81 protein-coding genes and 1 pseudogene are annotated in these 92,335 nt (G+C 51.8%); 10 read left to right on the top strand and 72 right to left on the bottom strand.

Translation table 11 applies throughout. The features are described from left to right. Nucleotides 1–582: 582 nt before the first annotated feature. Nucleotides 583–6,681, bottom strand: coding sequence for a chitobiase/beta-hexosaminidase C-terminal domain-containing protein (locus tag H6A20_RS08645; protein ID WP_204906799.1), 6,099 nt, complete (start codon nt 6,679–6,681; stop codon nt 583–585). A 267-nt stretch (nt 6,682–6,948) separates the two neighbouring features. Between H6A20_RS08645 and H6A20_RS08650 the strand changes: the two genes are divergently transcribed. Then, nucleotides 6,949–8,682, top strand: a complete 1,734-nt coding sequence (locus H6A20_RS08650; protein WP_204906724.1) for a helix-turn-helix domain-containing protein — start codon at nt 6,949–6,951, stop codon at nt 8,680–8,682. A gap of 569 nt (nt 8,683–9,251) precedes the next feature. Here H6A20_RS08650 and H6A20_RS08655 read toward each other — a convergent pair. From H6A20_RS08655 to H6A20_RS08715, 14 genes and pseudogenes are all read right to left on the bottom strand, one after another. Continuing rightward, on the bottom strand, nt 9,252–9,824 hold the full coding sequence (locus tag H6A20_RS08655) for an SWIM zinc finger family protein (RefSeq protein ID WP_204906794.1): 573 nt from the start codon (nt 9,822–9,824) through the stop codon (nt 9,252–9,254). A gap of 344 nt (nt 9,825–10,168) precedes the next feature. Next, nucleotides 10,169–10,282 (bottom strand): annotated as a pseudogene (locus H6A20_RS08660) (sporulation transcriptional regulator SpoIIID); the annotation flags it as partial. Between the two features lie 88 nt (nt 10,283–10,370). Beyond that, the gene (locus H6A20_RS08665) at nt 10,371–11,429 is read right to left on the bottom strand and encodes a plasmid pRiA4b ORF-3 family protein (RefSeq protein WP_204906725.1); all 1,059 of its coding nucleotides are present in this window, start codon (nt 11,427–11,429) and stop codon (nt 10,371–10,373) included. Between the two features lie 73 nt (nt 11,430–11,502). Next, nucleotides 11,503–12,756: an ATP-binding protein gene (locus H6A20_RS08670; RefSeq protein ID WP_204906726.1), complete on the bottom strand. Its 1,254-nt coding sequence runs from the start codon at nt 12,754–12,756 to the stop codon at nt 11,503–11,505. Between the two features lie 268 nt (nt 12,757–13,024). Next, nucleotides 13,025–14,062, bottom strand: a complete 1,038-nt coding sequence (locus H6A20_RS08675; protein WP_204906727.1) for a cytidylate kinase-like family protein — start codon at nt 14,060–14,062, stop codon at nt 13,025–13,027. Between the two features lie 13 nt (nt 14,063–14,075). Next, nucleotides 14,076–15,512, bottom strand: a complete 1,437-nt coding sequence (locus H6A20_RS08680) for a sodium:proton antiporter (RefSeq protein WP_338106654.1) — start codon at nt 15,510–15,512, stop codon at nt 14,076–14,078. A gap of 184 nt (nt 15,513–15,696) precedes the next feature. Then, a complete protein-coding gene (locus tag H6A20_RS08685) occupies nt 15,697–17,376 on the bottom strand; it encodes an SWIM zinc finger family protein (RefSeq protein ID WP_204906729.1) in 1,680 nt (559 codons plus the stop codon). A gap of 526 nt (nt 17,377–17,902) precedes the next feature. After that, nucleotides 17,903–18,028, bottom strand: a complete 126-nt coding sequence (locus tag H6A20_RS13750) for a hypothetical protein (protein WP_275952125.1) — start codon at nt 18,026–18,028, stop codon at nt 17,903–17,905. Nucleotides 18,029–18,614: 586 nt separating this feature from the next. Further along, nucleotides 18,615–19,826: a tyrosine-type recombinase/integrase gene (locus tag H6A20_RS08690; RefSeq protein WP_204906730.1), complete on the bottom strand. Its 1,212-nt coding sequence runs from the start codon at nt 19,824–19,826 to the stop codon at nt 18,615–18,617. A gap of 107 nt (nt 19,827–19,933) precedes the next feature. Further along, nucleotides 19,934–20,128, bottom strand: coding sequence for a DUF6462 family protein (locus tag H6A20_RS08695; RefSeq protein WP_004605493.1), 195 nt, complete (start codon nt 20,126–20,128; stop codon nt 19,934–19,936). Then, on the bottom strand, nt 20,129–20,983 hold the full coding sequence (locus tag H6A20_RS08700; protein ID WP_204906731.1) for an ATP-binding protein: 855 nt from the start codon (nt 20,981–20,983) through the stop codon (nt 20,129–20,131). Then, nucleotides 20,980–21,726 carry a replication initiator protein A gene (locus tag H6A20_RS08705; protein ID WP_207750396.1) on the bottom strand — a complete coding sequence of 249 codons (747 nt, stop codon included), beginning with the start codon at nt 21,724–21,726 and terminating at the stop codon, nt 20,980–20,982. The genes H6A20_RS08700 and H6A20_RS08705 overlap by 4 nt, the downstream gene beginning before the upstream one ends. A gap of 403 nt (nt 21,727–22,129) precedes the next feature. Beyond that, entirely contained in the window at nt 22,130–22,516 is a 387-nt protein-coding gene (locus H6A20_RS08710) for a plasmid mobilization protein (protein ID WP_204906732.1), read from the bottom strand. Nucleotides 22,517–23,177: 661 nt separating this feature from the next. Further along, nucleotides 23,178–23,531, bottom strand: a complete 354-nt coding sequence (locus H6A20_RS08715; RefSeq protein ID WP_009249897.1) for a hypothetical protein — start codon at nt 23,529–23,531, stop codon at nt 23,178–23,180. Between the two features lie 137 nt (nt 23,532–23,668). On the opposite strand from H6A20_RS08715, the gene H6A20_RS08720 reads away from it, so the two are divergent. After that, entirely contained in the window at nt 23,669–23,839 is a 171-nt protein-coding gene (locus H6A20_RS08720) for a helix-turn-helix domain-containing protein (protein ID WP_338106660.1), read from the top strand. 167 nt (nt 23,840–24,006) lie between these two features. Here the strand turns inward: H6A20_RS08720 and H6A20_RS08725 are convergent, their stop codons facing one another. The 24 genes from H6A20_RS08725 to tig all read right to left on the bottom strand — a co-directional run bounded on the left by H6A20_RS08725 (nt 24,007) and on the right by tig (nt 48,475). Next, complete coding sequence (locus H6A20_RS08725; RefSeq protein WP_204906734.1) at nt 24,007–25,020, bottom strand: restriction endonuclease; 1,014 nt, start codon at nt 25,018–25,020, stop codon at nt 24,007–24,009. A gap of 19 nt (nt 25,021–25,039) precedes the next feature. Next, complete coding sequence (locus H6A20_RS08730; protein ID WP_204906735.1) at nt 25,040–25,765, bottom strand: M48 family metallopeptidase; 726 nt, start codon at nt 25,763–25,765, stop codon at nt 25,040–25,042. 5 nt (nt 25,766–25,770) lie between these two features. Next, nucleotides 25,771–28,860 (bottom strand): type I restriction endonuclease subunit R, encoded by a 3,090-nt coding sequence (locus tag H6A20_RS08735; protein WP_204906736.1) that lies wholly within the window; start codon nt 28,858–28,860, stop codon nt 25,771–25,773. Nucleotides 28,861–28,939: 79 nt separating this feature from the next. Further along, the gene (locus H6A20_RS08740) at nt 28,940–29,113 is read right to left on the bottom strand and encodes a hypothetical protein (protein WP_087153732.1); all 174 of its coding nucleotides are present in this window, start codon (nt 29,111–29,113) and stop codon (nt 28,940–28,942) included. Nucleotides 29,114–29,130: 17 nt separating this feature from the next. Next, complete coding sequence (locus H6A20_RS08745) at nt 29,131–29,313, bottom strand: hypothetical protein (RefSeq protein ID WP_204906737.1); 183 nt, start codon at nt 29,311–29,313, stop codon at nt 29,131–29,133. Then, nucleotides 29,310–30,563 (bottom strand): restriction endonuclease subunit S, encoded by a 1,254-nt coding sequence (locus H6A20_RS08750; RefSeq protein ID WP_204906738.1) that lies wholly within the window; start codon nt 30,561–30,563, stop codon nt 29,310–29,312. The genes H6A20_RS08745 and H6A20_RS08750 overlap by 4 nt, the downstream gene beginning before the upstream one ends. Then, nucleotides 30,560–31,465: an S-4TM family putative pore-forming effector gene (locus H6A20_RS08755; protein WP_204906739.1), complete on the bottom strand. Its 906-nt coding sequence runs from the start codon at nt 31,463–31,465 to the stop codon at nt 30,560–30,562. The genes H6A20_RS08750 and H6A20_RS08755 overlap by 4 nt, the downstream gene beginning before the upstream one ends. Next, entirely contained in the window at nt 31,458–32,456 is a 999-nt protein-coding gene (locus H6A20_RS08760) for an SMODS domain-containing nucleotidyltransferase (protein ID WP_204906740.1), read from the bottom strand. The genes H6A20_RS08755 and H6A20_RS08760 overlap by 8 nt, the downstream gene beginning before the upstream one ends. Before the next feature lie 14 nt (nt 32,457–32,470). Next, entirely contained in the window at nt 32,471–34,006 is a 1,536-nt protein-coding gene (locus tag H6A20_RS08765; RefSeq protein ID WP_338106655.1) for a type I restriction-modification system subunit M, read from the bottom strand. After that, nucleotides 34,003–34,587 carry a restriction endonuclease subunit S domain-containing protein gene (locus H6A20_RS08770; RefSeq protein ID WP_204906741.1) on the bottom strand — a complete coding sequence of 195 codons (585 nt, stop codon included), beginning with the start codon at nt 34,585–34,587 and terminating at the stop codon, nt 34,003–34,005. Before H6A20_RS08770 ends, H6A20_RS08765 begins: the two co-directional genes overlap by 4 nt. Before the next feature lie 385 nt (nt 34,588–34,972). After that, nucleotides 34,973–37,000: a DUF4357 domain-containing protein gene (locus H6A20_RS08775; protein WP_204906742.1), complete on the bottom strand. Its 2,028-nt coding sequence runs from the start codon at nt 36,998–37,000 to the stop codon at nt 34,973–34,975. An 87-nt stretch (nt 37,001–37,087) separates the two neighbouring features. Next, a complete protein-coding gene (locus tag H6A20_RS08780) occupies nt 37,088–39,619 on the bottom strand; it encodes an SIR2 family protein (RefSeq protein WP_204906743.1) in 2,532 nt (843 codons plus the stop codon). Nucleotides 39,620–39,681: 62 nt separating this feature from the next. Next, a complete protein-coding gene (locus H6A20_RS08785; protein WP_204906744.1) occupies nt 39,682–40,548 on the bottom strand; it encodes a DUF4839 domain-containing protein in 867 nt (288 codons plus the stop codon). Further along, a complete protein-coding gene (locus H6A20_RS13755; RefSeq protein ID WP_275952126.1) occupies nt 40,545–40,667 on the bottom strand; it encodes a hypothetical protein in 123 nt (40 codons plus the stop codon). The genes H6A20_RS08785 and H6A20_RS13755 overlap by 4 nt, the downstream gene beginning before the upstream one ends. 230 nt (nt 40,668–40,897) lie before the next feature. After that, nucleotides 40,898–41,158, bottom strand: coding sequence for a hypothetical protein (locus tag H6A20_RS08790; protein WP_204906745.1), 261 nt, complete (start codon nt 41,156–41,158; stop codon nt 40,898–40,900). A gap of 66 nt (nt 41,159–41,224) precedes the next feature. Next, nucleotides 41,225–42,547, bottom strand: coding sequence for a hypothetical protein (locus H6A20_RS08795; protein ID WP_204906746.1), 1,323 nt, complete (start codon nt 42,545–42,547; stop codon nt 41,225–41,227). Further along, complete coding sequence (locus H6A20_RS08800) at nt 42,528–43,211, bottom strand: hypothetical protein (protein WP_204906747.1); 684 nt, start codon at nt 43,209–43,211, stop codon at nt 42,528–42,530. Before H6A20_RS08800 ends, H6A20_RS08795 begins: the two co-directional genes overlap by 20 nt. Nucleotides 43,212–43,449: 238 nt before the next feature. Beyond that, nucleotides 43,450–43,764, bottom strand: coding sequence for a hypothetical protein (locus tag H6A20_RS08805; RefSeq protein WP_204906748.1), 315 nt, complete (start codon nt 43,762–43,764; stop codon nt 43,450–43,452). A 71-nt stretch (nt 43,765–43,835) separates the two neighbouring features. Further along, nucleotides 43,836–44,474 carry a hypothetical protein gene (locus H6A20_RS08810; RefSeq protein ID WP_204906749.1) on the bottom strand — a complete coding sequence of 213 codons (639 nt, stop codon included), beginning with the start codon at nt 44,472–44,474 and terminating at the stop codon, nt 43,836–43,838. A gap of 100 nt (nt 44,475–44,574) precedes the next feature. After that, entirely contained in the window at nt 44,575–44,907 is a 333-nt protein-coding gene (locus H6A20_RS08815; protein WP_204906750.1) for a nucleotide pyrophosphohydrolase, read from the bottom strand. A 35-nt stretch (nt 44,908–44,942) separates the two neighbouring features. Beyond that, nucleotides 44,943–45,683, bottom strand: a complete 741-nt coding sequence (locus tag H6A20_RS08820) for an MmcQ/YjbR family DNA-binding protein (protein ID WP_243426186.1) — start codon at nt 45,681–45,683, stop codon at nt 44,943–44,945. 15 nt (nt 45,684–45,698) lie between these two features. Further along, the gene (gene thpR / locus H6A20_RS08825) at nt 45,699–46,184 is read right to left on the bottom strand and encodes an RNA 2',3'-cyclic phosphodiesterase (protein WP_204906752.1); all 486 of its coding nucleotides are present in this window, start codon (nt 46,182–46,184) and stop codon (nt 45,699–45,701) included. A 213-nt stretch (nt 46,185–46,397) separates the two neighbouring features. After that, nucleotides 46,398–47,426 carry a choloylglycine hydrolase gene (bsh, locus tag H6A20_RS08830; protein ID WP_204906753.1) on the bottom strand — a complete coding sequence of 343 codons (1,029 nt, stop codon included), beginning with the start codon at nt 47,424–47,426 and terminating at the stop codon, nt 46,398–46,400. Nucleotides 47,427–47,431: 5 nt separating this feature from the next. Next, the gene (gene tig, locus H6A20_RS08835) at nt 47,432–48,475 is read right to left on the bottom strand and encodes a trigger factor (RefSeq protein ID WP_204906754.1); all 1,044 of its coding nucleotides are present in this window, start codon (nt 48,473–48,475) and stop codon (nt 47,432–47,434) included. A 189-nt stretch (nt 48,476–48,664) separates the two neighbouring features. Here tig and H6A20_RS08840 point away from each other — a divergent pair, with 189 nt between their 5' ends. Beyond that, complete coding sequence (locus H6A20_RS08840) at nt 48,665–49,108, top strand: hypothetical protein (protein ID WP_204906755.1); 444 nt, start codon at nt 48,665–48,667, stop codon at nt 49,106–49,108. Nucleotides 49,109–49,134: 26 nt separating this feature from the next. Here the strand turns inward: H6A20_RS08840 and H6A20_RS08845 are convergent, their stop codons facing one another. The 12 genes from H6A20_RS08845 to H6A20_RS08900 all read right to left on the bottom strand — a co-directional run bounded on the left by H6A20_RS08845 (nt 49,135) and on the right by H6A20_RS08900 (nt 61,709). Beyond that, nucleotides 49,135–49,608, bottom strand: coding sequence for a YwiB family protein (locus H6A20_RS08845; RefSeq protein WP_204906756.1), 474 nt, complete (start codon nt 49,606–49,608; stop codon nt 49,135–49,137). Further along, nucleotides 49,609–50,571 (bottom strand): 6-phosphofructokinase, encoded by a 963-nt coding sequence (pfkA, locus tag H6A20_RS08850; protein WP_476739010.1) that lies wholly within the window; start codon nt 50,569–50,571, stop codon nt 49,609–49,611. It abuts the gene before it with no gap. A 132-nt stretch (nt 50,572–50,703) separates the two neighbouring features. Then, on the bottom strand, nt 50,704–54,180 hold the full coding sequence (locus H6A20_RS08855; RefSeq protein ID WP_204906758.1) for a DNA polymerase III subunit alpha: 3,477 nt from the start codon (nt 54,178–54,180) through the stop codon (nt 50,704–50,706). 94 nt (nt 54,181–54,274) lie between these two features. Further along, nucleotides 54,275–54,508, bottom strand: coding sequence for a polya polymerase (locus tag H6A20_RS08860; RefSeq protein ID WP_204906759.1), 234 nt, complete (start codon nt 54,506–54,508; stop codon nt 54,275–54,277). A 67-nt stretch (nt 54,509–54,575) separates the two neighbouring features. Next, nucleotides 54,576–55,406: a CvfB family protein gene (locus tag H6A20_RS08865; protein WP_204906760.1), complete on the bottom strand. Its 831-nt coding sequence runs from the start codon at nt 55,404–55,406 to the stop codon at nt 54,576–54,578. Continuing rightward, nucleotides 55,400–56,116: an acyl-[acyl-carrier-protein] thioesterase gene (locus H6A20_RS08870; protein ID WP_204906761.1), complete on the bottom strand. Its 717-nt coding sequence runs from the start codon at nt 56,114–56,116 to the stop codon at nt 55,400–55,402. The genes H6A20_RS08865 and H6A20_RS08870 overlap by 7 nt, the downstream gene beginning before the upstream one ends. Before the next feature lies 1 nt (nt 56,117). Further along, complete coding sequence (locus H6A20_RS08875; protein ID WP_204906762.1) at nt 56,118–57,305, bottom strand: cation diffusion facilitator family transporter; 1,188 nt, start codon at nt 57,303–57,305, stop codon at nt 56,118–56,120. Nucleotides 57,306–57,329: 24 nt separating this feature from the next. Continuing rightward, a complete protein-coding gene (locus H6A20_RS08880; protein WP_204906763.1) occupies nt 57,330–57,983 on the bottom strand; it encodes a stage II sporulation protein R in 654 nt (217 codons plus the stop codon). 85 nt (nt 57,984–58,068) lie between these two features. After that, nucleotides 58,069–58,746: a GntR family transcriptional regulator gene (locus tag H6A20_RS08885; RefSeq protein WP_204906764.1), complete on the bottom strand. Its 678-nt coding sequence runs from the start codon at nt 58,744–58,746 to the stop codon at nt 58,069–58,071. Beyond that, complete coding sequence (gene ispE, locus H6A20_RS08890; RefSeq protein WP_204906765.1) at nt 58,747–59,622, bottom strand: 4-(cytidine 5'-diphospho)-2-C-methyl-D-erythritol kinase; 876 nt, start codon at nt 59,620–59,622, stop codon at nt 58,747–58,749. A gap of 43 nt (nt 59,623–59,665) precedes the next feature. Further along, complete coding sequence (locus H6A20_RS08895; protein ID WP_204906766.1) at nt 59,666–61,219, bottom strand: DUF3794 and LysM peptidoglycan-binding domain-containing protein; 1,554 nt, start codon at nt 61,217–61,219, stop codon at nt 59,666–59,668. A gap of 13 nt (nt 61,220–61,232) precedes the next feature. Then, a complete protein-coding gene (locus tag H6A20_RS08900) occupies nt 61,233–61,709 on the bottom strand; it encodes a protease complex subunit PrcB family protein (protein ID WP_204906767.1) in 477 nt (158 codons plus the stop codon). A 144-nt stretch (nt 61,710–61,853) separates the two neighbouring features. On the opposite strand from H6A20_RS08900, the gene H6A20_RS08905 reads away from it, so the two are divergent. The 5 genes from H6A20_RS08905 (at nt 61,854) to H6A20_RS08925 (ending at nt 67,493) form a co-directional block, all read left to right on the top strand. Beyond that, a complete protein-coding gene (locus H6A20_RS08905; RefSeq protein WP_338106656.1) occupies nt 61,854–62,621 on the top strand; it encodes a lysophospholipid acyltransferase family protein in 768 nt (255 codons plus the stop codon). A gap of 99 nt (nt 62,622–62,720) precedes the next feature. Beyond that, a complete protein-coding gene (locus H6A20_RS08910; protein ID WP_204906768.1) occupies nt 62,721–64,172 on the top strand; it encodes a nicotinate phosphoribosyltransferase in 1,452 nt (483 codons plus the stop codon). Between the two features lie 29 nt (nt 64,173–64,201). Continuing rightward, nucleotides 64,202–65,263 (top strand): D-alanine--D-alanine ligase family protein, encoded by a 1,062-nt coding sequence (locus H6A20_RS08915; protein WP_204906769.1) that lies wholly within the window; start codon nt 64,202–64,204, stop codon nt 65,261–65,263. Nucleotides 65,264–65,272: 9 nt separating this feature from the next. Beyond that, the gene (locus tag H6A20_RS08920; RefSeq protein ID WP_204906770.1) at nt 65,273–66,646 is read left to right on the top strand and encodes a UDP-N-acetylmuramoyl-tripeptide--D-alanyl-D-alanine ligase; all 1,374 of its coding nucleotides are present in this window, start codon (nt 65,273–65,275) and stop codon (nt 66,644–66,646) included. A gap of 31 nt (nt 66,647–66,677) precedes the next feature. Beyond that, complete coding sequence (locus H6A20_RS08925) at nt 66,678–67,493, top strand: Cof-type HAD-IIB family hydrolase (protein WP_204906771.1); 816 nt, start codon at nt 66,678–66,680, stop codon at nt 67,491–67,493. A gap of 30 nt (nt 67,494–67,523) precedes the next feature. Here H6A20_RS08925 and H6A20_RS08930 read toward each other — a convergent pair whose 3' ends face one another. From H6A20_RS08930 to H6A20_RS08945, 4 genes are read right to left on the bottom strand one after another with little or no spacing between them, the layout of a single operon-like run. Beyond that, nucleotides 67,524–69,989: a cation-translocating P-type ATPase gene (locus H6A20_RS08930; protein ID WP_204906772.1), complete on the bottom strand. Its 2,466-nt coding sequence runs from the start codon at nt 69,987–69,989 to the stop codon at nt 67,524–67,526. A 24-nt stretch (nt 69,990–70,013) separates the two neighbouring features. Then, nucleotides 70,014–70,802, bottom strand: a complete 789-nt coding sequence (locus tag H6A20_RS08935) for a ZIP family metal transporter (RefSeq protein ID WP_204906773.1) — start codon at nt 70,800–70,802, stop codon at nt 70,014–70,016. Between the two features lie 12 nt (nt 70,803–70,814). After that, nucleotides 70,815–71,774: a TIGR03943 family putative permease subunit gene (locus tag H6A20_RS08940; protein WP_243426187.1), complete on the bottom strand. Its 960-nt coding sequence runs from the start codon at nt 71,772–71,774 to the stop codon at nt 70,815–70,817. Nucleotides 71,775–71,796: 22 nt separating this feature from the next. After that, entirely contained in the window at nt 71,797–72,822 is a 1,026-nt protein-coding gene (locus tag H6A20_RS08945; protein WP_204906774.1) for a CobW family GTP-binding protein, read from the bottom strand. A 223-nt stretch (nt 72,823–73,045) separates the two neighbouring features. On the opposite strand from H6A20_RS08945, the gene H6A20_RS08950 reads away from it, so the two are divergent. Beyond that, nucleotides 73,046–73,894 carry a putative manganese transporter gene (locus tag H6A20_RS08950; RefSeq protein ID WP_204906775.1) on the top strand — a complete coding sequence of 283 codons (849 nt, stop codon included), beginning with the start codon at nt 73,046–73,048 and terminating at the stop codon, nt 73,892–73,894. A 69-nt stretch (nt 73,895–73,963) separates the two neighbouring features. On the opposite strand, the gene H6A20_RS08955 is transcribed toward H6A20_RS08950, so the two are convergent. The 17 genes from H6A20_RS08955 to H6A20_RS09035 form a co-directional block, all read right to left on the bottom strand. Continuing rightward, a complete protein-coding gene (locus H6A20_RS08955; RefSeq protein WP_204906776.1) occupies nt 73,964–74,404 on the bottom strand; it encodes an RpiB/LacA/LacB family sugar-phosphate isomerase in 441 nt (146 codons plus the stop codon). A 94-nt stretch (nt 74,405–74,498) separates the two neighbouring features. Next, complete coding sequence (rpiB, locus tag H6A20_RS08960; RefSeq protein WP_204906777.1) at nt 74,499–74,939, bottom strand: ribose 5-phosphate isomerase B; 441 nt, start codon at nt 74,937–74,939, stop codon at nt 74,499–74,501. Between the two features lie 107 nt (nt 74,940–75,046). Then, nucleotides 75,047–75,688 carry an HAD family hydrolase gene (locus H6A20_RS08965; protein WP_204906778.1) on the bottom strand — a complete coding sequence of 214 codons (642 nt, stop codon included), beginning with the start codon at nt 75,686–75,688 and terminating at the stop codon, nt 75,047–75,049. Between the two features lie 17 nt (nt 75,689–75,705). Further along, nucleotides 75,706–77,211: an FGGY family carbohydrate kinase gene (locus H6A20_RS13905; RefSeq protein ID WP_204906779.1), complete on the bottom strand. Its 1,506-nt coding sequence runs from the start codon at nt 77,209–77,211 to the stop codon at nt 75,706–75,708. Between the two features lie 12 nt (nt 77,212–77,223). After that, nucleotides 77,224–78,282, bottom strand: a complete 1,059-nt coding sequence (locus tag H6A20_RS08975) for a 2-hydroxyacid dehydrogenase (protein ID WP_204906780.1) — start codon at nt 78,280–78,282, stop codon at nt 77,224–77,226. 39 nt (nt 78,283–78,321) lie between these two features. After that, nucleotides 78,322–78,975, bottom strand: coding sequence for a class II aldolase/adducin family protein (locus tag H6A20_RS08980; protein ID WP_204906781.1), 654 nt, complete (start codon nt 78,973–78,975; stop codon nt 78,322–78,324). Between the two features lie 30 nt (nt 78,976–79,005). Beyond that, nucleotides 79,006–80,043: a 2-hydroxyacid dehydrogenase gene (locus H6A20_RS08985; protein WP_204906782.1), complete on the bottom strand. Its 1,038-nt coding sequence runs from the start codon at nt 80,041–80,043 to the stop codon at nt 79,006–79,008. Nucleotides 80,044–80,047: 4 nt separating this feature from the next. Continuing rightward, entirely contained in the window at nt 80,048–81,580 is a 1,533-nt protein-coding gene (locus H6A20_RS08990; RefSeq protein ID WP_204906783.1) for an FGGY-family carbohydrate kinase, read from the bottom strand. 17 nt (nt 81,581–81,597) lie between these two features. Further along, nucleotides 81,598–82,539, bottom strand: coding sequence for a sugar-binding transcriptional regulator (locus tag H6A20_RS08995; RefSeq protein WP_204906784.1), 942 nt, complete (start codon nt 82,537–82,539; stop codon nt 81,598–81,600). Nucleotides 82,540–82,788: 249 nt separating this feature from the next. After that, the gene (dhaL, locus tag H6A20_RS09000; protein ID WP_204906785.1) at nt 82,789–83,427 is read right to left on the bottom strand and encodes a dihydroxyacetone kinase subunit DhaL; all 639 of its coding nucleotides are present in this window, start codon (nt 83,425–83,427) and stop codon (nt 82,789–82,791) included. Nucleotides 83,428–83,441: 14 nt separating this feature from the next. Next, on the bottom strand, nt 83,442–84,437 hold the full coding sequence (locus tag H6A20_RS09005) for a dihydroxyacetone kinase subunit DhaK (protein ID WP_204906786.1): 996 nt from the start codon (nt 84,435–84,437) through the stop codon (nt 83,442–83,444). A gap of 24 nt (nt 84,438–84,461) precedes the next feature. Next, complete coding sequence (locus H6A20_RS09010; protein WP_204906787.1) at nt 84,462–85,568, bottom strand: alcohol dehydrogenase catalytic domain-containing protein; 1,107 nt, start codon at nt 85,566–85,568, stop codon at nt 84,462–84,464. Nucleotides 85,569–85,606: 38 nt separating this feature from the next. Further along, the gene (locus H6A20_RS09015) at nt 85,607–86,728 is read right to left on the bottom strand and encodes an ABC transporter ATP-binding protein (RefSeq protein WP_204906788.1); all 1,122 of its coding nucleotides are present in this window, start codon (nt 86,726–86,728) and stop codon (nt 85,607–85,609) included. Nucleotides 86,729–86,732: 4 nt separating this feature from the next. After that, nucleotides 86,733–87,890, bottom strand: coding sequence for an ABC transporter ATP-binding protein (locus H6A20_RS09020; RefSeq protein WP_204906789.1), 1,158 nt, complete (start codon nt 87,888–87,890; stop codon nt 86,733–86,735). 10 nt (nt 87,891–87,900) lie between these two features. Then, nucleotides 87,901–88,725: a carbohydrate ABC transporter permease gene (locus H6A20_RS09025; protein WP_243426188.1), complete on the bottom strand. Its 825-nt coding sequence runs from the start codon at nt 88,723–88,725 to the stop codon at nt 87,901–87,903. Nucleotides 88,726–88,774: 49 nt separating this feature from the next. After that, the gene (locus H6A20_RS09030) at nt 88,775–89,710 is read right to left on the bottom strand and encodes a carbohydrate ABC transporter permease (protein WP_204906791.1); all 936 of its coding nucleotides are present in this window, start codon (nt 89,708–89,710) and stop codon (nt 88,775–88,777) included. 163 nt (nt 89,711–89,873) lie between these two features. Beyond that, on the bottom strand, nt 89,874–91,304 hold the full coding sequence (locus tag H6A20_RS09035; RefSeq protein WP_204906792.1) for an ABC transporter substrate-binding protein: 1,431 nt from the start codon (nt 91,302–91,304) through the stop codon (nt 89,874–89,876). A gap of 306 nt (nt 91,305–91,610) precedes the next feature. On the opposite strand from H6A20_RS09035, the gene H6A20_RS09040 reads away from it, so the two are divergent. Further along, nucleotides 91,611–92,225, top strand: a complete 615-nt coding sequence (locus H6A20_RS09040) for a DUF624 domain-containing protein (protein WP_204906793.1) — start codon at nt 91,611–91,613, stop codon at nt 92,223–92,225. The last annotated feature ends 110 nt before the right edge of the window (nt 92,226–92,335 follow it).

A 92,335-nucleotide genomic window follows, 5' to 3' on the forward strand; every position in this document is an offset into this window, starting at 1 on the left:
GTATTTGTCAAGTGTTTTTTGATTTTTAATATAAAAAAGCAGAATATGCATTTCTACATATTCCACTCTTTTCACTCTGAGATGATTATCCTTATCTTAATGACATTGGGTTTAAACCAAGCTTTTCTCGCCAAAAAGGCCCCGCAACAATACCTCCAGAATACTTTTTAACTATTCGGATTGATTACATATAATCCCATTTCTACACTTATTATCTCATCACCCACACAAACCGTTCTATATTATTACCTCTATAATTATTCTCTATTATATAATCAGCAATCTCCACAGCTCTTTCCTCAATATATTCTTTCAAAAAAATCCCCCTGCAAACATTGTTTTTACAATGTATGCAGGGAGCGACATGCTCATTCATCACAATCATATGATTTTAAGTTTTTACTGGTTTTCCATACAGATAACATCACCGGTTCAACTACCGTTCCTGACCATTCAACAGCCCTCACTACAATCTCCGCCTTATCTTTTCTCTTTTATAAAAAAATTTCAGGGGGATTGTGACTGGTTTTTCCACAATCCCCCTGTTTGGTTTGAGGATAGATATTTTCCTCTCCTCAATTATTATCTGTTACGTGTATTTCGTTTATTCTTTTTATATGCTATACCAATTCCACCGCCAGACAGAATCAGCAAAATAATCCATGGCAGAACGTTGCTGCTGTCACCGCTTTGTGGACTGGTTACGTCGCCGGTATTCTTGTCCGGCTCCTGCGCCGTAACGTCACCGTCAGGCTGATCACCGCCCGGATCAATTCCCGGCTGCTCCTCACCGGGATCGGTTCCCGGCTGGTCTTCTCCCGGATCCGTTCCCGGGTCATCCTCTCCCGGGTCACTTCCTGGCCCATCCTCTCCCGGATCCGTTCCCGGCTGGTCATCGCCGGAGACTTCCACAGTATAGGTGAATGCAGCCACGTCACTGTTGGTCATGCCTGCTTTCACCGCAATAGCTTTGATGACCGTTTCAGCGGTGATGAGGATGGGGCCTGTGTAGAGCTTACTGGTCAGATCCGGCTCACTGCCGTCCGTGGTGTAGAAGATTTTTGCACCCTCAGTCGCCGTTGTTAACGTAACTGCCGTGTTCACTTCCACGCTTCCGCTGCCGGGATCTGCCGCAGGCGCTTCTGCCTTCTGCAGTGCCACAACCGGAATATCCCGCTCCTCATAACTGAAATCCATCTCCTTGCCGGTATAGCTTTCCACATTCGGTTCCACGCGCAGGTAGATGGAATCTTCACCCGTATAGGCCGCGCCTGTCAGCATCACAGTGCGGGCATAGGTTTTGCCGCCGTTTTTCTCCGCGTCCGGATAAGAAACCTCGAATTCCTGCTTTTCCCCGTTTACCAGAAGCACAAACTGCTCCGCCGTCAGGGTGTCCGTATTCATATACTGGTCAAATACAATGTATACACCCTCTCCGGCCGCCTGGACGTTCTCTACCGTGGGGGCCGCACTTGCCTGGAGGTCAATATTCACATCCAGCTGTACGGGCGCCACAGGCATGGCCCACGTGCCGTTGATTTCCTTCGCATCTGTACCGTCCTTCTCCCCTGTTGTGTAGGCGTCATAGCCATTGGCCGCCACGCTGACCGACCACAGGCCTGATGGCACCATCCACTGATAGAAACCGTCTGCCCCGGTGATATAAGGATTGCTCTGGTCAAAGGCTTCTGCATTCCAAAGGGTACGGGTACCGGTATTTTCGGCCACCTCGTATACCGTGGCGTCAGCGCCCTCAACCCGGTTGCTCTCAACACCTGCGTACACATATCCGGATGGGTCAATAATCGCCTTCCTTGTATTGGGAACCTCTACGGTATAGTTTCCGTAACTGCCGGAACTGCTGCTGCCGCCGGAACCGCCGTCGCCGGAACCGTCGTCGCCGGAACCGTCAAGGAAGCCTCCGCCTCCGCCGCCACTGCTGTCTCCGCTTCCGCTGCTGTCTCCGCCTTCACCGCTGTCGTCTCCGCCTCCGCCGCTGTCATCATCAAAGGCGTCCTGATAATCCTTATCTTTTCCCCAGTCCCGGGGATCCATGAGCCCCTCGATGGGAGGCAGGTTGGTGAAGTCCACGTCGCGTCCCTTCTTCTTCAGGTCTGCGGCGAACTGGTACGCCTCCCGCTTCGCTTCCAGAATCTCCTCGGAATCCTTGACCTTTCCGTATCGCTGCTTGAGCTGGTTCTTCGTCTGCTTGGTCAGCATTTCCCGAATCTTTTTGATCGCCACCTGGGGACCTTTTTGGTAGATGTCCTTGCCGCCCGATACCGCGCTCTTGATGTCACTGCCCAGCTGTTTGAAGAGGGCGTTGGAGAGGCGTTGGTTGGCCTTGCCGCCGTTTGCGCGGCTGTGGAGGCTTCCCAGGGTGCCGTCCCCGCCTCCGTCCACCACGTACTCCCACCAGGTGTCGGTGCCGCCGCTTCCCGCCTCGCCGTCCACGGTGACCCCGTTGTCGCGGTAGAACTGGAGCAGCTGTGCATAGGTGTCGATCTCATGGTTGCCGGTGTACCGGTAAGCAGATTCAGAGCGTGCCGCCTTGCTGAGGGTCCGGGTCTGCGCAGTCTGCAGGTTGTCCATATCATAGGCAACCGTAGCCCAGTGGTATGCAAGATCCACAATCCGGTCGCTGTTCAGCTTATAATCTCCCTCAGGAAGGGTATTTTTGTTTTTGGCTGTGTAGGTCACTTTGGTAATATCGTCGGCAGCCGTGTCATAGTAAACCTGCGTATATTGATCTGCGGTCACGGTGGTGCGCACCACGAACTGGTCCCCGTCCGGCAGGTCATAGCTTTCGATGTAATCGTATTTCAATTCGGCCTCATCCGGCCCGCTGACACGGGCATAGACCACATTGCCGGAGGGCACGATGTAGGTGGCGCCGGTTTTGTCATGGTCTGCCGTCACCGGCTCTTCCTCCCACTTGGGCAGTTCCGCGATCCCGGCGGCTGCCCCGCCCTGGGTGGTCGAGCTGGTGATGGTATAGGTATTGCCGTTTGCGGGGATGGTCATGGACTCCGGCGTTCCGTCCTCATCCCAGGTAACGGACACGCCCATATTTTTGAAATCCTCTGCGTAGTCCGCCACATCGCTCTCTGTAACGGGATCCACATTCGCCTGCGCGGCATCCGCCCGCTCCAGGTCCTGCGCCGTAGCCGCCAGGCCCGGGGTGGCAGGGGTGTAGCTCACCCAGGTGTTCTGCGGCGGGTTGTTGCCGCACTTATACTCCCCGGTTACCCAGGCTTTCAGGCTGCTGTCATATTCCGCCTTCAGGGTAATCACGCCGTCCGTTCTCGGCACATGGACATAGACCTCCTCCATGGCGTTCGCGTCGGTGATCCGGTTGCCGTTGCTGTCCGTAAAGGAAGCGGAAAAACGCATTGGGGTATTCGGCATGTAAAAATAGTAACCGGTCTCTGCCTGACCGTCCTTCCACAGAGTGAACCATTGTTTTCTATAGTCTGTGGCCCGGATCTCATACAGGCTGGGCAGGGTGGAGTTATAGCAGAAATCCACCGTGCGGGAGGAGATGGTCTGGCCTTCTGTTTCAGTTGTTGCGGAAAGGGTGTATTCCTCATAGATATAAGGTTCGCCCAGATCCAGTTTCGCCGTGTAGTATCCGTCCTCCTGTGCTGTCACAGTGGCTGCAAGTTCCCCGTCCAAATAGAGGGAAACCTCTTTGCCGCCGGGCGCCAGCCCGTACACCGAAAAGCGGTCCTGATTGATCCCGGCGGGGGCGTAGATACTGAGAGCCGGGCTGCTCAGATCTGCCTCACCCAAAAGGATCTTATCTTTATAATTATTTTGTAAGGTGGCGGTGGCAGTCAGGTTGCCCATATTGACTCTCTTTGCCTGGAACTGCACCACCAGAGGCCAGCCGCCGTAAACGTCCACATCGGGGATGGTGATGGAATAGTTTCCTTTAAAGTCACCTGCATGACTTGTATTATTTGGATAAATGGTCACGTCCGTCCCTGCCTTGTGTCCGTTGATATACACGCTGCCGTTGACCACATCCGGAGTACCGCTATCGGAAATACTGCGGCTTGCGTTGTTAACGTCCACACCGATGATGGCTTTCTTCTGCTTCAGCCCTTCTTCTTTTGCGGCGGCCGTCACACGGAAGTCGATGGTCTCCACGTCTGCGGACATGGTCAGCCCGCTGGCATCTATATCCGTCATGTTGTTGAGCAGATTCTGGAGTGTCAGCTCCACATCCGTGGTTTTGGTCTTCGGGGCGCTGCCGGCCTGGGGCTCCTCCAATGTGACATCAACGATCTTATAGTAGTCAGCATCCACCGCTTTTTTCAGGCCGTCAAAGGTGCTTTTTTCTGTATAGCTCACAGCACCCAGAGCGGCAGCAGACACGAATACCCAGGTGTAGGTTCCGCCTTCCTGATACGGGCTGAAAAAACTTGTGTTGTAATATCGTTCCATTTCGTATTCATAGCACAGCTTCCCGCGTGCATTATAACACAGGGCGACTACTTTCATCTGGTTGCTGATATTTACCTTGAATAATGCACGATCCCTATACATCCATGGGATATCTGTCACAACTGCACATTTGTTCTTATCCAATGTAACAGGAAGTTCAATATAACGATCTGTTTTATCCAAGTGGAGAGTAACAGTCTGATCTGCCGACACCTTGTCCGCTTCCAGATATATACCATTGCTGCTTCGGCTGCGTATGGGTACTTCTTTCCCCTCTGCGTCGGTTACCGTTACCGTTCCGTAAAGTCCGGGCATCTGGATCATGCCGGTCCGCCGCTTGGCTTTGATTTCCATATTCTCACAGTTTTCTGCCGTGAGTCCGTCGTAAGTCCAGTCATTGATGGAAGCATCGGTGGCGGTGAGCAAAAACTCATTGTCCGGCGCTGACAACGGCACATCTTTGATCGTAAATGCTCCGTTTTTATCCGCAGAAGCGCTATAGGAACCGGCGTAGCCGTCTCCCGTAGTCACGGACACGGTGACCCTGGCCCACCCGACAGGCTCGCCCTCTAATGTCACCGTACCGTTGACCGTGCTTGTGGGCACAGAGGACATCGTAAGCACCGGCTCACTGTCCGTGCCGTCCGCCTGTACCCGCGCAGAAGGCAGGTAGCGGAGGGCATAGCTGCGCGTGGGCACAGCCTCCACCCACAGGGGATCGTCCCCGTCCACAAAGGTATGGCTGGAGCCGGTGGCCACCAGACTGCCGCCGCTTTCTGCGTCATACCAGTTCAGCGTATAGCTGCCGGATACTTTATTTTCACCGGCATAAACCTGGGGCTTTACCGTGGTCACTGTTCTTTCCGCATAGGCAACCTCTACACGCTTTCTCCCGGTAATACCGGTCAGCTCTTCACTTGTCCCGTATTCAACCTCTCTTCCGGACTGACTGCTGACCAGCGCCAGGCGGTAGGTCTCACCGCTCTCCAGCCCGGAGACGACATTTACATCGCCGTTTCCTGCCCAGGAATCCACCGTTTTTTCAGTCTCCCAGGTATCGCCGGCCTTCTTCTGCAGCACAAGGCGGCGGGTGCTGCCGTCGGGGACACCGCTCACCGTTGCCTCCACGCAGGGCTGGACATCACCCTTTTTTATTTCATATTCCCAGGGCTTCTCCACATCGTCCGCGGTGAAAACCACCTTATTCAGCACCGTGGCGTCTTCCGGTATATTAAGACTTCCGTCAAACGTATTGCTGCCCCCTCTTCTGGATAATTCTATTTCCTGTGTACTGCTGCCGTTATAGTACAGCGTAGCGGCAGCCGTATCGGCATCCACCTGGCTGGAAAGGGTCATCGTATAGGTACCCCAGCCTTCCGCAATGGGGTTGCCGCTATTGTCTGTGGTAAAGTAGGCGTAGCCGCTGCTGATTTTCGCCGCTTTCCTTATGGTGATGGAGTAGCTCCTGCTGGTGCTGCCGGTAATATTGTTTTCGGCATCCCGTTCGGTAACCTTTAACGTGAACTTGTAAGTGCCTTCGGTGGTGGGCGTCCCGGAAACCACGGCGCTCTTACTTACCGTCGTAAGGCTGAGCCCGTCGGGCAGTCTGCCGCTTGCCACCTCCCAGGTCAGGGTATGCCCCTGGGTTCCCGGCACAGCGGGCAGATTTGCCTCATAGGCTGCGTCTACCGTTCCATCCGGGAAGGTGTAGCTGTCCACGATGGGATTGCTTTCGGCAGGGCCTTCATCTCCTTCAGTGATGGTGAAGGTGTCGGTGGACAGATAGTATAATTCCTCATAGGCGTCCCCCGTCTTCCCGTTTCCCACATAGGCCATCACCTTGTATGTCCCCGGAGTCAGAGACATATTTCCGCCAGGCGTGAAATTCAGAAGCTGGAACACGCCGTTATACACCCCGTCCACAAAAATCTTGTCATTAGCGGTTCCATTGTTGCAGGGATAGTCCTCTGTCCCGTTGAACCAGAACACGGTTCCCCACTCATCGGATCCGTCTGCGGGGTAGAAGGCAAGGCTCTCTACCACCGATCCCTCCGGAAGCGCGTCCTTAAAACCGCTCAGATGCAGGATCAGCCCCTCCTGGTCTGCAGAAAATGTGTCGGTCTGTCCGGTAAATCCGCCGGTACTGCTGTCCTGACCTGTGTAAATGGATGCGGACATGGTACGGTCCGTTGTGACTGCAAAGGCAGTCGTCGGAAGCATGGACAGTACCATACATAACATGAGTAAAACCGCCATCCATCTTTTCTTTCCATTTGTTTTTTTCATAAATAACCCCCTGTCTGAAATGAATATTATGTATGTACTGATTGATACAGGACATAGTAAGTTCATTCATTCACATAAGCCTGATTATAAGCGGTATTTCCGGAGATTTCCTTATTGTTTCCAAACAGGCAATGCCTTTTCGGAAATTTCAGCATCATAATGAAAGGTTTGTACTGTATAATAAATACAGCCATACTACAGGAGGAATGAAAATTGGATTTTAAGGATAAACTTTCTGAATACATTGAAATGCTCGGGTGTACAGGGAAAGAATTGTCGGAAGCCTCGGGAATTTCAGCAGCTACGATTAGCCGTTACCGTTCCGGGGAGCGAGTTCCCGACACAGAGACAGAAAACTTTGCAAATCTTGTGGAAGGTATCGTCCATATCGCGGAAAGGAAAAACAGAACGGATCTGACAGTACAGTCCGTATCGGATGCTTTTGCCCCCTATGTCAGAAACAATACGATCGATGTTGCTAAACTGCAGGAAAACTTTAATGTTCTGCTTACGGTTTTGCCAGTAAGTATTTCTGAACTTTCCCGCTTTTTAAATTTTGACGCTTCCCACATTTCCCGTATCAGGAACGGGCAGAGACAGCCTGCCAATCCGCATGAATTTGCCGCAGGCGTCAGCAGTTTTATCGCCCGCCGTTATACAAATGAAACACAGCGGAACATCGTCTCAGAATTGATCTGCTGCAAACCGGAAGAGTTATCTGATTATTCTTCTTTTCAGTCCATGCTTGCTGAATGGCTGTTAAACGGAACCGGAAAATTCAGAGATTATATGTCCGGTTTTCTGGAAAAGCTGGATGAGTTTGATCTGAACGAATATATTCGAGCAATCCATTTCGATGAATGGAAAGTACCGTCTGTTCCGTTCCAGCTTCCGACTTCAAAAACCTACTTCGGACTAAAGGAATTTATGGACAGCGAACTGGCCTTTTTAAAGGCAACCGTTCTTTCAAAATCGAAAGAGCCTGTGATTATGTACAGTGACATGCCGATGGGTGAAATGGCAAAAGATCCTGATTTCCCTAAAAAATGGATGTTCGGTATGGCAATGATGCTGAAAAAGGGACTGCATCTGAATCACATCCATAACATAGACCGTTCTTTTGAAGAAATGATGCTGGGACTTGAAAGCTGGATCCCCATGTATATGACAGGTCAGGTTTGTCCTTATTACCTGAAGAACGTACAGGGAAATATATTTTCTCATTTTCTGAAAGTCTCCGGTAGCGTAGCATTAACAGGAGAAGCCATCAGCGGATACCATACCGACGGGAAATATTATCTGACAAAAAACAAAGAGGAGGTTGCCTATTATAAAAAACGTGCAAAACAGCTTTTATCAAAGGCATACCCCCTGATGGAAATCTTCCGTTCAGAACAGGCGCAGACATATAACAAATTTTTGCAGGACAACGCCGAAACAGCGGGAAACAGATATTATATCCTGTCCTCTTTATCCCTGCACACCATAACCGACGAGCTGCTGCATCAGATTTTAAGCCGTAATAATATTCCGGAAACAGACGCCCTGCAGATCCGACAGCACGTGATATCACAGCGCGGACTGGCAGATAAGATTATGCGGCACAGCTTTATAACAGAGGAGATTCCCGTTTTGACCAGAGAAGAATTCGGGAAATATCCAATTGTTCTGCCGCTTTCCGGTATGTTTTATGAAAAAGATATTCTGTACTCCTGGGAGGACTATCAGAAACATCTGCGCCTGATACAGGACTATCCGAAACAGCACCCTCATTATCGTATGACAGAAAATCCGGGATCCCCCTTCCGAAACATACAGATCTGTATCCACGAAGGGAAGTGTGTCACCGTATCAAAAAATAAAACGCCTTCTATCCATTTCCTTATCCGCCATCCAAAGATGCGGAATGCCTTTGAAAACATGAGTATTCCCATTGTTGAATCATAACAGATCATAGTCGCTAACTCTTAATCCCTCGCGCCTGCATAGCAGCTAAAACATTTTGCTGCTATGTGGCGCTGGCAAACTTTCTTCCCCTGGCAGCTTCTCTGATTGTCTCTTCTACTTTCTTCTCATTTGCCTCAACAAATACCTTCATTATGTACTCAGCAGCAACCGCCGGATCATGAAAACGATACTTCAGGTTTTGCTATTTCACGGCGGTCCCACCTCCTTGTCCGTTTTTTACAGACTATGATTAACCTCCTCCGGTTAGAATTCAGTTTACCCTCTTTTTACAAGCTGTCTCATCCTCCCCACTGATGGAAATAACCGGTCATTGAGTACTTTTTCATATTTGTCCAGATTATAGATAAAACCGTCTTTTTTCAGACATTCAAGCATACGTTTATACATTCCTTCCGCCTCCATAAATGGATACAGAATCATATAATTTTTACGGCTTTTCATAGATTGAGATCAATTGCTCGCTGTACCCGGCAGCCAGACCCGGATACTCTTTGTCCAGGATTTTACTTTCCTGCAGGACCCGGATTGCTTCGGACATATTCCCCCGCTCAAGATTCTCCTGTATCTCCAATCCTCTCACAACCGAAAACCGTCAGTTCTTCCAGATACCTTTCCAGAGCCCAGATGAAATCCAGGGCGTTCCGGTAATCAATATAACCGCTTCTGTCTCCGTACTTCCATACAAGATCATCTACTCCCTGTTTGAGACGGTTCGTCTGTTTCTCATCTATCTTCGACGCATATCTGGTCATGAGCAGATCCCGGATCTCATTGTTATGTGCGGCAATACCCTTTATGAATGAACGCAATTCCTTTTCCGGAACATTTTCAATAATTTCTTCTAACTCTTCTTTCTGACAACCCGGGAATTTTTCTTCTGTCAAGATCCTTCCGTCACTTTGTTCCTCAATCTCATAAAGAACTGCCGCCATATGCTTGCAGTTATTTCCATCTTCCGCATAGGGACAGGAACAATACATTTCACAAACCTCTCCCTCTTCTATTTCAAGATCTACTTCATAGTCATCTGTCCCCTCTACAATAGCATGATATCCCTGTTCCGTTTTATGGAGTTCTAAAACTGCTCTCCTGTCTTCTAAAAACCTTATTTTTATAAAAATCTATCTTTATCCCGCGCTCCATAAAGTCTGCATCGTTCACAAGTTTTTCCGCAGCATCCGGATTTTGGATTTTTCTGTACATTCGTAATGTAACTTACTGTCTGTACCAGATCCTGCTCAAAAAGCGGCAGATATTGAAATCTGTATTTTTATTTGTCATAGATCACACTCTTTACATTCCGGAACACATCTTCATGGTCTGATCTGTATCATAGTGATCTCTTCTTTCTTCACATTCTTATTATCTTAATTTTATCATATATGCAATCTAATCTCGTAATATGAATATTCCGCCTCTCATCATCTCATCACCCACACAAACCGTTCTATATTATTACTTCTATATGTATCGTGCTTTTACTCACCCCAAACTTCTTCGCCGTCTGCCTTACCGTGGCCTTATGTTCAATGATATACCCCGCGATCTCTACTGCCCTCTCCTCAATATACTCTTTCATAAAAACCCCTGCATAGTTTGTTTTTACAATCTATGCAGGGGAGCAATAAGTCATGCCCGCTTTTCTGCGCTCTGCGGAAAAACCAATTTCAGTGGTAAAACAGCAGACTGCGGTTGATCTCTTCAATCGTCCTCTTTTTTGCTCTTGTCATTTTTGACCATGCGACCACAGACTCATATTCCGGGGATTCGGGGTCAGAAACAATGCGCAGATACTCTTCGTATCCACCTGGTCCTCCAACGTCTTCCGGTGGTCTTTCTCCATTGCTTTCCAGCAAAATCGGAAATCGGTTATGACTGTTAGCGATCACTTCTTCCAGCAGGATTTCATGCTCCCAGTCATCTCCAAAATCATATGTATAGAGACATCGTTCGGTATCACTGAAAATTTCTCTCAGGTTTGTCTGGTTATCGTGTCTCACTTCATACTCATCCGGCACGGTAAACTCATGGAGATGATAATCAAACCAGCCGAAAGTTTCCTGTATAACCCGGTGCAATCGCCTGAATGTGCAGCGGGAAGGGATCAGGATGCGACGCCAGATATCATGTCCGTCGAGCAAAATCTTCACTTTCATCTGATAGTTCTCGATCTGCAGCATCTGCTCCCAGTTTTCTTCCGGCATGCCTTTCATTTTACAAAGCTCCCGGAACAATCTCTCCGATGGATAATCATACGCATCGCCAAATTTTACGATATAGCGTCCCAGAGCCAGGCTGATCCTCCTCTGTATCACAGATTCCTCATCCAGAAGTTCTGTATAATGCCCCACTGTCTCGCATGTCTTGTTCAAATTTGCGGTCAGGCTTCTGCCCGCTGTTTTTGAATATACTACACCGCCACAATTTTTCAGATATTCCTCCACAATATCTGTCGGTACTCCTTCTTCCGAAAATGCCGCCCGGATCCCATCTTTTACCTGTTCCTCCAAATGAGCTATATCCCTTGTCTTTGGACGGTACAGAACGATCGGATACCTTGTCAGATTATTCATGCATACGATCGTCTTCCGACGGTTGAGAGTAATCAGATTCACATGCCATGAGTAAAATCCGTCTGCACCGTCATCACAGTCATCCGCCGGAAGCATTTTGAATCTTTCCATATTCATTTTATCGAGCATCTTTTTTGTACATTGAAGATACATTTTATCACCGCCTTATTTTATTGTAACATAGATTTGCGGGTCGGGATATATCTCTGATATAGGCAACTATATATTACAATTCCAGACTATTGTCCTTTAGCAGGAAATCATACACACTCATTGTCGTGATCCCATTTTCATCCCGTGTCACATTCACAACATCTTTCACCACAATAATCTTTTTAAAAGAATCTTTGACCTGGAGGAGCGACATTTTTTCTTGCTTCTGCTTGTGTTCATCCGGCATGGCAAAAGCGGACTGGATATAATATCTCTGACTTCCTTTATTCGCGACAAAATCAATTTCCAGTTGTTTCCGTTCTGCTTTTCCCGATGCATCCTTTCTCCGTTTTTCCACAATCCCCACATCCACTGCGTACCCGCGGCTCCTGAGTTCGTTGTAAATAATATTTTCCATAAGATGTGTCTCTTCCACCTGCCGGAACCCCAGCCTGGCATTTCTAAGCCCCACATCCTCAAAATAATATTTTACAGGAGTCCCGATATATTTTCTTCCTTTTACATTATACCGGTTAGCCTTGTGGATAATAAAAGCATCTTCCAGGTATTCGATATACTGTCGTATGGTATTTCCGCTGATCTTTGATCGCAGTACACTTCTGAATGTAGATTCTATTTTCGGGACATTGGTAAGAGAGCCGATCGCCGATGCAAGAATATTGACCAGATCTTCCAGTTCCTGCGTCTTTTCAATATGATGTCTCTCAATAATATCTTTCAGATAAGTTTCTTCAAACAGACTTGTCAGGTAAGAAACTTTCTGTTCCTCTGTCTTCATGGCTGTGGTAAGAGGAAGTCCGCCATACAGCATATAATCCGCCCAACCGTGATAGATATCTCCCTCGTACACCTGCATAAATTCTTTGAATGTAAGCGGAAAAATATGGATTTCATCTCCTCTGCCGCGAAATTCCGTTATAATGTCTTTGGAAAGGAATCTGGAATTGCTTCCTGTCACATACACATCTGCATTGTCAATATGCTGCAGTGAATTTAATACTTCTTCAAATTCACTTAAAAGCTGCACCTCATCTAACAGAATATAATACATCTCCTGATCCCGAATACAAGATTCAATATATTCCAGAATAACGTCTGGGTCGCGGTACTTCCTGTGCTTTCTCTGATCCAGTTCAATCCGGATAATATGAGACTCCGGCACTCCCTGTTCCAGCAGATAATTCTGAAATATGTGAAAGATAAGATAGGACTTTCCTGATCTTCTCACACCTGTCACTATTTTTATCATTCGGTTATGCATCCGGTTGATCAGATCCTGAAGATATTTATCCCGCTTGATTTCCATCCTTGCCTCTCCTTTAATTGAATATTTTTGACGCTTTTACCTTTTTTATTCAATATCATTATATGCGTTCAAATCTTGTTCTGCAACTTTATACTGAATATTTTTGGCAATTCTCCCAGTTTTATTCAATATTTATCTTTTATTAAAAAAAGGCAGACATACGCTCTTGGCAATATGTCTGCACTATCTAGATTATGGAAAATATAAATCGCATAGTTTGTTTTTACAATCTATGCAGGGGAGAGAAAATTTTTCGAAGATCCGATGCCTAATCCAATACTTCCTTTTTCTTCTGCGCGTCCCCGCTCTCCGCCTTCTTCTGCCGCCCGATCATCCGCTCGATCAGGTCGACGGTTTCCCGGATCCCGTAGTTGGCGCTGTTGATGCACAGATCATAGTTCTCCGGTCGCCCCCACCGGCCGTACGTGTAGAAATCATAATATTTCTGGTGCTGCCGGTCCATCTGCTTTAAGAAGCGGCTCGCATGGCGCAGATCCATATTTTTGGACGCCACGATCCGCCGGACGCGCAGGGAAAACGGCGCGCTGATAAAGATGCTCAGATGGGGGATGTGGTTGTTGGTGAGAATGGAGTCCGCGCAGCGTCCCATGATCACACAGTCCTCCGTCCTGGCCAGGCTGCAGATCAGATCGCTCATATTGAAGAAAACAGCGTCCTGCCTGGGAAGCCCGTGATAGCGGTTAAACTCCCTCATCCATTTCTTCAGGCTGAAGCTGGTCTTGCGGTACTTGTCAAAATTCTCAAAGTGGTCCGCCTCCGCATCGCCGACCGACCCTTTTTCCACTTCCAGGCGGTTTAAGACCTGGTTAAAGATCTCTACATCATAGTAGTTGATGTGCAGATCGTCCGCCAGCTCAAATCCGATATCATTGCCGGCGCTCCCCTGGGTGCGGCTGATGCAGATCACAAGCGGGTCCTTCTCCGACAGCTTCTTGCGGGCGGTGGGATTTAACTCCGCGCGGGAGAGATCCATGATGTCCACCTTCCCGAAACTGTCCGGGAGCGTCTCGATCTCCTTGAGGATCGCATCGTATTCTGCCATCATCTGCGCCCTTTTTCCCTTATCCCGGATCGTCCTTGCCATATTGCTGATCAGCGCCAGCTCGCTCCGCAGCAGATGTCCGCCCGGCCTGGCAAGCATGAGGCTGCACAGGTTCTGCACCGTGCTCTCCCTGTTTCCCGTAAACGTCCTTCCGAGGGCGGACCCGACGCAGCTATAGACCTCCGCATCCAGATCGTAGATGCGGTTGGCAAGTTCCATACATTTTTCTCTGTTTTCCTGCATATCTGTCCCCCCCTTACAAAAAGAAGATCAATGTGTCGATCAGAAATACCGGGATCAAAATGCCCACGGACCACAGCATATATCCGAAGAACGAAGGCATGTTGACGCCGTTTTCATCCGAGATGGATTTCACCATAAAGTTCGGCGCATTTCCGATGTAGGTGTTGGCGCCCATGAACACGGCGCCGCAGGAGATCGCCGACAGGAATGCCTCCGGAACCGTCCCCAGGCTGGTGGCGATCCCGCTCGTGAATCCAAGCGTGCCAGCCGTGGTGAGGAACACAAGGTAGGTGGGCGTATTATCCAGGAAACTGGAGAGCGCGCCGGTCGCCCAGAAGAGCTGCCATGGCTGGTTGAGGCCGAGATCCGGGCCCACCTGCTGCAGGAGCATCAGGGCCGGCTGCATGGTAATGAAAATGCCGATAAACAGCACCGCCACCTCCCGGATGGCGCCCCAGGTAAAATGGTTCCTCGTCCGGACATCCCCGGGCGTCGTCTTAAAGGAGAGAAACGCCGCCGCCAGAATGATCACGATCTCGATCAGGGACGGGATCCCCAGCGCGACTTCCCCGAAAATGGGAATCCCCAGCACGTTGCCGGCGCTGTCCTGGAAGGCGGGCATGCCCGGCAGCACGCCGCTTAAGATAACGGCGCCCACGATCATCACAAGGAAGAGCAGATTGTGAAGACCGTCGATGCGGAACTGGGTTCCCGGCCTGCTGATGTCCGGTTTGCGGCCTTCAGAAATATCCCTGCGGTACATTCTTTTGTCCACATGGTAGAAAACGAACAAGAGAAGGACCATGTTAAAAATAAGGACAGGGAACAGGCGCAGGCTCCAGAAAAACGGAACGCCCCGCATGAATCCCATGAGCAGCGGCGGATCGCCAATGGGCGTCAGAACCCCTCCCATATTGGAGACAAGGAAGATGAAGAACACCATGATGTGCGCCTTCCGCCTTCTCCAGGAATTCATCTTCAGCACAGGGCGCACCATGAGCATACTGGCGCCGGTCGTGCCGATGCAGCTCGCCAGGAGCGTGCCCAGGACGAGGAGCCCCACATTGATCCGCGGGGATCCCGCGAAATCCCCCTCCATGGTGATATTGCCGGACACGCAGAACAGGCCGAACAGCAGGATGATAAAGGTCAGATAGTCGTTGACCGCACACTCCAGCACCGTTTCCGCCGCCTGTCCCGCCCCGTAGAAGACGGCAAAGGGGATGACCATAGCCAGGATCCAGAAGATCACCGCATGGGGCTGATGCGTCTCCCACCATTCCCCCCTGATCAGGGGCATGACAGCAATGCACAAAAGAAGCCCTGCAAACGGAATACAGAGCCAGATGGGGACGGCCGCCTCCCCGCCCGCTCCCGCCGCCTGCGCGCACAGCGGGCAGAGCAGGATCAGGCTAAGAAGAATGCCCGGGAAAAGTATCTTTTGTTTCACGATTGCTACCTCCGCAATTGACAAAAATTCCGCCGCCGGTATCGGCATATTGGCAGTTGAATTATAACGCCGGGAGGGGGACAAAATCAACTGGGAAACGACGGATTTCACCGTAAAAATAGTCCCGCTTGATCTCTATATCCATACCAGCGTACTCCCAAAAGATATTTTGGTATATTATTCCCTAAAATCCCGCCTTCTTCATTTCATCCATCATGGCTCTCCTGCGATAATACTTCGCCCGCCAGTTCTCCGCGATCCCGGCCGCCTTTTCTTTCCCGCCGGGATACCCGCTGATCTTCTTAAGATATTTCATCAGTTCCCTGTATCGGTTTCTGTCACTGACCCTTTCTGCTTCTCTATACAGATAAGAAATGTAAAGATCCCGCACCTGCTCCGGGAATCTCTCTTTCAACACCTTTTCATATCTGTCCAGATTAAGGACAAAGTCCTCTTTTCTCAGGCACTCCAGCATGCGTTCATACATTCCTTCCGCCTCCATAAGCGGATAGCGGATTGCAAAGTTCCCTGGCTCCCGCAGGATCTGCTCCCTGTACTGCTCCCACTCTTTATCTGTACAGACCTTTTTCAATTTCCGAATATACGTCAACTCACGCTGTGGACACTTTAGAACATAGTACAAGAGTTCCTCTTTGTAAGCTTTCGTATCTGCCTGCTTTTCATAAATGGAGACCAATTGCTCGCTATAGCTGGCAGCCAAGCCCGGATAATCGCTGTCCAGTTCCTTGCTTTCCCGCAGGATCCGGATCGCCTCATCCAGATTTCCACGGTCAAGATTCTCCTGGATCTCCAGTTTTCTTATTGCTGAAAATCGCCAGTGCTTCCTGCAGTATTCGTGTATTTCTTCCTCTGAACAACCCAGTTGCTCCATAACATCCAGCCGTCGTATGAGATTATCCTCATAGCCGTAATGCTCGCTCCAGGTCCTTCCTCCATCCGTGGAGGAACCCTGTTTTTCAATTATTTCATCCAAATATTTCAGTTTCTTCTCCAGCATTTCACGGTCCCGGAACTCGCGCATCAAAAAATCTACTATGTATTCCTCCAGATAATCCGCGACATAATCGCAGGACAAATGACTGGTAAACCAGGCAAACATTTCGCTTCTGACATCTTCGGGGCAATTGTTCAGTATCTCTTCCCACCTCTCATAACATGCATTCGCAACCTGACAAATGCCGCCGTCAGAATCATCCATGTCTATATTCCCGATTATCTGGAACACATAATTGGTCAGTTCAAATGCCTGACGCCAGCAGCCTCGTTCGATCAGAACATCCACCTTGTCTCCCAGATAACATTCCATCGCATAAGTGAAATCCCAGGCGTTCCGGTAATCTATAAATCCATTCCCGTCGCTGTATTCCCGCACAAGCCGGTCCACTCCCTGCTTTAACCGGTTCATCTGCTTTTCATCGATTTCCACCACATATCTGGTCAGAAGCATACTCCGGATCCCGCCATCCTGCCTGGCAAGCTTCTTTACAAAGGCACGCAGTTCCCTCTCCGGGAGCTTTTCGATCAGCTCCTCCAGTTCCTTTTCCTGCTGCTCCAGACAGGCATCCTCTGACAGGAGCCCTGACTCATCCTGTTCCTCAATCTCATACAGGACAGCCGCCATATGCTTACAGTGACTGCCGTCTTCCGCATAGGGACAGGAACAGTACATTTCATGGACTTCTCCCTCTTCAATTTCAATCTCTACTTCATAATCCTCTGTCCCTTCTACAACAGCCCGATATCCATGTTCTGTTTTATGAAGTTCCAGAACTGCGCCGTCATAATAATACATTTCCCCGCGGGCGAGGATATGATCCTGAAATAAATCTCTCCAGTTATTCATAACAGTTCCCCTTTACAATTGTCCCTCCTGGAAGATATTTGGGTCAAAATATACCAAAATATCTTTTAAAAGCCCAGATGCTCCATCGTATCTTTTTCGCAGCATAAATCCAACAATAACACTCTATTATCTTGACTCTTAGTATTACCTGCGTTATAATAACATCCACCCAAGTTCAACCGTCTTTCACACCTGCAAAGGTGTTTCCTGGCCGACGAGGCCGTCTAAGAAAGAATAATTTGACCGACGAGGTCACTCTGGTCAGCCAGAGCAGGGTACGGTTAGCGCCGTACTCTTTTTATTTCCAAATTCCCAAGGAGAAAATCTTATTGAAAGAATATCTTAAAGCACAGAACAAAATAAATGAGTCCGTCATTGAAAATATGTTCAGTTCAGATGAACTTCACCGCTTTTCTATATCCGATTCCCGCTGGACCGAAAACAGAAAGAAAAAATTGCGTCAAAAACCTGTCAAAAAAGGGAAATATACCAATTTGAATTCAGGAAAAATTATATCCCTGAAATGTCATATGAACACCGGGGACTCGTAATTGGCGTCAAACAGAAACTGCTCTATGTGCTTCCAATATTTTCTTATGATCCTCTCAAGCACCTCGATGTCTATCACCCTGTAGACTATCCAGAATCTCATAGCGATCTGTTTCTTTTAAAAAGCAGCGAATTTTCCTTTATCTCCCACGACTCGCTTTTAAAACCGAATGATATACGAACAGTCAGTATTAATCGCCTCCTCTATCAGCAGAGCGGACGCATCCCTCCGGATTCAGATACATACAAGAGGTGAGTGCTAATTTTTTTAAGATTTTTCACGCAAACTACAAGCCATGCAGGGATAAGACCGAAATGCCCGTTGGGAGCTTGCTCACAGAAGGGCATTTTCGGAATTAGACCTATACGGCGCCAGCCGTGACCGAGCGAACCTGTTCGCGAGGTGCATGGTGGAAGCAGTTCCTTGATTTTACGGGCTTTCTTGGGGTTTTCAAATTTTCAGTTCTTCCGAAAAATGACTTACTACACCATTTTTACACCATTTCTACACCAATTTGCGCGAAAACTACGAGCCATGCAGGGACGAAATCGGGGTGCCTTTTGGGAGCTTGCTCACATAAAGGCAGCTCCGGTTTTGGACCTATAAGGCGACAGCCGCGACTGAGCGAACTTGTTCGCGAAGTGCATGGCGAGTAGTTCTGCAATCATTCTTAAAGAAATCTGAGCCATCACATAATCTGCACCAAATCCATCTTTGCAATCTCTCTTTCGATCCTGGACCGGTCTGTAATATGGTTATATACTTCCATCGTGACACTGATATTCGCGTGTCCCATCACATACTGAACGACCTTCATATCCAGATCCGTCTCTGCCATTCTGGTACAGGCTGTATGTCTGAGAATGTGGGCGGAGATGTGCGGTAGCTCTTCTGGCTTTCTCCTCTCCCGCTTTGCCCGCTCATTTTCTTCCTCGTTATAAGCCTTCACAATATCCCGAAGAATAAAGTTCACGGTAGTGGGCATCATCGGACGTCCGCTCCTGCTCATAAATACGAAATTCGAAAGCCCTTCAATCTTCACATCCCTGGGAATCCCCATCTGAAAATTCAGCCGTCTCTGAGTCTCAAAGGCTTTTGCCACCATTTTGCTCATGGGAATCTCCCGGATCCCGGCTTCTGTCTTCGGCATGGTCACATGAAAATCACACCCGTCTCCATAGTTCTTGTAGATCAGCTGATGATTCACGTATACGGTCCGGGTCTTCAGATCTACGTCCTTCCAGGTAAGACCGATCAGTTCTCCACAGCGGAGTCCGGTTCCGATCATCACCTGCAAAAGCGGCAGATAGATATGGAATACCTCGCTGTTCTTAACATAGTTCAACAGATTTTTCTGCTGATCAAAGGACAGGGCGGTGCGTTTCTTTTCCGGTTCTCCATAATCTCCCAGCGTTCTCTTGGCCGGATTCTTCCGGATGATATCATCATCTACAGCCACCTCAAAGCTCGGTAAGATCATATTATGGAGAAACTTGATGGTACTGTGGGAATATTTCTGTTTACTCAGCTGGGAATAAAACAGGCGTACATGAGATGGTCTTACCTGTACCACTTTCATCTGTCCGAGTTCATTCCTCACAAGACTGTTCCACATCCTTCTGTAATTGGCCTGTGTACTCTCCGCCAGCTTTCTGGTATCCATGTGGATCTCAAACAGGTCATTAAGAGTCATGTTCTTGCATTGGGTATCGGTCAGAATTCCTTCGCTCTGGTCTTTCTCAATCTCTTTTTCTTTTTTCCTGAGTTCAGCCAGATCCGGAGAATAAACGGCCAGGCGTCTGCCGGTCCGTTCATCTTTATACCGGTACATATAGAGTCCATCCTTGCGCTGGGATTCCCCTGTCCTCAGATTTCTTCCTCTATTGTCTTTTCTTGCCACAAAACCATTCCTTTCTCTATTTCCACACCTCCCTGTTGTAGGGAATGGTCTTGTCCTGTCTATGAAAAGTATAGCACAAAACCACCCCCACTCACATCCGTGTTCCTCTATTCCGCTATTGCTTCCAGGTATTTTTCCACTTTCTGTACGGAATACAATACTCGGCGGCCGATGGTGATCCGGGCTCCCGCATCTTCCGCAATCTTCCTTGCAGTCATCTGTCCGCAGGAAAGCATAGCGGCCAGACCTTCAATATCCACTGCCAGACGGCAGTTGCTCTCTCTTTCTTTTGTCTGTCTCATTTACCTCATCTCCTCCTTTATTCTTTTCTGCATCCGCCCCAGCTTTTCCTGAGCCGTACGTTTTCGAAAACTCTCACCTTTAAACTGAACCGGCACGCACATCTCCAGCAACCGGTCATAAATCCTGGCATGTGCTATATCCTGCGGATTCTTTAACTCCTGCAGTGTCAGATTGGTCGTCGCAATCAGGGGCTTCCCGCTCCGATATCTGCCATCGATCACCGCATAGATCTGTTCCAGTCCGTACTCTGTCCCCCGCTCCATTCCAAAATCATCCAGAATCAGCAACGGAACTCTGCACAGATTTTTTATGTATGTATTCTTCTCTGAAAAATTAGCAAACAGATCATTCAGCACTTCCGCAAAATTGTTCATACGTACTTCTATCTCCTGTTCCAACAGTGCATTGGCAATACAACCCGCCAGAAAACTTTTCCCGGTTCCCACTGCTCCCCAGAAGAGGTAGCCTGTATTTTCCGCCTTCATTGTTTCCCAGTCTTTCACATAAAGCTTTGCAAGCACGGTATTTTCGGAAAGTCCCTTATCATTCTTAAATGTCCATTCCTTCATGGATCTATCCGAGAAACAATGTTCCTTCAATTCTCTGACTACAGCTTCATGACGCTGCTGTTCCCGGTACTGTTCCTCCTCTTTTCTCTTTTGTCTCCGGCACTCACATTCACGCGGATGTTTTTTTATTCCCAAAACTCCGACTTTTTCCTGATCGAAATAAGCCTCCTTCGGTTCATGGCATTGTCCACAATACAGAAGCCCGTCTTCTCCGATGTAATCCTCCCTGGTTCTTTCTCCAGGCTGCATCATGATCTTTACTGTTTCTTCTACCATCTTGTTCATAGACTGTCCTCCTCACTGCAGGTATAATCCGGAATGTTTTTTACCGGGCCTGACCGTTCTGCCCATCTTCTCAAGGTAACAGCATGATCAGCATATTGCTTTCCACTGGAACGCATATAGCTGGACAGCTCCTCGATCAGCCTGTCTATTTCCCGGATCTCCTGTTTCAATTCTCCATATTCTGTTTCGGAGAGAAACACATTGTGATATTCGCCATAGGCAGAGCGCGCCTCTCTCTCTTTATTTGTTTGACTATATATCAAGTAACTATTATTTAAGTAATTAGGGGATACTTTTCTATCCCTCACAGGGACAGGTTTCTTTCCCTCATAAGTATCATTTTCTTTCCCTTTGAGGGACACTTTTCTATCCTTCACAGGGAAACTTTTCTTTCCCTCTGCCGGGATTTTGATATACAGCAGATTCGGTTTTGAAAATCCCTGTTTTTTTCTCACCAGAAGTCCGGCTTCTTCCAGTTCATTCAATGCCTTTTTTACAGTCATGTGACTCTTTCTAAGATCGTCAGCCAGATAAGCAATGGGATAAACCACAAAAATGTGGCCTTCCTCATCCTTCCACCCTGTCTTCCTAGAAAGACTCGCCCGATCCAGCAACAGAGCATACAGGACCTTGGCTGTCTGAGTCAGATCCATCCCCAGCAGAAACCGTGGGTAAGGAAGATATACCGGAATCTGGGTCTGATCCGTCATGTATACCATCTGATCTTTATTCTTCACATCCATCCTTTTGTTTCTGTCTGATCTTCCGCCGACGGCTTCGCTTGGATTCATAGCAGGGGCAACAGACAATCACAGTCCGGAAACTCTGCTTGCAGTCTCCGACACATTTCCGACAGGTGTCGTTGTGAGTGATCCGCCCTCTTTCATTGAGAAAAAAGGCCAGTTCCTGTTTTCTTTTCTTGCTCATTCTCGGCACAGACATTCCTCCTTCCTGCCATCCTGACAGTGCCCGGTACAGGACAGCGAAATATGGTCACGTTTCGGTATCTTTTTTTGCATTTTTTGCCCTTTACACCAGGCTTTTTTGACCTCAAATATATTTGCCTGGGGTTTCTCTTGTCTGGCAGTCAAAAATGCAGTTTGGTCGTGTTTCGGTATCATTTTGGAACAATTCATCTGGACTACTTTACCTGCGACGATAATCCCGTTCAAAATCCCCTGCCATCTTCAACACTTCTTCCCTGAGTGCGAACAATTCCGCGATGCAGTGACGGATTTCATCTTCCATAGCCAACGAACGTTCCCCGCCCGTATTGAAGTATCGTGCGATCTGATTCAGGTTCACGCCGATTTTTCCATACTCGCCTACCAACCTTCGGAGTTCTTCCATATCGACGACTACTTCTACCCGATGCACGATCTCCTTTTCCACCAAAAGTTTCCGCAGGCATTCGGATCTGGACACCCCCAGGATCTCTGCTTTCCTGTCCAGAAGTTCCAGCTCAATATCGGACAGCCGGACTCCGACAAAATGCGGGTGGTTCAGTTCCCGGTCTAATCTCTTTTTTCTCATGGCTCCTCCTTTCTTCTCTTTTCTGTTACTTTAGTAACATCACAAATTGGAGAACCGGCAGTCCTGCCGGAATCTTCCTTTTGTGCTGCGTCCCACTTTCCAGTGGACGCCAATATCTGTCAGATCGGCAGATCATCGAGGGTATGGGGAATCGAAATCCCAAGCAAGAGCCCTACACAGGAAAACACGATAGTGTATTACGGGGTGGATCTTGCTCTGGGAAAATCCCCATCAAGAGCTCAACCTGTAAGTTAGAGGATTGCCAGAAATGGCATAACCGCTTAACACGGGTGGATCTTGCCCTATAATATCTACCCCCTCACTTAACGTAACCGGGAGCGGCCATTATACAGGGTCAAAAAGAATTAAATTTTATTCTTATCAACCAGATCCGCTCTTATCTTTTTTGTTCTTTAAAGATCCCCTCACTTAACCCAATCGTCAGAGACAGAAATACAAGGAGATTCGAAAATCTTTTTAATTTTCTGCTTCAAAAAATATTTCCCCTCACTTATAGAACGGAAATCCGAGGATTATACAGTGTTTGGAGACAAAATTTTTAATAAAGTGCATAAAAAAACATCCCGTCTTTTTTGACCGGATGCCAGATTTTAATTCATAGATTTCTGTTATAAAAAATAGCCACCAGATTTTCCGGCAGCTATTCGCATGTTAAATCATCACCATATTCATTTTTTATTCTTTCGCACAATCGATTCCAGCTTTCTTCTTCCTCCTCTGGAGTTCTTTCCGGCAATACCACATCCTTTATATCTTCATCGATAGCTTTTACGTATTTATCCATTAAATCCGGATACTCATCCAACAACCTTTCGAACAGTTTATAAAGTCCCCATTCCGTACACTTAGCCAAACATGAAGAAAAAAGTTCCATTGTCATTGGCTTTTGCTTATCGATCGCCGCTAGCTCATCTTCGGAAAACTTGAATGTTGTAATAAGAAATTCCTCAAAATTATGTTTTTCTTTGTTGGATAGCTCATCATATTTTTTCATCCCAGCTCTCCCTCCATATACCTCTATTATAGATACATTTTTCAGTATAGTAAACCATTATTTTTACCATGATAATGATTATATTACAAACTGGGAAGTGAGCAGAAATGATAAACTATTCTCCATTGTGGGAAACCATGCGCCAACGGGATGTCTCCACCTATACACTGATTCATAAGTATGGTATCAATCCCCGGACGATCAATAATTTAAAACATAATAAGTCCATTACTATGTTTACACTGGAAAGGCTTTGTGAGATTTTAAATTGTGAACCGAATGATATTATCAGATTTGAGAAAGAATAAAAGCTACTGGGACATTGTCATCCAGTAGCTTATATTTATCGAAAAGAAGAAGAAAAATGTTTTAATGCATCTCACCAAGCTAAATCTATAAATTTATTGGTCATAGAGATTTTATTGGTCATGATTTTACTTAATGCAAATTATTTCTATCGTCTTAGCTATTACATCTATTCTTCACTATTGTTTACAACCCAAATCTTTTTGAGGGGAATCAATTCTTTGATTTCATCATCCATTTGGTCATAGTATCTCAAAAACTCCTCGATAATTTCTTTATGAGTCCAAAGACGTATCTCAAAAAATTGTTTGGCTATTTCGTTGATGACCGAAGATTTAAACCCGCTCCACGACACCAACAAACCATAGTCGGCATTGAAGTTTTTCATCACGCCGCCCAGTTGATCCAGTACTATCCGATCCACAGGCACATCCGTAGACTTAACCTGAACACAGATTTTAGGACTACCAAAGCCAAGTGTACCAGCAGAAGCCAGAATATCCACACCTTTATCCGGCCCAGCCGGACTAACGTATGTAGTGAACCCTTTTGCACGGAGAATTGCATCTACAATTCTTGCTAAGCCATGCCCTTTGGTCTTTTGGATTATCAGATTTGTAATAACCCCTAAAGCTTCATTTTCAATATCGCGGACTTCTTCATCATTCTGTAACTCCTGAAGAGTGATTTTGGGTACTTTCTTTCCCTGCTTATGTGCACTAATGACCGCTTTAATGCGATCTTCCTGTTTGATGCGACAAATCGTCATAAAGGCGCCAAAGGAATATAGGATATCCTGATCAAAAGCCGTGCGAGGAATGTCACAGGCAAACCACTCTACTTGATGTGCATGATAGTAGGGATTGTTATTGTTGGGCAAGAATTCATAATCACCTGTGATCTTGCCAAAATGAATTACCGGCTTGATCTTGCTTGGTAAAACCACAATTTCTCCCTTCTTCATCTCATGAGCGAATGGCCATACCTGACTTGCCCAGTTCATTGCTGTTTTGACCTTTACATCTACGTTGTTGTCCACGAAATACTGTTGCAAATCTTGTTTAGTGTGGAACTGCATGATTGATTCAGCTAAATTGTCCCAAGTACAGTATACTCTACTGTCCTCAAGAAATTTGTTCTCAAACTCGCCGTATCGTCCGGCACGACATAACCACATCGACATTATTTTCCCTCCCTATAGCTCACAGCCAAAATGTTGCACTGCGATCCAAAATAGTTTTACGTTCTTTCCAATCAGGCATTAACATAACCAAGAAACCATAAAAATGCTTTGAGTGATTTGGATGAATAAAATGACAGAACTCGTGCATCACCACATATTCGATACAGTTTCGTGGTGCTTCCAATAAACGTTTATTCAATGTAATAACTCCTTTTTTTGCCAAGCAAGATCCCCACCGCGTTTCCATATCCCGAATTCTCAAAGTTGGCATGGACACTCCATATTTTTGAAATATCGGGTAGATTTCTAAAATAATCTCGCCGAAAATAGCTCGACACTGCTCATCCAAGTAACGTGTCACCATCCTTTTCTTTTTTTCATAATCATCCGGGTTTTTCACGCAGAGGTACAGATAAATCCCATTTGATGAAATTGTTTCTTGTACATTTCTCTCCACTTTCAGTCGAACTCCTCTTCCCAACAGATAAAACGTCTCTCCACTGACATATTGCTTGGGCTGAGGAGCATACTGCGCCATCTCGCGAAACTTTCTTTGTGCCGACCAAATATAATTTCCTTTGCTCTCCACAAAATCATCAACCTTTTCGGCTGGGATATCTGAATTTGCTGAAACATAAACCGTGCAATCTTTATGAATCCGCAGATTAAGATTTTTCACCATCTTCCGCTCCAGCATGTAGTGAATTTCGTTATTTTCATATAAAACAGTTCTTTCTTGGACCATTGATGTCAAAACCTCCTAAGCGCCACTGTTTTGACATTTTCAATGATCTTATCAATGGTGTCAAAAGACAGTTTTAATCCTCGTTCTTTTTCGTAATTATAAAAAAGGTCATCAATATCCTGCGAGATTCGGTCATGGATTGTTTTATTGTTACTCCAGTCCACCTGACTATGGTTAACCACAATTTTGGTAATCTCTTCCGCAATCTCCGCCGCAAAATCGGGAGAGACCTCTGCTTCTTTCGCCTCATCAAATACTGCTGACAGAACACCGTAAAATGCCTGTGCATGGATGTTATTTTTAATAGATTCCGGGTAAGTCACGGTGCTCTTTCCGACGTGATAATCTTCCATAATGGTACGCATCTTCGCCAGATATTCTGCCTCGGAGATCACTTTTTCCTTGTACTGATCCAACGCTTCTTTGATCCGTTTGGAGAAGCTGTCATAATAGGCTGGGTTTTCCTGATATTTTTCACTGATACTGCGGGTTAACTTACTGGTAATAGCATCCGCCTTTGCCCGAAGAGATCCCAACTCCTCTAATTCATGCACAAAATCATCTTTGTTTAAAATATCGATGGGACTAGTGATCTGCTTTAGGCCAGCCACCGAAAGGTGCGTATCCAGAAGATTTTGCATTAGCGGCTCATATTCTCGGTTGTCAATTGCATCGCAGTAACGGATTTTCACACTGCGGCGCACCTTGGAGAAAAATATAAATGTATTTTGGTATTGCTTCAATTCATCTTTCGGGAAGGCTGCATACGCCTGTTCTGCATTCAATACCACATTCAATGCCTTGCCGTAAGCACAAAGACGATTATAAAAGTTCTCCCGTTTCTTATCATCAACAAGATGCACTTCTACTTCTTCGATATCATGGGGATTTTTCAGATCATCAAACAGCTCCGTTAGCTGGGTATAGGCTTCTCTCAAGCCAGCCACAGATGACATAACATCCACCACAACACCCTTCAAATCACCGCCGTCGAAATTTTCGAGCCCAGCACCACTATACAAATCCATTGCGGTATCCAGTTTTTCAATCAATCCACGGTAGTCTACAATTAGACCGTAGTCCTTACCTTCATACAAACGGTTGGTACGAGCAATAGCCTGAAGCAAACCATGCTCCTTTAATTCCTTATCGATGTAGAGTACCTGACAGATGGGGGCATCAAAGCCAGTGAGCAGCTTGCTACACACAATGAGAATATCGATGTCGCCTACGCAGAACTGATTCTTCATGGACTCTTCATAAGCATCCGCGTCGCCGTAGCGATTCATCATCTTATTCCAGTAGGCAATAACCTTATCGTCAGCACCTTCGTCCACATCGTCTACACCCTCCCGAAGATCGGGCGGCGAGATCACCACAGCGCAATTCAGATCTCCAAACTGTTCAAAACACTCCAAATACCGTATCGCATCCCGTTTATAATTGGTGGCCAACATAGCCTTAAAGCCGGTATCTTTGTACCCTTCAATAAAGTGTTCGTTGATATCCAGTGCAATCCGCTTAATACGGGCATCAGTGGAGGTCAATCGACGGATGCTGCTCCATTTCCGGGAAAGGTCATCCCGCTGAGTTTCCGTGAGACGTTTGGTAGTCTGCTTGAACCAAAGGTCAATATTGTCCTCGTCCACATTCTGCTCCACAAAACGTCCTTCGTAAATGAGTGGCACGATAGCCCCATCCTCCACACCATCCTTGATGGTATATTTGTGGATCAGTTTACCGAACTTCGCCATAGTATTTTTCTCTTTTTTCATCAAAGGTGTACCGGTAAAGCCGATGTAGCAGGCATTTGGAAATACCGCCCTCATTTTGGTAGCAAGCAGTCCATAGTTGGAGCGGTGACTCTCGTCCACCAGCAGAAATACATCCCGCGAAAAGTTTTTGTGCTCCATTTTCTCGGCGGTGTTGAACTTGTTGATGATGGTAGTAACCACATCCGCCTTGCCGCTGCCCAGTAGCTCTACCAGATTTCGCCCGCTGGTGGCCCGAGCCGGATTTAAGCGAGTATGGGCAAAGGTGGCAGCAATCTGACGGTCCAGTTCCTTGCGGTCTGTGACAACAACCACTTTCGGATTGCAGTTGGACAATTCCATTAAGATATACTTCGCCAGCATGACCATGGTCAAGCTCTTGCCGCTACCCTGAGTGTGCCAAATAACACCACTTTGACGATTGCCCTTTTCATTCGTCTGCTGAATGGTCTTGATAATCTCTTTTATGGCAAAATACTGCTGATAGCGGCAGATTTTCTTTACATTGGCATCAAAGAGCACAAAGTACCGAATCAGCTCCATTACTCTTTCTTTGCTGAACAGAGAAATCAGATTCCGGTCCTGCTCGGTGGGAGAGCGGTCGGTCACATAATGTGCCAGTGCCTCTTCCAAAAAAGCGGTGTTTTGCTCTTTCCACACATTCCAGAATTTCTTGGGTGTCCCAGTAGTGCCATACTTTACACCATTCTTGTTGGTTGCCATCACGATTTGAGCAAACTTATACAGCTGTGGAATGTATTCTTTCTGTTGGTTGCGGATGTTCTGTTCCACAGCCTGCTCAACGCTAATCTGGGGCACTTTGCATTCAATGACAGCAAAAGGAATACCATTGATGAACAGCACGATATCCGGTCGAGCGTTGTGGAGCTTGTCTCGACTATCTACCGCAAATTCCTCGGTAACATGGAACAAGTTGTTTCCCGGGTGTTCCCAATCAATATATTTCAAATTAAAGCTGAGTGTTTTTCCCTCACCCACAGTCTCTGGGTAACTTTTACCAAGCAAAAGAGCGTCATAAATTCTTTCACTAGTACGCACTAAACCATCGGTTAAAGGCTCATCCAGATCTTCCATAGCACGTTCAATATTAGCAGCAGAAAACTCATTTTCCGCACCAGCGAAAGCATAACGATTGAGCCGACGCAACTGCCCCCGGAGAATATCTCTGAGCAGCACATGGTACCGGCTGCCTCTCTGCACCTCGCAGTCCTCCGGTGTAATATAGGTATAACCCATGGACCGTAGCAGATCAATAGCCGGCTGCTGGCTGATATTCTTTTCTAAGTACATGGATTTGTCCATGGTTGCCTCCTTTCGGAAATATCAATAAAAGCAGGAATAGCGGGACGGGAAATCCCGCCTCGCTCTACTGTCTCTGGATTTACTTTTCTTTGCGGACTCCCTTAAAAGGAGTTCCATTCTTTTTGACATCCATAAAACGACCGGTATCACTGTCCCGCTTTACCCATTGTTTTGTAACAGGGTTAAAAGTCTGAGAACGGTCTCTTACCGCTCCATTTCTATGTCCGTCACCACTCGGGGAATTGGTTGCCATACGTTTTTCACCTCCTTTTATTGCCACCTGTACATGGAAAAATAGACAAGGGTAGCTCTACAAATCTCCTCGGGCGATTTGCTGTGGTCAATAATTTCTTTCAAGTCAGACTTCATCTTTTCCGTGTAGTTTTGCCCGCTGTCCACAACTTTCTTTAACAATTTTTTGCAAGCATGTTCCTGCATTTCTTTTTCTGTCATGTTTTTACCCTCACAATGCCCGTCAGCAACAGCTGCATCAAGGCTTTTTTCTTTTGTTTTTCCTGTTCAATATTCTGCCGGAGTAAGTCGATTTCCCGATCAGCGGTGGAAAGGATTTCGGCAATAGCGGTTTGTTCTTTCACGTCTGGTGGATAAAAAACCTTAATCTTCTTAAAATTCTCATATTTTAGGTTTCGAGTATCGTCTACTAAGCCTTGCGAAAAACGATAAAACAGAAAGATAATCTCCGGCATTTTGAAAAGATACGCAAAGTACTTTGCATTAATTGATGAATTCGGTTTCAAAATTGTATAAGCCGGACTAACAATACCATCATAGTTGGAATACGCTGAAACTCCCTGCCACATTCGCATTGTGTTATATCCAATATCTCCAACGCAAACTCTCAAATATTTTGATTTATCATTGCTAGAATTGTCTTTCAAATCCAACTCTTTTCTTGGAATGATGCCTTGTGTTCCCGTAATGGCTAGCATCTCTAATCCTTCGCAGTTTGTTTCTTTACGTTCAAGAAACAACTTTCCTAGACGTTCCGTTTTCCATTCACCACTAAACCCCGGCAAACGCTTTTTGCTGGTCAAAAGCTGTTGCATGAAATACTTTTTCTGCCGCTTCTTTTTGGTAAGGCGCTTTTCTTTCAACTCAATCACCTTGTCTTGGGTCATCAAGATCGCGGCAATTTTTCTTTGTTCTTCAATGGACGGCAGTATAATTTTGCTCTTTAAAAAGCGATTTTGTCCCAAAGTTTTGTTTCGTCCTGCTCCTCCTGGAGATGCCGCTTCTAGAATATTGGTTCCGCGCTTTGTTAAAAAATAATAAACCAGGTAATTGATATCAACTCTATCATTTACAGGACGGTACATTGGAAAACGATGAGAACCAACCATTCCTACTTCAGATTGTGTGGTCTTCCCAATTGCCTGTTCCCATGCGAAAACAATATTAACTATAAAGCAGTCCGGCTCAATCCAAAAGACAGCCTTATTTTCCAATGCTTCTCCCGTAACAGGTTCTTTATAGAAAAGTCCCTTTCCGTGGGAACGAATACCGATTTGTGTGTACAATTCGTTTGGCTCAACCTCAACAGGCCTTTCAATACGTTGGAGGCAGTCTCTAAGCATGTGCACTTCCCAGTCAACAGGAAGAATCCCTACTTTTGTTTTTTTGTATCCATCCGGAATATTTCCGTGCCGAATCTGCTCAATTATATCTCTTGTTCTTAATTTCATTTTTGCTCACCATTCTCTTGACTCAAATTAACAATGGTTTCTGCAATACTATCTTCCTGCTTCTGATGTTTTCTCTTTCGCATTTTATAAAACCAATCCGGAATAAGAAAACCTACTTCTCGTCTTTCTCGAATCTTATATTGCAAATCGACCAATTCTTGTTTTATAGACACTTTGTTATCCCCTGATAATTTATTTTCAATTTTATCGCAAAAAGCATCGATTTCCTTCAAAAGTGAATTACTCTTAATGACCTCTTTACAGACAGAATATATATATTCTACAAGTGGTGTTAACCATGATAAAATACATATTAACTTTATAAAGTTTGGATTGACGATAAACATACTTGCAACCATAGCAACAACTGCAACTAATAAAATACCAAGTTGAAGACAAATATAAGATTTATGCAAGCCGTAGTCCCATCTTACATTTTCTCGTTGACAGTGAAAAACCTGAGCTTCACCTGACAAAGATGAGTAATCACTATACCAATTTTTCATATCAGAAGTATCTACACCTGAGAATTTACTTGTCGTCTTTGCAAGATCGGTCTTATTGGGCAATTCACCCCATTCAGATGTAGCACCCCCTATGATTGAGGAAAAAAGCGTTACATCAATATATTGTTGTATAGAAGCAGCGTGTTTTTTATGAGATGAAATATAACCATCTGAGTATTTGTTAAACACGACCAAGCCCACTGCAAATAAACTGGATAAAGCAGATAGTGTATCACAGTCCAAAATAGACACAACAACAGAAAAGATTGCAAACGTAAGAGTCATAATTGACTTCAACCGATTGGCTCTTTTGGCCTGAGAATATTCATCTCTTTGTGCCAACTGACATTCGAGTAAAAATTTTTCATTCTGCTTGGCATAAATATTGTTATCCATATGTTGGGAAGTCGCTTCCAAAAATTTCACCCCACTTTTTAATTGCTTCTTTATGGTTACTAGCCTTTTCTTGTTCCCAGGCTTCACAGGCCTTTTTGTAGTCAGTCTGTGCCTTTTGCTGAAGGCACAGTTTATCATCTACACTAAGGTTATTGATATCACCTTGTATCTCTTTCATGTCATATACTGGACTCAAAATATGACTCGCTAAATAATTTAACGCATCGCGAAAACGAAAATCGATATACTCACTCAGTTCTGTTTGGGAATCTGCAAAATTTATAATCATAGTCTCGAGCATATACGATGGTAGTGTTTTTGCGTTCTTTACTTTATTCCATTTTTTGCAAAGGCGAATTAACTCCAACACGCGCCCATCTTTACTCTGGTTTGTGCTTGTAACATGCTCTTTGTCTTTATCGGGAGCTGTCTTTTTCCAATTGCCATTTCCGTTCGGAATTAAATAGTATGACCTACCATCACTTTCTTCCACCGTATGAAAACATGGTACGATATCAAAAGACCATTCCTTCGATTTAAGATTTAAAATAATGGCTTCACCGTTTCTGCGAATCTCAGAACGAGAATATTCCCTTACCGATTCTAATTTTTTCTTAAATTTATTAGATACCTGAGTACTGTTAAGTGTTCCGTCTTCACGTGTACAATCTTTTTGTGCTTCATTAGTTGTACTTGCAGTTATTCTGACTTCGTCCCATGGATCATCAGAGTAATACTTTGCACCATTAGCAGCAATACCAATCATCAAATCCACATCATCAAGTTCACGGCATTTGGTTCTTCTCGCAAATGAACCAAAGTGTACATTAAAGCTATCACACAAATCAAAGAAACCGTCTCTATTATCAAATTCAGCGATATTATCAAGCAGGTTGTCTCGACTCGTTCTTGCTTTACATACAACATCCGAATCAAGATTGACGATATCTTTCATAAATTCAGCAAATGCATTGTTAACCGTTGTAGCCAACTTCCTTTACCTCCCTAAATTCCTAATTCATCCAGATATTTTTTCATCTGCGTTTGAACATTAACTAGTTCAGCCTCAATACTGGCAATACTCCGCTGTACCTCATCAATATCCACCAGTTCTTCTTCCTCAAAAGTATCCACATACCGGGGGATATTCAGGTTGAAGTCATTCTCTTTGATCTCGTCGAAGGAGGCTACATAACTATACTTATCCTTGTTCTGCCACACTTGATAGGCTTCCACAATGCGTGTAATGTCGCTGTCTCGCAGAATATTCTGGTTCTTGCCCTTCTCGAAGTTTCCATCCCCGGAAGCATCAATGAACAACACATCTCGGCAAGTGCGATTCTTCTTGAATACCAAAATACAGGCTGGGATTCCAGTGCCGTAAAATAGATTGGCCGGTAACCCGATAACCGCATCCAGCAGATTCATTTCCACAAGCTGACGGCGTATTTTTCCCTCGCTGGCTCCGCGGAACAGGACACCATGTGGCAACACCACTGCCATGCGGCCATTTTCCGCATCTAAGCTGGAAAGCATGTGCAGCACAAAGGCATAATCGCCTTTGGAAGTGGGCGGTACTCCCCAATCAAAACGGTGATACCGATCCAGTTCAGCGGACATTTTTTTCTTGCCCTTACTGTTTACCTCTGCTTCCGATAAGAAACCACTATCCCATTTATCCAGACTGAATGGGGGATTCGCCACCACGACTTGAAATTTCATTAAATTATCATTCTCGACATTCTGAGGATTGGAGAGGGTATCTCCCTGCCAAATTCTAGCATCATCCACACCGTGCAAAAACATATTCATTGTACAGAGAGCCCAAGTCTGTGCGTTGAGTTCTTGTCCATAAATAGCAACTTTTCCGCTGGGAACTTTCTTATACGCTTTCAACAACAGGCCACCGCTCCCGCAGGTAGGATCATAGATCCGGTCGTTCTCCCTAGGCTTTACCAATGAGGCCACTAGCTCAGAGACCTGACTGGGCGTGAAAAATTCTCCGCCCTTCTTTCCTGCGTCAGAGGCAAACATAGCAATCATGTATTCATAGGCATCCCCAATGATATCGTCAGCACCTAGCTGACTTGGTCGCAAATCAAGACCATTGAAGTCCTCCAGCAGATTCCTCAAGGTTGTATTCTTCTCTTTAGGCTCACCAAAATCCACCTGGGAATTAAAGTCAATGGCCCGGAACACATTGCGCAACTTTCCGCTGTTATGTTCCTCAATATAGTTCAGAGCCACATTGATTTTCTGGCCAATTTCAGCATCATTTCTATTGGTATAAAGATAGTCGAAAGTGGACTGCTCGTCCATTGAAAAACGCTCTCGACTCATGGCACGCTCTACTCGGCGCATATCACCATCATATTGTTTGATATAGTCCTCTCGTTTCTCCTTAGAGACATCGCTTAGGTATTTCACGAACAGCATGGAAAGAATATAATCCTTATAGCGGGAGCTATCGATCTTTCCACGAAAACTATCACAGGCATTCCACAGAACCTGTTCAATATCTTTTCTCGTTGTCATCTTCATTTTCCTCTCTTTTCTCTTTTGTATTCCTGATCTAACAGACTCGAATACAACTTTTCTTTTTCTGCTGCCAATTCTTTAAGCAGCTGACTTTCCTTCTTTGCCAGCAAATTTAGCTGTGCAATTTTTTGCTGAACCTCAATTGGAAGAAGCACAAGCTCAAAGTCCATAAGAAATTTTGCTTTTATTGCTCCAAGCATATTACTAGTCGTATTCTCGTAGATTTTATGCCTCACCTTTTGGGTATTAAGCAACCAAAAAAGATACTCTGGGAGCAACCGTTTATCTTCTATTCGAATCACCACAAAGTTTGAGGATATCACCATTCCTGATGTAGTGTCATCTATCAAAACTGCCGTATAAGGTGCAGTAAGACGGACAACAATATCTCCCTGCCTGGAAAGGTACTCTTCCTTCAGTGACTCTTTCGCTTCATAGATATCCGCTTTGTGTAGGTCAATGTTACCCTCCTGCTGAATGCAACGTAAATTGATTAAAGGATACCGGTAATCTGTCGGCTCCTTGGATTGTTTTCTTGACAAAACTAATCCACTGCGGACACCCGCAAGACTCTGCAATTTCATTTCGCCACCTCGTTTGTCATGATTGATAAATGACAGATGTCATCTAAAAAAATACTCTTCTTGAGATAAACCTATTATATTTTAACCAATTGAATTCGTCAAGAGCAGGTTTGTCATGATACAAAAATAACATCACGGACATATCACAATATACGCTTCGTTATATTTCAAAAATATCCACTAATTGATTTCCAGACTTTCTTTTTACCTTTAATTATTTTATTCAAAAAAGCATCCCTTTATATAAAGGTATAAATGCTACTCTTAAACTGAGTCTCAGTGGCTCGCTTTCTAGTTAACAAACATAATAAAGGAATGCTTAATCGAATTGTAGAAAATTAAAAACTCTTCGAGTAAAAATAATTATTCATGCTAGTAGATCAAATTAATGGCCAATCACCTTTCCATATTGTCGTCCGTCTAAAGTTGTCCATTCCCTACGACCATTTGCAGATCTCCCTCCAACAATACCAGCGGCCGCAGATGGACTATCAAAACTATAATCTTGTGTAAAAACGCCATCAACAATAATCCCATTATCTATCAATATTTTTCTTGCCTCCACATATGATGGCTGACAACTGGGTGTAGTATCTATAGAAATAGTGCTTCCAGCTTTAACAATAAAATTTCCATTAGCCCCAGCATATCCGGTAGCATTACAGCCTCGAATTGCGATGTGGAAGATTAACTTTTCGGATTCTGCTACTTCTTCTGATGGATCAATTTGCAAATCCCATTTTTCGGAAAACAACCTCATTAACATTTTTTGACGACTAGCCACAATTTCAGGAGTCCAGGAACTTTCATTTATTACTTGCGTAGTTAACGTATATGATGTTGTACCACCTTTGTTCTGGAAATAACTTCTTTTTTTTGTAACAAAATCATAATTCTGAGCCGCCGAATTATGCTTTCGCGTCAAAGGCACAAGATTTGCAATACGATTCAACCAATATTTTCTCTCTTCTTGATCTGGCCACACAATATTCCATTCACTATTTATCTCCGGATTTTGCGGAAGTACATGCTCGATTGTAAATAATTTCACATCGTATTTTGCCCCGCCATCAGAAACAAATGAATCCAAACGTTGAACAACATAATTGCGTCTTCTAGAAGGCATTGTATAAATCTCTCCATTTAATGCTTCGTAAAATGAGTGTTTTTCATTTGCAGTTAATTCTATTGATGTTAATGGCTGTTCTAAACTATGTGTTGGATTGCTATCCATTTCCGCCAAAATCCACTTATAGCGATCCATACGATGATTTACATCTTGTGCAGTTGCATGAAGAAATGAAGCCAAGCGTTCTAATTTCTTAACAAACCACAAAACATATTCTGAATCATGAGGATGTTCTGCCAAAAATTTAATTGCCGGTGGCATCCAATCATAATTATCTATTTTATTCAGCCAATATAAACAACCGTTTATTTCATCTGCCCTTGATGAAGCCATATATTCAGAATTTTTCAGCATTGTATAAGCGTCCGCATATGGAGTTAACACATTGTCAATTAATCCTTTGGGGCTTGTGCCTTTTACCACATACAAACGAAATTCTTCTAATAACCCTTTTTTAGGACGCTCTTTGGCAAAAATAGTTCTAGTATGAGTAAATACTTCATTGAATCCTTCACGTCCTGTTTCGTTTTCAAGATCTTCCCACTTTTCAGTATATTTCTGTTGCTCATCTTCGGGAATTTCTCCAATAATTTCTGACTTAATAATATCAATAGGAAGCAAATCTAGTCCTCGACTATTCATCACAGAAAAAACACGAAAAGCAGAAGCTTGGCTATCTGTGCTTACAGATACTAGAAAACATCTATTTAAAAGGAAGCTACTGAATTTAATTAATTCATTCTGATCACCTTCAAAATATGACTCAAATTTTTCCAGTAATTCCTTACAGTTCTCTTGAATATGCTGTTGTGCTTCTGTTGGAAGTGTCGCCCTATCAATACCAAGTAATGATGTAATATGTACTTCTTGAATGTATTTATTAAAGAAGTCCTGATCCTTTTGACGAAGATGTACTCGTGGTCTAGCCGGAATACCTGCAAGTATATTTCCTTTTTCCTGAAGCAAAGCATCACAAGCTTCCCGAGCATCGCCTGTTAATTTTGAAGCCAAAACGGAAAATAAAATTGTTAATGTTGTAAGGCGTTGCTGTCCATCAATAACATCAGCATGAGGTTTATCCTCCGCTTTAATAAGAACTATTGTACCAAGGAAATAATTATCTGTTGCTTCTGTCTTATAAAATTCATATAAATCATCAAATAAAATTCCTGTCTCTTCTTTAGTCCAAGCATAAGGTCGTTGGTATGCTGGTATATGATATTCAAAATCCGAACTAAAAACTTTTAGTAGAGGATACTCTTTTCCTGTAATTTTACTGCTCATATTATTCAATTTCACCTTTGTTATAACCAATTTTTTCAAAAAATCTACTTATTTTTATTATTGTTTTAACTTATCCATTCACTCTATTTACATATCCTCTACTAAAATTTCATAATCTAAATCACTCTCATCTAATATATTGTTTCTATTAATATATTTAAGATATGGGCTATCTAGATCAAGTACTAGAATATCTAATTTGCTGTATTTTTGAAGTAGTACATAAAATGCATAATATACTTTCTCCATATACATATCAGCTATCGAAACACTATTTATTGTACTATTCATGTACCTCAACTCCTTATCCGATGGACATACATCAAATTTCCTGCAAAATTTAATTTTTTCAAGAATAAAAGAATTTACTGAAAAAGGTTTTGCCTTTTCTTTATAGTACTCTTTACTGTCAATTAATTTCTTCATTCTCCTTTCGCCTTCATAAAATAGAACCTTTGCTTCATCATAAGTATTCATATGGTTTGCATGCCTCATATAATTTCTTGCAATAGCGTGTTGTATTTTATACGAATTTGGACGTATACTGGCCGATTGCTCAAGATAATTATACGCTGAAACAAAATCTTCTTTTTCTTGCATATACAACCCTAACTGCAGCCAGTAATAACTGATATTTTCATAAGCTTGCTTTACCATAAAATAAATATTGCGGATATCAATATCGTTAAGTTTTAGTTCATTCATCAAAACATCTTCTTTTAATAACCCCTGAAATATCATATACCAGATATCATTTCTTCGTTCCGATACGTATCTAGCAATATACTGAAGAATATCAATAACACACTCCGAAATAATAGATTCATTTTTTTCGAGAATATATTTTTCTACAATAGAATTTCTTAAAGCCAACTCATTCTCATCCATTCGAACAAAGTCCACAATCTTTGTTACTCCTTCGGTAATCTCTTCATCCAATACAATCTTTTTTCCGTATCTTTCAGAAAAAAGCTCTCGAGGATATACCTCTATATCCGCTATTGCAAATATTGCTAATTCTGTTAATAATCTTTGTTCTAGTGCTGTCAATCCCCCGAACAGTTTAGGCAATTGATTTCTATTTCTTTTAGGTATATTCCCATATGTCAGTTTCATAATAAGATTAGCGATTGATTGCGTCTTATTAATTTCTTTTATTTGTTCCTCCTCTGATAACGAAACCATATAGGATAAATGCCTTTTTTCGCTTAATTTATTCCTTATAATTACTGAGCCACTTCTATCAAGCGTATCATCCAACTGAAAATCACGAAACGAATTTCCCTCAAGATAATATTTCTTTTTTAAATGATAATAGGTTCTTGAAGCTGTCAAAATTACTAACTTTTTATCCTGAATATCATTAAAAAATATTTTTTCGATTTGTTCATAATAAAAACTTGCGTTATCAATCACTAAACAAATCTTATTTTTAACACTTTTTCCGATATAAGTGGTTATTGCACGTATATTAAAATATCTTCCTTTGTACTCTAATATCTCAAAGCCTTGTCTCTTTAAATAGTATGCCAACGCCTTCAACAGACATGTTTTCCCTGAGAAGAACTTTCCATATATACTAAAGCAATTAATATTATTCACATCACCAATAAGCTTTTCCAATTGTACACAAGCATTTTGATAATTCTTATTCTCAAAATTCCATTCTTCGAATACATCTTGCCATTGGCAAAAATATCCTTCATAAAGTTTGCTTTCATATGGTCTTACAAATAACTTAGTAAGATTATCTAATAAATATACCCCATTATACGATAAATCAATCCTTGCTTTTTCCAATTCATCAGGATTATAATTTAATGTTCCAAGATAACTCAGAAAATCCTCTGCAGAGGCTTGTATCAATATAGCCTCTAATTTATCTGCCATTGTACGCAAATATCGAGAAGGTTTATAGTCAATAATTATTAACTTGTTATTTCTATATTTACATCCAGCATCTTCATATTTTTGCAAATAAAAGTGAATATCTGGCTCATCCAAACTTGCACCTACTAAAATAACATTTTCACGCTGAATATCACTAATGAACTTATTTAATTTTGCATCTAATATTCTCGTTGTTAATTCCCTATACTCTTCTTCCGAAAACACAATTCCTTCATGAATACAATTTACACAACCATGCAATTTAAATAATTGCACTTCCTCATCATTTATAATTAAATTTTGTTTATTTTGTACTAGTAAAGTCTTATTATTTTTTGCATATATGTTTTCAACTAAATCATCTATATTAACTGTATATATATCTTTCCATGGATATTTTATTAAGTTATCATGAAACGAACTCGGTTGAGTATTTTCAAACATTTCTTGCAAAAAAGCATATAATTCATCTTTTCTGCCATCTAAATTATATACTTCATCGCATAAACGTCTTAGATTGTAATCTTTCACTTCCTCCCTATCTTCCTTCTCTATCCTTTTTTCCACCATATTTTTATAAATATAGTCTTTAAGTCCGTTTCCATCCATTGCGTTTGCTTTATTTTTAGCCCCATAAGAAAAGCCTGCACCTAAAAATAAAATAGGCGTATTTTCAGATAATAAGACTTCATCTAAATATTTTTTCCCTTCGGCAAATGTATACACCATAATAATACTCCTTCACACTTTACATATCTTTGTAAAAATACAGCAAAACTCTTTGCAACACACTATCTTATTATAATCTTGACAGGATCCAACTTAAATAATCCAGTTCCCAAATCATATTCCTCGATTTTAGCAATAACATGAATATTTAGTCCTACATCAAATAAATCCGGTACATTATCTCCTTCTAAATGTAGATCATAATAGTTTACATCTTCAAATTGAAAACTTGGTCCAGACACCATTGATTCACTATAATCACCCGCATATATTAAATAATCAAAGCGGGTACTATATCCTTCATGTGGACTCACATAAGCAACATTGCCATCAAACTCTATAATTCTCCCTTGATATTTTGAAGCAAATTCCGCTATACTAGGATTAAATTCATCTTTTAAACTAAGCAATACCGCAAGTTCCTCACAATTATCCACATTTAACACTTCTTCAGCGTCATCTTTATTTTCCTCTGTATCCTTTATCTTTGCTGCTGATTCCTCATTTGCTTTTTCTTCATTTTGTGGTGCATCCTGTTCTGGTTCTATTTTCTCTATTTCAATTTGATCACTTGACAAAGAAAGTTGATAACTCAATTCTGTATTTTCTGAAACTTCAAATTCTACTGTCCCATCAACGTCACTTTCATCTTCTTTTTCTGCCTTTAAAGTATGTCCTCCCTCTATTAATTCTGCAGCGTATGTATCAGTAGCTCCATGCTCAAGTGTACCAAGCAATTCATCATCTATAAATATATTTACATCATATCTGCTAAACAATAGATTTTCTTCACACGCTATTTCGACTTGAACAGTAAATATATCAGCTTGCATTTCCTCTTCTTGATTTGTCTCACTTTGCTCATTTTGGCAAGCCGTTAAACCTATAACTGTCATAGCAAATATAACTGCTATAAATTTATTCTTCATTTATTATCTTTTCCCCTCTCACTTTTATTTACCTTTGGTATTGTTAACAATTTTAAATCTATCTTCAACAATTTTAATTTTATCAAATCTTTATCCCTTTTTCTATCTCTTATTTCCACTCTCTTGTCACATCACTCACGGCTCTTTTACTACACCATTTACTACACCATTTTCGCAAAAAATGACGATTTTTGACGCTCCCAGACAAAAAGTAAGAACCCGCAAAAACCTTGTAAAATAAGGCTTTACGGGCTCTGACACCACAGGACAAAACCACCCCAAACGAGCCAAGAGGTAAGTACTAACTAATCTTGCCAAGCCATATTCTTTCAAACTATATTTATAATAATTATTTTTTAGTAGCTAATCTTACTTTCCGTTTTACGTAAATGTCCATTTTTTCAAGTTTCCAGTCGAGCCAATATATTGCAATTGGCAAAATATCTTCTACCAATTTACTGTTATCCCATATTTCCACAAATTTCTTTGTCACTCTGTCGTACAAAACCTCACAATACACCCCTGCATCTGGAGAAGAAAATTTACCACTGTAAAACTCTCCGTCATATTCTATATTTTCAAGACAGAAATTAATGTAAAAAGCACCCACACCAACACTTCCTTTATCCTAAACATTCATTATCCATAACACAATCTCTGAATGGGCACGTAGTGCTTACCCCTCTTCTATCCCATACTTCTTCTTTAGCCTTTCACTCATATAATGCCATGCCCAGGGAGCCAGCCCGTGTAATTCATAGAGCCTGGCCGCAATCTCATCATCATCCTTTAATTCAGCAGAATAACTCTCCGTATGGGGATAGTCCTCCTGCAAGTCCAACATGGCCAGGTTTTTATTATTCTTCAATCTTTCGCTCAGATAATCATATATTGTATTATGGTCTCCTGTTGGCTGCATACACATTTCCGCCAACTCATAATCATCATGAAAAGATTCATCTATATAGGCAAAATTCCATCGACAAACCTTACATGCAAGATAAACTAGTTCTTTATCTTTTCTGTAAGGCTTCATACATTCCAGAAACATTATAGATCTGTCTCTTGAGTGCTCAATGGCATATTTAACCCATTCACGGTCTTTCTGAAAACGCTGATCCGCATATTGTATTGCTTCTCCGTCATGTTCTAGACTTAACCTGACCATCTTTTCGTCATTCTGATACATTGGGAGGTACTTTAATATCTGTCCGCATTTTAAGGCTGTTCTCGCTAATACCCTATCTTTAAAATAATTTTTATCCAATTTTTCGACCAGCCATGGATTTTCATTCAACCGCGCTGTCAAAAGCCTTCTGTATTCAATATAACGCTCCCGACCTATTTTATCGCGATAAGGCAAAAAACAAACCTGAAGAGGGATAAATTCTTCTTCTGTGAAAAATATCTCTTTAATCCTCTCAATATTCTCAGAAATCAAATCATAACTAATGCCATAATCCTCAGCTGTTTGCTTTAATGAATCCGTTTGCCATACAAGCTCGGCCAATTCGTGTATCAGTGAATCTATTGCATCAGAAATAGCACCTGTGTCAAAATCTGTTTCAGCATCAAAATCCATTTCCGATGCCAAGTGTACTGATCCTGTTTTAGTTAGGGCTTTATACTTTTCTATAAGACGAACCGGATATTCCCCATATATAACCTTATATTCCCTACGTAATTCTATAAATTGTTTGCTGTCGTATAGTCCTTCAATAAATCGATCATAGTAGTCATATTCCGGAAGAAGCCTTGAAAATATCATCTGAATAATCCTACATGACAAATAATCTGGTTCTGCCCAGAAAGGTACTTCTGAAAAATCCCTATTATGGATGTAATGATTTCTAATATACAGACAGTATGTAAAATGATAATCAAGAGTGTAGGGATTTGCGATTAGATATTCTTTATCCTTTTTACGCATATTCTTTATACAGTCATCCGCCACTTCGTTTACAAATTCAATTTCACTTTTACAAAGCACTTTTTTCATATTCATGACTCACCTTTTTCTTCGCCGCTTCCCTGTGATGCGCCGTATAATCATATGCCATCAAATAGCGAAGTGCACTGGTCACCGTATTTGGACGGATATGCTGTTCATGATACCCCTTGGTAAAATATCGCTCGCCCTCTATCGTCCGTACATAGTTGTTATGCTCCAGAACACTTGCCCCCTTTTCGTTCTTCCACCGGATTCTCCAGTAGTCATCTCCACAGTAGATCTGGATTCCCACCGGAACCATTTCAGCTTCTGCCCCTTTCTCAACGAAAAGTCTGGTAAGAAGACTGGTGCTCACCTGCTTTTCATCAAAAAACTTTTCACAAATCTCACAATCCGATACATCCTTCACGCCATTTCGCACGACAGCCTTTCTCTGACACCACTTGCAGAAACGAACCTCTGTATCGGGTTCAATCTTATTGATCTGTCTGCCGTGCCGGATCCTGCGGACGCAAAAACACTCCCGGTCATGAAGGATTCCGGAACGCTTCGTTATGACAAAATTGTGGGTAACTTTGATCGGCTGTGGAGGCAGAACCGGCTTTTTCTCTTTCCACAGGATGCGCTTCCCGGCCGGGTTTTGCTTCTGCCCTGGTTTTTTTCCGGCATTTCGCAGATTGATCAGGAAATATCGACAATTCTTTTCTTCCATATCAGACACACCTTTCTATGCTTTTTTACAGCCTAGTACTTATGGTGTGCCATAAAAAGGACTCCTGATTTTTCAACTCCTCACTCAGACTATATAATATAACGGCATAGTATCATCCGGCAAAAAACTGATCCCGCTGCTTCTGGTGATCTCTAATATCAATTTCTCCAATAGCAAAACACCAACCAATACAACAACTAAATCAAAAAAATCAGTTGGTGTATCAGTTGGTATATTATTACTTCAATTGGTAAATAAAATGTCTCCCTTGACGAACTTTTTGAACCACTCCCGAATTAATCAATCGTCCTAATGCAACATTGGCTCCCTGACTTGTAGTAATTCTGGTTATATCAAGAACCTGATATACAGTGATGAAACCATTCACCTTAATATATTCAAAATTATCTTCTGCCTCAAAATCATCCGGATCGATTCCATACTCAAATCTTTCCTGGTCTTCCTCTCTGATTTTACCAGCGCCTTCTTTATTTTTCGGCAGATGAATTGCAATAAACAATCTCATAATCCATTGACCTTTAGCAGTCTTCATCTTACGAAATCATTTCTCCCAAATATAATGGAGATTCCCCGACAACCGAAAAGTATACCCCTGCACGTGATTTAGCAGAATGCCAGCTTCCTCATCTCCGGATCCTTTGCCTCGATCTCCCGGAACAGATCCTCCATCCGCTGCCGGCTCTGCCTTTGCTCCGCCCTTCTCACTCTGCGCTCTGCCTGCCGGTAGTATTTTCTCTGCCGCTTCGTGTACTGGGGCAGCTTTCGGTAATCATCCCGGATAATCCGCTTCGCCCTGTCATGATCTGCAATATACCGCATCAGTTTCATAAGGGTTTCCGAAGGCTTTACATCTCCCTGCCGGTGGTATGCGCCCTGGATGACCTGTTCAAGCGTCATGGATCTGCCATAGGTGTTCCTGTGATAAAGCAGATACAAGTCTTCTCCTCTCCTGCTGAAGATCTTCCAGCAGCCGGTATCTGTCCGCACATATAGCGTGTCTGTCTTTTCCACATAATCCAGAGACATCCGATACTCACACTCCCAGGCGTGAAGCTGCTCGGTCCGTCTCATCTCTCCCTGCAGGCCGCCGCAGTATCTGCAGCAGCGGCATCCGCATTCCACCGCCTGCTTCCGGGGAAGGGTCATCCGATTCCGGGGCTTCATCCGCTTCACATACATACAGTCCGGCCGGTGGTACACCTTTCGGCCTTCCGGCGCCATCATACTGACAACTACATTCATTCTGATTCCTCCTCTCCTTCTCTGGAACTTGTTCTTGTGATCAGAATAAATGGAAAGCTGTTCCATAAAAATGCCACCATGCAAATGCGACCAGCCTGGCTTACAGCTCCGTATATTTCTCTTTATGCCCGTACGCCTTCTCAACCGGATACTTCTCCCGATTCTTCCGAATCTTGTTCTGCACGATCTCATCCAGATCCAGCCCGCATGTATCCGCCATCAGGATGCAGTAATTGACCACATCCGCCAGCTCCTCTCGGATCTTGTCAATCTTCCCGCTGCACTGAACGTCATCTGCGCTCCACTGAAACACTTCCAGAAGCTCTGCAGCCTCCAGACAGATGGATATCGCCAGATCTTTCGGGTTGTGGAACTGCTTCCAGTCCCTTTCATCTCTGAACTTCAGAACCTGATCGATTGTCTCCTGTGTCATACCGTGTCCTCTCTTTCCTCCCGCATCCCTTCCTGCTACTTCTTCAGCGCCTCGCCCAGGCTGTGGGGCACGCCCCGCGGCCCTCTGACGGCGTAAATCCCGTACTCCTCCTTCAGCTTTTCAAAGGTAAATCTATCCGGCCTGTACCGCTTCAGCAGCCGGATCTTCATGAGGGCAGGGATCGTCAGCGCCCTGTCGCTGTAATGGCAGGGGATGTCTGTCTCTGTTACCTTGCATTTGTACAGGATGGCCGAGACAGGCGCCGCCGCATAGAGGTATACTGTATCCCCGGTCCGGATGCCTCTTCCCTGCTTCCAGTCTATCTCGCCGGCGCTGTCAAATGCATGGACAATATCGTAGTACTTCGGGTTCGCCGGCACGATCCATTCCTTCGGCGGCCGGATCTTCTGCTTCTTCTGCCTGGAAGCCGTCACAGCATAGCTCTCGTCGATCCACCGGCACACCTCCTCAAAGGGGACGGTGCCGTCCAGCAGGATGGAGATCCAGTTGCTCCGGGCGATATGGTAGCCGTAGAAATAGCCCGGCTGCCGGACGAGCATGTCGACGAGCATCGGATCCCCCAGTTTTACATTGATGATATCCACATGCTCCGTGCCTTTCAGCCCGAGCTTTTCCCGGGAGACGTCCATGAGGAGCGCGAACCATTTCCTGTTGTCCGCATGGCGCAGGACCGGGTAGGTCGGCGCTGTGGAAAACGGGTAGTCCGGTTCAGTCTTATATGTTTCTTTTACATACCTGAAGATGGCTTCTCTCATCATTTGTTTTCCCCCTTATATCTCCCGGTACATGGTCTTCCCGTCCCGCGTCTCTGACTTCATGAGCGACGCCTTCTTCACCGTCATCTCCGCCTTTGGCAGATGCACCTGGTACGGCTTCTTCGACGAGGCCTTGCGGATCAGCGTGATATGCGGCACGAACCTGTCATCGTCAAAGGGGATGTCTGCTGCCTTCAGGGCCGCCCGCAGATCCTTCACATATGTCTTAAGCTTCTGGTTTCCCTTCACGCTCGCCCAGAGCAGGTTCCCGAAGTTCCCTTTTTCAGAGAGGGACAGGCGGAACGGCGGCAGAGGCACGCTTTCTATGACCCGCTTCACCTGCGCCGGATCGCTGTATTCCCCGATAAATGCCAGCGTCAGATGCAGGTTCCGGGCTGGCACGTAGTTCCCTTCCACGCCCTGTTTTTTCAGGTCATGCATGCAGGAAACCAGCGCCTTTTTCATTTCCTCTGACATCTGGATCGCAATAAACAGTCTCATCTTTTCTATCACCCCGCAGCTATATATACTACATCTAAGCCTAATTATATATGACACGGCAGATTTTGTATACGTTCCTGCATGTTCTGCGGCAGAACTTTCTGAACAGCAAAAAAGACCCCTGCACAGTGCAGGCGTTTTTGCCGCACCGTCAGGCGTCTTTGTCTTGTCGATAAGAGATCTGTAAGTTTTTTCCGTATTTTTCACATTTTATCAGGCAGTTTCACAGGGGAGTTTCACCGCTTCCCCCGTCCGCGACACCGGGAAACACCGAAGAGCGCCGCCCTCCCTGTCCCCGTCTTCCAGGGCCGCGGCCTGGATCCGTGCATCCTCGTAGGTCCGGCAGTAGTACACGCCCCGGCTGGCGTTGACGCAGCAGGCGTAGGTGGTGTGGTCGTACCGCCCCGCCCCGGTCTTCACCGCGCCCCGCAGCATGGCCACCTGCTCCAGGATGTGGAAGAACTGGGTCACGCTGTCCATCTCCTCCCCGCTGCAGGCGGAGTTCTCCTTCAGGAAGGCGGCCCGCACGAACCGGGAGGCCGGGGAGGCGTCCCCGGGCAGTCCCATGGCCCCCATCCCCTGGCCGAAGGGCTGCAGATCCAGCCGCTTTGAGAAGCGGTTCGCCGGCGCTTCGCTTGTCAGGTGAAGGTACTGGGACGTGTGCATGAGATGGAAGGGGAAGGGCGGATTGTTGGTGAGCACGCCGAAGGGATTGTCGTAGATCTTCAGTCCCTCCCGGACCGCCTCCACGGTCAGGCACCGCCGCCGGTCCGCCACCATCCAGTGAAGGGGCGCGTTTGGCAGTTGCTCCGAGAAGGGGATGTCCACGATCTGCGCCCCTGCAAGCAGCGCCGCCGCCTCGTCCACAGAGGCCGCCTGGCCAAGCAGCCAGGGGATCAGCTCAAAGGGAGCGACCCGGCTCTGCGCCGGCCCGTCCGCATCCTGTCCGGAGAAGGCCGGCCCGCCAGCCGTCTGCACAGACTGATAGCAGGCGTTGCCGGGGAAGTAAAGCCCCGCCATGCCAAGCCCCTTCTCGTTGACCGCCTCCGCGTAGAGGGGGTACCCGTCCCGCACATCCGCCATGCCGATCAGGGCGTAGTGCCGCTCCATCCGGCCCGCCAGCCGGAAGGAGAAGGGATATCTGCCCTGAGTCACAACGACGGTGTCGCCGAAGGTGTACTCCAGATCCAGATTCCTCCCGAAATAAAAGTCCCTGCTCTCCAGTGTGATACACGTACACATCTGTCTTACTCGTTCACGACCTGGATGCAGTTCTTGGCCAGCCACTCCTGCACGATCTCCTGCAGGACCATATCCTTCAGGTCCTCCTCGGAGGCGGCTTTCTTCAGGGCATCCACATCCTCAAACCCATAGGACTCGGCCAGCTCCTGGAAATGCTCCTCGTACTCCTCGTCTGCGGGCGTCAGGTTCTCCTCCTCGGCGATGGCCCGGGCTGTGTATTTCTCCTTGAGGGACTGCTTGGCAACTTCCTCCGCCTGCGCCTCGAAACTCTCCACATCCGTGTTCATCTGGCTTGTGATGAACTCGTCGTAGCTCATGCCATAGGCCTCGGCGGCGTCTTTATACTGCTGGATCAGTTGGTCTTTGATCTCGCCAAGCTCATCCTCCGGATACTTCTCCATCTCCGCCTTCTCGAGAGCCGCGTCCCAGGCTTCCGCTTCCAGGCTGTAGTTGTAGTTCTCTTCCGCGGACTCCTCCAGGATGGCGCGCACCTCCTCGCGGTACTCGTCCACGGTCCTGGACTCCTCGGACACGGTCTGCACGAACTCATCCGTCAGCTCCGGCAGGGTGTTGATGGAGTTCACCGTGATGGTGAAGGTCACCGGCTTGCCGGAGAAGTCCGGGTTCGCTGAGTAGGGATCCGGGAAGCTGCCGTTCCAGTCAAAGGTATCCCCCGTGTTGTGGCCGATGATGCTGTCCTCGAACCCGTCGATGAACTGGCCGGAGCCGATGGTCAGGTCATAGCCCTGGCCGGAGCCGCCGTCAAACTCCTGGCCGTCCATCTTCCCTACAAAATCAATGTTGGCGATGTCGCCCTCCTGCACCGGGCGGTCGGTCACTTCCGTCAGATTCTGCTGCTGCACGGATCCGATGTAGTTGTCGATATCCTCGTCGTCCACTTCCTGCTTGTCGTCTACCTTGTCTACTTCAATGCCCTTGTATCCGCCGACAGTCACGTACTCGTTGGACGCCTGGTTCCCGGAGCACCCCGCGAGGGCCGCAGAGCAGGCCAGGACGCCTGCCAGCAGAAGCGCTGTTTTCTTTTTCATGTTTACACCTCTTACATATTTCTGATTGCCTGCATCCCTTTTTCCGGATGCTCGTATCAGTATAGCATATAGTATGCCCGATTTAAAGTAAGTTAACGCTTTTTTCACATTCACGTCAAATGACTTGCGCTTCTTTTTAAACAATGTTAGAATATAGTCTGCGAGTATTACATAGCAAGGAGGATCCCCGTGAGTACATTAACGATCGTTTTATTCGTCATTCTGATCGTCCTGATCATCGCCTGCATCGTCCTCTATTTTCTCGGGAAGAGAGCCGAGAAGAGGCAGGCCGAGCAGCAGGAACAGCTTGACGCGGCGGCTCAGACTATATCGATGCTGATTATTGACAAGCGCACCATGCGCCTGAAGGATGCCGGCTTCCCGCCCATCGTGCTGGAGAACACGCCCAAGTACCTGCGGCGCTCCAAAGTGCCGGTGGTGAAGGCGAAGGTCGGACCGAAGATCATGACGCTGATGTGCGACTCCAAGGTCTATCCCCTGATTCCCGTCAAGAAGGAAGTCAAGGCGACCGTGAGCGGCATCTACATCACAGCCGTGCGAGGACTGCGCGGACCGCTGGAGGCCCCGCAGAAGAAGAAGGGCTTTTTCGCAAGGCTCCGCGGCAAAGCATAGACGGACATAAAAAAAGACCTGGCAGATCATCTTTCTGCCAGGTCTTTTTTCTGTTCCGCCCTGCCGTGTACAGGGCGGATATTCACATCAATCTCACAGTCCGAGAGGGGTTCGCTGTCCACGTCCAGCGCGTAGCTGATGTGGACGTCGATGCTGTCCTCCGTGACGTCTGTGATGATATCCCTTGTGTGGATCCCCACCATCATCTCGCCGAAGGGCGTATCGTAGGCGGTCATGTTCATCCTGCCCTTCTCGAACACCATGCATGTGTTGGCAAGGCCGGACTTGCGGATCTCAAACAGGCTGTCCCCGCTGATCTTGATCGTATTTTTGACCGTGCCGGGCACGCCCTCCACGACCTCGTCGTAGAGCACGTAGTGCTTGCCGTTCTTCAGATAATAGGAAGCCGGTGTGATGATCTCCACCGGCTCTCCCTCCCCGGACTCTCCTCCCACTTCAAAGTGGAGGCCCGAGATACTGATCAATACATCTTTCGTCATTTACAGTGCCAGCTCTCTCGCAATCTCATACTGATACGGCGGGATGCCCTTCTGCATGTTCAGCGCCTCGTTGATATCGAAGTCCACATACTGACCATGACGGTATCCCACAACGCGGTTGCTCTTGCCCTCGATCAGGAGGTCCACTGCCTTTGCTCCCATGATGGACGCGTATACGCGGTCCTTACATGTGGGGCTTCCGCCGCGCTGCATGTGTCCCAGGATCGTGGCCCTGGCCTCCATGCCTGTCGCTTCCTCGATCCTCTTGGCCAGCTCGATGGAGCCGCCGATGCCCTCCGCGTTGATGATGATATAGTTCTTCTTGCCGCGCTTCCTGCACTCCTTGATGTCCTCGATGATGGCCTGCTCATCGTAGTCGTGCTCCTCGGGAAGGAGGATCCTCTCCGCGCCGTTGGCGATGCCGCACCACAGTGCCAGCCAGCCGGCGTCTCTTCCCATAACCTCGATGATGGAGCATCTCTCGTGGGAGGTGGATGTGTCGCGCACCTTGTCGATGGCCTCCATCGCTGTGTTCACCGCTGTGTCAAAGCCGATGGTGTACTCGGTGCAGGCGATGTCCAGGTCGATGGTGCCCGGGATGCCGATGGTGTTGATCCCCAGGTTCGCCAGCTTCTGGGCGCCTGCGAAGGAGCCGTCTCCCCCGATGACAACCAGGCCGTCGATGCCGTACTTCTTGCAGATGGCGGCTGCCTTCTGCTGTCCCTCTTCTGTGCGCATCTCCTCGCAGCGCGCTGTCTGCAGGATCGTACCGCCCCTCTGGATAGTGTCGGATACGTCTCTTGCCGTCAGGTCGATGATCTCCTCGTCAAGGAGTCCCTGGTAGCCTCTGCGGATTCCCCTGACCTTCAGTCCCTTTCCTAATCCTGTTCTCACAACCGCACGGATCGCGGCGTTCATGCCAGGCGCATCTCCGCCGCTTGTAAGCACGCCGATCGTACGAATTACTTTTCCTTCTGCCATGATCGTTTTCCTCCATTTGTCGTATTAGGCCTGCACAGAGAAAAGATATGCTTCCCCGTGCCTGCTTCATGCATCATGTGGATTTTTCCCTTATTCCATTTCATTCTACATTATCTACCCTATGCTTTCAATGGATTTTTCCACAACTTTTACACAACTTTCTCCGAAATAATTCGTCAATCTGCTCAGGATCCCGGGCTCGATATAGATGTTCCTCCCGGCCGGCAGCCGCTTCACCGCCTTCTCGGCGCGGCAGTAGATGACCACCTCGTCGTCCCCGTCGGAGGCGCGCAGCATGTCAAACAGGCGCGCCTCGTCCTCCAGGTAGGAGGCCTTGTCCTTGTACTGGATCCACAGCTCCCGCTTTGTCTTCGCAAAGGGGATCACGCTCTCGCAGATGAGCTTGCTGGGGGCGTCGTCCTCCTCGGACACCCGGCCCCGGATGAACACCTTGGCGTCCTGCTCCACCAGCCGCTGGTACTTCTCGTAGTCCCGGGGGAACACGACGATCTCCACCGTGCCCAGCAGGTCCTCCAGCGTCAGGAACGCCATCATCTTATTGTTCTTCGTGTGCTTGATGGTCCGCCCCGTGATCATGCCGCCCACGGTCTCCCGGGCGCCGTCCTGCACCTTCGCCCGCCCGGTGTTCTCGTCGATCTGGAAGTCCAGCGTCGTCTTTGAGATGTTCCTGCGCCATTTCTCCTCGTAGTCCTCCAGGGGGTGGCCGGTCAGGTACACGCCGATGACTTCTTTTTCAAAAGCCAGCTTCGTCTCCTTGTCGTACTCGCCCACCGGGGGCAGGGGGATGTCGAACTCCTTCTTCTGGTCGTCGTCCACCAGGTCGAAGAGGGACATCTGCCCGGTCATGGAGTACTTCTTCTCCTGGTTCACCTGATCCAGGATCCGCACGTAGATGGACATGAACTGCCGCCTCGTGCCGCCCAGGCTGTCGAAGGCGCCGGCCTTAATGAAGTTCTCGATGGTCCGCCGGTTCACGTCCCGGCCGGAGGTGCGCTCGATGAAGTCTTTCAGGCTGCGGAACTGGCCGCCCCGCTCCCGCTCCTCGATGATGGACTGGATCACCGGCCGCCCGATGCTCTTGATGGCCGCCAGGCCGTAGCGGATGCTGCCGCCGTCCACGGAGAAGTTGCCCTCCCCCCGGTTGATGTCCGGGGGCAGGATGGCGATGCCCATCTGCCGGCAGGCATAGATGTACTCCGCCACCTTGGGGGGATTGTCGATCACGGAGGTCATGAGGGCCGCCATGAACTCCACCGGGTAGTAGTACTTCAGCCAGGCAGTCTGGTAGGAGACCACGGCGTAGGCCGCGGCGTGGGATTTATTGAAAGCGTACTTCGCGAAATCGATCATCTCGTCGTAGATCCGGTTGGCCGTCTTCTCGTCGATGCCGTTGGCCAGGCAGCCCGGCACGCCCTCCTCCGGGTTGCCGTAGACGAAGTTCTGCCGCTCCCGCTGCATGACGTCGCCCTTTTTCTTGGACATGGCGCGGCGCACCAGGTCGCTGCGGCCCAGGGTGTAGCCCGCCAGATCCCGCACGATCTGCATGACCTGCTCCTGGTAGACGATGCACCCGTAGGTGGGGGCCAGGATGGGCTCCAACTGCGGGCAGTCGTAGGTGATCGCCTCCGTGTTGTTCTTTCCCTTCACGTACTGGGGGATGAAGTCCATGGGGCCCGGCCGGTAGAGGGAGATGCCGGCGATGACGTCCTCCAGGCTCTTCGGCCGCAGCTCTTTCATGAAGCTTTTCATGCCCGCGCTCTCCAACTGGAACACGCCGTCTGTCTTCCCGCTGCCGATGGACTCCAGCACCCTCTGGTCATCGTAGTCGATCTGGCTGATGTCGATCTTCCTCCCCGCGCTCTTCTCTGCCAGCTTCACGGCGTTCTGGATCACGGTGAGGGTCCTAAGGCCCAGGAAATCCATCTTGAGAAGGCCCAGCTCCTCCAGCGTTGTCATGGTGAACTGGGTCGTCACGGAGCCGTCGGATCCCAGTGAGAGGGGCACGTACTCCTCCACCGCCTTCTGGCTGATGACCACCCCCGCGGCGTGCATGGAGGTGTGCCTGGGCAGTCCCTCCAGGCGCCGGGACATGTCGATGAGCTCCTTCACCTGGGCGTCCTCCTGGCAGACCCGCTTCAGCTCCGGGTTCATCTCCAGCGCCTTGTCCAGGGTGATGTTCAGCTCCTGGGGGATCATCTTGGCGATGTTGTCCACAAAGGCGTACGGGAGGTCCATGACCCGCCCCACATCCCGGATCACGGCCCGGGCCGCCATGGTCCCGAAGGTGACGATCTGCACCACCCGGTCCGGCCCGTACTTGCGCACCACATAGTCGATGACCTCCTGCCGTCTCTCAAAGCAGAAGTCCACGTCAATATCCGGCATGGACACGCGCTCCGGGTTGAGGAACCGCTCAAACAGAAGCTGGTAGCGGATGGGGTCGATGCTGGTGATGCCCAGGGAGTAGGCCACCAGGCTGCCGGCCGCGGAGCCGCGCCCGGGCCCCACCATGATGTCGTGGTCCCTGGCGTATTTGATGAAGTCCCACACAATGAGGAAGTAGTCCACATACCCCATGTCGTGGATGACGGACAGCTCGTAGTCCAGCCGCTCCCGCAGTTCCTCCGTGACAGGCTGGTACCGCTCTGCCAGCCCTTTCCGGCACAGTTCCTGTAAGTAGTCCCAGGAGGTGCGGCCCTCCGGCACGTCGTACTTGGGCAGCTTGGTGACGCCGAATTCGATCTCTACCTTGCACCGGTCCGCGATCTTCTGGGTGTTCGCGAGGGCCTCCGGCGCGTAGGGGAAGAGGGCGCTCATCTCCGCCTCGGACTTGATGTAGTACTGGCCGCCCTCGTAGCGCATCCGGTCCTCGTCCGCCAGCTTCTTTCCCGTCTGCAAGCACAGGAGGATGTCGTGGGGCTTCACGTCGTCCGCGTAGGTATAGTGGACGTCGTTTGTGGCCACAAGGCCGATCCCCGTCTCCCGGCTCATCCGCACCAGGGCCTGGTTCACCATCTGCTGCTCGGGCATGCCGTGGTCCTGCAGCTCCAGGAAGAAGTTGTCCTTCCCGAAGATCTGCTCATAGCGAAGAGCCGCCTCCTTCGCCTCCTCGTAGAGGCCCCGGACCGCGTTTCTGGCCACCTCGCCGGCCAGGCAGGCGCTCAGGGCGATGATCCCCTCGTGGAACTCCTCCAGGAGCTCCATGTCCACCCGGGGCTTGTAATAGTATCCTTCTGTAAACCCGCGGGAGACGAGCTTCACCAGGTTGTGGTAGCCGGTCTCGTTCTCCGCCAGCAGCACCAGGTGGTAGTAGCGGCTCTCGCTGTTTCCCTTCGCCTCCTTGTCAAACCGCGAGCCGGGTGCCACGTAGACCTCGCAGCCCAGGATGGGCTTGATCCCCGCCGCCTTCGCCGCCTTGTAGAAGTCGATGACGCCGTACATGACGCCGTGGTCCGTGATGGCCACGCTGTCCATGCCCAGCTCCTTCACCCGCGAGATGCATTCTTTTATTTTATTGGATCCGTCCAGCAGACTGTACTCCGTGTGGACGTGCAGATGTGCAAAACTCATATAAAAAGGCCTCCCTTCCGGACGCAGTCATTTGAAAACATTGTACTACGTTTGGAAGGGAGGCGCAAGAATTCTGTGTTTCACTGCCCGTTGACTACCCGTTGATCATGAAGCTGACCAGTCTGTCGATATCCTCTTTCTCGTAAGCGATGATCTCCAGCTCCGGGATCTCGCCGCCCGAGAAGATGTTCGCCATGGACACGTACTGGGACAGCTTGGACTTCAGGTTCAGGCGGTCTCCCTCGCCTGTCACGAGCTCCACCCTTCCCTTGCAGTTGTCGATGACCTGGAAAAACTTGTCGATATTTGTAATGTTCTGTACTTTCATTTCTATCTGTTCCTTTCTGAGGCTTTGCGGCGCTTCCGCCTGTCTCCATCCCCATTATAGCCGTTTTTTACTTAATTGCAATGCTTTTCTCGCGGATCTCGATCTTCCCCTCCTTGAGGAGGCGGCCCACCGCCCGCTTGAACGCGTTCTTGCCAAAGCCGAACTGGGCCCGGATCAGCTCCGGATCCGCCTTGTCCGTAAAGGGCAGCTCCCCGCCGTTTTCCAGCAGCTTGTCCATGACTGCCTGCGCGTCCGCGTCCATCTGGATGAAGGCCTTCTCCCGGACGCTCAAGTCCAGCTTTCCGTCCGGCTTCACGTCCGTCACCCGGGCGCTGATCCGGTCGCCCACCTTGTATCTGCCCGACGCTTCCCGGCGGGGGATCAGGGCGCAGTACCGGTCGTCCACCGCCACGAAGAGGCCGAAGTTCAGGCTCTTCTCATAGATGATGCCCTGCACCCGGTCGTCCTTTTTGTAGGGGGAGTTCTTCTCCAGCCTGTCGTACACTTTCATGGTGGCGCACAGCCGGCCGCTCTTGTCTGTGTAGAGGCCAACGAGGCACTCGTCCCCCGGCTTCACCCTGGCGGTCTGCTGCTTGAAGGGCAGGAAGAGATCCTTTTCAAGCCCCCAGTCCAGGAACGCCCCGATGGCGCCTGTGTCCTTCACTTTCAGGGCCTTCACCTCGCCCATCCGGATCTTCGGCACGTGGGTCGTGGCGATGATGCGGTCTTTGGAATCCCGGTAGAGAAATACATCCACCGCATCCCCGATGCCCGCCCCCTCCGGCACCTGCCGGGCCGGGAGCAGGACTTTGTCCTCCTTTGTGCCCAGATACACGCCGAAATCCGTCGTCTTCACGATCTCCAGCGTCACGTTTCTTCCCAGTTTTTCCTCTAACATCTCTTCTCTCCTGTCAGTTCCACAACTGCGTAGGGCCTGCCGCCCTCGTCGCACAGCTCCACAACTGTCCTTCCTTCTTCTCTGGCTGTCCGCGGGCAGATCACATCCCCCAGCACCGCCGACTTCTTGTACTCCACGCGCACCTGGCGCACCAGCATCTCCTCCCCGATGGACTCCAGCGCCATCTGCACGTACTGGCAGTTGTTGACGTGCTCGTTCGTGTCAATGTGGTACTTGCGCACCGGGAACGGCTCCGCCTCGGCAAGCTCTGCCGGCAGGGCGATCTTCCTGGGCGCGTACGCCATCTCAAGGGGCTCCTGGGTGCCGTATTTCTCAATGTCCTCCGGGTCGGGCCGCACGGGGCGTCCCCGCTCCAGGTCCATGAACACCCAGATGGAATTGGCGTAGGCCGCTTTCCGCCCCGCCTCGTCCCACATGCAGAAGTTCCGGTGGCCGTAGAGGCCGTTGAACTCCGTGGCCCAGGTGCCCACCCGGATCTTCTCCCCGATCCTTGGATAGCGCTCCGCCACGATCTGCCAGGACGAGAGCACCCACGCCTTCTTCTTCTCCTTCAGGTAGTCGATCCCCACTCCGATATCCTCCGAGTGGAAGATGCTACAGTCCTGAAAATAGTTGATGATCCCCGGCAGGGTGATCGTCTCGTGGTGGTCCGCCTCGCTGAACCTTACTCTGCTGTCAAATGCATACATCTTACTCTTCCTCTCCCTGTGCCATGTAACTTTTCTCCACCGTGATCACGCACTGGTATCTGTGGTCGATCTGCTGGAGTTTTTTTCTTACTTTCTTTACCAGTTTCCTCTCCTCGTCCTCCGCGTAGCCGTAGGGGACGACCATGTCGAAGATCACGTTCACCCGCTCCTTTCCTTCCACCACCCGCAGGTCGTGGATGGAGACGCGGGGATCGACGGCTGCCACCGTCTCCTCCGCCTGGCGCTTCACCGCCAGGATCTTCTCATCCTTTGTCTCCACGGGGTCCATGTGGATCACGAGGAACATGCCAAGCTGCCGGGCCGCGTCCCGCTCGATCCGGTCGATGATCTCGTGGGACGTCTCGATGTCCACATCATTGGGGACCTCCGCGTGGATGGACGCCATGTTGCGCCCCGGTCCGTAATTATGTACGATCAGGTCGTGGCTTCCCACGATCCCGTCATAGTCCTCCACAAACGCGGTGATCTTCCGGTAGTCCTCCGGATCGATGGCCTCCCCCAGAAGGGGCCGCAGCGTGTCCCTGGCAATGCCGATGCCGGCCCACATGACGACGAGGGAGACGCACAGTCCCACGAACCCGTCGATGTTCCACCCGGTCGCGCTGAAGAAAAGAAGGGAGAACACCGTGGCCGACGTGGTGACCACGTCCCCGATGGCGTCCGCCGCCGTGGCCAGCATGACCTTGGAGTCGATCCGCCGGCCCAGCGTCCGGTTGAAGACGCTCATCCAGAGCTTCACGCAGATGGAAAGGAGCAGGATCACGATGGAAAGCGCGCTGAACTCCATGTGCTGGGGCTGACGGATCCTGCCGATGGCGTCTTTCAAAAAGGTAAATCCCACCTCGATGACGAGGAAGGAGACAACAAGCGCCGTGATGTACTCCATCCGCCCGTGGCCGAAGGGATGCTCGCTGTCCGCCGGCTTGCCGGCCATCTTCACCCCCACCAGGCCGATGACCGAGGAGGCCGCGTCCGACAGGTTGTTGAAGGCGTCCGCCGTGACGGAGATGCTGTGCATCAGAAGCCCGATCACCGCCTTGGCGGCGAAGAGGAGCACGTTGCAGAAGATGCCCACCAGCGAGGCCAGCGTCCCGTACCGGGTGCGCACCTCCAGCTCCTCTGTCTGCTCATAATCTTTTACAAAATGTCTGATCAAAAATTCTGTCATGTATCGTATCTGTCCTCTCCGGTATCAGCGTCTGTCCCCGAAGAAAAACCAGCGGATCCTAAAGTCCGAGTAGGCGGTGACCATCTCGTACCCGTCCTCGCTGAGCACCCGCCCGAGCTGCCGCTTTCCCTCCTCGGGCACCCGGGCTGTCACCGCGTCCGTAAAGCAGAGGGACGGGTAGAGGCAGCACCACCAGTTGTGCCCCCGGGCGTCGCCGATGCGGACCCGGAGCGCGGTGTACTCCCCGGCCGGGAAAGTCACGTCGCCGTAGCTCTTCTCCGGGAAATAGTCCTTCACAAGCTCCGCCTCCACCGGGTCCTCACATCCGTCCTGCTCCAGCCGCTCCCGCGCCTTTTCCTCCAGGTCTTTAAGATGCGCCCGGACCCAGTCCTTCGTCTGCTCCAGGCCGGCCCCCGCCGGCATCTGCTCCTCCATGTAGGCAAGGAGGGCCTCCCGGACCTCCAGCTTCCGCCTCTGGTCCGCCGCGCCGTCGCTGTCCGCCAGCACGTGGAACCGCAGCACTTCCCCTGCCAGCTCCTGCTGGGCCGCCGCCGTCCTGGCCTCCACAAGCATCCCCCTCTGGACGAGGAGAAAGCCTGTCAGGACCGCCGCCGAAAGAAGCGCCGCCGCAAGGCAGACGGCCTCCTTTTTCTTCCTGACGCTGTATCGTTTTTTCATAGTTATGTACCTCCTGACCGGTCCCGCTCCCTGCGGGATCTATCAGGAGTGTTCACGCTTTTTCCTCTGCTTATGCAGGGCGCGCCTATTTTTTTGTGCGGATGGTGTCCATCACGGCCTCCACCTGGTTGTCCACATGCTGGCACACCACCTGGACGGCCTGGTCCTTCTGCCCTCTCTCGATGGTCTCGATGATCTCCTCGTGCTCGTCCATGAGCTGCTGATGGAAATCCGAGCGCTTCAGGTACTCCACCCGGTACCGGTACATCTGCTCCCGCAGATTGTTGAGAAGCTGGATCAGCTTCTGGTTGTCCGTGGCCAGGTAGATGACGTCATGGAACTTCACGTCCGCCTCCGCGATCCGGGTGATGTCCCCCTCCTGCAGGGAATCCCGGAAGGACGCAGCCGCGTCTTTAAGCTCCTGGATCTGCTCCGGCGTGATCTTCTCACAGGCCAGCTCCACTGCCAGCTCCTCCAGGGCCCGCCGCACTTCCAGCACGTCCCGCAGGCTCTTCTCTGTGATCTCCGCCACCTCGGCCCCCTTCCGGGGGATCATGAGCACCAGGCCTTCCAGCTCCAGCTTGCGGATGGCCTCCCGGATGGGCGTCCGGCTGACGCCCAGCTTGTTGGCCAGCTGGATCTCCATGAGCCGCTCCCCGGGCTTTAACTCGCCCCGGAGGATGGCCTGCCGGAGTGTGTTGAACACCACGTCCCGCAGGGGCAGATATTCATTCATGGTGACTTCAAAATTCGGTTCCTTCATTTATTTCCTCCTGACATTGTGTACATTCGTGACATAGGCCTGCTTCACAGGCGTCTGCCTCTTCAGCCTGGCTGCCGCCGCCTTCGCCTTCCCGCGGGAGTCGAAGATGCCGAAGACAGTGGGGCCGCTGCCGCTCATCATGGCGTTCAGGGCGCCGGCCTCCCGCATGATCTCCTTGATCCTGCCAAGGACCGGGTACTCGGGCAGCATCACCTGCTCCAGGACATTGCCCATGCCGGCGGCCACCTTGTAAAGGTCGCCCGCCTCCAGTCCCGCCAGGATGGCGTCGATATCCGGATGCTCCCGGACGCCCTCCCGGTCGATCTTCTCATACACGGTCTTCGTGGAAGCCGAGAGGGGCGGCTTGGCGATCAGCACATGGCACTTCGGCATGGGCGGCAGGGGCGTCAGGATCTCGCCGATCCCCTCCGCCAGCACGGTGCCGCGCATGATGCAGTAGGGCACGTCCGCCCCCAGGGTCACGCCCCGCTCCATGAGCCCTTCCATGGAGAGCCCCAGGCCGAACATCCGGTTCATGCCGAAGAGGACCGCCGCCGCGTTGGAGCTGCCGCCGGCCATGCCGGCCGCCACCGGGATATGCTTGTCCAGCCGGATCTTAAGCCCCTCCTGTATGCCGAACTCCTCTGTGAGGAGCGCGGCCGCCTTGTAGGCGATGTTGTTCTCACCTACCGGCAGGTAGGACAGGTTCGTCTCGATCTCTATGCCGGGCTCCGCCTTCTTCGCAAGCGTCACCCGGTCGTAGAGATAGACGGTCTGCATGACCATCCGCACATCGTGGTAGCCGTTGTCCCTGCGGCCCAGGATGTCAAGTCCAAGATTGATCTTTCCCAGTGCTTTCAACTCCAGTTTATCCATTGTACTCTCCTTGTATCTTGTATACAGTGTACGTATAACGCACTTACAGTATACCCATATTCTCCTTAAAAATCAACAATTTATCCCCTGTTTTCGGCTCTCCTTCCTTCAGGCCGTTGGCCTCCCGGATGCCCTCCTCCGTCGCGCCGTAGCGCCTGGCGATGTCCCACAGCGTATCTCCCTCCCGGACGATGCAGCCTGTGATGCCGGGAGCGTTCTCCAATTCCTTCGGGTCCACGCTCTGCTCCTCCACGGAAGTGATGTTCCGGATCTTCTCCGGCCGGCGCAGGAAGAGGCGGAAGGAGAGGGCCGCCTTCACCTCGGCCTCGCCGCTTCCCAGGAGGCTGACCGAGAGCTGCTCCAGGCCTGCGCCGATGTCGCAGCGCATGGCCGGGGAAGCGCCCGGGCACTCGATGACCTGGGAGAAGGGGACCATGCCCTGCCAGGTGCCGAAGGGCCTGTCGTCGTCCGCACGCACGTAGAGGAAACTCACGCTCAGGGCCCCCTCCACCAGGATCTCCCCCTCCTTGATCCGGGGCGGCTCCAGCTGCGGGTAGCCGCTGCTTTTCAGGATCTGCAGCGTGCCGTCCTGGATCTCCGGGAGGGTCAGGCGCTCCGTCAGCCTGCACCGGGAATTGTTCAGCATGACCAGGCTCTCCAGCTCCAGGTCCTCCCGCTCCAGGAGCAGGTTCCTGCCGGGGCTGTAGGCGTCCTCCAGGATCCGGACCGTCTCCTCCCTGTAGATGCAGCAGCGCACTTCCAGGGCCGCCTCCACGCCGAAGATCCGCAGTTCCCCGTCCTCATCCAGTCTCGCCTCGATAAGGGTCTCCCCCAGGCAGGCATGGACGCAGTGGTACAGATCCTCCCCGGCGCCGCCGGCGTCCAGCTTCCCCTCAAAGGGCACGGCCTGCTCCAGCCACTCCGTCTTCATGGTTTCCGTCTCGTAGAGGATGAAGACCTGCAGCTCGCCCCGCAGGATGAGGGCCCCCTCCTCCAGCCTCGTGTCCAGCTTCCGCAGGTCCGCCTCCGCCAGAAGGACGGTGCCGATGCTCTCCTTCGCCGCCGGGAGCTGCACTTCCTCCCGGATCCGGCAGATATCCCGGCACGCGCCCGCGCGGGTGAGGATCTCTTTTGACGTCTGCTTCCTGCAAAGGGGCGCGTCCCCCTCCAGATCCGCGGTGATCTGCACCTCCCCGTCCCGCTGTGCGCCCGCCTCCAGGTCCACGGACGCCCGCAGGTTCACCTTCCGGGAGTTGATAAGGCCCGCCGTCAGCTCCGCACTGGCCCGCCTGACATAGAAGGCATCCGCCGGGTCCGCCTCGGCTGCGGCCGTCTCCTCAAAGGGGAGGCGGCCTGCAAGGGCTGCCAGTCCCCCGTCCTCCGTCTCGTAGAGCACCTGGTAAAAAAGCTGCCCCGCCACACGGAGGCTGCGCTCCGCGGGGCGGATCTCCTCCACATGGACGGAGCCGTCCGCGCACACCACCCGGGCCGCGTCCGCCTTCACCTCCGGGATATTGATGTCCCCGTCTACGTAGAACTGCACGGCCGTGTCCGGGCCGGTCTGACTTGTCTGCAAGGTCTGTTTGATCTGTTCCATCCTGCTCCTCCTTCTACCTTTCTGAAATGATCCGTTTCTCTGTATACGCGGTCCGCACCGCCGCGAAGGGCGCGCCCGCGGCCCCGGCTGCCTCCGCGTCTGATCCGGGGCCGGTCAGGCTGGCGCGGATCCGCAGGGTGTGCTCCGTCTCGGTCAGGCTCTCCACCCGGACGGTGTACCCGCCCGTCTCCTGCCTGCCGTACCCGACCGCTATGTAGAGCCACGTCCCGTCCCCGTAGGCGGCGAGAAACGGCTCCTCCCTCTCCCCGCTGATCCGCTCCTTAAGCGCCTCCGGCAGTTCTTCCTCCGCCGTCTCCTCATAGGACCGCGGCCAGCCGCCCGCTTCCTCCCGGTACAGGCCGCAGCCGCCGGATAAGAGGGCCAGCAGGAAGGCCGCCGGCAGAAAAAAACGCGCCGTCCTTTGTCCCACCATCTTCCCCGTCACGCAGACTTCCCTGCCAACACACATATTCTCTCTACCATCATACACACTCCCTCTTTGAAAAATACCAGTTTTATGATAAGATGCTTATGATGCAGGATACGGAAGTCATGCTTTTCATGCTCGCATGAAAGAGCATGACTTGAGGATCCGCAAAAACATGAGAAAGCAGCCCGACAGGGCGGATTTCGAATGTTTCTAAAACTTAAGAAAGGACCCACACCCATGATCCGGTTTATCTGTATTGTAATCCTGTTATTTCTCTATCTCGTCCTCGGCATCCCCGTGCTGATCATAGAGTACTTCATCGGCCTCGTCAGCCCGAAGGCCAAAGACTACTCCTGCCTGCGGATGGTGCAGTGGACCTTCCGCCTGATGCTGAAGATCGCAGGCGTAAAAGTGACTGTCATCGGAGAGGAGAACATCCCCGATGAGCCGGTCCTTTATATAGGAAATCACAGGAGCTATTTCGACATTCTCCTCACCTACTCCAGGTGCCGGCGCCTGACCGGCTATGTGGCGAAAAAAGAGATGCTCCGCTACCCGCTTCTGCGGGACTGGATGCGGAATCTCTACTGCCTCTTCCTGGACCGCAGCACGCCCAGGGAGGGCCTCAAGACGATCCTTACGGCCATTGACTATGTGAAAAAGGGCGTCTCCATCTGCATCTTCCCGGAGGGGACGAGGAATAAGGGGGAGGAGGGCTCCATGCTGCCCTTCCACGACGGCGCCCTGAAGATCGCAGAGAAGACGGGATGCGCCATCATCCCCATGTCCATGAACAACACCCAGGCCATCTTTGAGGCACACCTTCCCTTTGTGCGCAGGACCCACGTGATCCTGGAGTACGGCGCGCCCATCTACCCGGACAGGCTCGACAAAGAGACCCGGCGCCACCTGGGCAGCTACTGCCAGAATATCATAAAGGAGACGATCCTGAAAAACAGGGATCTCGTCTGATCTTTACTTTGTTTTTACATTTTCTTCTCCGGGTGCTATAATTGGGATAACTTTGAAATCTTTTTACACATACATACTGCAAAGGAGTCATAAAAAACAATGAGCAGACATGATCTGACCCTGCTGACGGACTTCTACGAACTCACCATGATGCAGGGCTACTATGAAAAAGGACAGAACGAGACCGTTATCTTCGACGTATTCTTCCGCCAGAACCCCAACAACGGGGGCTACTCCATCTGCGCGGGCCTGGACCAGGTCATCGAGTACGTCAAGAACCTGAACTTCACCTACGAGGATGTGGACTACCTGCGCGGGCTTGGCCTGTTCAGCGAGGAGTTTCTCCACTATCTGAGCGGCTTCCACTTCACAGGGGACATCTACGCCATCCCGGAGGGCACGGTCATCTTCCCGAAGGAACCCCTCGTGAAGGTCATCGCACCCATCATGGAGGCGCAGCTCGTGGAGACTGCGATCCTGAACATCATCAACCACCAGAGCCTCATCGCCACAAAGGCGTCCCGCGTCGTGTTCGCGGCGGGCGGGGACGGCATCATGGAGTTCGGCCTGCGCCGGGCCCAGGGGCCGGACGCCGGGCTCTACGGCGCCAGGGCGGCCATCATCGGCGGCTGCATCGGCACCTCCAACGTGCTGGCGGGCCAGCGCTTTGACGTGCCGGTACTGGGCACCCATGCCCATAGCTGGATCATGAGTTTCCCGGACGAATACACCGCGTTCCGGGCTTACGCGGATCTCTACCCGAACAACTGCATCCTGCTGGTGGACACGTACGACACGCTGAAATCCGGCGTGCCCAACGCGATCCGCGTATTCCGGGAGATGCGGGAAGCGGGCGTGGAACTGAAGAAATACGGCATCCGCCTGGACAGCGGCGACCTGGCCTACCTCTCCAAGAAGGCGCGGGCTATGCTGGACGAGGCCGGATTTACAGATGCGATCATCTCCGCCTCCAACGACCTGGACGAGTACCTGCTCCACGACCTGAAGATGCAGCAGGCCGCCATCACGTCCTGGGGCGTGGGGACCAACCTCATCACCTCCAAGGACTGCCCGTCCTTCGGCGGCGTCTACAAGCTGGCCGCCATCCAGGATGAGAACGGCAGCTTTGTGCCCAAGATCAAGATCTCCGAGAACACGGAGAAGATCACCAACCCGGGCAACAAGACGATCTACCGCATCTACGAGAAGGACAGCGGCAAGGTGAAGGCGGATCTCATCTGCTTTGCCGACGAGGTCTTCGACCCGGAAAAGGACCTGCTCCTGTTCGACCCCATCGACACATGGAAGAAGACAAAGCTGCCCGGCGGCTCCTACACCATGCGCGAGATCCTCGTGCCCGTGTTCCGCCGCGGCGAGTGCGTATACGAATCCCCCTCTGTCATGGAGATCGCGGACTACTGCCGCCGGGAGAAGGATACGCTGTGGGATGAGACGAAGCGTCTCTTCTACCCCCATCAGGTCTATGTGGATCTGTCTGACAGCCTCTACAAGGTGAAGAAATCCCTGCTGGACCAGATGGATATGGACTGATTTTGCATATATAAGGAGGACTTGTTTTTATGAATATCATTGTACTGGCCGGAGGCTGCAGCAGCGAGAGGGATGTGTCCTTAAGTTCCGGCGGAAGTATCTGCCGCGCTTTAAGAGAGCGGGGACACAACGCGTACCTGCTGGACTCCTTCCTCGGACTTCCGGACGCGCCGGAGCATCTGGAGGATGTGTTCACCCTCCCGGGCGGCGGCCTTGAGATCGCCACCGGCATCCAGGTGGCGGAGCCGGACCTGCAGGCGCTGTGGGCGTCGCGGCCGGGGGATTCCCGCAGCCAGCTCGGCCCCAACGTGATCGAGCTGTGCGCGCTGGCTGACATCACCTTCATCGGCCTGCACGGGGGCATCGGCGAGGACGGCCGTCTCCAGGCTGCGTTCGACACCCTGGGGATCCGCTATACAGGGCCCGACTCCCTGGGCTGCGCCCTCTCGATGGATAAGGGCGTCACGAAGGAGCTCTTTCACTCCTCGGGCGTACCCACACCCTACGGGACGCACATTACAAGAAAAGACAAAGACATCTCCCTGGAGGAACTGCAGATCCCCCTTCCCCTCGTCGTGAAGCCCTGCTCCGGCGGCTCCAGCATCGGCGTGCATTTCGCCCACACGGAGGAGGAGTACCAGGAGGCCATGCGCCTCTCCTTTGAGAAGGAAGACGAAGTTGTCATCGAGCCTTTCATCGACGGCCGGGAGTACGCCTGCGGCATCTTTGACGGGCAGGCCCTCCCCCTTGTGGAGATCATCCCGGACGGGGGCGTCTTTGACTACGTGCACAAATACCAGAGCGGCGGCGCGTCCGAGATCTGCCCCGCCACCTCCGTGGATGCGGAGACGACGGCGGCGATCCAGAAGGCAGGCGTGCTGGCAGCCCAGGCGCTGCGCCTCAACGTGTACTGCCGCGCGGACTTTATTGTGGATAAGCGCACCGGACAGTTCTTCTGCCTGGAAGTCAACTCCCTGCCCGGCATGACGGACGCCAGCCTCCTCCCGAAGGCGGCGAGGGCGGCCGGCTATGAGTACGGGGAGTTCTGCGAGCGCATCATCGAGAAATCCATGGAAGCAAGGTACAGATAGGAGAACAGCATGAAAAACCTTACCATTGAAACGATAACAGCCGCCTGCCGGGGCACCCTCCACGGCAGCGCGGACCCGGCTGGCCGGGAGGCCGCCCATGTGGTCATCGACAGCCGCAAGGCCGGCCCCGGCGACGTCTTCGTGGCTCTGAGCGGGGAGCGTGTGGACGGCCACACCTTCATCCCCTCCGTCATGGAGAAGGGGGCCCTGTGCGCGGTATCCGAGCAGGATCTGGGGGAGAGGGATTTCCCGTGGATCCGTGTGGAGTCCACGGCACAGGCCCTTCTGGACATTGCCAAGCTCTACCGGGATTCCTTTGACATCAAAGTAGTGGGCATCTCCGGCAGCGTGGGCAAGACGAGTACGAAGGAGATGATCGCCTCCGTGCTGGCGCAGAAATACAACGTGCACAAGACCCAGGGCAACTTAAACAGTGAATCCGGCCTCCCCCTGACTGTCTTTGAACTGCAGGAGGAGAACGAAGTCTCCGTCCTGGAGATGGGCATCAACCACTTCGGCGAGATGCGCAGGCTCTCCACCGTGGCCCAGCCGGACGTGTGCGTGATCACCAACATCGGCGTGGCCCATCTGGAGTTCCTCAAGACGCAGCAGGGGATCCTGCAGGAGAAGACCCAGATGTTCCAGGATATGAAGCCGGGCGGCTCCATCATCCTGAACGGGGACGACCCTCTTCTGGCCGCCGTCGGCCCGGTCCGCGGCGTGAAGCCCCTCTTCTACGGCACAAACCCGCGCTGCGATATCTACGCGGATGAGATCGAGCCCCTGGGCCTGCGGGGGTCTGCCTGCGTGATCCACACGCCGGACGGCTCTTTCGCATGCACGGTCCCCACGCCGGGCGCCCATATGATCTCCAACGCCCTGGCCGGCGCGGCCGTCGGCTATGTGCTGGGCCTGACCGGGCAGGAGATCCGGGACGGCATCGAGCACCTCCCCTTCCTGCCGGGGCGGAACAATATCATTAAGACCGGCCGGAACATCATCCTGGACGACTGCTACAACGCCAACCCGGTCTCCATGAGAGCCGCCATCGACGTGCTGAACTTAGGCATCGGCCGCAAGGTGGCCATCCTTGGAAATATGGGGGAGCTTGGAAAGAATGAGAAGGAACTGCACTACGAGGTGGGGACCTACCTGGCTTCCACCGGCACCGATGCAGTCATCGCGGTGGACGAACTGGCAAAGGAGATCATCCGGGGCCTGAAGGACGCAGGCTCTGCTATCGAGACCCACTGGTTCCCCTCCAGGGACGAGCTGATCCCCCAGCTTGGATCCCTGATCCGGGAGGGCGACAACATCCTTGTCAAAGCCTCCAACAGCATGGGCTTTGGCGGGATCGTGAAGGCGCTGCAGGAGCTGGCGTGACAGAGCTGCCGCGATATAAGGAGAACAGACTATGGAGTATCAGATCCTCGTACTTGATCTGGACGGTACGCTGACCAACTCAAGAAAAGAAATCACCCCCGAGACCCGGGAGGCGCTCATCGAGATCCAGGAGCGGGGAAAGAAAGTCGTGCTTGCCAGCGGGCGCCCCACCCAGGGCGTCATGCCCCTGGCGCAGCAGCTGCATCTGGCGGATTACGGCAGCTACATCCTCTCCTTCAACGGCGCCCGCATCACGGACTGCCGCAGCGGGGAGGTCATCTACAGCCGGTATCTTCCGGACGACGCGCTGAAGACCGTGTACGATCTGGCCTCCGCCTTCGCGCCGGAGGGCGCGGATCTTCTCACCTACTCCGACACCCGCATCATCTCCGGGCTGAAGCCGAACCGGTACACGATGCTGGAGTCCTCCATCAACCATATGCCGGTGCTTCAGAGCCGGGATTTCCTGGCGGATATCCCGGGGAAGGTGAACAAATTCCTCGGCACCGGGGAGCCGGCGGTGATCGCGCGGATGAAGGATGTCATGGCGGATGCGTTCCGCTCCTACCTCAACATCTACTGCTCCGACCCCTTCTTCCTGGAGATCATGCCGAGCCGGATCGACAAGGCCCACTCCCTTCTGAAGCTTCTGGGGAGCATCGGCCTTTCGGCGGAACAGATGATCTGCTGCGGGGACGGGTACAACGACATCACCATGATCGAGACGGCCGGCCTGGGAGTGGCCATGGCGAACGCCCAGCCCCCCGTGCTGGACAGCGCGGACTACATCACCAAGTCCAACGACGAGAACGGGGTTCTCCATGTGATCAATAAATTTATGCGGTAGAAAGAATTTCTTCTTCCTACCGCATTTTTTCTATGCTGTCTTCCCTTTATTTTTCTCATGCCAGGAAAACAGGCGTTTCCCGAATTTCCCGATCTGCTCCACCACAAAGCTCAGATACCGGAACACCGGCTCCGAGGCGATGGAAAAGAGGACGCAGAGCATGATGCACTCTGTGGACATGGCCGTGATGGCGAACAGGTCCCCCATGTAGATGCTGGCCAGCACCAGGGCCACGGCGCAGCACGCCAGCACGCCGACCCGCAGCCGGTTCACCGGCTGGCTGATCTTGTAGAGCACCATGAAGCCCACGATCGCCAGCAGGATGGTGGCGGCTGTGGCGATGTCCGTCTCCCCCACGGCGAAGGTCCGCCCGAAGATCACCAGGGCCCCCACGGCCAGCACGTCTGTCAGGCCGCCCGGCAGCGCCTTCAGGAACACGTTGGGCAGGAAGTGCCCCTCGATCCGGTTCTTGTTGGGCTCCATCGCCAGGAAGAAGGCCGGCACCCCGATGGTGAACATGCTGATCAGGGAGATCTGCGACGGCTCCAGCGGGTAGGTGATCATGAACACCGCCGAGAACACGGACAAAAGCAGGGAAAAGATATTTTTCACCAGGAACAGGCTGGCCGACCGCTGGATGTTGTTGACCACCCGGCGTCCCTCCAGCACCACGGAGGGCATGCAGGAGAAGTCCGACTCCAGCAGCACCACCTGGGCTGCCTGGGCCGCCGCCTCGCTGCCGGACGCCATGGCGATGCTGCAGTCCGCATCCTTGAGGGCCAGGATGTCGTTGACCCCGTCCCCCGTCATGGCGACGGTGTTGCCCTGCTCCTTCAGGACGTTCACGAACTGCCGCTTCTGGGCCGGCGTCACCCGCCCGAAGACCGTGTACTCCCGCATGGCCCGGGCCACATCCTCGTCGGTCTTCAGCGTCCCCGCGTCCACGTAGCGCTCCGCCCCCGCGATGCCCGCCCGGGCGGCCACCTCGGATACGGTGACCGGATTGTCCCCGGAAATCACCTTGATGTCCACCCCCTGCTCCGCAAAGTAGGCGAAGGTCTCCGGCGCGTCGTGGCGGATGGGGTTGGTGAGGGTCACGTACCCGAGGGGCGTGACTTTCCCGGTCAGGGGCTTCCCGTCGATCTTCCCGTCGTACTGTCCGAACACGAGGACGCGGTAGCCCTTCTTCGTAAACTGCCCGATCTCCGCCTCATAGAGCACAAAGTCGTCCCGCAGCACCATCTCCGGCGCGCCCAGGACATAGGCGCCGTCCTCATAGGTGACGCTGCTGTATTTCACCGTGGAGGAGAAAGAGGTGAGGCTGACCGGCTTCTTTCCCGTATTCTCCCGGAAATGCTCCTTGAGGGCCGCCATGGTGATGTTGTCCTCGCTCATGGCCGCCGCGAAGTCTCCCAGCATCTTCTCCAGGGGCGGGTAGTCCTCCTCCTTCTCCCGGTAGTCCAGTGTGGGTTCCACCTTCCCCACTGTCATGGTATTCTCCGTGATCGTCCCCGTCTTGTCCACGCAGAGCACATTGACCCTGGCCAGCGTCTCGATGCTCTTCATGTCGTGGAGCAGCACCTGCTGCCTGGCCAGGCGCATGGCGCTCACCGCCAGGGCCATGCTGGCCAGCAGGTAGAGCCCCTCCGGGATCATGCCGATGACGGCGGCCACCATGGAGGTGACGCTCTCCCGGAATCCGTCGTGGTTGAAGAAAAAGCTCTGGACAAAGAGGATGAGGCCAATGGGGATGATGATGATGCCCACGCCCCGGACCAGACGGTCCAGGGAGCGGATCATCTCCGACTGCTCCGTGCTGTCCATGGCCTTGGCCTCCATGGTCAGGCGGGAGATGTAGGAGTCCTCCCCCACCTTGTCGAGGCGCGCCCGGCACTCGCCGGACACGACAAAGCTGCCGGACATGAGGGAATCCCCCTTTTTCTTCGTGATCTCGTCGGACTCTCCGGTCAGCAGGGACTCGTTCACCTGCACCTCGCCGGAGGAGACCACTGCATCCGCGCAGATCTGGTTCCCTGCGCCAAAGATCACGATATCGTCCAGCACCAGCTCCTCCGTGTCCACCTTCCGGACCTTGCCGTCCCGCACCGCCCGCGCGTGGGGCGCGTTCAGCATGTTCATCTTCTCCAGCACTTTCTTGGCGCGGACCTCCTGAACGATGCCGATGAGGGTGTTGATGACCACAACGGGCAGGAAGGTCAGGTTCCGGAAGGAGCCCACGATGCAGAGGAGCAGGCCCAGCACGGCAAAGATCAGGTTGAAGTAGGTAAATACGTTCTCGTGCACGATCTCCTTCACCGTCCTGGCAGGGGGATCCACAGACACGTTCGTCCACCCGTGCAGCCGGTGCTCCTGCACCTGCTGGGCGGTGAGGCCCTGCTCCGGGTCCGGGTCGTAGCGCGTGGTCCGGATCCGGCGGCTCTTCCGCTCCGCCTGCGTCTGCTCTTTTCCATTTCCTGCGTTTCTTCTTCTGCTCATATATCTTTCCTGTCTCCTTTGTTCTTATCCAAGTGCCACATCCAGGATCATCATAAGGATGAACCCGGCTGCGAACCCGGCTGTGCCTATGTTGCTGTGCTCCCCCTCGTTTGACTCCGGGATCAGCTCCTCCACCACCACATAGAGCATGGCGCCCGCCGCGAAGGCGAGAAGGTACGGAAGCGCCGGGGTGAGGATCTCCGACAGGAGCACGGTGACAAGGGCTGCCGCCGGTTCCACGATGCCCGAAAGCGCGCCGTAGAGGAAGGCTTTTTTGCTGCCCGCGCCGCCCGCGCTCTTCAGGGGCATGGAGATGATGGCCCCCTCCGGAAAGTTCTGGATGGCAATGCCGATGGACAGGGCGAAGGCCCCGGCCAGAGTGATCTGGGCCTGCTCAGTGAGAAGCCCCGCGAACACGACGCCGACTGCCATGCCCTCCGGAATGTTGTGGAGGGTCACCGCCATCACCAGCATGGTGGAGCGGCGCCATTGGCTCTTCGGACCCTCCGGCTCCCTCTGGTCCATGTGCTGGTGGGGCACCGTCCGGTCAAGGACAAGCAGGAACAGCATGCCCGCCGCCAGGCCTGCCGCCGCCGGCACAAAGGCCAGCTTTCCCATATGGGCCGACATATCCATCGCCGGAATGAGAAGGGACCAGACGGAGGCCGCCACCATCACGCCGGAGGCAAAGCCGAGAAGCGCCTTCTGGACGCGGTCCGGCATGGCGTCCCCGCGCAGGAGGAACACGCAGGCAGAGCCGAGCGCCGTGCCTGCAAACGGGATCAGGATCCCGGCCAGTACATTGATATTCATACAGATCTCCTTTTAATTGAAATAGACCATCTCGTCCTGCGGCGGCTGGGCCGCCTCCACATGCTCCGCCCGGATCACCGGCCCCTTGCGCCGGTAGGCGGGCGAGTATTCGTATCCCACCGTGCCGCGGATCTTCACCCACTGACCCGGCGCAAGCTTCGGGGCGTAGGCGCTGCGGCACACGTAGCCGAGGAAGGTGGTGTCGTCCGCGCAGCATGTCATGGCCATCCGTCCGCCCACGAACTCCTTCGCCGAAAAGCCCCGGGGCTTCAGCACTTTGGCCTTGTACTCCACTGTCTTCTTCAGATACCGCTCCGGGTGGTCCATCATATCCACATACCAGATGCCGTAGTCCATGTCGTCGATCTCCACCACCGGGGCATCCAGGTCATAGGGCATGGCGTCCTCGAAGATGTTGTCGATCTCCCCGTCCTCCCCCTCGAAAATGATCTGGGCGCTCTGGTTCACCACCTTGACGCTGCGCCGGTAGGAGGCCAGGGGCATCTCCTTTTTGCAGCGGTTGAACAGGACGAGCTCCGCGCCCCGCACCATATCCATGAAGAGGGGCTTCATGTTCACGATGTAGGTGCCAAATGTGGTGGCGTCCACCGTCACCAGCTTCTGCACAAGCCCCCAGCCGGGCGGCGCGTCCATGGACTCGATCCGGCTCACCGGATACATGCCGTTGCACTCGATAATGACCCGCTCCGGGTGATAGGTCCGGTCCAGCCTGGCCAGCCACTCTGTCGTCAGGTCCTCCGGATCGTCCACCGTGAGGAGGACCGTGTTGCTCCTTTCAAGAGCCGTCTCGTCGTACTCTTCCTCCCCCTCCTCGCAGAGGATGAGGAGGGTCCTGCCGTCGATGGCAAAATACTCCTGCCCCAGCGTGTACCGGAGGAAGCTGGTCTTGCCGCTCTCCAGAAAGCCTGTCATGAGGTACACCACCACTCTGGCGTTGTCTACCATCTGCATACGATTCCGTCACCTGTCCTTTCTAGTCTGCCGCGCCCGCAAAAAGCGCTTTCAGGGCGTCCTCTTTGAGCCCGGAGCCGATCACGCAGATGCGGCCCGTGTAGTCCGGCTGCCCCTCCCGGATCTCCACCTCGCCGGGCACCATGTCAAAGTAGATCCATGTCCCCCTGTCGCCTTCCACCATGCCCTTGGCCCGGAGCACCATGCCGTAGGCGTCCGCGTCTCCCAGGGCGCTGAGGCGCACCTGCAGATCCCCGGCGTTGTACTTCTTCACCGTCTCCAGGCCCCAGCTTCCAAACACCTCGTCTGCATGGTGATGGTGGTGGTCGTGATGATGGTGGTGGTCGTGGTGCTCCTCATGGCCGTGGTGATGGTGCTCCTCACCGGGCCCGTGGTGGCCGCCGCAGACCTCGCAGCGGGTCTCCTCCAGCAGCTCCTCCTCCAGGGAGGGCGTCTGCTGCTCCATGATGGCAAAGAGCTTTGCCCCGTCGATCTGATCCTCCGGGGTAGTGATGATGGGGGCGTCCGGGTTGAGGGCGCGGATCTGTGCCACAGCCTGCTCCACCCTGTCGTCGTCCGCGATGTCCGTGCGGCTCAGGATGACGGCCCCGGCGGACTCCACCTGGTTTTTGTAGAACTCTCCGAAATTCTTCAGGTACATCTTACACTTCTTCACATCCACCACCGTGGTGGCGCTGTTCAGCACAACGTCCGCGTCCGTCTTTACGTTCTCCACCGCCCGCTTCACGTCTGAGAGTTTTCCCACGCCGGAGGGCTCGATGAGGATCCGGTCCGGATGGTACGTCCCGATGACTTCCCGCAGGGACGCGCCGAAGTCTCCCACAAGGGAGCAGCAGATGCAGCCGGAATTCATCTCCCGGATCTCGATGCCCGCCTCCTTCAGGAAGCCGCCGTCAATGCCGATCTCGCCGAATTCGTTCTCAATGAGCACGACCTGCTCGCCCTGGAACGCCTCCCTGAGAAGCTTCCTGATGAGCGTCGTCTTGCCGGCCCCCAGAAAACCTGAGATGATATCTATTTTTGTCATGTCGTTCAACTCCTGTTCTTTTCTATATATATTCTGCCATACCAGACATCTTTATCTATTTTGTCACAGACAGACCTGTTTTTCAAGAATCCATAAGGAAATTCCGCGCGTTGAGATGTACAGCAGACCTTTTTGCTCCTTGACACGCAGGGGATAACTTGCTATGATTGTCGGGAAAACCTGATAATCATTTTCATTTCACTGATAGAAAGAAGCGCATCCTATGGAATTACTGGAACACATCCTTTTACACACAGCCCAGGACAGCCTGCGCATGCTGCCCTTTCTCTTTGCGGCCTTCCTCCTGCTGGAGGGTCTGGAGCACTACTCCAGCGCCTGGATCCGGCGGACGCTGGCGCGGATGGAGAAGGCCGGTCCGGTGGTCGGCGCCCTCTTCGGGTGCATCCCCCAGTGCGGCTTCTCGGTCATGGCGTCCAACCTGTACGCCGGCGGCGTCATCTCCCCCGGCACCCTGCTGGCGGTCTTCCTGGCCACCTCCGACGAGGCCGTCCTGATCCTTTTGGGGCATCCGGGCAGCGGCCACCTGGTCGCATCCCTTCTCCTTGTCAAGCTCATCATCGCCGTGGCGGCGGGCTATCTGGCGGACCTGTGCCTTGCCCCCTTTATCGCCACGGAAAAGGAGATCGGCGACCTCTGCCACCACTGCGGCTGCCACGATCACCACGGCATCGTGCGGCCCGCCCTCAACCACACGGTCCGGCTCTTCGCCTACATCTTCGTCTGCACCCTCGTCCTGAACGCGGTGATCGAGGGCGCGGGGCTTGAATCCCTGACCACCTTCCTGCTGGGAGGCAGCGTCCTGCAGCCTTTCCTGGCCGCCCTTTTAGGATTCATTCCCAACTGTGCGGCTTCCGTGCTGCTGACGGAGCTCTACCTGGGCGGCGCCCTCTCCTTCGCCTCCGTGGTGGCGGGGCTGTGCACCAACGCGGGCGTGGGGCTGATCGTGCTCTTTAAAGTAAACCCGGACAAAAAGGAATGCCTGAAGTTTACCGGCCTTCTCTACGCCTGCGGCGTCATCGCGGGCGTCGCGCTGCACGCGGCCGGCCTTTGACCTCCTGTAAACGCAAACTGCGGAAGAGACCTCTGTCAGTCCCTCCCGCAGTTTTTTCTGTTCCGTCTCTTATCTGTTCTGGTCGTACTCTACATATGCGTCCACCTTCGGCTGGGAAGAGCATCCGGGCACGAACTCGTTGCCGAGGAAAGCGTCTACCAGTAATTCACGCACTTTATTTCCTGTCGTAAACGCTCCCATGCAGGCGATATTCGCGTCGTTGCTAAGGCGCGCCCTCTGCGCGGAGTACACGTCAGAGATCAGCGCCGCGTAGGCGCCTTTTACCTTGTTGGCGGCAATGGAAACGCCGATGCCGGTGCCGCACAGAAGGATGCCTCTGTCATACTTCTTGGCAGCCACTGCCTCAGCTACCGCAAATGCCGTGTGCCCGTAGATGGGGTCCTCGCTTCCGAAATCCGTCACCTCGCCGTAGCCCTTTGCCTCGATGTACTTGATCAGAGCTTCCTTGGCAGCCTGCGCGTTCGGATCGCAGCCAATTGCAATTTTCATTGTTCGTTCCTCCTTGTATATTTATTTCGTTTCTCTTATTTTATCATTTCGTTCTTCTTTTGTCTACTTTCGTTTGCTTTCGTTTCCTGTTTTTTTATTTGTCCTGGATCGCCATGATCATATCCACCCGTCTCTGGTGCCTTCCGCCTTCAAACTCCGCGTTCAGCCACTCCTCGATGATCATCTTGGCCAGCTCGATGCCGATGACCCGGGCGCCGAACGCCAGGATGTTTGTGTTGTTGTGCTGCCTTGAGAGGCGCGCCGAGTAGGGCTCGCTGCACACCACCGCGCGGACGCCCTTCACCTTGTTGGCCGCCAGCGAGATGCCCACGCCGGTCCCGCAGATCAGGATGCCCAGATCCACGTCCCCGGCGGCCACCGCCCGGCCGACCTTCTCCCCGTACACCGGGTAGTCGCAGCTCTCTGTGGAATCCGTGCCGTAGTTCACTACCTCGTATCCCAGATCCTGGAGAAACTTCATGACTTCCTGCTTCATCTCCACTGCAGAGTGGTCGTTTCCAATTCCTATCTTCATCGCTCAAATCCCGCCTTTTCTATAGAATAATCTCTGTCCTTATTATAAGGTCTGCGCCTGCCGCGCACAAGAGGCAATCCGGGAAAAGGCAGGGCGGCTTTCCCGCGTCAGATCTCGATCTGCCTGAGGCTTAAGATGACCCGGTCCGCCGCGGAGATATCCTGCTCGCCGGAGGTCGGGTTGCTGTACCCGTAGCAGTAGATACCCGCCTCCTGTGCCGACGCCACGCCGGCCTGGGAGTCCTCCACCGCCAGGGCGTCGCGCGCCGCTGTGCCCGTGAGTTCAAGCACCCGGAGGTACACGTCCGGCGCCGGCTTTTTCCTGGCGATCTCATCCCCGGATACGGTCACGTCAAAATAGTCCCGCACCCCCAGAAGACGCAGCGCGTCGTCGACCAGGACCCTCGTGGACGAGGAGGCGAGCGCGATCTTCATCCCCGCCCTCTTCGCCTCCTGCACGACCTCTTCAAATCCGTCCGACGGGCGTAGATGGTGCTCCTCTATCTGCTGCGCCACCAGCGCATACTGCCGCCTCTCCAGCCCGTACGGATCCCCCTCCATGCCGCAGATCTCCAGCACGTTCCGCCAGAAGCCGCTGGCGGACTTTCCGACAGGGGCCGGCAGCCTGTCGTCCGGCGTGATGCCCAGTTCCCGGAACATCCTTTGCCTGGCGTTCTCGTGCAGCGGCTCGCTGTCCAGGACAACGCCGTCCATATCGAATATCAGAAGTTTTTTTGTCTCTGTGCTCATAGCCATCCTCTCTTCTGTCACCGTATCCGCGCCAGTGCCCGGAACTGGTCTTTCAGCGCCTGGTAGGACTCCAGGTATACCTGGTACAGTTCCCTGTACATGGGCACCCACTCCCGCACAGGCTCCACGGTTTTCTTGATCCTGAATGTGGCGGCGGACGCCTCCTCCGGCGTCCTGTACTCGCCCATGTACGCCGCGTTCATGCAGGCCAGCCCGCCGGGGGCGCCCAGGTTGACCTCCGGGATCCGGATCTCCTTATCGATCACGGACGCCTTGATCTTCAGCCAGATATCGCTCCTGCTGCACCCGCCGCAGCAGACGAGGTCCCGGATGTCCAGCCCCAGCTTCAGCGCCTGGTCCAGGTTGTCCTGCAGCGCGTAGCAGGCCCCCTCCATGATGGCGCGGATCATCTCGGCCCGGGACGTGTTCAGGTTCAGTCCTATGAACGTCCCCCTGGCGTCCGGATCCCAGATGGGCGCGCGCTCCCCGGACATATAGGGGAGGAAAATGATCCCTGTCGGGCGCTTGGCCTTCTGTTCAATCTCCCGGTTCATCCTCGGGTAGGCGTCCCGCTTCATCGTCTCCCCGCCGTACAGGGCGTCCCGGAACCACCGCAGGGATCCCCCGGCGGAATTCATGGCGCCGTAGAGAAGCGTGCTGTTCTTTGCCCGCCCTTTCAGGTAGGAGAGCTCTTCCCGCGTCACCAGCTCCTCAAAGCCGATGAGCACCACGGAACTGGTGCCCGTCATCTCAGCCACCCGCCCGTCCGCGTACACCCCCATCTCAAGGCCCGACGCCGTGGCGTCCACCGCGCCGGCGAGGACCACCGTGTCTGTGGAGAGGCCTGTCACGGCTGCCGCCTCCTTTGAGACATGGCCGATGGGCTCCATGCAGTCATAGACCTCCGGCATGAGGGAGGCGTCCGCGCCGATGGCGTCGAGGAGCTCCCTGCTCCAGCAGCCCCGGTGCACGTCGTAGATCTGGGTGAGGGAGGCGTGGGTGTCGTCGATGGTAAACTCTCCTGTCAGCCTGTAATTGACATAGCCGTTCACCTGCAGGACTTTGTAGCACTTCTCCATCAGCGCGGGCCGGTTGCGCAGAAGCCACATGAGCTCCGTCAGGGTGAAGTAGGTGTCCAGCCGGTTGCCGGTGATCTCAAAGACGCGCTTTTCCCCTACTTTTTCCCGGATGAGCGCAAGCTCTTCCACGCTGCGCCTGTCCATCCAGATCAGCGCGTCGTGGAGGGGCCTGCCCTCCCTCGTGACAGGGAGGACGGCGGGCGCCTGGCTGCTGACGGAGATGACCTTGATGTCCTTCGGGTCGACCCAGCTCTTGGCCAGGATCACACGCACGGACTCCACCACCGCCTGCCACCAGTCGTCCGGGTTCTGCTGGGCCCAGGAGGGCTCGGGAAGGAGCGTGCCGTACTCCTTCCCCGCCTCCGCGACCACCTTCGGCCCTTCCCCGAACAGAATGCACTTCACGGTTGTCGTCCCGATATCAATTCCGATCGAGTAGTTCACAGTCCATCCCTCCTATTTCTGTGCAAGCACCTCAGGGTTACAGATAAATCTCGGCTGCTCTCCTGCCAGGATCTTCTTCACATCCGTCAGGACAATGTCGGTCTGGTGCCCCACGATATCCCGGGCAGACCCGGCCAGATGGGGCGTCAGCACGATGTTCCTTAAGGAGAGGATCTTGTCCCCCGCCGGGATGGGCTCCACCGGATATACGTCCAGCCCCGCCCCTGCGATCCTTTTCTCCGCCAGGGCGTCATAGAGCGCATCGTAGTCCAGGATCTTCGCCCGGGCCGTGTTGACAAGGTATGCCGTCGGCTTCATGAGGGCGATCTTCTCCCGGCTGATGAGCCCCACCGTCTCCGGCACCACATTGCAGTTGATGCTGATGAAATCCGCCGTCTTCATGAGGGCATCCAGATCCGTCTTTTTCGCCCCCAGATAGTCCATCTGCTCCTGGGACACGTAGGGATCATAGACAAGGAGCTCCATATCCAGCCCCCGGGCCCGCTTTGCCACTTCCCGTCCGATCATGCCAAAGCCGATCTGCCCAAAGGTCTTTCCGTACATCTCCGGCCCCCCTCCGTAGAGGGCAAAGGGAGCCGTGGGATCCATGGACCACTCGGACATGGTCTCCGCGCGCTTTCCGCCATTGTCATTGTACTGCACATTCGTCAGCTGGTCCGTGTACTTCAAGAGATGGTCCGTAAGGCTGATATTTTTGGACACGCACATGAGCAGGGCGATGGTGTGCTCCGCCACCGCGATGGCGTTCCTTCCCCCGGCCCGCAGAACAGGGATCCCCTTCTCTGTCGCCGCTTCAATGTCCACACTGGCAAAGGCCTCGTTCCTGCAGCACACAATGATCTTCAGGCAGTCCGCCGCCTCGATGACCTCCCTGTTAATGTCCTCGAACTCGGAGATCAGAAGCTCTACGCCTTTGATCTTCTCCTTCATCCGGGGTACGGGCATCTTCTCGCCCGTCACGCCGTAGCCGGCGAATTCATAGTCTGTGGTGATCGTCTCCAGGAGATCTGTATAGTTTCTGTCAAATCTGGCAGTGATCAGTGTCTTCATGCTTTGCACACTCCTTTTCCCGCAAAAAGCCGCTCCGTCTTACTTCTGTCCGTACTTGGTCATAAAGAAATCATGGAAGAACTCCACATCCTCCCGGGAGATCTCCACCGGTCCGCCGATGCTCTGGGTGTTGATGTAGATCAGCGCCGTCTTCTCCAGGACCTGGGATCCGGTGAACGCCTCCGCCAGGGTGCGCCCCACCGTGATGGCGCCGTGGTTGGCGATCAGGGCTCCGTCCCTGTCCTGCAGCGCCTTCACAACAGACTCCGCCATCTCTTTGGAGCCGGGCATCGTGTAGTCCGCCACCCGGACGTCGCCGCCCAGGATCTGCACCTGGTCGTCGCAGATCGGGGGGATGGGCTTCCTGGCTGTCGCCATGGTCAGGGCGTAGGTGGAATGGGTGTGCACGATGCCGTTCACCGCGGGGCGGTCCAGATAGACAGCCGCATGCACCGGCACTTCCACAGAGGGTTTCAGCCTGCCCTCATATTCAAATGTCTTCATGTTGACAACGACCATATCCTCCGGGAACAGCTTGTTGTAATCCATGCCGGAGGGCGTGATCACCATGTACTCGTCGTCCACGCGGGCGGAGATGTTTCCCCACGTCCCGGCCACCAGCCCGCTGCTGGACATCTTTTTCGCTGTCTCGCACACCTCGATCTGCGCCACTTTCACCTTGTCTCTGTTCATGATTTTTTCCTCCTTTTCTTTCCTTTTCTTTTAATATCTGTACTGGTACAGCAGATGTTCGCCGTTTAAAAATCTCCGGACATCCGCCACGATCTGCTTTGTGTGGTTCACCAGAACGTCGTCCGTGGCGCCCGCGATGTGGGGCGTGATCACCACGTTGTCCAGCTCCGTGACATAGGGATGGTTGCTGGCGATTGGCTCGCTGGCGTACACGTCAAAGGCAGCGCCCGCGATCCGCTTCTCCCGCAGGGCGTCGATGAGGGCCTCCTCGTCCAGGATCGCGCCCCTGGACGCGTTGATGAAGTAGGCCGTCGGCTTCATCAGCGCGATCATCTCCCGGCTCACGATGCCCTTTGTCTCCGGCGTCACTTTCATATGGCAGGTGACAAAGTCAGACTCCCGCATCAACTCCGCCAGTGTGTTCACCTTGCGGATGCCGATCTCCTCGATATCCACCTCGCCCTGGTAGGGATCGTAGATGAGGAGCTGCATGCCGAATGCCCGGGCGATCCGCCCCACGCGCTTCCCGATGCTTCCGTAGCCCAGGATGCCCAGGCTCTTGCCCTTGAGCTGCGTCCCCTTGAACACCATGTAGGGGGCGTCCATCTTCATATCCCAGATCACGTCCGCCTTAAGGCCCGCCTTCGTCTCCTTGTGGGCGTCCGGATTGCCGGTGTATTTCCCCTCTTTCAGGGCCCTGTACGCCATGGGGATCTTCCTGGCGATGGAGAGCATCAGGCCGATGGTCATCTCCGCGGTGGAGTCCGAGTTTCTGCCCGGCGTATACAGGACCGGGATGCCCCTCTCCTTTGCGGCCGCCATGTCCACGTTGACCGGCGTGGCCCGCGTGCAGGCGATCAGCTTCAGGTTCGGCGCACTCTCGATCACCTTCCTTGTGATGTCGTCATAGCTGGTGATGATCATGTCCACGTCCCTGACTTTTTCCGCCAGCTCCTCCTCGTCCATCTTCGGGAGCCCCAGCGCCCAGCCGTCCTTGATCACCTCGCCCATCTCGTATAAGGGCTTCAGTTCCTCTTCATTGTACTCTGCTGTGAAAAAAATCTTCATGGCTTTATTCCTCCTCGCTGATTGCCTGAATTTTCTTGTTCATCTGGTGACGGTAGTCCCAGATCTGCTGGTTGTGCAGCCGCACCTGCCGGAACAGCTCGTAGAGCAGGTCGTACTTCTTGGTCCGCTGCAGGTTCGGCTCGTACGTCCGCCGGAAGGTGCAGGCCTTCGCCACAGCCTCCTCGTAGGAGCTGTACATGCCAAGCTTCACGCCCGCTATGATGGCCACGCCCTTGGCGCCGAGCTCCTTGCCCTCCGGGATCATCACGGTCTTTCCCATGACGTCCGCGATCATCTGGGCCCAGACGGGGCTCTTTGCTCCCCCGCCCGCCAGGTAGATCTTTGCGTCTTTGTCTATGTTCTGCAGGCAGTCCCGGATGGAGAGGCTGATGCCCTCGTAGACAGCCCGGATCAGCTGGTCCCTTGTCGTCACCTGGCTGATGCCGAAGAAGCTGGCCCTGGCGTAGGGATGATAGAAGGGCGCCCGCTCCCCCGCCACGCTGATGTAGGGGTGATAGACAACGCCGCCGCATCCCACCGGGACGCTGTCCACGATCCGGTCGATCTCGTTGAAATCTTTTGTCTTCGCGATATTCTCCAGCATCCAGTCGATGTTCGGCGTACCGTTTAAGGTGGGCTGCAGCTCCACGTAGAGCTCGGTGATGGGGTGCTTCTCGTAGCGGGTGTTCTCCGCCCCGAAGCGGCAGTCTTCCTTCTTCATGACGATCTCGCTGGCGCAGGTCGTCCCCAGGATCACGCAGGCGTCCTTCTCGTGGATCGCCCCGAGCCCCACAGCCGTGGCGGATGTGTCGAGGGCCCCCGCGATCACGGGGATCCCCGCAGGCAGTCCGGTCTCCCGGGCAAAGGCCTCCGTGGTGACGCCCGTCACCGTATCCGAACTCACGGGATCCGGCAGGTAGCTGCGGTACTCATAGATATCCATGGCCCGCATCAGCTCATCCGCGATCCTGCCCGTCTGCGCATCCACAAGGGATGTAAAGCTGTCTGTGATCTCCGTGCCCAGCACGCCCGTCATCTTGTAGCGGACCCAGTCCTTGCAGAAGATCAGCTTGTCCGCCCTGTCCAGCACCTCCTTGCGGTTGGTCTTCATCCACCGCAGCAGGATCATCTGGTTGCCCAGAAGAGGCGGCGTCCCGGTGGTCGTGTGGTAGAGCTGCCCCACCTCCGGGTGCTCCCCCGTGATCCTGCGCACCTCCGGCACCGCCCGTCCGTCGCACCAGAGGATGGCGTTCTGCACCGGGTTGCCCTCCCTGTCGATGAGCCAGCAGCCCTCGCCCTGGCCGGTCACGCCGATCCCCCGGATGCTGCCGCCGTCCACGGATCTGGACGACGCCAGCTCCCGCACGCACGCCTTCACCTTCTCCCAGACGAGGAACATATCCTGCTCCTCCCGGTTTCCCCCGTCGTTGATGGTCTCCGCTTCCCGGCTGGCCACCCGGACTTCCGCGCCGTTCTCGTCAAACAGAACGGCTTTTACATTGGATGTCCCGACATCGATTCCAAGAATATAGTCCATGCTTCTCCCTCCATTCTTCAATCTTCTGTATCTTCACACAGGACTTTTCTCCCTGTCGTCTCATCCGTGATCAGTATATCGATGCACCCTGTCTTAAGAGCGGCCCGGATCGCCCCCACTTTGGCGTCCCCGCAGGCCACCAGGATGACGTTGTCTATATTCCGCAGGCATTCCATGCTGGCGTTGAGCAGCCGGTCTGTCAGCGGGCAGTCGTTCCAGGAGCCGTCCTCCCGGATCGGGTTCATGGCAAGGTCCCCCACAAAGCCCGCGTCCCGCAGGATCCGGATATCCTCCTTCGTGATGTGGCCCCGCGTGCACATGGTCGCGGTCTCCGTCAGCTCGCCGACGCCGATCACCGCGATGTTGCACCGGTTCATCATCTCAAAGGAAGCCCGGATGCTCCGCTCCCTGAGGAGCATCTGCTTGGTCATCTCGTGCTCCACCACGACAGGCGCATACAGCATGTAGCTGGAGCAGTCCAGCTTGTTGGCCAGGTTCCGCGCGATCTCGTCGGATTTCTCCACTTTCTGCTCAATGTTCTGCGCCCCCATCAGCTGGACGACCCGGCAGTCGCTCCGCTTGTGATAGACCATCTGGTCCACCACCTCCGACAGGGTCCGCCCCCAGGATACCCCTATGATATCCCCCTGGCGGATGGTATCGTTCAGATACTGCGCCGCCACGTTGGCGACCTTGTACATAACCGTCTTTCTCTCGCCGTAATCGCTGGCGATCACGGTCTGCTTCAGTCCGAATCTGTCGATGAGCTGGCACTCCAGCTCGATGTTGTCGCGCTCATATCCCTGGATCGTGATGTTCACGATCCCCAGCTCCACCAGGGAATTGATGATCTGGTTCACTCTCTGCCTTGTAAAGGAGAGGCGTTTTGCGATCTCATCCTGCGTCATTCCCAGCGTGTAGTACCAGTAGGCGATCTTGATATATACATCCTCTCTCATGCGCGTCCTCCGTTATTTACAATTGTAATTAAAATTTACATTTGTAATTTCAGTATAGCATTTTACTGTGTTTTGTCAATGTCTTTTCCCGTTTTTCACAACAATGATCCGTAGAATCACCGGAAGTGCCAAAAGGCACATTCCGGGATTGTAGGCGGTCGCCAAGGTCTCGGGCAAGCCCGGACTTTGGCTCGTCGCCAGTACAAAAAGGGAGACGGACATAGGTATGCCGTCTCCCCCTCGTTCAACTTATAACAGATCGATGATCCCGTCCGCCATGGCTGTCAGGATAATGCAGCAGGAAGTCGCCCCCGCGTCGAGCACGCCGCGCGAGCGCTCGCCGAGCCGGCTTGAGCGCCCGTACTTCGCCACCATGTCTTTGGTGGAGTCGCGCCCTGCCAGCGCCGCCGCCTTCATCTCCTCCAGCGCTTCCTTAAAGTCCTGCCCGGTCTCCCCGGCTTTCTTCAGGACGTCCACGGACGGCGCCAGTGTGTCTACCAGCGTCTTGTCGCCCACCCGGGCGTCCACGATGCCGTACAGGCCGTTCAGTCCAGCCTCCAGCATGTCGGCCAGATCCGCGGCGGAGATCTCATCCAGATCCTCGCCCGCCTCCGCCATATCCATAAAGATCGTGCCGTAGATCGGTCCCATGGATCCGCCGATCTCATTGAGAAGGATCATACCAAGCTCATCAAGCCCCTCTGTAAAAGAGATATCCTCGTCTTTAAACCGCTCCTCAAATACAGAAAAGCCCTTGTTCATGTTCATGCCGTGGTCGCCGTCTCCGATCAGGCCGTCCACATCGCCCAGATACGCCTTGTTCTCCTGGATGCCTTTCACCATGCGCATCAGGATGGGTTTCCCCGCTTCGTTTTTAAATGTGCCCATATGTCTTACGCCTCCTATACCTGCTTCAGACCCATGGAATATGCCGGCATGTCGATCAGTTCCTTCAGCTCATCGTCCAGCTTCATGACTGTCAGCGTAGCGCCCATCATATCCAGAGATGTGAAATAGTTGCCCACATATGCCTTGTGGGTCTTGATGCCTTTTTCTGTGAGGAGCCTGTCGATCTCATCGTAGAGTACATACAGCTCCATGATCGGTGTGGCTCCCAGTCCGGACACGAGGACAACTACCTCGTCCCCCTCCACGAAGGGGTAATCCGGCACAACGATGTCCACCATCCGCTTCGCCATCTGGTTGGCGCTCTCCAGCGGGCACACCTCGATGCCCGGCTCGCCGTGATGGCCGATGCCCACTTCCATGGTGCCTTCCTTGATCTCAAAGTTCGGATGGCCCACAGCGGGGAGGGTGCACGGGGTGAGGCCGATGCCTACGGACCTCGTGTTGTCGATGGCCTTCTGGGCCGCCGCGATGACCTCGTCCAGGTCGCCGCCCTTGGCAGCCTTCGCGCCGCCCACCTTCCACATCAGCACCTCGCCGGCCACGCCGCGGCGCTTCTCTCTCTGATCCTTCGGCGCGGACGCCACGTCATCGTTGGCCACCACCGTCTTCACGGTGATCCCGGCCTTCTTCGCCATCTTCACCGCCATCTTCACGTTCATGTTGTCGCCCGAGTAGTTGCCGTACAGGCAGGCCACGCCTTTGCCCTGGTCCGCCACTTTGCAGGCGTCTAAGAATGCCGCTGCTGTGGGGGAGGAACAGATCTCCCCCACGGCCGCAGCGTCACACATGTTTTTCCCCACATAGCCGATGAACGCCGGCTTGTGTCCGGAGCCGCCTCCGGTCACCACGCCTACCTTCCCCTCCGGGATGTCCTTCGCCTTCACGACGCGGCCGTTGTCCGTCGCCTCTACGATATCGGAATGTGCTTTCAGGAATCCTTTGAGCATCTCATCTACTATGTTGTCCGGGTTGTTCAATATACGCTGCATAAATCTTTCTCCTCCTTATCCGGCTTACTCCATATCAGGTACGAGCACCACTTTCAGCGCGCCGTTCTCTCCGGTCTTCGCGATGTGGAATCCCTCTTCCCATTTCTCCAGCGGGAATTTGTTCGTCACAACGCCGTCCGTGGGAAGCTTGCCGCTGTAGATCCAGTCGATGACTGTATCGAAGCAGTAGGGGCTTAAGTGTACGCCCAGAAGATCCAGCTCTTTCCGGTCGGAGATGATGCTCCAGTCCACCGTTACAGGTGCGCCGAATACGGAGAACTCCACGAATCTGCCCATCTTGCGGATGCAGTCCAGCCCCTGCTGTACGCTGGAGGGATGGCCGCTGGCCTCGATGTAGATGTCGCATCCGTAGCCGCCTGTCAGCTCTTTGATCTTTGCCACAACGTCTTCCTTGCCCGGGTTCATGGTGAGGATGTTGTCCCCGTCGCCCCAGAACTCTTTCGCCTTTGCCAGGCGCGCGTCGTTCATGTCAAGCACGATGAGAAGCTTCGGGTTCGCCTGCTTCAGCGCGCCCACCATGCCAAGTCCCAGCGTGCCTACGCCGGACTGTACCACCACGTCCGTGTTGCTCACCTGCGCGCGGCGCACGCAGTGGAAGGAGCAGCCGTAGGGCTCGATGAGGGCCGCCTTCTCAATGGGCAGGTCGTCCGGAACCCTGTGGCAGTACGGAACGGACTCCTTCGTCACCTTCACGTACTCTGCCATACCGCCGTTTACATTGTTCTGGAAGCCGTACAGGTCGTGCTTCTCGCACATCCAGTAGCGCCCTGTCTGGCAGAACATACACTCTCCGCAGGGAACGATCTGCTCCGGGCAGATCCGGTCGCCGATCTTCCAGCCGCCTTTTACATTCGGGCCGATCTCCACAATTTTTCCGACGAACTCGTGCCCCGGGATCATCGGCTCCTTGATGTACTTGGGCTGGCCGTCGAATCCCCAGAAGCTGGCTGCGCCCGCGAAAGCCTTTGTGTCTCCCGCGCAGATACCGCAGGCCTCCACCTTCAGGATCATCTCCCCCTCGCCCGCTCTGGGTGTGTCTACCATCTCAAAACGGTAGTCGCCAGGTGCATACGCCACGATCGCTTTCATTTTTTCCGGTAAGTTGCTCATACTTCATTTCCCTCCTGCTCTTTATATTTTTTTCCCGCTTACTCGCGGATACGGTTTCCTGTCTCGATATCAAACAGATGCGTCTTCTCTCCGCGCACCTCGAGCTTGATGACGTCTCCCGCTTTATATCTTGTCTCGTCGTCGGTGATCAGCATCAGGAGCGTTTCGCCCACGCGGACGCCGATCCTCCTCTCGTCTCCCAGGTTCTCGAAGGTCGCCACCTTCTCCGGTGTGCCGTGGGAATCGGGCCCGCCGATCAGCACGTCCATGGGACGCACGCCCATCTTGCACCTGAACCCGTTGCTGACTACGTTGTTGTACCGCTCCGGCACCTTGATCTGCAGGTCGCTGCCCTCGAATGTGAAGAGGAAGTGATCCCCGTCGCCGACGATCGTCGTCTCCAGGATGTTCATGGGCGGCTCGCCGATGAAGGAAGCCACGAACTCATTGACCGGATCGTCGTACACTTCAGCCGGCGTTCCGAACTGCTGGAGCACGCCGAAGTTGATGATGGCGATCTTGTCAGCCAGGGACATGGCCTCCAGCTGGTCATGCGTCACATATACGGTTGTACATTTGATATCGTTGATCAGCCGCTTGATCTCCGTGCGCATCGCCTGGCGGGCTTTGCCGTCCAGATGGGACAAAGGCTCGTCCATCAGAAGCAGCTCCGGACGCCGGATGATGGCGCGGGCGATGTTGACGCGCTGCTTCTGGCCGCCGGACAGCTTCACCGGCATTTTGTCCAAAAGGTCGTCGCACTGCATCAGGGGCGCGATCTCGCGGACGCGCTTGTCGATCTCCGCCTTGTCCACGCCCTTCGCCTTCAGGTTGAAAGCGATATTGTCATACACTGTCAGGGGCGGGTACATGGCGTAATCCTCAAACGCGAGGCCGATATGCCTGTCCTTCGGGTGAAGGTTGTTCACCAGCGTGTCCCCTATGTAGATCTCACCTTTTGTGATGGTCTCCAGACCTGCTGTCATGCGCAGCGTCGTCGTCTTGCCGCAGCCGGAAGGTCCGAGCAGCGCGATGAACTCTCCCTGCCCGCATTCAAGGTTGAGATCCTGTACAGCGTAGTCATTCAACTTGGCACCTTTTTTCTTTTTGCCATTGTTATCATAACGCTTGTAAAGATGTTTTATGGTTAAACCTGCCATACTCCTATCCCTCCTGTTCCGCCGCGAGAGCCTTCACTGCCGCTTCGTTGTACCTGCTCACATACTCTTTCGTCTCCAAGTTGAAAAAGATCGCGTGATCCAGCTCGAGCTTCACGTAGATATCCTGATCGATCTTTACGGTCAGGCCGTTGGGAGCGATCATGCGCAGCTGCAGATTGCCGATCTCTGCGACAATAACGGATTTGTTTCCGATACTCTCATAGCTGTACACGGTACACTTCGTGTAGTCGTCCTTCGGCTCAAAAGAGTATTTCACGTTCTGCGGCCGGATGCCGAGCTCGATATCCTCAAGCCCCGCCTCGTCCAGCGCCCGGAACAGATCCTGATCCTCCGGGAGCTGATAGGTCCGCTCTGCCACATCGTTCAGTGTGAAGAAGTAGCCGGATCCCTCTTTTTTCAGCTTGCCGCCGACGATGTTGATCTCCGGGTCGCCCATGAGCTGTGCCACGAACTCATTGCAGGGCATGTAGTAGATCTCGTCGCTCGTGCCGATCTGCACGATCTTTCCCTTGTTCACGATGGCGATCCGGTCGCCCAGGGACATGGCCTCCATAAAGTCGTGGGTCACGTAGATACTGGTGGTACCGAAATTCGCCTGGATGGCTTTCAGCTCGGTACGCATGGAGTTCCGGAGCTTGGCGTCCAGGTGGGCCAGAGGCTCATCCATCAGATACACTCTCGGGGAGCGGACAAGGGCGCGGCCCATGGCGACACGCTGTTTCTGTCCGTTGGAGAGCTGGCTGGGAAGACGCTCCAGAAGATTTTCCATCTTCATCATCTCGGCAACTTCCTGCACCTTGTTCTTGATGTACTCTTCATCCTTCTTGTAGAGCTTGCTCCGCAGGGGAGAAGCCATATTGTCATACACGGTCATCTGCGGGTACAGCGCGTAGTTCTCAAATACCATCGCCGTATCCCGGTGGGCGGCGTCGACCAGGTTCACCACTTCGCCGTCAAACTTTACAACACCCTCCTCCGGGAGCTGTATGCCTGCGATGCAGTTGAGGATCGTCGTCTTGCCCGCGCCTGCAGGCCCGAACAGTACGAAAAATTCCTTGTCCTTTATGTCCAGAGAAATGCCGTCCAGCGCTGTGACCTTCCCAAATCTCTTTGTAACATTTTCCAATTGTATTCTTGCCATATTCTCACTCCTATCCCTTTACTGCACCAAAGCTGAGGCCGCGCACAAGGTGTTTCTGGATACACAGGGCGAATATGATCGCCGGCAGCGCAGAAATCGTAGCGGCAACCGCAAGCTGTCCGTAATGCGCACTGTCCGTTCCAAGGAACTTCGTAATAGCAACAGTGATCGGCTGTACGTTGGTACCGCCCAGCATCAGCGGGAATGTGAAGCAGTTCCATGCAAAGATGAACGCAAGGAGCGCGGCGGATACAAGTCCCGGTTTAATGAGCGGAATCAGGTTCTTAAAGAAGATCTGATACCAGTTGTACCCGTCCACCTGCGCCGCGTACTCGATCTCCACGGAGATATCCTCGAAGTATCCCCGCACAACCCAGATCAGCAGCGGCATGGAGATCAGCTGATACACCCAGATCAGTCCGAAGTAGGAGTCGTAGATCCCCAGCATCTGGTAGATCATGAACAGCGGGAGCACAACCAGGATCTCAGGTGCGAATTTGAACGAGAGTATCTGGAAAGCAATATCTTCCTTTTTCTTAAAGTTATATCTTGCGAGCGCATATGCCGCCGGAACGCCGGCCACCACCGATACGATAACGGCGCCGCCAGCCACGATCAGGCTGTCCAGCATGTACTGCAGGTAATCCGACTCAAGCAGTACCGCCTTGTAGTTTTCCAGCGTCGGGCTGAATACGAATGTCGTCGTGTACATCTCGGCATCCGACTTGATGGACAGGATCAGCATCCAGACCAGCGGGAACAGAGCAAATATCGCATATATGATCAACAGTCCGTTTTGGACGATGCGTCCAAGTCTCTTTGAAGCTGTATTCATGCTTAACATCCTTTCTGTAACATTATTTTACCGGTTTTGTCACCGCACTTTATTCCTCCAGACCGGAAGCCTGCCTCTGGGCCGCGCGCTGTCTCTTTACGATCTGCTTCGCGACGATGTTGATGAATACCCAGAGCACCAGGATATACGGCAGCGCATATCCGAACTTCTGGAACTGGAAACCATTCTGGTATGCTGTCAGCGACAGGTTCATGAGCGTGTCTCCCGGGCCGCCTTTTGTCAGTGCGAAGATGATGGCGTATTCCTGCAGGGCCGCCATGAGACGGAACAGGAGAGCGATGTAAAGGCTGGGCTTGAGCATGGGCAGCGTCAGGTTCCAGAAGTTGAACAGTACGCTTCCGCCGTCGATCTTGGCAGACTCAAACGGGGATTTCGGAAGGGACTGCAGACCTGCCAGCACAAGCAGCATACAGAAGGATGTATTGACCCAGACATCGATCATGACTGCTGTCATCATCGCCGTCGACGGGCTCGCCGCCCACGGGAAATTGTACACGCCGAAGATGTTCAGGAATTTCTCCAGGATACCTACGGAGTTGTTCAGCATCAGCTGCCATACGATCGTCGCCGTAACAGGCGCCACCATAAGCGGGAAGATGAGCGCAACGCGCATGATCTTGGAGAACTTGTTGTTCAGGTTGTTCAGCAGGATCGCGATGCCCATTCCAAGTCCCATCTCGATCACAGTGCTGAAGAACGCGTATCTCAGCGTTACCCACACAGCCTTCCAGAACTCGGAAGATGAGAGGATCTCGATCCAGTTCTTGAGGCCTACAAAACTGTATGTGGGCATTCTGAAAGAATAGTTTGTCAACGAATAATAGATGGCCATTATGAACGGTATCATGATACCGATCGTAATGATCAGCGCAGGGGCCACGATAAAGTAGGGAAGAGCTCTCGTCTTAAACGGCAGCACGTTCAGCTCACTTACCGCAGCGCTGTTCTTTTTCTGCTCTTTCATTCTGGTTCCTCCATTCATGTTTTTCAAAGCAGACATTGCCTACGGGTTAAAATCCGTTCTTTTTAAAAAGAGCCAAGGAGGGTCAGGTAACCCCTCCTTGACTCTAACCCTTTTTAAGAAGATACCGACTTGTATGTCGTTCAGGGCAATGTATGGCTTTTTGTTATTCCGATATCTCCAGATCAGATACGATCTTGTCCAGCTCTCCCTTCAGGGTCTGCATTGCCTCCTCGGTGGACGAGTACTTGTCGCTCGTCACCAGATCCTGCAGTGTCTCGGCCCATGTGGTCGTACACTCGAAGAAGTACGGCTGCGGTGTGAACTGGATGGATGCGTTCTCTGTCAGAGCTGCGATGGACTCCAGATAGTTCTCTGCGGAACCAACGATCTCTTTGTACTCGTCGCTCTCCATTACAGATGTACGCGGGGTATCCGGGCTGGCTCCCTCTGTACCGGACCAGAGCATGTATTCCGGACTTGTGAAGTACTGGATGAAGAACCATGCAGCGTCCTTATTCTTGGAGTCTGCGTTCATAGCCAGTGACCAGATCCAGATGTTTGCCTTCATATCGGCCTCTGTCTTTCCTTCCGGAAGAGGAATCGTGGACCATGCAAGGTTGCCGGACTCCTGAGAAGCGCCCTCGAAGTTCTGGAAGTATCCTGCACTTGTCGCGTCGAAAAGCATAGCGGCTTTTCCTGCGCCAAGGTCAGCACTTGCCTCGTACCATGTGTAGTTTGTCCACTGCGGAGGACCTGCTGCCTTGATCAGGTTTACCCAGTAATCTGTCATGGCGATGGCTTCCTCAGAATCGAGCTTGCATACAAGCTTGCCGTCCTCGATCGCGAAGTCCTGCGCTCCCCATGTGGAGAACAGGGACATGTATCCCGGATGGATGGTAGCCCACTCACGTGTGCCGCGTACGGCGATACCGTAGGAGCCGGATCCTGCGAACTCGTTCAGAGCGGTAGCTGTCTCAAGGAGTTCGTCTGTCGTTGTGGGAACTTCAAGCCCTTTGTCTGCAAATATGTTCTTGTTGTAAGCCAGACAGTTGAGCTCCCAGCCCATCGGCAGCGCCCACTGTGAACCCTCGCCTACTTTGTGTCCGGGAACCGTATCCCATTTCAGTCCGTCTACAACGGCGGGAATGAAATCGTCAAAGTCGTAATCCGGGGACGTCTTTGCAGGGTCGTTGATGTAGTTGTCAAGCGGCTCCATGTATCCGGCGGGAGCGTACTCCCAAACCTGATATGCACCTGTCATGTACACATCCGGCGTACCGGAACGGCTGCTCAGTGACGTGTTCAGCTTGTCAAAGTAGTTTGACTCCGGTGTTGAGGAGTACTCTACAGTGATACCTGTCAGCTCCTCGAACTCGGGGATCTTCTCGATAACTGCCTTGGAGTAGTTATGCTCGTTGAACATAACGTTCAGCGTCGTGCCTTCATAGTTCTTCCAGTCGAAATCTTCGGCACTGCCGGCTTCGTATTCTTCTTCCTCTGATGCGTCGCCGCTTACGGTCCTGCCGCCGCATCCTGCCAGCATGGACGCTACCATGGCTGTACACAGAAGAGCACTGATAAGTCTTTTCTTCATTCTTTCTTGCCTCCCTTTTTCAATAATTTTCCTCTCCGTGCAAAATTTCCGGACTCCCGTTTACCTGCCGTGAGTATTCAGAATATTCCGCACATCACGTTTGAATTTATTGTACTCGTTAACTCTACTTTTGTCAATACGTCTTACATTTGTAATTTTTCACAAAAATATGGCCATCAGATTGCACAAAAATCCTGTTTTTTTGGTTACTTTTTTGTTAATTTTTTAATTAACAGTGAATTCTCTGTCTTGCGCAAATTTTTCGTTTAGTGTATGATAATTTCATCACATATGGGAGGACGAATGATGAAGCTTTTTGATTACGAAGGCGGTTTCATGAAGACCGCGACCATCCTGAGCCGTCTCACCCTGCTGAACCTGCTGTGGCTTGCGTGCTGCATCCCCCTCGTGACGGTGGGGGCCGCCACAGCCGCCCAGCACCACAGCGCGGCGTGCCTGATGAACGGCGACATCCACACCGCCAGGAATTTCAGGGCAGGCTGGAAGCTCTACTGGAAGAAGGGCACGGTCGTCTGGCTCTTTTCCGCTGTGCTCGGCACAGCCTTCGCCATGGCCTGCTACATGCTGAACTACTCGGACATGCCGTCAGGGCGCGTCCTTATGATCATAGCCGGGATCGCGTTCCTGACGCTGGTGCTCGTGCTGATGTGGGTCTATCCTGTCATGGTCAACTTCTCGGGGAAGCTGACGGAGATCACCTTCAACGCGTTCATCTTCGCCTTCATGTACGCGCCCGTCACCCTGATCGCAGCCGTGTTCTACGGGATCGCCGGATTCCTCTTCATCCGCTTCCTCGCAACCCGGCTGCTGGTCATCCTCTTCGGCCCGACCGTCGTCGTGTACTGCACGCTGGTGCTGTTTGAGAAGGTGTTCCAGAAATATAAGAAAAAAGGATCATAGAAAAAGAGGGTGTCGCAAAATCATCAAGTTAGATGATTGAGCGGCGCCCTCGCTCCGTTTATGGAAAAATCAGGAGAAAATCCTTTTGTTTGTGGACATTCTCCTGATTT

The sequence above is a fragment of the Mordavella massiliensis genome, assembly GCF_016901695.1.
Lineage (GTDB): Bacteria > Bacillota > Clostridia > Lachnospirales > Lachnospiraceae > Claveliimonas > Claveliimonas massiliensis_A.

Bases quoted from the DNA above. Each gene is read 5' to 3' on its own strand.
- H6A20_RS08915 (WP_204906769.1), top strand. From the start codon at position 64,202: ATGAATATCATTGTACTGGCCGGAGGCTGCAGCAGCGAGAGGGATGTG.
- H6A20_RS08895 (WP_204906766.1), bottom strand. From the start codon at position 61,219: ATGGAACAGATCAAACAGACCTTGCAGACAAGTCAGACCGGCCCGGAC.
- H6A20_RS08755 (WP_204906739.1), bottom strand. From the start codon at position 31,465: ATGGATAACAATATTTATGCCAAGCAGAATGAAAAATTTTTACTCGAA.
- H6A20_RS08750 (WP_204906738.1), bottom strand. From the start codon at position 30,563: ATGAAATTAAGAACAAGAGATATAATTGAGCAGATTCGGCACGGAAAT.
- H6A20_RS08695 (WP_004605493.1), bottom strand. From the start codon at position 20,128: ATGAGACAGACAAAAGAAAGAGAGAGCAACTGCCGTCTGGCAGTGGAT.
- tig (WP_204906754.1), bottom strand. From the start codon at position 48,475: ATGAAAAAGAAAACAGCGCTTCTGCTGGCAGGCGTCCTGGCCTGCTCT.
- H6A20_RS08955 (WP_204906776.1), bottom strand. From the start codon at position 74,404: ATGAAAATTGCAATTGGCTGCGATCCGAACGCGCAGGCTGCCAAGGAA.
- H6A20_RS08920 (WP_204906770.1), top strand. From the start codon at position 65,273: ATGAAAAACCTTACCATTGAAACGATAACAGCCGCCTGCCGGGGCACC.
- H6A20_RS08810 (WP_204906749.1), bottom strand. From the start codon at position 44,474: ATGAATGTAGTTGTCAGTATGATGGCGCCGGAAGGCCGAAAGGTGTAC.
- dhaL (WP_204906785.1), bottom strand. From the start codon at position 83,427: ATGGGCACATTTAAAAACGAAGCGGGGAAACCCATCCTGATGCGCATG.
- H6A20_RS08880 (WP_204906763.1), bottom strand. From the start codon at position 57,983: ATGAAAAAACGATACAGCGTCAGGAAGAAAAAGGAGGCCGTCTGCCTT.
- bsh (WP_204906753.1), bottom strand. From the start codon at position 47,426: ATGTGTACGTGTATCACACTGGAGAGCAGGGACTTTTATTTCGGGAGG.
- rpiB (WP_204906777.1), bottom strand. From the start codon at position 74,939: ATGAAGATAGGAATTGGAAACGACCACTCTGCAGTGGAGATGAAGCAG.
- H6A20_RS08710 (WP_204906732.1), bottom strand. From the start codon at position 22,516: ATGAGAAAAAAGAGATTAGACCGGGAACTGAACCACCCGCATTTTGTC.
- H6A20_RS09025 (WP_243426188.1), bottom strand. From the start codon at position 88,725: ATGAATACAGCTTCAAAGAGACTTGGACGCATCGTCCAAAACGGACTG.
- H6A20_RS08990 (WP_204906783.1), bottom strand. From the start codon at position 81,580: ATGGACTATATTCTTGGAATCGATGTCGGGACATCCAATGTAAAAGCC.
- H6A20_RS08665 (WP_204906725.1), bottom strand. From the start codon at position 11,429: ATGTATCTTCAATGTACAAAAAAGATGCTCGATAAAATGAATATGGAA.
- H6A20_RS08930 (WP_204906772.1), bottom strand. From the start codon at position 69,989: ATGAGCAGAAGAAGAAACGCAGGAAATGGAAAAGAGCAGACGCAGGCG.
- H6A20_RS13750 (WP_275952125.1), bottom strand. From the start codon at position 18,028: ATGAGATTCTGGATAGTCTACAGGGTGATAGACATCGAGGTGCTTGAG.
- H6A20_RS08995 (WP_204906784.1), bottom strand. From the start codon at position 82,539: ATGAGAGAGGATGTATATATCAAGATCGCCTACTGGTACTACACGCTG.
- H6A20_RS08950 (WP_204906775.1), top strand. From the start codon at position 73,046: ATGGAATTACTGGAACACATCCTTTTACACACAGCCCAGGACAGCCTG.
- H6A20_RS08735 (WP_204906736.1), bottom strand. From the start codon at position 28,860: ATGGACAAATCCATGTACTTAGAAAAGAATATCAGCCAGCAGCCGGCT.
- H6A20_RS08805 (WP_204906748.1), bottom strand. From the start codon at position 43,764: ATGAAGACTGCTAAAGGTCAATGGATTATGAGATTGTTTATTGCAATT.
- H6A20_RS09010 (WP_204906787.1), bottom strand. From the start codon at position 85,568: ATGAGCAACTTACCGGAAAAAATGAAAGCGATCGTGGCGTATGCACCT.
- H6A20_RS08720 (WP_338106660.1), top strand. From the start codon at position 23,669: ATGCGCCAACGGGATGTCTCCACCTATACACTGATTCATAAGTATGGT.
- H6A20_RS08775 (WP_204906742.1), bottom strand. From the start codon at position 37,000: ATGAGCAGTAAAATTACAGGAAAAGAGTATCCTCTACTAAAAGTTTTT.
- H6A20_RS08845 (WP_204906756.1), bottom strand. From the start codon at position 49,608: ATGACGAAAGATGTATTGATCAGTATCTCGGGCCTCCACTTTGAAGTG.
- H6A20_RS09040 (WP_204906793.1), top strand. From the start codon at position 91,611: ATGAAGCTTTTTGATTACGAAGGCGGTTTCATGAAGACCGCGACCATC.
- H6A20_RS08705 (WP_207750396.1), bottom strand. From the start codon at position 21,726: ATGGATGTGAAGAATAAAGATCAGATGGTATACATGACGGATCAGACC.
- H6A20_RS09035 (WP_204906792.1), bottom strand. From the start codon at position 91,304: ATGAAGAAAAGACTTATCAGTGCTCTTCTGTGTACAGCCATGGTAGCG.
- H6A20_RS08785 (WP_204906744.1), bottom strand. From the start codon at position 40,548: ATGAAGAATAAATTTATAGCAGTTATATTTGCTATGACAGTTATAGGT.
- H6A20_RS08885 (WP_204906764.1), bottom strand. From the start codon at position 58,746: ATGAAGGAACCGAATTTTGAAGTCACCATGAATGAATATCTGCCCCTG.
- H6A20_RS08865 (WP_204906760.1), bottom strand. From the start codon at position 55,406: ATGTTAGAGGAAAAACTGGGAAGAAACGTGACGCTGGAGATCGTGAAG.
- H6A20_RS08975 (WP_204906780.1), bottom strand. From the start codon at position 78,282: ATGAAGACACTGATCACTGCCAGATTTGACAGAAACTATACAGATCTC.
- H6A20_RS08820 (WP_243426186.1), bottom strand. From the start codon at position 45,683: ATGAGAGAAGCCATCTTCAGGTATGTAAAAGAAACATATAAGACTGAA.
- H6A20_RS08935 (WP_204906773.1), bottom strand. From the start codon at position 70,802: ATGAATATCAATGTACTGGCCGGGATCCTGATCCCGTTTGCAGGCACG.
- H6A20_RS08730 (WP_204906735.1), bottom strand. From the start codon at position 25,765: ATGGTCCAAGAAAGAACTGTTTTATATGAAAATAACGAAATTCACTAC.
- H6A20_RS08670 (WP_204906726.1), bottom strand. From the start codon at position 12,756: ATGGAAATCAAGCGGGATAAATATCTTCAGGATCTGATCAACCGGATG.
- H6A20_RS08770 (WP_204906741.1), bottom strand. From the start codon at position 34,587: ATGAAATTGCAGAGTCTTGCGGGTGTCCGCAGTGGATTAGTTTTGTCA.
- H6A20_RS08745 (WP_204906737.1), bottom strand. From the start codon at position 29,313: ATGACAGAAAAAGAAATGCAGGAACATGCTTGCAAAAAATTGTTAAAG.
- H6A20_RS08780 (WP_204906743.1), bottom strand. From the start codon at position 39,619: ATGGTGTATACATTTGCCGAAGGGAAAAAATATTTAGATGAAGTCTTA.
- H6A20_RS08875 (WP_204906762.1), bottom strand. From the start codon at position 57,305: ATGACAGAATTTTTGATCAGACATTTTGTAAAAGATTATGAGCAGACA.
- H6A20_RS08925 (WP_204906771.1), top strand. From the start codon at position 66,678: ATGGAGTATCAGATCCTCGTACTTGATCTGGACGGTACGCTGACCAAC.
- ispE (WP_204906765.1), bottom strand. From the start codon at position 59,622: ATGGATAAACTGGAGTTGAAAGCACTGGGAAAGATCAATCTTGGACTT.
- H6A20_RS08945 (WP_204906774.1), bottom strand. From the start codon at position 72,822: ATGACAAAAATAGATATCATCTCAGGTTTTCTGGGGGCCGGCAAGACG.
- H6A20_RS08910 (WP_204906768.1), top strand. From the start codon at position 62,721: ATGAGCAGACATGATCTGACCCTGCTGACGGACTTCTACGAACTCACC.
- H6A20_RS08700 (WP_204906731.1), bottom strand. From the start codon at position 20,983: ATGAACAAGATGGTAGAAGAAACAGTAAAGATCATGATGCAGCCTGGA.
- H6A20_RS08800 (WP_204906747.1), bottom strand. From the start codon at position 43,211: ATGGAAGAAAAGAATTGTCGATATTTCCTGATCAATCTGCGAAATGCC.
- H6A20_RS08685 (WP_204906729.1), bottom strand. From the start codon at position 17,376: ATGAATAACTGGAGAGATTTATTTCAGGATCATATCCTCGCCCGCGGG.
- thpR (WP_204906752.1), bottom strand. From the start codon at position 46,184: ATGAGACTGTTTATTGCGATCCAGATGTCAGAGGAAATGAAAAAGGCG.
- H6A20_RS09015 (WP_204906788.1), bottom strand. From the start codon at position 86,728: ATGGCAGGTTTAACCATAAAACATCTTTACAAGCGTTATGATAACAAT.
- H6A20_RS08855 (WP_204906758.1), bottom strand. From the start codon at position 54,180: ATGAGTTTTGCACATCTGCACGTCCACACGGAGTACAGTCTGCTGGAC.
- H6A20_RS08965 (WP_204906778.1), bottom strand. From the start codon at position 75,688: ATGAGCACAGAGACAAAAAAACTTCTGATATTCGATATGGACGGCGTT.
- H6A20_RS08860 (WP_204906759.1), bottom strand. From the start codon at position 54,508: ATGAAAGTACAGAACATTACAAATATCGACAAGTTTTTCCAGGTCATC.
- H6A20_RS08985 (WP_204906782.1), bottom strand. From the start codon at position 80,043: ATGAAGATTTTTTTCACAGCAGAGTACAATGAAGAGGAACTGAAGCCC.
- H6A20_RS08980 (WP_204906781.1), bottom strand. From the start codon at position 78,975: ATGAACAGAGACAAGGTGAAAGTGGCGCAGATCGAGGTGTGCGAGACA.
- H6A20_RS08645 (WP_204906799.1), bottom strand. From the start codon at position 6,681: ATGGTACTGTCCATGCTTCCGACGACTGCCTTTGCAGTCACAACGGAC.
- H6A20_RS08795 (WP_204906746.1), bottom strand. From the start codon at position 42,547: ATGAAAAAAGTGCTTTGTAAAAGTGAAATTGAATTTGTAAACGAAGTG.
- H6A20_RS08870 (WP_204906761.1), bottom strand. From the start codon at position 56,116: ATGTATGCATTTGACAGCAGAGTAAGGTTCAGCGAGGCGGACCACCAC.
- H6A20_RS09020 (WP_204906789.1), bottom strand. From the start codon at position 87,890: ATGGCAAGAATACAATTGGAAAATGTTACAAAGAGATTTGGGAAGGTC.
- H6A20_RS09030 (WP_204906791.1), bottom strand. From the start codon at position 89,710: ATGAAAGAGCAGAAAAAGAACAGCGCTGCGGTAAGTGAGCTGAACGTG.
- H6A20_RS08815 (WP_204906750.1), bottom strand. From the start codon at position 44,907: ATGACACAGGAGACAATCGATCAGGTTCTGAAGTTCAGAGATGAAAGG.
- H6A20_RS08725 (WP_204906734.1), bottom strand. From the start codon at position 25,020: ATGTCGATGTGGTTATGTCGTGCCGGACGATACGGCGAGTTTGAGAAC.
- H6A20_RS08905 (WP_338106656.1), top strand. From the start codon at position 61,854: ATGTTTCTAAAACTTAAGAAAGGACCCACACCCATGATCCGGTTTATC.
- H6A20_RS08715 (WP_009249897.1), bottom strand. From the start codon at position 23,531: ATGAAAAAATATGATGAGCTATCCAACAAAGAAAAACATAATTTTGAG.
- H6A20_RS09005 (WP_204906786.1), bottom strand. From the start codon at position 84,437: ATGCAGCGTATATTGAACAACCCGGACAACATAGTAGATGAGATGCTC.
- H6A20_RS08940 (WP_243426187.1), bottom strand. From the start codon at position 71,774: ATGCAGATGGTAGACAACGCCAGAGTGGTGGTGTACCTCATGACAGGC.
- H6A20_RS08675 (WP_204906727.1), bottom strand. From the start codon at position 14,062: ATGCAGGAAAACAGAGAAAAATGTATGGAACTTGCCAACCGCATCTAC.
- H6A20_RS08765 (WP_338106655.1), bottom strand. From the start codon at position 34,006: ATGAAGATGACAACGAGAAAAGATATTGAACAGGTTCTGTGGAATGCC.
- H6A20_RS08740 (WP_087153732.1), bottom strand. From the start codon at position 29,113: ATGGCAACCAATTCCCCGAGTGGTGACGGACATAGAAATGGAGCGGTA.